Raw genomic sequence first — 101,189 nt, 5'->3', positions numbered from 1 at the left:
GCGCCACCGGCGCCCGGCGCGACCCCAGCCCCGACTGCGACGCCAGCCCCCGGCCAACGGGGCGCCACGCCGCCCGCAGGCGCCCCCGCTGCCGGAACTCCGCCCGCCTCGCCGCAGGCTGGTGCCCCGCCTCGGCCGCCGGCGCCTCCCGCCGGCGCGGCTGCACCGACCGTCGTCCCTGGCACGCCGGCCGCAGCGCCACCGCCGAACCGGGCGCAATACGCTCCGCCGACGGTTGCGCCCGCCTTCCGGGCCGCGCCGACAGTCGCCGCGCCGTTGCCGCCGGCGCCGCGTCCGCCACAGCGTGACCTGACGCCGCTCGCGATCGGTGCAGGCGTGGTGGCCGGCGCCGTGATCGGCGCCACCATCGCTGACCTCCACAACCAGCGACGCGAGACGATCGAAGGCGGCCGCACCGTCTACACCGAGCCGGACCGCATCATCATCCGCGATCCGGGCGGCCAGGCCTATGTCCGCGGCAACGATCTCTATCGCTTCCGCTATGGCGCCCGCGACATCCGCACCGACACCGTCGGCGGCGAAACCCGCACGGTCGTGATTCGTCCCGATGGCAGCGAGATCATCACCGTCGTCGGCGCCGACGGCCGGCTGATGCGGCGCATCCGCAGGGATCCCCGCGGGGGCGAGCTCATCATCATCGACAACACCTATCGCGATCCCCAGGCGGTCGGCGGCTTCTATGTCGACGTGCCGCCCCCGGTCGTGAACATCCCCTACGATCGCTACATCGTCGATGCCCAGGAAGCGCCACCGGACGTGATCTACCAGACCATGGTGGCACCGCCGGTGCAGCGGATCGAGCGGCGCTACTCGCTCGACGAGATCCGCTACAGCCCCAATGTTCGCATGCAGATGCCGAGCATCGACGTCAACACGATCAACTTCGAGACGGGATCGTGGACCATCCCGCCGGACCAGGCGGCCCGGCTGCAGGTGATCGCCGACGGCCTCAACCAGGCGATCCAGCGCAACCCGCGCGCGGTCTTCCTGATCGAGGGACACACCGACGCGGTCGGCAACGAGGTCGACAATCTGTCGCTGTCGGATCGTCGTGCGCAGGCCGCGGCCGAATTGCTCACGCAGCAGTTCGGCGTCCCCGCCGAGAATCTGACGTCGCAGGGTTATGGCGAGCAGTACCTGAAGGAGCAGACGCAGGGGCCGAGCGCGATCAACCGTCGCGTCACCATCCGCAACATCACGCCGCTGCTCAACGGCGGTCAGGCCTCGTTGCCGCCACCCCCGCCCGGCACCGCGCCGCCGCGGTAACGGCACATACAAACGCAAATGGCCGGGAGCGATCCCGGCCATTTCTGTTTTGTATAGTCTCGTGCCCCGGACGCAGCGCAGCACGTAGTGATGCGCTGCTGAGCCGGGGCCCACAAACCGTCGCCGCAACTCAATTAAGATCTGGGTCCCGGCTCTGCGACGCACCGCTCCGCGCTGCATCGCGTCCGGGACACGAGAATTTCAGAGAACTCGTAGGGTGGGCAAGGCGCGTTTGCGCCGTGCCCACGGTCCCTCTCATCGTAGAAGATGGTGGGCACGCTTTGCTTTGCCCACCCTGCGAGAGCGAGAGCCTCAGCCCTTATCGCTCTCCAGCCGGAAGATCTGCGAGCCTTCGCTGCCTGAGAGCAGGCCGGTGTCGCTGTACAGCTTCAGCTTCGTCCGCGTGTCGGCGATATCGAGGTTGCGCATGGTGAGCTGACCGATGCGGTCCGCGGGCGAGAACGCGGCGTCCTCGACCTTCTCCATGCTGAGCCTTTCAGGCGCATAAGTGAGGTTTGGACTCTCGGTGTTGAGGATCGAATAATCGTTGCCGCGGCGCAGCTCGAGCGTCACCTCGCCGGTGACCGCGCGCGCGACCCAGCGCTGCGCGGTCTCCCGCAGCATCAGGGCCTGCGAGTCGAACCAGCGGCCCTGATAGAGCAGGCGGCCCAGGCGCATGCCGCTGATGCGGTATTGCTCGATGGTGTCCTCGTTGTGGATGCCGGTGACGAGGCGCTCATAGGCGATGTGCAACAGCGCCATGCCCGGCGCTTCATAGATGCCGCGGCTCTTGGCCTCGATGATGCGATTCTCGATCTGATCGCTCATGCCGAGGCCGTGACGGCCGCCGATGACGTTGGCTTCGAGGAACAGCGCGACGGGATCAGAGAAGGTCTGACCGTTCAGCGCGGTCGGCTGGCCTTCCTCGAAACGCACCACGACCTTCTCGGCCTTGACGGCGCAATCGTCGCGCCAGAACGGGACGCCCATGATCGGGTTGACGATCTTGATGCCGCTGTCGAGGCTTTCGAGATCCTTGGCTTCGTGCGTGGCGCCGAGCAGATTACTGTCGGTCGAATAGGCCTTCTCGGCGCTCATCTTGTAGGCGAAACCCTGCGCGGTCATGAACGCCGACATCTCGGCGCGGCCGCCGAGCTCGTCGATGAACTGCTGGTCGAGCCAGGGCTTGTAGATCTTCAGACCCGGATTGGTGAGCAGGCCGTAACGGTAGAAGCGCTCGATGTCGTTGCCCTTGAAGGTCGAACCGTCGCCCCAGATGTTGACGCCGTCCTCCTTCATGGCCGCGACCAGCATCGTGCCGGTGACGGCACGTCCCAGCGGCGTGGTGTTGAAATAGGTGATGCCACCGGTCGAGATATGGAAGGCGCCCGACTGGATCGCGGCGATGCCTTCATGGACGAGCTGCGTGCGGCAATCGACGAGGCGGGCCTTCTCGGCGCCGAACTCCATCGCCTTGCGCGGGATCTCGTTGTAATCGGCCTCGTCGGGCTGGCCGAGATTGGCGGTGTAGGCGTAGCAGCGCGCGCCCTTCTGCTTCATCCAGAGCAGCGCCGCAGAGGTGTCGAGGCCGCCCGAAAAAGCGATGCCGACTTTCTCACCCTTGGGCAGGCTTTTCAGGATCGTGGTCATGGGGCTTCCAATCGGGTCTCAAGGGGCTGATGAGGGTTTCGAACTTGACCGCGCGAATATCAAATTTCGCAGGGCTCGGCACCCATTATAATGGCTCAAACCGACGGCGCGGGACCGGTCTTGCGGCCGAACAGGCGCTGGCGGAGCCGGTAGGCGGGCATGTTCAGCCGGGTCAGGGCGGCATCAACCGCTTCGTCCGTAAATCGCGTCCGTGGCCAGCGGTAAATCAGCGCGTAGGCAAACCAGATCACCAGAAAGGTCACGAGGCCGGCGATCGAGACGTCGGTGAAGAAGTGCCCCCCGAAGGCCATGCGCAGCCCGCTGGTGACGGCGCCGAACACCACGGCGGCGGTATAGGCGAGCGGCCGCCACGCCGGCGGTGCCAACGCGGCCGGCGCCAGGGTCCAGAACGCGGTGGCACCTTCGCCCGAGAAGAACGAGCAGTTGCGCGCGCAGCCGCCGCGTGGATCCCACCACGGCACGAATTGCTGGTCGCCGGCGAACTCGGTCACCACCACCGGGCGCGGCCGGCCCCAGTATGACTTGAAGGCAAGATTGGTCAGAATACCGGCCGACAGGATGATCGTGACAAGCAGGAACGCGATCGCGCGCCCCGACACCATCAGCGGCCGGTCGGGCCTGATCATCTTGACCACGAGCGCCACCAGCGATGGCAGCACGAAGGCCCAGGCCACCCACATCGCCGCGTCACGCGCAAAGCCCGCCCAGTCGTTCAACTTGAGCGGAAAGCTTTTCGTCCGGGGATCGAAGAACAGCGACGCGAGCTTGAGATCGAGCTCGGGATAGAGGCCGAAAACGACGCCGATCACGAGCCACAGCGCCAGGGCGATGAAAAGTCCGGTACGGTTCATGGCGCGCGGTTTAGCGGAGCGGGGCGGGGATGGAAACCCCGGATTCCGTCGCAGCAAGCGAGCGTGAATTGGTCAAAATGCGATGCCTCAACAGTGTCGTCCCGGACAAGCGAAGCGCAGATCCGGGACGACACTGAGGGTGGAGCGCGCTGCATCGCGCCACTCCCCACTGTCACCTTGCGTCCGGCCTTGAATTCGATGGCAACGGCGGCGGCGGCATGCGCGGCGGCGGTGGGATGCGCCAGGCGCCGGCGTTGCGGCCGGCGATCAGCCAGTAGACGATTCCGGCGACGATGCCCGCACCGGTCATGATCTCGAGGTGCCGTCGCACGATGCCTTCGAACTGCAGCGTCTCGGAGTGGAACGGGACCAGACCGAGATAGCAGGCGAGCCCGACGAGGCCGCCGCCGACGGCATAGGCGAGCGCACTGCGGATGTAGAGCGCCTCCGTGATCGCGACGATCACCGCCGCCGGCACCAGCGCAAAGCCCGAAACGAAGATGAAGCCGAAGCCGAGCAGGATGTCGATCGTGCCCTGATCGACGGGACCGGCGCCGAGATCGGCGAATTCCGGAAACAATAGCGCGACGACGACGATCATGCCGCCGACGAAGCAGGCGGCGAGGAAGCCGATGAAGATGACGATGAGGCGGCCGATCAGGGACATGACGCCGAAACCACCACTGCCGTCATTGCGAGGAGCCCGCGACAAAATTGCGAAGCAATTTTGCGCTGGTGCGACGAAGCAATCAAGACTGCTTCCGCGGTGACATTCCGGATTGCTTCGCTTCGCTCGCAATGACGAGGAGGCGGGAGCGCGCGCATGGCTAGCTAATCCGTCATCGCCATGGCGCGCAGCGCCTGACGTTCGCGTGCGCTGAGCTTCTCGGTCTCCGACTTGAGCTGGCCGCAGGCGGCGAGGATGTCGCGGCCGCGCGGGGTGCGGACCGGCGAGGAATAGCCGGCGTTGAAGACGTATTCGGAGAATTTTTCGATCTGGTCCCAGTCCGAACATTCATAGGCGGTGCCGGGCCAGGGATTGAACGGGATCAGGTTGATCTTGGCCGGAATGCCCTTGAGCATCTTGACCAGCAGTTTGGCATCGTCGAGCGAATCGTTGACGCCCTTGAGCATCACATATTCGAAGGTGATGCGGCGCGCATTCGAGGCGCCGGGATAGTCGCGGCAGGCCTGCAGCAGCTCCTTGATCGGATATTTGCGATTGAGCGGCACCAGCTCGTTGCGCAGCTCGTCGCGCACCGCATGTAGCGAGATCGCGAGCATGACGCCGATCTCCTCGCCGGCGCGCACGATGTTCGGCACCACGCCCGAGGTCGACAGCGTGATGCGGCGGCGGGAGATGCCGATGCCCTCGTTGTCGCCGACGATCAGAAGCGCATCGCGCACCGCGTCGAAATTGTAGAGCGGCTCGCCCATCCCCATCATCACGATGTTGGTGACGCGGCGCGTGCCGTCCTCGCGATCGGCCCAGTCGTTCAGGCGATCGCGCGCGACCATCACCTGTCCCACGATCTCGCCGGCGGTGAGGTTGCGCACCAGGCGCTGCGTACCGGTGTGGCAGAAGGAACAATTCAGCGTGCAGCCGACCTGCGAGGAGACGCAAAGCGTGCCGCGATCGGTCTCGGGAATGTAGACGCACTCGACTTCATGCGCCTTCTGAACGTTGTCGCCGCTCGGCAGCCGCAGCAGCCATTTGCGGGTGCCGTCGTTGGAGATCTGCTCGGCCACGACCTCGGGACGATCGACGGTGAAATGCTGCGCGAGTTCGGCGCGAATGCCCTTCGAGATCGAGGTCATCTCGTCGAAGTTCTGGGCGCCGCGGAAATAGAGCCAGTGCCACAGCTGCTGCACCCGCATCTTGCGCTGCGCCGGCGCGACGCCGATCTCGCCGAGGCGGTCGGCAAGCTCGGTGCGCGACAGACCGATCAGCGACGGCTTTGCCGGCGGCACATAGGTTTCGAGTGGCGTCTTCTCCACCAGGATTGCGTTGCGCGGCTCGGTCGTCGGTTGCATTGGCTGCCTGAGTAGTTGCTATCTCGTCATGCCCGGGCTGGTCCCGGGCATCCACGTTCTTTTCCGCCTGTGGCTAGCCCGTGGATGGCCGGGTCAAGCCCGGCCATGACGACCGAAATTGTGGAACCGCCCCTATATAGCAACGGGCGCCGCCGATTGCGACCGTGATACCCACCCGCAGCGTTAACGCCGGCAATCCTGGGCGATCTTGTCGAGCGCCTGGGCGAGGCCCTTCAGCGAGAAGGTGTCGGTGGTCTCGGTGCCCTTGGCCGAGACACCCTTGACGACGAGCTCGGCGGATTTGCGCATCGCTTCGACCATCCGCTCCTCCTCGGCCGCGTTCTTGATCCAGAGGCCGTCGCCCTGCGTGTACATGGCGAAGGCGGCGCCGCCGACCTCGACCGTCGATTCCGAGCCCGGCTTCAGCGCGTAGCCGATCATGACCGAGACTTCGTTGTTCACTTTCTCCGCCGGCCGGGTCGAGACGAAGGCATAAGCGGGATCGCGCGGCCGGTTCGGCGGATTGGTCTTCGACGACGACGGCTTGGCCAGCGCGAAGCAGACCTTCTTGCCGTTGGGCGTCGCCGAATAGGCCCCCCAGGTGCCGAACTGGCCGATCAAGGCCGGCTCCGCGCCACCCGCAACTGAAGCGGGCGGAGCCGCCGATTTGCTCTCCGGCTTTGCGGCCGACTTCGCAGTGGTATGGGCCGCTGGCGCAGCCGATTTCGGTGCAGCCTCTTTTGGAGCAGATTTGGGCGTCGGTTGCGCCGTCTGCGCCCGCGCAGATACAGCGATTCCCCCGGCCGCCACGCCAGTCATCAAAGCTAAGATCAGCACCCGCCACATGCTGGAGTGGTTCCCTCAATATTGTGACTGGAAGATGGCCCGGCCGCGCTTTGTCCCCGTGGCAGGGATAGCCGGGAAAGTCCAATTTGGGAAGGCAGTTAGCGGGTATCGACGCCGACTTAGGTCTTGGATCGCGCGGCGCGCTGGTCGGCCCATTGCGTCTCGGTCCAGCCGAGCAAATCCTCGGCGCCGGAACTGCGCAGATGGGCGCCACCGTCGATCACGACCATCTCGCCGTTAATGTAACCGGCGCGATCCGAGACCAGGAAGCTGGCGAGATCGGCAAGCTCGTTGTGCTCTCCGGTCCGGCCAAGCGGGTTGCGCGCGGTCCAGCCTTCGTCACGGCCTTCGGGGCGGAGCTGCCCCGACGCGCCCGCGGTCGGGAACGGACCCGGCGCAATGGCGACGGTGCGGATGCCTTTCGGCCCCCATTCCACGGCGAGACTCTTGGTCATCGCCAGCAGCGCCGACTTCGCCATCGCCGACGGTACCGTGAAGGCGCGGCCGGTGATGGTCGAGGTCGAGAGGATCGAGAGCACGACGCCGCCGTGCTTACCCTCGATCCAGCGCCTGCCGGCCGCGAGCGTGCAATACATCGCGCCATGCAGCGTCGGCGCCAGGATCGCATCGGCCGCGCGGAACGACAGATGCTCACTCTGTGCGATGAAGGTCGCGGCAGCATTGTTGACGAGAATATCGAGCGGCGCCTCACGCCAAATCCGATCCATCATGTCGTCGACGGCGCCACCCTCGCGGATGTCGCAGGCGATCGTCGTGACCTTGCCGCCGCTCTGTGCGCGCATCTGCGCGGCCGTCGCTTCCAACCGGTCGAGCTTGCGGCCGCAGATCACGAGCTCGGCGCCAAGCGTCAGGAAGCGGCTCCCCATCGCGGCGCCAAGGCCCGAGCCGCCGCCGGTGATGAGAATGCGCTTGTCCCTGAGCAGGCTTGTTTCAAACATCGTTTGAATCCTCTTCTCCGCGGATTTCGTCATTGCAAGCGCAGCGAAGCAATTCAGGCTATTTCCGCGGTGCGGGCTCTGGATTGCTTCGCTGCGCTCGCAATGACGCGAGGATAGGCCGGCGCGTCGCTTTGGCAAAGAAACCGGATTGTCGCCCGTGCCTAAATCCGGCAGAAACGGCCAAACTATAATTCCACCCGAAACGCCCAAGGTGCCTTCATGAAAGCCATCCTCTGCTCGCAATATTGCCAGCCCGACGATCTCGTGCTCGCCGAGGTGCCGGATCCGGTGGCAGGTCCCGGCGAAGCCGTGATCGCGATCAAGGCGGCGGCGCTCAACTTCTTCGACATCCTGATGATTCAGGGCAAGTACCAGATCAAGCCGCCGTTCCCGTTCTCGCCGGCCGCCGAAGTTGCCGGCGTGATCGAGAGCATCGGCGCTGGCGTCACCGACCTGAAGGTCGGCGATCGCGTCGTCGCGTCCTGCGGACATAACGGCGCGCGCGAGAAGATCGCGCTGCCGGCGGCCTCCATCGTGAAGATCCCCGACAATCTCGATTACGACCGCGCGGCCGGCATCATCATCATCTACGGCACCGCGCTGCATGCGCTGGAGGATCGTGCCAGCCCGAAGCCGGGCGAGACGCTCGCGGTGCTCGGTGCGGCCGGCGGCACCGGCCTTGCCGCCTGCGAGCTCGGCAAGCTGATGGGATTGAAGGTGATCGCCTGCGCCTCGTCGGACGAGAAGCTCGAATTCGCAAAAGCGCATGGCGCCGAGCTGACGCTGAACTACGCCAAGGAAGATTTGAAGGAAGGCCTGCGCAAGCTCACGGACGGCAAGGGCGTCGATATCATCTTCGATCCCGTGGGCGGCGCGTACGCCGAACAGGCGCTGCGCTCGATCGCGTGGGAAGGCCGCTTCCTCGTCATCGGCTTTGCCGCGGGCGACATTCCGAAGATGCCGCTGAACCTCGCGCTGCTGAAGGGCTGCGACATCCGCGGCGTGTTCTGGGGCGCCTGGACCCGGCTCAACCCGGCCAAGAACCGCGCCAATCTCGAGAAGCTGGTGAAGTGGACCGCGGAAGGAAAGATTTCATCGCATGTCGACCGCACCTTCCCGCTGGCCCAGACCGCGGACGCGCTGAAGGTGCTCGCTGGACGCCAGGCCATGGGCAAGGTGATCTTGCATCCGTGATCGCGATGTTATCGCGACGCTGTTTCAGCATACACAACTGTCATCGCCCGGCTTGCCGCCTTCGCTGAAGCTTCGGCGCGCCGAGCGCAGGTGTGGGCCTCGGCGAAGCCTTGGCGGAGCCGGGACCGGGCGATCCAGTATTCCAGAGACATCAGCGATTTAGCCGAGAAGCCGCAGTATACTGGATGCCCCGGTCAAGCCGGGGCATGACAGCGGAGGGTGTGGCGCGCAGCCTCGATGACCGCAGCATCGTAAAGTTGCGCACGCCCTCGCCGGGTAAAATCCCCCTCAACCATCGCCGGTAAAATCGCGGTGCATTCCGCGTCCTCGCCCCAATCAAACCCAAATATCTCCCGATTCGCGCAAACCGCCGTCGCTTTTTGGGCTGAATCGGACGGCGATTTACCGGTTCCAGTTTGCGGGGCGCTTCTGGACAAAAACAAGAAGACTGAAACCGGGACTGCCCCTGCGTTGCGTCAGTAATGGGGAGCATCACACCATGGAGACGACGGCCTATCGTCCGTCGAAGGAGTCGCACGCGCTCGACTCCGATCGATCTGCATCACATTCGTCCACGGCGGACTACATCCGGGCGCGCGCCAGGCGCGCCGAGCTTCCACAGGACGATCCAATTCCACTGTTTCTGTCCGATCCGCGCGGAGCACCGGACCCGCGGGAATATGTGCCGCTGGCGCTGCGCCCCAGAACCAGGGTCGCGCCTCGTCTTGTCGCCGCAGGGCTTGCGATCTCCGCCGCGGGGATCGCGGCCGTGCTGTTTCCGTCGGACCTGCGCAGCTTCATTGCCGACAATGCCGGCAGCGCAGCAGGCGTAGCTCAGGCCAACCCGCCGGCCATACGCCAGATCCCGCTCAAGGATCCGGCCCGCGTGACCGACACGATGCTGGCGAGCGCCGACAAGCAGGATCTGCCGGCTCCGATAATGCCAAGTCGCGAAGCGATCGCGACCGCCTACCAGACTGCGCTGCAGGCCCAGGTACAAACTCAAGCACAAGTGCCGGTCCAAACTCCAGCACCAGCTCCCGCGGCACAGCCTGCGCCGCCCGAGCCTGTCAGGACGCTCGACGCCGAAACGCTGGCCGGGCTGATGACGCGCGCAAGAAGCCTGATCGGCGTTGGCGACATTGCCGCGGCGCGCCTGCTGCTCGAACGGGCGGCCAATGCGAAAGACGCGACGGCCGCGCTTCTGCTGGCACAGACCTATGATCCCGCGGTGCTGGGCACCAGCGACGCGCGGAGCGTCATTGCCGACGTGGCGGCCGCACGTGACTGGTATCAGCGTGCCGCAAGCCTTGGATCGGCGGAGGCGCGACAGCGCCTCGCCCAGCTCTCGAACTAGATCATTTCAGGGGACATCATGCGTAACGCTTTCGGAATGGCGCTGGCCGCCATCATGACCATCTGCGCCTTCGCGGCGCGCGCCGAGCAGACCGAATACGATCCAGCCAAGGTCTCGGACAGCCTGAAGGCGATCTTCCAGTTCGGCTCGACCTCGACCAAGCAGGCTCTGAACGCCAACACCGTCACGCTGATCACCGGCACGATCGGCGGCACCTATGTGCAGTTTGGTGCCGACCTCGCCTCCGTTCTCGACGACGGCAACAAGATCCGCGTGCTGCCGATCGTCGGTCGCGGCTCGGTGCAGAGTGTTGCCGACATCCTGTTCCTGCAAGGCGTCGATCTCGGCATCGTGCGCGCCGACACGCTCGACTATCTCGAGCGCAAAGGCTTCGCCAAGGACATCAAGCGGCAGTTCACTTACGTGACGAAGCTGTACAACGAGGAGATGCAGGTGATCGCGCCGAAATCGGTCGCGACCCTCAAAGACCTCGAAGGCAAGACGGTCAGCGTGGATCTGCCCAACGGCGGCACCTTCGTCACCGCCCTCACCGTGTTCGAACGGCTCGGGATCAAGACGAAATTCGTCTATGTCGAGCAGCGCATCGCGATGGAGAAGCTGAAGGCCGGCGAGATCGACGCCGTCATCGTGGTCGGCGGCAAGCCGTACAAATCGGTCTCGACCTTCGGCAATGACGGCCGCTTCCACCTCGCGCGGGTCGATTACGCCAAGCCGCTCCAGAGCGACTATCTGCCGGCAACGCTGACCGCGAAGGACTATCCGAACCTGATCAAGGAGGGCGAGAGCGTGGACACGATCGCGGTGCCTGCGGTGCTCGCGGCCTATAATTGGACGCCCAACACCGAGCGCTATCGCAAGCTCGCGCTGTTCGTGGACGCATTCTTCACGAAATTCCCGACGCTGCAGAACCCGCCCTTCCATCCCAAGTGGAAGGAGGTCTCACTCGCGGCACCGCTTGCGGGCTGGAACAGATTGCCGGTGGCGCAGCAATGGCTCGACAAACACGGCGTCGAGCCGGTGACGCGGCAGCGCTTCGAGGCCTTCTTGAAGCAGAATCCCACGGCGGTGTCCGACACCGACAAGGAGACGCTGTTCAGGCAATTCCAGGCGTGGGACGCCGAGAAGGCGCGGGCGCAAGCGGAGAGGAAGTAGCGCGGGCCTCGCCTCCACGCTCACCCGCAAAGACGCAGTCCTACGCCGCGTCCATCTCCGCCTCATCCACCCCACGCTTCAGCACGGCACGGGCGGCTTCGCGATGCTCATTCGTGATGTGGCCGGCGACCATGCGGATGGCGGTGGCGAGCACGGCGGCGTCATCGGCGAATCCGAGGACCGGCATCACGTCGGCGACGAAGTCGAACGGCAGGATGAAATAGGCGATCGCACCCAAGAGCGCGGCCTGGACGTGGCGCGGCGTCTGCCGGTCGAACGCGCAGTAGTAAGCCGCAAGCAAGTCTTCCGCGAATGGCAGATGCGCGGCGACACGCTTCAGCTTGCGCCAGAAGCGGCGGCGCACGCTCTCGCGATCTTCCGCGAGCCGATCGGCCGGCTCGAAGCCGACGCTGTGTTCGGCAGCCATGTTCGATAAACTCCGGTTCAGCCCCAAGGCGGCGGATCGCCGCATTCCGGCTGATCACAAAATGGGGATGTGGCGGCCCCCCGCAAGATTTCAGCCGCGCTCAGCCTGCGATCGCGTTCATCGTCCTGGCCAGCGCGACGTCGAGCGCCGTGACGCCGCCGGCGTCGTGGGTCGACAGCACCACCTCCACCGTCTTGTAGACGTTGCGCCATTCGGGGTGGTGGTCCATCTTCTCGGCAGCCAGCGCGGCGCGGGTCATGAAGCCGAACGCCTCGTTGAAATCCTTGAAGATAAAGGTCTTCCCGATGGCATCCCGGCCTTGAACCTCGTTCCAGCCGGGGAGTCCGCCGAGCGCCTGCTTGCGCGCCTCCGCCGAGAGCCGTTCTGCCATGATCATCTCCGTCCTTCAGGGGAACTTTACCCTAACACCGAGCTGACGCCCGGGTTCATACGGAGATTTCCGCCATCCGCTAACCATGACGGAGATGTAACCCCGCCGGACAAGAAATTTGCTACAATTGCGGGCGTAAATCGCCGGCCAAGATGAAACTGAGCCTCAAGCGCCCGTTTGGGAGATCGATGACCGGGGGATTGGACCTGGCCGAAGCGCCCCCTCCGCCTTCGCCGCGATCCGCGGCGCGGAAGACGGCGCTGGTGTCTCTCGCATTCGTGCTTGCGATCGTCGGCGCGCTGGTCGGCGGCTATTACTTCGCGATGCGGCCGGTAACGCTGAAGATCGCGGTCGGTCCCGCCAACAGCGACGACGTCAAGGTCGTGCAGGCGCTGACGCAGGCTTTCACGCAGACCAAGGGCCAGGTGCGGCTGCGGCCGATCCAGACCGACGGCGCCACGGCCAGCGCCAATGCGCTCGCGGAAGGCAAGGTCGATCTCGCCATCGTGCGCGGCGATCTCGATGTGCCCAAGAACGCGCAAGCGGTTGCGACCCTGCGCAAGAACGTCGTGGTGCTGTGGTCCGTCCCGGGCAAAGGCAAGAAGCGGGGCGCGAAGATCACCAAGATCTCGCAGCTCGCCGGCCATCGCGTCGGCGTGGTCGGCCGCACCCAGGCCAACGTCAATCTGCTCAAGGTGATCCTCCAGCAATACGGCGTCGATCCCGCCAAGGTCGAGATCGTGCAATTCCCGGCCAACGAAGCCGCCGAGGCGATCAAGGCTCAGAAGGCCGACGTCTATCTCGCGGCCGGCCCGGTCAACAGCAAGATCACGGCGGATGCGATCGCCGCCTCCACCAAGGATTTCGGCGCGCCCAGCTTCCTCGCGATCGAGTCGGCGGATGCGATCGCGCAGAACCATCCGATCTATGAAGCGTCCGAGATTCCCGCCGGCACCTATGGCGGCTCGCCCGCCCGCCCGGAGGACGAGGTCAAGACCATCAGCTTCTCGCACCACATCGTGGCGCGCAAAGGCGTCTCCGAAACCACCATCGCGGCGTTCACGCGCCAGCTGTTCGCCGTGCGCCAGCAATTGGTGACGGAATTCCCGCTCGCGGCCAAGATCGAGACGCCCGACACCGACAAGGATGCGGTGATTCCGGTGCATCCCGGCGCGGCCGCCTTCGTCGACGGCGAGGAAAAGACCTTCCTCGACAAATACAGCGATTACATCTGGTGGACCCTGATGGCGCTCTCCGCCATGGGCTCGATCGGCGCCTGGTTCGCGGGCTATCTGAAGAAGGACGAGCGCGACAACAACAGCCATCTGCGCGAACGGCTGCTGGACATGATCGCGGCCGCGCGCAAGTGCGAGACGACCGACGAACTCGACCAGATGCAGGCCGAGGCCGACGTGATTCTGCGCGATACGCTGCGCTGCTTCGATCACGGCGCGATCGAGGAGGGCTCGCTCACCGCCTTCAACATCGCGCTGGATCAGTTCCACGCCGCCGTCGCCGACCGCAAGGCGGTGCTGTTCAGCCTGCCGCAGAACCTGCAGCGCGCGGGCGCGCAGTTCCGGGCCGCCGGCAACGCGTAAGCAGCTGCGCGCGTAATCGCTGCGTCACATTGCCTCAATATAGCTCCTCATGTCATTCCGGGGCGATGCGAAGCATCGAACCCGGAATCCATCGCGCCGCATTCGCGAGGAGACACGGTTTCCGGGCTCGCGCCTGACGGCGCGCCCCGGAATGACGGACTTTCCTGCAAGCTCGGGTTTGGAACCAACCTCCATGAACTTCCCATTCTCCCGCCGCCGCTTCCTTACCGCCGGCGCGGGTGCGCTCGGCACTATCGCAATGCCCTATCTCTCGCGCGCGGCCGATCGGCCGTTGGTCACTCACGGCGTCCAGTCCGGTGACGTTACGGTCGATGGCGGCGTGGTGTGGGCGCGCACCGACCGGCCCGCGCAGATGCTGGTCGAGGTGGCGACGACGGATACGTTCAGGGATGCCCGTGCGCTGCCGCCGATCGCCGCGCTCCCCGAGAGCGACTTCACCGCAAAGATGCTGATCGAAAACCTGCCGGGCGGCCAGGACATCTTTTACCGCGTCCGCTTCCGCGATCTCTCGCATAGCGCGGTCGAGGGCGAGGCGGTCGTGGGCCGCTTCCGCACAGCGCCGGCCGACCGCCGCGACGTCAGCTTCGTCTGGGGCGGCGATGTCGCCGGCCAGGGCTGGGGCATCAATCCTGACGACGGTGGCATGTTCACTTTCTCGGCCATGCGCAGGCACCGGCCGGACTTCTTCCTGCATTCCGGCGACACCATCTACGCCGACGGCCCGATTGCGTCCGAGGTGAAGCTCGCCGACGGCAAGATCTGGAAGAACCTCACCATCCCCGAGAAGGCCAAGGTCGCCGAGACGCTGGACGAGTACCGCGCCGCGCACAAATACAATCTCACCGACGACAACTTACGCGCCTTCAATGCCGAGGTGCCGATCTTCGTGCAGTGGGACGACCACGAGGTGACCAACAACTGGTCGCTGTCGAAGGAATTGCCGGCCGCCTACAAGGAGCGCGACATCGCGCTGCTCGCCGCGCGCGGCGCGCGCGCCTTCCACGAGATGTATCCGCTGCGCGAGAGCATCAACGAGCCCGGCCGGGTCTATCGCCAGATCTCCTACGGCCCGCATCTCGACGTGTTCATGCTCGACGAGCGCAGCTATCGCGGCCCGAACGGCCCAAATCTCGAAGCCGCCTACGGGCCCGCCAGCTATTTCCTCGGCCCGGACCAGATCGCCTGGCTCAAGCGCGGACTGCTCAATTCGCGCGCGACCTGGAAGGTGATCGCCTCCGACATGCCGCTCAGTCTCGTCATATCGGACACCCCGAAGGGCGGCTCGGAAGCCTTCGCGCAAGGCGACGGTCCGGTGCGCGGCCGCGAGTTCGAGATTGCCGACATCCTGCGCTTCATCAAGATGGCACCGATCCACAACACGGTGTGGCTGACCGCCGACGTGCACTACGCCGCCGCGCATTATTACGATCCGAACAAGGCGCAATTCCGGGAGTTCGAGCCGTTCTGGGAATTCGTGTCGGGACCGCTGCATGCCGGCACATTCGGTCCGAACGCGCTCGACAACACCTTTGGACCCGAGGTGCGTTTCGTCAAGGCGCCGGGCAAGGACAGCCAGAACCTGCCGCCCTCCGCCGGCATGCAGTTCTTCGGTCACGTCAAGATCGATGGCGCCTCCGGCCAGATGATTGTGACCTTGCGCGACCGCGCCGACGTCGCGCTGTGGTCGACCACGCTCGATCCGAAGCAGAGCTGACAATTGCAGCTTCTTCCTTCGTTGAAGAACGCTCTAATCGGTGGCGCGCAGCTTTAGTGCCGCCTCCAACGCGTCGCTCGAACACGGCTTCTGCAACCGCGGCTGGCCGGAGAATTCGGTCGGAATGCGCGCCTCGGCGCCATAGCCGGTGACGAAGACGAACGGGATCTTCAGCGCGACCAGCCGCTCGGCGACCGCAAAGCTCGTCTCGCGGATCAGCTCGACATCGAGCAAGGCGAAGTCGGGCGCGCGCTCGGCAATGGCGGCCAGCGCCTGGATCACCGACCCGACGGTCCGCACTTCCGTCACACCAAATCCAAGCAGGCGGTCCTCGAAATCGATCGCGATGATCGGGTCGTCTTCGACAATCAGGACGTCAGCCGGCCAGCCTGTGCCATTGGGAACTACGGGTGCCATGATCAGATCTTGGGGTGTGGGGTTTTTCGGATCAGGACTGCCGCGACACGATGCCTGCGCGCAGCGCATCGGGGGGTTCCCGGAACGAAACCACCACATTGCCGTTCTCCAGTCTGTCCACTTGTGCACATAGGAAGTGCACGGAACTCGCTAAGCTGGGAGGAGGAAGGGGGTTCACCATGGATGCGCGCATCAGCAAGACAATCGAGGTCGAGAGCCGGCCGGCCAACAATCTGCTGAGACGTTTGAGCCAGGCCGACTACGCTCTCCTCGCGCCGCATGTGACCGTCGAGAACTGCGCCGCGAGCGAGCTGCTCTACAATCCCGGCGATGACGTCCAGGTCGTCCACTTCCCCTGCGGGCCCGCGCTCGCGACCTTTCTCGTTCCCAACGAGGACGGCCGCGACGTCGAAACCATCCTGGTCGGCCGCGAAGGCGCGGTGGGCGGTATCGTCAGCGAGGGATACCTGCCGGCCTATAGCCGGATTTGCGTGAAATTCGGCGGGCCGTTCGCGCGCGTCCATGTCGCCAAGCTGGAAGCGGCCAAGCTGCGTTCGGCGTCAATGCGCAACATCTTTGCCCGCTATGCCGATTGCATGCTGGCACAGATCTTCCAGTCGACCGCCTGCAACGCGATCCATTCGATCGAGCAACGCACGGCCAAATGGATTTTGGCGGCGATGGAGCGGACCGGCGACGAGAGCAGCGTGCCGCTGACCCACGAACAGCTTGCGACGCTGCTCGGGGTGGGACGCAGCTATGCCAGCCGCGTGCTGCAGTCGTTCAAGGCAGAACGGATTCTCGACACGCGGCGCGGCTCGATCCTGGTTCGCAGCCGCGACGGCCTGAGGCTTCGTGCCTGCCTGTGCAACGACGCGGTGAAGATGCACTTCGAAGAGGTACTGCGCGGCGTCTATCCGACCGAGGAGCGGGAGGCGGGGTAGCGGTGATGCCCTCTCCCGCGAGGGGAGAGGGCACAATCACGCGCGGCGCGCTTTTCTGGTCGTGAGCGTGGTATACTCTTCTCCGCATGAGCGGGGCTTTGCTTCATACCATCTTCGACGTCTTGGCGTGGCTGGCGGCGGCCGCGTCCGTCTACGGGCTGGCGCGACAGGGTTTACGGTTTCCGGCGCAATCCTTCGAGCTGCCCTATATCGCTGCGCTGGTGTTCGGTGCCGGCCTCGGCGCCTATTTGTTCGGCTCCGCCAATCTGTGGCTGTCGGGTCAGAGCGGCATTGCGCGCTCGGTCGAAGGCGCGCTGGCCGGCGGCATCGTGGCGATCGAGCTCTACAAATGGACGGCCGGCATCTCCTTACGCACCGGCGCGCGGTTTGCGCTGCCGCTGGCGGTCGGCATCGCGATCGGCCGGCTCGGCTGCTATTTCGCAGGCCTCGACGACTTCACCTATGGCACGCCGACGGGGTTGCCCTTCGGCCATGATTTCGGCGATGGCGTTCTGCGCCATCCCGTGCAGCTGTACGAAAGCGCGGCCATGGCCGTGTTCGCGCTCATCTATGTGCTGGCGGTCGTGAACCGGAACGCCTTTGTAATCACCAATGGTTTCTACCTGGCGCTCGCCTATTACGGGGCGCAACGCTTCCTGTGGGAATTCCTCAAGCCTTACGGCACGCTGATCGGCCCCTTCACCCTGTTTCACCTGCTGTCGCTGTCCATCCTGCTCTACGCCGCATTCATGCTGGCGACGGCGCCCAAAGCGAGACCCCTGCATGAACGCGCCGTTGCGTAAGTCGCGTCCCTATATTTTCTGGGGCCAGACCCAATCTCTCTGCGAAACCTGCTTGAAGCTGGTGCCGGCCAAGATCCAGATCCTGGACAACGAGGTCTGGTACGAAAAGCGCTGCAGAGAGCACGGTGTCCAGTCGACGCTGGTCTCGACGGATGCCGCCTATTGGCGCCTATGCAAGGATTTCATCAAACCGGGCGACCGGCCGCTGCAATTCCAGCAGCGCACGGAATTCGGCTGCCCCTATGATTGCGGCCTGTGCGCCGACCACGAGCAGCATTCCTGCCTGGCGCTGATCGAGATCACCGAGCATTGCAACCTGACCTGTCCGGTCTGCTTCGCGGAATCCTCCCCGGCACGAACGAAATTCACCCCGCTCGCAACGATCGAGAAGATGTTGGACGCGCTGGTCGCAAGCGAGGGCGAGCCCGATCTCGTGCAGATCTCCGGCGGCGAGCCGACGCTGCATCCGGATTTCTTCGAGATCCTGGACGCGGTGCGCGCCCGCCCGATCCGCCACGTCATGATCAACACCAACGGCCTGCGCATCGCGCGCGAAAAGGATTTCGTGGCGCGGCTCGCCGAGAACAAGCGCGGGCTGGAGGTCTATCTCCAGTTCGATTCCCTGCAGCGCGAGGCGCTGATCAATCTGCGCGGCGCGGATTTGCGTAAGATCCGTCAGCAGGCGCTGGAAAATCTCGAACATTTTGGCGTGTCGACCACGCTGGTCGCGACCATCAAGCGCGGCGTCAACGATGACGAGATCGGCGACATCGTCCGCCACGCACTCACCTGGACATGCGTGCGCGGCGTCACGCTGCAGCCGGTGCAGGACGCCGGCCGCAACGACAATTTCGATGACAAGACCGACCGCATCATGCTGTCGGAGATCCGCAAACGCGTCGTCGAAACCGGCGTGTTCGGCGACAAGGACATGATCCCGCTGCCCTGCAATCCCGAGAGCATCTCGATCGGTTACGGCCTGCGCAATGGCGAAAAGGTGCTGCCGCTGACCTCGCTGATTCCGCAGGAGCAGCTGGTTGCGGTGATGCCCAATACGATCAGCCCGGAAAAATATCCGATGCTGCGGGAAAAGTTCGTCGATCTGTTCTCGCTGTCGTCGGGTCCGCTCAACACCTCCGAACGCGTCTGCGAACTCTTGTGCTGCCTGCCGAGCTTTCAGGTGCCCGAAGGACTCTCTTACGAGAACGTCTTCCGCGTCACCATCGTGCAGTTTCTCGACCGCTTCAATTTCTGCGTCGGCAACGTCAAGCGAAGCTGCATCCATTTCGTGACCGAGCAGGGCGCGATCATTCCGTTCGACACCTACAATCTGTTCTACCGCAACGGCAAGATCGAGGGCATCCGCGCGGCGCTGGCGACGCAGGCGACCGAAGGAGTCATGCAGGCATGAGCATCAGCGACCCACCCCCTCCGGGACCGCCTCCTGCCCTGGCGGAAAAGCGCAGCGGCTGCCTGACCGCGCTGATGGCGATCGCCGGGATCTTCATGCTGCTGCCGGGCCTCTGCGCGCTCCTGTTCGGCGGAATGTCGGTGGTCGAGGGTGGCCGGATCCCCTCCGACATCGCCTCGCTGGTCTTTTTGGGACTCCTCATCGGCATCGGAGGCGTCGTCCTGATCTGGGTGGCCATCGTGGGGCGAAAGGCCCCGCCGGCCCGGAACGGGAGCTAAACCCCGGAGATTCCCGGGCAAAATTCAGTCAACCAAGGCCCAAAGAACGCATTGTTTTTTGGCGGTTTTTGCATATATTGCGCCGCAACGCGTAAGGCGCCCGGTCTGATATGGCCGGGCTTCCTTTTTGGGCGGAAAGCGCCCCGTTTCCAGTCTTCCAGCGTTGTTTCGAGAAGAGGTCCCGGTCTGACCGGCGAGATCGCGCTTAACCCATTGTTCGACCGCAAAGAAGCTCATCCATGAATCTTCGTAACGTCGCCATCATCGCCCACGTCGACCACGGCAAGACGACCCTGGTCGACAAACTCCTCCAGCAGTCCGGCACGTTCCGCGAGAACCAGAAGGTGACGGATCGCGCCATGGACTCCAACGATTTGGAGCGCGAGCGCGGCATCACCATCCTGGCCAAGGCGGCCTCGGTGCAGTGGAAGGACACCCGCATCAACATCGTGGACACGCCCGGCCACGCCGATTTCGGCGGTGAGGTCGAGCGCATCCTGAACATGGTGGACGGCGCCCTGGTGCTGGTCGACGCCGCCGAAGGCCCGCTGCCGCAGACCAAGTTCGTGGTCTCCAAGGCGCTCAAGGTCGGCCTCAAGCCGATCGTCGTCATCAACAAGGTCGACCGCCCCGACGCGCGCCCGACCGAGGTCATCAACGAGGTGTTCGACCTGTTCGCGGCGCTCGATGCCAGCGAGGAGCAGCTCGACTTTCCGATCCTCTACGGGTCGGCCAAGCAGGGCTGGATGGCCGACAGCCCCGAGGGTCCGAAGGACAAGGGCATGGAGCCGCTGTTCGACCTGATCCTGCGCCACGTCGCGCCACCGAAGGTCGAGGAAGGTCCGTTCCGGATGATCGGCACCATCCTGGAAGCCAACCCCTATCTCGGCCGCATTATCACCGGCCGCATCTCGTCGGGCGTGCTCAAGCCGAACCAGCAGGTCAAGGTGCTGAACGCCGAGGGCAAGCTGGTCGAGTCCGGGCGCATCACCAAGATCCTGGCCTTCCGCGGCCTGGAGCGCACGCCGCTCGATGAGGCCGAAGCCGGCGACATCGTCGCCATTGCGGGCCTGACCAAGGGCACCGTCGCCGACACCTTCTGCGATCCGACCGTCGAGGTGCCGCTGCCGGCGCAGCCGATCGATCCGCCGACCGTGTCGATGTCCTTCATCGTCAACAACTCCCCGCTCGCCGGCACCGAAGGCGACAAGGTGACGAGCCGCATGATCCGCGACCGCCTGCTGCGCGAAGCCGAAGGCAATGTCGCGCTGCGCGTGGTCGAAGCCGCGGACAAGGACGCGATGGAAGTCTCGGGCCGCGGCGAATTGCAGCTCGCGATCCTGATCGAGACCATGCGCCGCGAGGGCTTCGAGCTCTCGGTGTCGCGGCCGCGCGTCGTGTTCCAGAAGGACGAGGCCACCGGTGCCACCTTGGAGCCGATCGAGGAAGTCGTGATCGACGTCGACGAGGAGCATTCCGGCGTCGTCGTGCAGAAGATGAGCGAGCGCAAGTCCGAGCTGATCGAGATGAAACCCTCGGGCGGCAATCGTCAGCGCCTGGTGTTCTACGCGCCGACCCGTGGCCTGATCGGCTACCAGGGCGAATTGCTCACCGATACCCGCGGCACCGCGATCATGAACCGCCTGTTCCACGGCTACGCCCCGTACAAGGGCGAGATCCAGGGCCGCCGCAACGGCGTGCTGATCTCCAACGACCAGGGCGAAGCGGTGGCTTACGCCATGTTCAAGCTGGAAGATCGCGGCCCGATGATGATCGAGCCGGGCTGGAAGGTCTACAAAGGCATGATCGTCGGCGAGCACACCCGCGACAACGATCTCGAGATCAACGTGCTCAAGGGCAAGCAGCTCACCAACATCCGCACGACCTCGAAGGACGAGGCCGTGCGCCTGACCCCGCCGATCCGCATGACGCTGGAGAAGGCGCTCGCCTATATCGAGGACGACGAGCTGGTCGAGGTCACCCCGAAGTCGATCCGCCTGCGCAAGAAGCACCTCGACCCGAACGAGCGCAAGCGCGCGGAAAAGGCCAAGGAAGCGGTGGCGTAAGGCCACCTCTCTGGGTGCCCCGGACGCGGCGCAGCGCGATAGCGGTGCGCTGCTGAGCCGGGGCCCAGATACTTTCACCACTTGCATCCCACTTGGGTCCCGGCTCTGCGCAGCAGCGCAAGAGCGCTGCAGCGCGTCCGGGACACGAGAGCTGCATATCTGGCCGGCTTCAGCACTCTCCACGAACGTGCTAGAGCCCGCCCATGACCTCCCTTCCCTCTTCCGTCGACGTCGCGATCATCGGCGCCGGTGCCGCCGGCCTCGGCGCCGCGCATGCCCTCGGGGGCTGCGGCCTCGCGGCGATCGTGCTGGAGGCGCGGAACAGGCTCGGCGGCCGCGCCTGGACGGTGCGGGCCTCGCCCGAGGTGACCTTCGACGTCGGCTGCGGCTGGCTGCATTCGGCGGACACGAACTCCTTCGTCGCGATCGCGCAGCAGCTCGGTTTCGAGCTCAACAAGGACCTGTCGCCCTGGCGCGAGCGCGTTTATGGCAACGCGTTTCCGCAAAGCGAGCGCGACGAATTCATGCGCGCGATGGACGCGTTCTATCAGCGCCTCTGGCAGGCCGCGCAAAAGGGCAGGGATGAACCCGCGAGCCTCAGCCTCGAGATGGGCAATCGCTGGAATCCCATGATCGACGCGATCTCGACCTACATCAACGGCTGCGAGCTGAAGGACATGTCCACGCTGGACTGGGACGCCTATGAGGACACGGACCTCAACTGGCGCGTCCGCCGCGGCTATGGCGCGCTTGTTTCAGCCTATGGCGCGCCCTGCCCGGTGGCGCTGAACTGCAACGTCGCGCTGATCGATCATTCGGACAAGCGCATCCGCATCGAGACATCGCAGGGCACGCTGACTGCAGACAAGGCGATCGTCACCGTGCCGACCAATCTGATCGCCGATGGGACGATCCGTTTTTCACCGCCGTTGCCGTCCAAGGTCGACGCTGCCGCCGGCCTGCCGCTCGGCGTCGACGACAAGGTGACTCTGGCGCTCGACGGCGCCGAAGCCTTCCCGAAGGACGGCAATTTGCGCGGCGCCACCATGCGCACCGAGATTGGCACCTACCACATCCGCCCGTTCGGCCAGCCCTGCATCGAAGGTTTTTTCGGCGGCAGCTTCGCCCGCACGCTGGAAGATTCCGGCGAAGGCGCCATCGCCGCGCAAGCTATCAGCGAGATCGCGGGCTTTCTCGGCAACGATATCAGGCGCAATCTGAAGCCGCTCTACGAGTCGCGCTGGGCGCACGATCCGTTTGCGCGCGGCTCCTATTCGCACGCGCTGCCCGGCCACGCCGGCGACCGCGCTGTGCTGGCGGCACCGGTTGACGGGCGGCTGTTCTTTGCCGGCGAGGCGACGTCGCCAACCTTCTTCACGACGGCGCATGGAGCGCGGGACAGCGGGGAGCGCGCGGCGGGGGAAGTGCTGGCGGCTTTGGGGAAGCGCTAGCCGCACACTCCGTCATTGCGAGGGCAGCGAAGCAATCCAGAAAACTTCCGCGGAGGCAGTCTGGATTGCTTCGTCGCACCAGCGCAAAATTGTTTCGCAATTTTGTCGCGGGCTCCTCGCAATGACGTGGCTACTCGATCACCCGCGCCCGCAAATCATCATCGGGGACGAAGCAAGCGTCGTACTTCCCGAAGATGCGATAGCGGTTGCGTGCGACTAGGCCGTAGACGAAATCCCGCAGCGGCTTCGGTACGACAAACAACGCGCGTACCCACCACCAGCCAGGAAGCTGCGACAGCACAGTCAGTGCAGCGTTGGACTTCATGAACACCTCGCCGCCATGGACCACGGCGTTAGTATCGGGGTCAGCGGGGTCGATGCCGAACGCGCGGGCAAGCCGGGCGCCGTAATCCGACTGGATCGGCGTGAACCGAAACCGCTTTGCGCTATCGCGCTTGGCGACGAAGCGGACCCAGCGCGAGCAAAAAATGCAGACGCCGTCGAACAGGATCACGTCATCGTCGGGCCATTTGTTCACTAGCGATCATCCCGTGGCTTCTTGGCAGGCGCTGGCCCGGACAGGTTCGGCACACGCGCGAGCTCGCTGCTTGCGGCTTTGACGCCGGCTTCGCTCTCGATCATCCAATGGCCCTCGCTGCCGACGGCCGGCAAGGTGCGGAAGTCGACTCTGCCACCACCGCCGCGAAACGCGTCTGCCAGGCTCTTCGAAAACGCCGGTGCGAAGTAGCTGTCATTACCCGCAACGAGCCATGTGACCGCGATGCGCGCGCTTTTGCCGAACTCCGCTGCAGCGGCAAGCAGCGTGTGTGGCGCGCAAATCCGGTTCGGCTCGTCATTGGCATGGCCGCCGCGCCCCGGTGCAAACACTGCGATCGCCGAGATCGTCTTCGGATCGGCATTGGCGAGCGCCAGCGCACCCCAGCCGCCGGCGGAATGGCCGATCACGATGGCGGCCTCCTTGCGAATGAAATCCTGCTTTCGCAAATGGTCCAGCGCGAGCTGGATTTGCTCGGCCGTTGCACGGCCCGAACGCGCATAGTCGGCCTCGTCGCATCCGCCCTGGTCCTCGACATAGCGGCCGCCGGTCGCACCATGGCCGAGCCGCTCCGGCACCAGCACGGCATAGCCGCGCGAGACGAGAAAGGCGGCGAGTGGACGGTATTCCGGCTGCGGCATTTGCGCACGACGCAATACGTTCTGTGTCGAGGCGTGCGCGACGATTGCAAGCCGGAACGGACCTGCGCCGGCGGGGCGAAACAGCACGGCATGCGCGGCAACGTCGGTATCCGGCGACGGCACCAGCCATTCTTGTCGGCGAAGCGGTTCGCCCTCCCCGCCCGATGGGCCAAACCTGACCTGTGCGTACAGAGGCGGCGCGGTCAGCAAGGCCAGCAGAGACAGGAGCGCGATGGTGTTGAGGAATCGCATGACTGGTCGAGGACCAACATGAACAGCGACCGTCACATTAGAGGAACGAATCACTATGGGCGGACTTTCTGCGCTGCCGTTGCGGTTCATTCATTGCCGCGACGAGAGTTTTGCACTGACGCACGGCATGCCGGTGCTGTTTGAGTTGGCGTCCTGTCTTTTTTCGGTACAATCTGGTCAAGATACTGATGCACAAAGTCCACACGTTAACCGATAATTAACGATAGGTCTTGCCGCCGAGGCGGCGACTTGATTTGATTGCATCCATGAGCACAACCCTGATCGAGGTCCGGCCGGCCAAAACTGCAGATGCAACTGCAGTGGCGTCCACTCATGACGAAGCCTGGCGCTCGGCCTATCAGGGCATCATTCCCGGCGCCGAGCTGGAAAAGCTCATCAACCGCCGCGGCCCGCAATGGTGGGACAGCGCGATCCGCAAGGGCAGCCGCGTCAGCGTGCTGGTGTTCGGCGACAAGATCGCGGGCTACGCCAACTACGGTCGCAACCGCGCCCGCAGCCTGCATTTCGACGGCGAGATCTACGAGCTTTATCTGCGCCCGGAATTCCAGGGCCTCGGCTTCGGCCGTCGCCTTTTTGCCTCTGCCCGCCGCGACCTGATGCAGAGCGGGCTGAAGAGCATGGTAGTGTGGGCGCTCTCGGACAACGACCCGGCGACCGAGTTCTACCGGGCGCTCGGGGGCCGTATGGTGGCGCGCTCGTCGGAGCGGTTCGGACCGAAGTCGCTCGACAAGGTTGCCTTCGCCTGGACCAATTAAGCTGCTGAAAGCTGAAGCGGCAGCGTTTCCCATCCGTCGATACCGTTGCCTTTGAGCCGGTGATTTCCGGATTCATTATTTCACAAAAACGCGATGGATCAGCGGGCCAAGCCCGCGTATGACAGCGCCAAAATCGGCTGCCGGGCGCGATTTTACCTCGGCAACAACGGAGCCTTGAATGCGTATCGATGCGATCTCGATCGGGAAAAACGTACCACACGAAGTCAACGTCCTCATCGAAGTCCCCGTGGGCGGCGAACCGATCAAATACGAGATGGACAAGGAGGCCGGCACGCTGGTGGTCGACCGCTTCCTCTACACGCCGATGCGTTACCCCGGTAACTACGGCTTCATTCCGCACACCTTGTCCGATGACGGCGACCCCTGCGACGTCCTGATCGTCAACACCCGCGCCATCATTCCCGGCGCCGTCATGAGCGTGCGCCCGGTCGGCGTGCTGTTCATGGAGGACGAAGCCGGCGGCGACGAGAAGATTCTGGCGGTGCCGTCGTCGAAGCTCACGCAGCGCTACGACAAGGTGAAATCGTACTCCGACCTGCCCGACATCACGCTGCAGCAGATCCAGCACTTCTTCGAGCACTACAAGGATCTCGAGAAGGGCAAATGGGTGAAGATCCTGCGCTGGGGCGGCCCGGAGGAGGCGCACAAGCTGATCCTGGAAGGCATGGACCGCGCGAAGAAGAAGAAGGACTAGGCTTCCGTGCCCCGGACGCAGCGCAGCGTGAAACGATGCGCTGCTGAGCCGGGGCCCAGTACAATGGCGCCATGGGTCCCGGCTCAGCGTCGCGTCATTTCATGCCGCGCCGCGTCCGGGACACGAGAGCTCACCTACACCGCCGGCTTCGGCAGCCCCGCGATCGCGCAGGCCGCACGCAGCGTGTTCACCAGCAGGCACGCCACCGTCATCTGACCGACGCCACCCGGCACCGGCGTGATGGCGCCGGCCACCCCAAGCGCTTCCTGATAGGCGACGTCGCCGACGAGGCGCGTCTTGCCGTCTTCTTTGGGGATACGGTTGATGCCGACATCGATCACGGTCGCACCCGGCTTCAGCCAGTCGCCGCGTACCATCTCCGGCTTGCCGACCGCGGCATAGACGAGATCGGCCTTCCTCACGAGGCCGGGCAGGTCGCGCGAGCGCGAATGCGCGATCGTCACCGTGGCGTTCTCGTTCAGCAGCAATTGCACCAGCGGGCGGCCGACCAGATTGGAGCGGCCGATGACGATCGCGCTCATGCCTTCCAGCGAAGCGTGCACGCTCTTGGTCAGGATGATGCAGCCGAGCGGCGTGCAGGGCGACAGCGCCTGGAATCCGCCGGCGAGCCGGCCGGCATTGTTCGGATGCAGGCCGTCGACGTCCTTGGCGGGATCGATGGCGTTGATGACGGCTTCCGTGTTCAGCCCCTTCGGCAGCGGCAGCTGCACCAGGATGCCATGCACGGCCGGGTCGCGGTTGAGCTTTGCAACCAGCGCCAGGAGATCTGCCTGCGAGACGTCGGCGGGCAGCTTGTGCTCGAACGAGGCCATGCCGGCGCCTTGCGTCTGGGTGTGCTTGGAGCGGACATAGACCTCGCTGGCCGGGTCGTTGCCGACCAGGACCACGGCAAGACCCGGCAGCAGATTGTGCTCGCGCTTGACCCGGGCGACCTCCTCAGTGACGCGCGCCCGAAGCTCTGCGGCGATGACTTTTCCATCGATGATTTTGGCGGTCATGTCAGTTCCCTCAGTCTCCCGATTTGGCCGAGACGAGCTGGCGCAGGGCTTCGCCGAGCCGTGCGGGATCGCCGTCGACCGCGATCTGCTTCAGCCGCGAGGTGGCTCCGGACAGGAGCCTCACGCTGGCCTTGGGGACGCCAAGCGATTTCGCCAACAGGACCAAGACGGCCTTGTTGGCCTCGCCGCCATCGGCGATCGCGCGCACCCGCACCTTGAGCACGCTGCGGCCATCGGCCAGTTGCTCGATTCCGTCGATGTCGTCGCGGCCGCCACGCGGCGTCACGCGCAACGCAATGCTGAGTCCTGCGGCCGAATAACGCCAGGGTTCCCTAGAGGCCTCTTTCGCGACCAAGGCGCTCCAGCCCGCTCAGATCACGTTCGGGTAGACGTAGTACAGGATCACCCGCTCGATGAACATGATGAGCAGGATCAGGATGATCGGCGAGATGTCGAGGCCGCCGAGACTGGGCAGGAGATTGCGAATCGGCGCCAGCACCGGCTCGGTGATCCGGTACAGGAACTCCGCCACCGCCGACACGAACTGGTTGCGGGTGTTCACGACGTTGAAGGCGATCAGCCAGGACAAGATCGCGGAGGCGATCAGCAGCCAGACGTAGAGGTCGAGCACGATGATGACGATGTCGAGAACGGCACGCATGGCTTTTGAAGACTCTGGCTTTTGAAGACTGGCTGCGGTGGGAAGTGACGCCTTCCGCTAGATATCGGTTCCCCCGCTCCCAAACAAGGGAAGTCGGCGCCCCCAATGGCTAAAACCGGGTAACACCCGTCCTTGACTTGACCTTGGCGGGGACTTAAATGGCGCCCGGTTGTCGGCCGCGTTTACCAGAGCGGTCAGCAAAGGGGCCATAGCTCAGCTGGGAGAGCGCGTCGTTCGCAATGACGAGGTCGGCGGTTCGATCCCGCCTGGCTCCACCAGCCTTCGCAGGCTGCGCCTGCTTCGGCTGGGCAAGCCCTCGCGTAGCGAAGGCTGCCTCGGCGTAGCCCGCAGGGCGAAGACGGGCTTCATCCACAAACATGCAGTTCGCGAGCTACGGCTAGGCAAACCTTGGGAAGTCTCTCGTAGCGAAGCGAGCGAAGGCTGCCGCGCCATCGCCCGAAGGGCGACGGCGGGCTTCCTCCGAATTCTCCCCCTACCTCCCCGTAAACCTCGGCGGCCGCTTCTCCATGAAGCTCGCCACCCCCTCGCGGAAATCGCTGCCGGCCAGCGCCACCATCATCTCGCGGTTGGCCTCGATCGTCGCCTCGGCCAGAGTCTGGAACGGCACCTCGTAGAGCTGGCGCTTGATCACGGCCATCGCGCTCGGCGAGACGAAATCGGCGAGATCGCGCGCGTAGGCATAGGTTTCTTCACGCAGCTTCTCCGGCGCGCAGAGCCGGTTCACCAAGCCCATCCGGAGAGCCTCGTCGCTCGACACACGTCTCGCCGAGAGCAACAGATCCATCGCATTGGCATGACCGACGATGCGCGGCAGCATCCAGGAAATGCCGTGCTCGGCGATCAGACCGCGCCGCGCGAAGGCTGTGGTGAATACCGTGTTGTCGGCGGCAAAGCGCAGGTCGCAATAGAGCGCGTGGACGAGGCCGATGCCCGCGGTGGCGCCATTGAGCATGGCGATGACCGGCTTCTTGATCGACGGATAATAGCCGTAGCGCGTCTGCCAGTCCGGACGGCGGTTCATGTCGAAGGGCGGCAGGTTCGACGCGCGCCTGACGTCATCGGGATCGAGCCCCTTCAACGCATCCATGTCGGCGCCGGCGCAAAACGCGCGGCCCGCGCCGGTGAGCACGATGACGCGGACATTGTCATCGGCGCTTGACGCTTCCATCGCCTGACGCACGTCGCGCTCCATGGTCGGCGTCCACGCATTCATGCGATCGGGGCGGTTGAGCGTGATGGTCGCGATCTTGTCGCTGACGTCGTAGAGAATGTGCTCGTAGGCCATGACGCTCTCCCTTGTCTGCCGGCACGCATTGGTGCGCGCTCGTTGGCGGAGAGCCTAGCATATCAGGGGGAGGCGCGAGGACTTGCGCCAAGAACCTGCGCCAAGGACCTGCGCAACGGCGCGATCACTCGGCGGCTTGCGCCAGCAGCGGCCGGCGCGCCAGCCAGCCGTTGATGAAGTGGTCGAGCCAGGCGCGCTCTGCGGCATCGTAGACGGCGCGATCTGCGAAATGATGGTGCCGCTGCCGCGCACCGGGCGCGCTGAAACCGTCATAGCCGCGCGTGGTCCAGCGATGCATCATCGCGTAGGTCACGTCAGGATGAAACTGCACGCCGAAAGCATTGCCGACACGGAATGCCTGCACCGGAAAATCGTCACCTTCCGCAAGCAATTCGGCGCCGACAGGCAGCTCGAAGCCCTCGCGATGCCAGTGATAGACCTGGGCCGGCCAGGCCGGGCAGAGCGCGTGGCCCGCGGCGGTCGGACGGATCGGGTAGTAGCCGATCTGGGTCAGCGCATCGGCATGCGGCGCGACGCGCGCACCGAGCTGCATCGCGAGCATCTGGGCGCCAAGGCAGATGCCGAGGAACGGCCGCTGTTCGCGGAGCGGAATTTCGATCCAGTCGATCTCGCGCCGGATATAGTCGTCGGGATCGTTGGCGCTCATCGGACCGCCGAAGAATACGGCGCCGGCATGCTCATCGAGCGTCTCCGGCAGCGGATCGCCGAAGCGGGGACGGCGAATGTCCAAGGCGTGGCCAAGCGCGCGGAGCGCGTTGCCGACGCGGCCCGGGGTCGAGCATTCCTGATGCAGGACGATCAAGACCGGCAACCGGCTTTCGGAGGCGGCAGTGCTCGGCGCCTTCCTTCGGAAGGGCACCAATTCTGCGCCACCAAACCTGTCCGTCCGGAACGACATGGCCTCTGCGAGTGCTATCGGTTCAGACCACCAGCATAGCTAAGCGATGGTTAACATCGTGTGAGTTCGCGCACACATCGAACGTGAAGCAAGCTCCGGGCCACTACGGGAGCTCCAGGATTTCTCTATTGCCTGCGCCTCTGGAACCGGCTCGTAGCGGCCAGGATGAAGCCGCGCGGGAAAAAGCGCAGCGCAAGCGGCACAATCTTGATGCCAAGACCCGGCAGCACTGCCCGTTTGTTGGCCATCAGGCCACGATAGGCCTCCTGCGCGACATCGGCGGCTGAAACATTCAGAAGGGCCGTATCGTGCTGGGACCCGACGCCGGCGCGCGCCTGAAATTCGGTGGGCACGGGGCCCGGACAAAGCACGGTGACACGAACGCCGCGCGGCGCAAGCTCCGCCCGGAGCGCTTCGGTGAAGGAAATCACATAGGCCTTGGACGCATAATAGACGGCCATGCCGGGACCAGGCAGGAAGCCCGCGACCGAGCCGACATTGAGAAGTCCGCCTTTGTTCCTGATCAGCTGATCGGCAAAGCGCAGCGACAGATCCGTCAGGGCCCGCACGTTGACGTCGACGATGCCGATCTGCTCGTCGCGATCGCGCTCGATTGCATCGCCGAATACGCCGAAGCCGGCATTGTTGACGAGGTGATCGAGCTCGACGCCTTCGGCGGCGAGCGCCGCTGCGATCGTCTCGCCGGCGGCGGGGTCCTCGAGATCGCAGGCGATCACGATCGGCTTCTTGCCGCCCTTGGCAGCGAGCTCGCGCGCGAGCGCCTCCAATCGATCCGCGCGCCGCGCCGTCAATGCCAGGCGATGTCCGTTGGCGGCAAATACACGCGCCAGCTCCGTGCCTATGCCCGCCGAGGCACCGGTGATCAACGTTACGCGCTCAGTCACGATCCAAGTCTCTTGATCCAAGTCTCTTGAATTGAAGTCTTTGGCCCCGCAATGGCGGAACGAGAGCATAAGCCGTGCGCGACAGGCAAGCGGCACTGGCGGAATGGCGGCTTGAGCGGGCGACAGGGGGACAGGAAGGACAGGTATTTGCAGGCGAATCCGCCAAAGCGGGGGCGGCCCGGGATTACATTAAAGTTTCGTCATGTGGTTCGCAGGTCCGGCAATCACCGGGCCGGACGGGTCAGCCGCCGACGGCGTCATCCTTCACCTGACCACCGACGCGCTCCGCCACAATATGCTTCAGCTCGATCCGGTCCCGCTGGGAAATCCCGAGCAGATCGGAGGCGCGCCAGACCACGTTGTCCTCGAACTCGCTCACCTGGCCGTCGGCATAGACCAGCTCCCACATCATCCGAACGATGCGCTTGCGACCCTCTTCGTCGAGCGAGCGCATGATGACGCTGGTGAAGTGATAGAGGTCCACCGCCTCGCCCTCGACCTCGGTGGCGTCCGCGATCAGGCGATCCGCAGTGCCGTGATCGAGCCCAAAATGGCTTTCGATCAGGCCGTGCAGCTTGCGCCGCTCGGCCGCCGTCGGCTGGCCATCCAACGAGACCACGTGGACCAGCAGCGCGGTGGCCGCCAACCGATAATCGCTGTCACCGAACGTGCGGTGCTGATCTTGCGGGGCGACAATGTCGGCGATGAATTGGCGCAGGCCGTCGAGCATAAGATCCTACCGAAATCGATGCAGCCGCGAGGAGCGCGGCTGTTGCCAGCATTATATGAGCAGGAAACTCAACCGGCGCAACGTGCGTCAGTTCCGCGCGCCGCATTACGTTTCGGCAATATTGGGGGCGGCGTCATGGCCGGGACAAGCCCGGGCATGACGGGGAGTGTGGCGCGCATCCGCCTCCACGCCGTCATTGCGAGCGTAGCGAAGCAATCCAGAATCTTTCCGCAGACGCAGTCTGGATTGCTTCGTCGCAAGGGCTCCTCGCAATGACGGGGGTTTGGAGCGGCCGACGACCTTCCCTCACGGGATCTCGTACACCACCATCTTGTCGGCGATGCCACGCAGCGCCGCCTGTTTCTGGATCGGCTTGATCTCGCGCTGCTGGAGTATTTCCGCAACCGCCGGCGCGTCCAGCACCGGGCCGGTGATGTGAATCTCCTGCGCGGTCGACAGGCTCTGCACGCGGGAGGCGATGTTGACGGTCTGGCCGAAATAATCCTGCCGCTCGTTGAGCATCACCGCGAGGCAAGGACCCTCATGGATGCCGATCTTGAGAACGAGGTCGTTGGCGCCGCGCTGCTTGTTCAATTCGTCCATGGCTGCACGCATGCGCAGTCCCGCGGTGATGGCGTGCTCCGGTTTGACGAAGGTCGCCATCACAGCATCGCCGATCGTCTTCACAACGGCGCCCTTCTCGGCGGCGATGATCTCCAGCAGCGCACGAAAATGCGCTCGCACGAGATCGAAGGCAGTGAGATCGCCGACCCGCTCATACAGCGCCGTCGATCCCTTCAGGTCGGTGAACAGGAACGTCAAGGACGTGATCTTCAGTCGCTGGTCGACATTGAGATTATCGGCCTTGAAGACGTCGCGGAACGTCTGATTGGACAGCATTCGCTTGGCGGTCAGGATCGGCTTGCGCTTGCCGATCATCTCATGCAACGCGTCGGCGGCGATCCAGACTGAAGGCAGCACGCGATTGTCCGATTGGTTCTCGAGCGTGAGACGCAACGGTCCGGGACGCATCACGGTGGTCCCCGTCGGGGCCTCCAGCCTGTTGAACATGATCGAGAGCTGCTGACGTTCGCTCGTCGGCTCGCCCTGAACATCCAGGAAATGAGCGGAATGGGTCACTGGCTCGAAGACGATGATGAACTGGCTGGGCAGGTTGAGCGAGAGGATCGCCTTCTCGCCGGCAGGCAATTCGAGCGCTTCGAGCGTCACTTCGTCGATCAGGCGGGAAAAGGATTCCTCGTTGAGATCGACTCCGGAGCTCCAGAACATCTGCCGCACATACTCCCAGATCGGCAGCGTGTCGGGATCATGAGCACCGATGCGGCGGACCCGCGGACTCACGGTAAAGGCCACCTCGACCATTTCGTCGACGGACGCCTCATATCCGGCTGCACAGAGCGCGCAATTGTAGTCTTCGTGCTTCAACGACTTCAACGTTGCATGCGCACCCAGCACTCCTCCGCAACCGGGACACAGCACGTTCCAGCTCATGTCGAACAGGCCGAGCCGGGAGGCATGCAGGAATCCGGAAATGACCTTCTCCTGATCGAGCCCGGTACGATTGGCAAAATCGAGCGCATTGATGCGATTCAGATCGCGATCGTGACCGTTGGCGATCAGCTGCGCGATGGCCTCGACGACGACGGGATCAGCGGTCTGCTTCAGTACGGAAAACTGGGCCTGGATGTCGCTCATGACGAGACTCTATCTAGGGTGGATCACGTCATCGGCCAGACGAAAGGCCCTCACCGACGCGTGATGCGGAACATGGGCGAGTGGTCCGGCTGGGTCGTGACGACGCCGAGCGGGACCACGGAATTTGCCTGATCGGCGAGCTCGACACGGAAGGCTCCGATCAACCGGGCCAGCGCCAGCACGGATTCGGCTTGCGCGAACGGCGCGCCGACGCAGACGCGCGGACCCGCGCCGAACGGCAAATAGGCGAACCGGTCGGGCGCCTCTTTCGTCATGAAGCGCTTTGGAATGAAGGCGTTCGGCTGATCCCACAGCTTCTCGTGCCGGTGCAGCAGCCAGGGCGCGATCATGATGATGTCGCCCTTGCCGATCTCGATACCGGCCGCATTGTCCTTCTCGCGCGCGGCACGCGCGACCAGGAACGCCGGCGGATAGAGCCGCATCGTCTCCTCGATCACCGCGCGGGTGAACTTCTGCCGGTCGATGTCGGCGATGCTGTCGAGATGTTCACCGCGCGTTTCGGAGGCGACCTCTTCCTGCGTGTCCGGATCGAGCGCGAGCAGATACAGCGCCCAGAACAGCGCCGTCGCCGTGGTCTCGTGACCCGCAAGGATCATGGTCGCGACCTCGTCAACAAGCTGCTCGTCGGAAAAGCCTTTGCCGGTTTCAGGATCGCGCGCTGCGTCCATGAGATCGAACAGGTCCCGCGGCGGCGCGCCGTCCTTCTTGCCGGCCGCGCGCCGCTCGGCGATCAGCATGGCAACGAACTCGGTCCAGCGCTTGCGGAAACGGGCGCGGGCAAAATCCATCGGGCTCGGCCACGACACCGGCAGCAGCATGTCGAGAAAGTACGGCCGTCCCAGCCGGGCGGCATATTCCATGATGAAGTTGCGCAAGGTCGCACCATGCCGGTCCATGCCGAACGAAAACATCGTGCGCCCGGCGATCTCCAGCGTCATGCGCTGCATGATCTCGCGCAGGTCGACCTCTTCCCCCGAGCGCGCATCCAGCTTGGCGATGGTCTCGTCGAGCACCGCCGTCATGTGCGGAACGAGATTGGCGGTGGCGCGCGGCGTGAAGGCCGGCGCAAGGGTGCGGCGCTGAAACGTCCAGAAATGACCTTCGGCGATCAGAAGGCCGTCACCCAGCACGGGACGCAGCATGCGGATGCCCGCCGGCGTGCGCGTATAGTTCTCGTAATTGGTGAGCAGGACATGCCGGATCGCGTCCGGCTGGTTCAGGATGAAACTGTTGCGGAGGAAGAAGCGCCCCTTGATGACGTCTTCCTCATAGGCGCGCTGTCCCCAGGTCGCGATCATGTTGTGCCGGATCACGGCAAGCCGGCCGAAGAACGACATGTCGTCGGGCGCACGCGGGGGAGCCGGAGGGATGATGGGCCGACGTACGCTGGCGATATTCATGGCTCTCTCCCGCAGAGGTACGCAGGCAAACAGCTAATAAGTCAGCTCGGCAATCGCAATCCTGTTCTCGGAAGCGGGCCAGGCCCGCGCCACAATCCGTTCTTCGCCGAATTGAGCCACGATGTTACGTCCAACCTCGCCGGCCGCAAGCCGCAATGTTGCCGTCGAATCCGTCGGGACGCCCGGTTTGACGTCGGCCGGCTCCTTGCCGTCCAGCAACACCACGTCCCGCGGCAGACCGAAATAGCCGCGTGGCCGCGACATGATGACGACCGCGCCGGCGTCCTTGTCGGCCGACCCGAGCGGCCGTGCGGCGCGCAAATGGACGACGTCGGACGAGCGCGGGAACGGCGAGCGATAGATGTGTGTGATCGGCGCGCCCGCCGACGTCAGAACGAATTCGAGCGACCAGGAGGGGTCGACCTGCGCCGGCCCCCAGCGGCCGTCGGCGGTGGTTTTTGCGCTATGCACAACGCCTCCCTTGCGCTCTCCGGTATCGGGATCGACGCGGAAGATATCGACGGTTGCATCCGCCACCGGGCGATTGCTCGACACCCCGCCGGGCGTGCCCGTGACGAGGCCGCTGAGCTTGACGGCCACCTCCGGCACGATCGCGATGCGCGCGGGCTCACGTCCGGCGATGAACTTGTAGATCTCCCGGAACGCGCGTGGATGGAACGCCACCTCGCGATGGTCGAGCGCACCGAGCACGAGGTTGGTGGCGCCCTTCAGCTCCGGCCCCTCGGCGGTGATGCCGGTCGGCGTGCCGGGCTTGCCGATGAAGCGGCCATCGGCCTGCGCGTATTTGTCCATGCCGTCGCTGCGCAGCGTCAGGAAGGCAACGCCCGGCGTCACCTCGCTCCCGCCTTCGTTCAGGCCGCGCAGAAACGGGCCACGGCCGTTGAACTCGCTATTGGGCTGGTCGTCGGTCGCGAACACGCCGTGATTGGGCGTGCCGCACAACACGGCGTGGCTGACGTCGCCGGCGCCGCCATTCTTGATCACGTTGCGAATGGCATAGCCGCCGCGCGAGCTGCCGACCAGCGCCACGCGAGGCGCACCGGTGCGGCGCTTCAACTCGGCGATGGCAGCAGCGAGTTCGCGGCGCTGGTCCTCGGTCGAGGAGCGGCCCGCCTGCTCGACCGTGTCGTCGGTGCGCGCATTGGGATCCGTGAAATTGATCGCCATCATGCGATCGCGCGCAATGCCGTTGGATTCCATCCGCCACAAGGTGGTCATCCAGAGCGCGTCATAGTCGCCATTGCCGTGCACGAACAAGATCGGCGGCACCTCCGGCGCGGCCTGGGCAAACGCCGCCGTCCGCAAGCTCGCAGTTGCGAAGGGCAAGCTGCCGGCCCCCAGCAAAATCATCCGTCGCGACAGCTTCATCTGTTCCTCCCCGGCAACCGCCCTCTTTGCACCGCTTATAGCGGCCTAACCACTGGACAGCGAATGACTTTCGCAGGCATCACTGAATTTGCCGGAATCGCCCAAAGAGAGCTCCAAGACCACTTCTGCCAGCCCATATGGAAGGGGATATGACCGAGCAGCCAAACCGTCAGAAAATGGCCGCCGACGGCATCACCGCGCCGCTGCGTTACACCGTGTTCCGGCGCATCTGGCTCGCCAGCCTGCTCTCCAATCTCGGCCTGCTGATCCAGGGCGTGGGCGCAGCCTGGGCGATGACGCAAATGGCGGCATCGGCCGATAAGGTGGCGCTGGTGCAGACCGCCCTGATGCTGCCGATCATGCTGATCTCGATGCCGGCCGGCGCCATCGCCGACATGTATGACCGTCGCATCGTCACGCTGGTCTCGCTGTCGATCGCCTTGATCGGCGCGAGCGCGCTCACCGTGCTGGCCGGCTTCAACCTGATCACCCCCGAATTGCTGCTGACCTTCTGCTTCGTGGTCGGCAGCGGCAACGCTCTGTTCGGCCCGGCGTGGCAATCTTCGGTCAGCGAACAGGTGCCGCCCGACGCGCTGCCTTCGGCCGTCGCGCTGAACGGCATCAGCTACAACATCGCGCGCAGCTTCGGCCCGGCAGTCGGCGGCGTCATCGTCGCCGCGCTCGGCGCAGTGGCTGCCTTCGCCTGCAACGCGATTCTCTATATACCGCTGCTGGTGGTGCTGTTGTTGTGGCGTCGCTCGGTCGAGCCCTCACGGCTGCCGCGGGAAAAGCTCAACCGCGCCATGGTCTCGGGCTTCCGCTACATCACCAATTCGCCACCGATCAAGATCGTGCTGTTGCGCACGTTGGTGATGGGCCTGATCGGCGGCGCCATCATGGCGCTGATGCCGCTGGTCGCGCGCGACTTGCTGCATGGCGGCGCGCAGACCTACGGCATCATGCTCGGCGCCTTCGGCATGGGCGCCGTGATCGGCGCACTCAACATCCACGAACTGCGCAAGCGCATGAGCGGCGAAGCCGCGATCCGCGCCTGCACCGTCTCGATGGCGTTCGCGATGGCTGCGCTCGCCCTCAGCACGGAGCCGGTGCTGACGGCAGCGGCGCTGGTCCTGGCCGGCGCGGTCTGGATGGCTGCGATTGCGCTGTTCAATATCGGCGTGCAGCTCTCGGCGCCGCGTTGGGTCGCCGGCCGCTCGCTCGCGGCGTTCCAGGCCTCGATTTCCGGCGGCATCGCCATCGGCGCCTGGGGCTGGGGCCATCTCACCGACTACGCCGGTGTCGAGGTCGCACTGCTGACCGCGGCCGGCCTGATGCTGATCTCGCCATTGCTTGGGATTTGGCTCACGATGCCGCGCGTCGGTGCCCGCAACGAGGATGCCGATGTGCTGGCCGATCCCGAGGTGAAGCTGTCCCTGACGGGGCGCAGCGGGCCGCTGGTGGTCGAGATCGAATATCGCGTCGCGCAGGAGAACGCGCGCGCCTTCCACAACGTGATGCAGGACGTGCAGCTCTCCCGCCAGCGCAACGGCGCCTACGGCTGGTCGATCGCCCGCGACATCGCCGATCCTGAATTGTGGACGGAGCGCTATCACTGCCCGACCTGGTTCGACTACTTGCGTCAGCGCAACCGCTCGACCCAGTCGGAACGCGCGCTGCATCAGCAGGCGATCGATTTCCATCTCGGCCCGGAGCCGGTGCGTATCCGCCGCATGCTGGAGCGCCCGTTCGGCTCGGTGCGCTGGAAGGACGAGACGCCGGATCGCGCCGGCGCCGAGGTGCTGCCAGTGGTCGCGACGGCGGCAGGAAGCAGCACGTAGGCTCTTGCGGGCAGTAGCCCGCATGAGCGAAGCGACATGCGGGGTCAGGAGTTCCGGATATCGCTTCGCTCATCCGGGCGACGACGACATCGCTACTGCCCGTGCTCGGTCAGCACCTTGTCGCAGCCTTTGCTCAGCCGCGTGCGATTTTGCTTCAGGCAAGCGAGCACGGCGCTGTCGCCATTGTTCATCACGGCGCGGCAGAAACGGCTGACATCGCGCGCGCAGGCGTCATGGCCGGGTTGCTGCTGCGCGGATGCGACCGAGGCGCACAGAAGCAAAGGAATGATGAAAAGGAATCTGGTCATCGCGTAATGCCTCGTACCGCTTGATATGAGCGGGCGAAGCTAGTGCGACGATCCCGAAGCCGCAACGGGTTTATTGCCGAGCGGGACCAACATCGCCGCGTGGCTCCGGCTCGAGGCCGGGGCACATCGCGAAGGGAGCTAACCGACGCAAACGATGTCGTTGTGAGCTCTTACTGACTGTCCTGGGCGTCAGCGACCTTGCGCGAGGCGCCCTTGGCGAGATCCTTGTCCATCACCGCGCGGCAGCCGGCGCTTAAGTCCGAGCGATGCTTCATCATGCACGCCGTGACCTTCGGGATGTTGGGGATTTCCGACGAGCACAGGCGGAAGGCATCGCCGGTGCACATCTGCTGCGCCTCGGCCGAGAAGGCGAGACTCGAGCTCGTCGAAGCGATCGAGACGATGGCGGCAAAGCCCAGAGCCAGGCTGGTATCGCGGATAGTGGCAGAAAAGGACTTGGTCATTTGAAGCTCCCATTGGCACCGCGCGGAGCGGGCCCGTTGTTGATGGGAGCTACGATGTTCCAGCAAAACAGTTTCCACCGTGATGACCGTCACGCGCCCTGCCCCGACTGTGATCTCGGTCACGTTGGCGCACGGCCCTGAAATTCCTCCACAACCGCATTCGTGTTGGTGTCACGTTAACTGTTGGTTCGCATTAATGGCACGTCGCGCGGGAAATTCCGCAGGTTTGGTTGCGTAATTGGAAAGAGTAGCGATGCGTAATGCGTTGGGCCTGATGCTGGCCAGTGTAGTTGCGGCGGTCGTGATCGCCGCCGGCGGTTGGTTCTATTATTCCGCACGCGCCGATCAGGGCGCTCCCAAGACAATTGCCGCCCGTGCCGCCGATCCATTGCCGGCACCGGCGAAGCTCGCTGCCAGGGATGACGTCGAGACCACCGCGGCGATCGCGGCCAAGCCGGCGGCTGTTGCGCAGGCACAGGCTCCCACGCCCGCCCCGGCTATGCCGGCGCAGCCGAAGCAGGCCTGCGCCAATCCGAACGCGCTGGGCGTCTCCCGCGTGGTCGAGATCGACACCACCGGCGGCCCCGGCTTCGGCTTCGACCATTTCAAGCAATTCGACTTCCTCACCGACAAGGAGGTCGTGCTGACCTTCGACGACGGCCCCTGGCCGGTCAACACGCCCGCGGTGCTGAAGGCGCTCGCGGACGAATGCACCAAGGGCCTGTTCTTCTCGGTCGGCAAGCATGCGACCTATCATCCGGAAATCCTGCGCCAGGTGCTGGCTCAGGGCCATACGGTCGGCACCCATACCTGGTCCCACGTCAATCTGAACGGCAAGAAGATGACTGAGCAGATGGCCAAGGACGAGGTCGAAAAGGGCATCAGCGCGGTGAGATTCGCTCTGGGTGCCAACCCGGCGCCGTTCTTCCGCTTCCCGCAGCTCCAGCATAATCCGGCGATCGTGAGCTATTTCGGCACCCGTAACGTCGCGATGTTCTCGACCGACATCGACTCCTTCGACTTCCGCAAGGGTGCAACGCCGGAGAAGATCATCGAGACCGTCATGAACAGGCTCGACAAGCTCGGCAAGGGCATCATCCTGATGCACGACTTCCAAAGGCACACCGGCGAAGCGCTGCCGGCGCTGCTCGCGCGGCTGAAGGCCGGTGGCTACAAGGTCGTCCAGATGAAGGCCAAGACGACGCTGCAGACGCTGCCGGAATATGACGAGGCGCTGCTGAAGGAGCTGAAGGTGCCGACCGCGGGCACGAATCCGCGTCCGATCTCGAGCGTGGTGCAGACGGTGTCGCAGTAACGCGCGATCATCCCTTCAATATTCGCATGGCCGGGCTCGCGCCCGGCCATTTGCGTTGAGCGGGCGGTTTACCAATAAAGACCGTAGCGATGCAGATCGCTGATGATGCGGCGCTCGGCCCAGCTGCGCTTGTGCTTCGGCTTGTCTGCCCTTGTCGTTTTCCTAGTGACGGGCTCGCCCGTCGCGACCGGCCGGGGTGGTCGTGAGCGCGGTCACCACCAGAGCAGCCGGAGTAGCCGTAGCGGCCGGCGCAGAGAGCGACACTGGACAACGTAGCCAGGGGCTAAGAAGTACGCAAAAGCCTCTGTACGGCGGAGATGGGAACAACTTCGCAAGGCACCAGAGGATCATCTTCCGAAGGCCCTTTTACCCCAAGGCCGATCACCATCCCGCGCGCGTCCAACACCGGCCCGCCGGAAACGCCATCGGGAACGCCCTTTTCGATCAAATACCTCACTGTCGCGTCTCCTTTCCAAATCACCGGATGACGTGAACGGTCATAAGTCGCAATGACCTCAGTTCGCGCTATCGAGATAGACCCTTCTGGAAATTTCGCCGGGAAACCCGCTACTCGTACCTCGTCTCCGATAGCGACTGCAGATACCGCAGCTTCCAACTCAACACGCGGTGAAGGCAACATGGTATCGAGAACCTCCAAAATCGCGACGTCCGCGAGTGCGTCAACTTTGAGAGGGTGCACCCGATACTTAAGGTGTTTGCGGTCAGGGTGATAAATCTGCATCTCATCACCGGTGCAATGCTCGCACGTCACCAAACCAACGCCCTTCAAGAAGAAGGCCGTACCTGTAAAATATTCGCGCACATGCGCTGAACCCTCGCTCGAAGGACCAACGTACTTTGTTATGTCGAGGCAATAGGTGCTCTCCCTCAAAAGTTCGATCGCTGATGCAGGGAGCAATCTAAAAGATGTGGTACTTCTATCGGGCAGCGCGTTAAATCGAAGGAGCAGCTTTCGACAAACTGGCTCATTTTCACCTTGTACGCATTTTAGAAACTCTAACTTCCCTCGCAGAATGTGTTCGAAATTATCCCGATCGTGCTTACGAAGACGTCCATCGGACTTCCTCCATTTAGTTAGATGCTCTGCTTCGGCAGCGACGCGACCAAACTTTTCCCACGCGTGCATCATGGCTCTGATCTGACGCACAAACGTTCTAGGCACGTTGAGCTTTTCGTTGACGATCAGACCCGTAACTTCCTGACGGTCTCCCCGCCCGCTGAGGCGAGACTTGCTTTCATTCAATTTGAAATCGTTGCTCTCGATCAAAGCTCGCAGAGCTTCGCCGATAATCAGCGTACGTTTCTCGCCATCGTCAAGGTGTGCAAGCGCGTGGGGAAACCGAGCCGCGCCGGTAGAAATGGTTATGTCATCAGCGTAACGAGTGTAGCGACATCGAAATTTCCGGCAAAGCCTGCTGAGCTCGCCGTCTAGGCGATCAGCAACCATATTCGAAAGTACTGGTGAAAGCGCACCGCCCTGTGGGAGCCGTCCAGAAACGCACGCAGCATTTGCGATCGCGTGGGCGATGGGCGGCGTTAGGTTGAATGGATTAGCCTCTAGCCGCCCCTTGATACGGCCGAATGTGACAGCGTGAAAGAAATCTTGCAGATCAAGACTTAGCACCCACCTCGCTTTGAGATGAACGCGAGCGTTCGTCAGTACGCTTCGGTCCTTTAGAAACCCGTGTACCACCCCTCGGGGTCGATACAATTCATCAACGAGCGGGCGCAGTTCCTTTTGAATTCGCAGCAAGGGCCATCGAGGTGCCTCAATCAGCCTTTCTCCGCCGCGACGCTTCGGCAGCTTGAAGTTACGGTACTTAAGCGATCCCTGGATAACGTAAACGATGTATGCAAAACGACGAAAGCCGACACCAATTACTGAAGCAAGCTGACGAGGCAAAAAAATAGAATTGAGAAGGGGTGTTGGCGCGGGCAATCTCGCTCTTCCCCGATCCGTCCACATGGATCGTCGCATAGTTAGCATTCGGTCGGCGATGAAGTTACCCTTCTCCGCACGCGTCGCAGGAACACAACACATGTTGATCTTTCCCGCGCCAACCGAAAGAGACTAGCAAAGAAAATCCCGCAAACAACACACAAACGAATGTTACCCACACCGCTGCTTAAGGTTGAGCACGAGCACGAGGCAGATTGCAAGGCTTGGACGGCGCGCGCCTTTCAAAGGGAGAACAGTACGACGGTGCAATTTACGCAGATCATGCGCGATCCTAAGGGCGCAAGGCTGAGATGTGGGGCCAGTATTGATTGCCTAAGTTTCGGCGGAAAGGTGCGTGTGTGCGCTTTGCAAAAGTTAAAACCAGCGCGGGATCAGCTACAGCGGCGCGAAGTTATTGCTCAACATCGCCGGCCAGGACTCAATCACCACCGGCCCGGAAGTAGCCCGGCCCCTGGCAAAGTACGCTGCGAATAAAGCTCACGCTGATCAGCGACGAAGTCCCGAACCCTAACGATGTGGGCGGGGTGTTGCCGTCGCGGCTCGTCAAGCTCCACCTCCCGGTGAGTTGCCCATTAATCGTGGGGAACTACGGGACAATTGCAACGAATCAGCTAGCGACCGAGCCGCATTTGGTACTGTGGGCGCACTCCTGAGGCTGATTCGACCTCATCGGCCGTGGGCATCTTCTGATTGGACGGGGTGCAAGCCCTTTACCGGCGGGGCGCAATCCCGCGCTCCGATCAGGAGACCTACCATGGTCAGAATAAGCTGCTCGATCATCCAACCTGTGTCCGTGACGGACTATGTCCGCTTCCGGCTCGGCAAATGGGAGTACGTACGTGCCCACTGTCGGTCTCTGCCAAACCGTTAAGTCGGAATAGCAGAGACCTCTCACAGCAGTGACGTCACTACCGGACTCGGGCGGGAGGCACCCCGCCCAGTCCACCCCTCCCAACCATTGCTGGCTGAGAATCGTTCGGCGTTGGCGCCGAGCTGATTAGCGCCTAAGCCAATTTCTAATTCGTTGAAGTCTCCCGCAGCGCCCTGCATAGCGCTGTGATTCGTTCTTCTTAGTTGATGTGTAATCGTACACATGAAATTTTGCGTGATGCAAATGGTCTTGCGGAGCCGGACTCGGCGTGAGTCGAATCAACGGCTTGTGTCGGGATAACTACCGTCCGCGTACCTATCCCGTACCTTTGACGAACGCTACAGTGGCGCATACGGTCTAAATGGTTGAAAAGGCTGGTGCCGCAAGAGGGATTCGAACCCCCGACCCCGTCATTACGAATGACGTGCTCTACCGACTGAGCTATTGCGGCGAACCCTGCCGGGGCCCGGGCGATGCCGGCCCCGATACGCGCGCTCCTGATATCGGGCATGGCCCGAATTGGCAAGGACAAGCCGACTTCGAATTGCGGCTCACGCGCCCCAGCGGGACCAGAATCCGCGCCAGCCCCCGGCCTGGGCCTTCGGTGTGCCGATTTGTTCCGTGAATTCATCGCTCGGACCCTCGTCGTCATCGATCCCGGGGTCGTCGGGGGGCCGGATGATCGGGATGACCGCGGGAATCGGGGCTGCCGCGGGTTTGCCGAGATCGGCCCGGGTCCGGAACACCGATGTTGCCGGCGGAGGCGATGATTCGGCGGGCTCGGAGGCCGGTTGGACCGGTTCGGCGGTCACAGCGGCCGGCTCCTCTTCTTTGGCGATCGGGGGCGAATTGTCCTGAGCGGCCGGCACCGGGACTGGCTCAGCCGCGGGCGGTTCCACCGGGCTTTCGCTGGGAGCCACCGTCACACGCTTCGGCGGTGGGGCCGCCAGCATGGCTTCCTCGAAGGCCGAAGATTCGATCGTGGTGCCCTTGTCCGAGGGCAGGCTCGCAACCGGTGTCTGCCACTGGAAGGCGTCGAGGCGACCGGTGACCGGGGAGACCGGGCGCCAGCGGTCGCTGACGTAACCGTCCGCGGTCCAGGCCGGATCGTGACGGGCGCGCACCGCGCGCAAGGTCCAGGCGCGGGCGCGGCCGCTATCGCCATGCTCGGCGCGCTCGATCTCGGCCATCAGCAGCGCGACGCGCTGGGTCGGGTCGCCAACATAGGGCGCCAGCACTTCGCGGGCGCGGCCGAACTCGGAGGCGTCGATCGCAGCACGCGCGATTGCGAGCTGACCCTCGATATGGCCGGGCTTGTCGGCCGGCGTCTTGGCCGCGAGCGTCTCGACCCGCTGCAGGCGCTGCCGCGCGGAATCGCCGAGCTTCACATGGGCATAGGCGTCCGCGAGATCGGGATGCGGATTGGCGAGCCAGGCGGCCTCGACCAGCTTCATGGCGCGGCGCACCTGATGCGCCTCGCTTTCGAACTTTGCGGCGAGCACCGCGGCCGGCACCAGGGTCGGCGCAAGCTTGATCGCCTCCATCACGCTCTCGCGCGCGACGTCGCGGTCCATGGTTTGCAGCTCCAGCGCGCGCGCCGTGAGCAGCACGCCGCGCTGGCGGCGATAGGCCGGCTTGTCGATCAGGCCTGCGGACAAATTCGAATCGAGGATCGCGAGCGCGCCGCCCCAGTCGCCGCGCGCGCAACGGAAGCCGAGCACCGCATGCGAGGCCCAGGTCGAGGACGGCGACAGCTTGATCGCTTCCTCCGCGATCATCACCGCGCCGACCGCATCGTCCGCGCGCTGCGCCTCTATGAACAGGCCGCGCAGGCCGAGCAGGCGCGTGTCCTCGCGCTCGGCCATGGCGCGGAAGACGCGCCGCGCCTCGTCGCGATTGCCTTCGAGCTGCGCCGACTGCGCGTGCAGGAGCAGCGCGAGCGGATCGTTCGGCGCATGCCGCCGCGCCGCCTCGGCGTGACGGCGGGCGAGCGCCGTGTCGCCATGACCGATTGCGAGCAGACCGTGCGTGATGGCGTGGCGGCCCCTTGCGTGGCGCTTGTCGTGGCGCCGCCGCCGCAGGCGCCCCGGTGTGCGCCAGATCATCGTCAAAATGCTCCAGACCAGCACGACGGCCGCGGCAAAGAGGCCGAGCAGGAACACGAATCTGGGAAACGTCGTCGAGAGGCGGAAAGGACCTGCGGTTAGGACCAGATCGCCAGGCTGGTCGGCAACCCAGGCCGCGCCGGCCGCCGCCAGCGCGATCAGGACGAGGAAGAGGACGATGCGAAGCATGACGATCCCTATACGCGCCGATTGTTGCGCGAATCTTATTGAGCAGGCTTGGCCGGATCAGATTTGGCGAGATCCGCCATCGCATCGTCGGCGAATTTGCGGGACGCGGCGAGCGCAGCGTCGCGGGCATCGGCCTTGTCGAGCCAGGCCTGTGCCGGAGCGCGATCAGCCTCCGCCAGCGTCTTGAGCTCGCGCCGCGCTTCGACGAAATCGTTGCGAAGCGCCGCCGCCGTCACTCGCGCAACGATCGCGCCGCGATCGTTGCCGACGCCGTCGGTGCGCTCGATGCGGACGAGTTTTGACGCGCCCGCCTGAAGACGCTCGACGATGCCGGCACTCGGGGCCGGGGCTTCCGCCGGCGGCGACAATTTCGGCACGATGGTGAGCAGCTCGCGGCTCAGCGCGACCGGCGTCGGGATGCCCGACGATGCAAACGTGTCGAGCGGCTTCAGCATGTCGGGCTTGGCGGCGAGCGACCGCGCCGCGGACAGCTGCGACTGATAGGGGTCGCCGTGGCGAACGGCGACGTCGAGCAGGGCCGCCGCCACCACAAAGCGCAGCGGCTTGTCATCCTTCGCCTTCGCATCGGCGATCTTTTCGCCCTGCTGCGCGAGCTCGGCCCGCTCCGTCCTGCTGGCGCGCTCGAGCTGCGCGATACGGTCGGTGAGCGCGGCAAGATCGGGCGCGGCGGGGCCTGGCGCGGATTTCGTGCCGCTCAGTGCGTTCGCGGTCTTGTCGAACTGCGTACGCAGATTGGCGACGTCGCCGCGCAAGCCGTTTGCGGATTTCTCCAGCGCATCGATCCGCGCCGCCATGGCCGGATCGGTGACGGGCTTGCCGGCCCTGGCTTCGACCGCCGCAACGCGGCTGCTCAGCGCATCGACCGTCGCGCTGGTGACTTGCGGGGTGGCCGGCGGCGCCTGCACCGCGGGCCAACCCAGCATCCAGCCGACCGCGATCACGACCGCAGCTGCGACAGCGCCGGAGAACGGCGCAATGACCCAGGGCGAAATCGACGACGCCGGAGCCTGCGCTTCGATACGCTCCGGCTCCGCGTCAAGCTTGTCGGATTCTGCCTGTTCAGGCGCGGCGTGCTCCGGCGCCGGCTGAGCCTCGGGCTCGACCGCGGTCTCCTGCGGCTGGGTCGAGACTTCGGTGGCTTCGAGATCAATGGTGGGCGGAGTGCGCTTGGCACGACCGCTGTCGGGCGCCAATCCTGCGTCTTCAGGCTTGTCGTCGGCCATCGTGACGGTTCCTCACACTTCCATACCAGGGTGGACCAGATTGTGTCGGATTCGGGCCCGACCTCTTACGCCAAACGGGTGCGCAACGCACGCTCCAAGGTGGCAAACAGGGCATTTTCGTCCGGCGTCGCGGCGACCAGAACCTGCGACGCGCCGGCATCGCGCAGCGCGCTCGCAACCGCCTCGGACAGGCAGCATTGCGGTATGGCCAGCGCCGAGATTTCGACGCCTTCGTCCCGCGCCGCGTCCAGGAACGCGCGGGCGCTGCGCCTGGAGTAGTGCAGCACCGCCTCGACCCCGTGGGCGGCAAAGCCTTCGCAGACCTCGCGCGGCAGATGCTTGACCGGCGCCATGCGATAGGTCGTCTGCGTGACCACGGAAAAACCCTCCGCGTCGAGCTCGCCGCCGAGGTCGCGCGACAGATCCGCGCCCGCGAGATACAGCAGCGTGCTCTTCTTCTTCAGCACCTTGTCGCGTGCGCTCTGCATCACCGTGTCGCGCAAGGACGCGGCATCGCCGCCGGCGACGATCACCCGGACAAAGCCGGCGTCGCGCGCCGCAGCGGCCGTATGCTCGCCGACCGCAAACAACGGCAGCTTCAGGAGACCAAGGTCGCGCAATTGCGGCGCGACGGCACGGATCGCGTTGGCCGAAGTGACGAGGATGGCACCGTAGGGAGCTTCACCTTTGTCATGGAAGGCGACCGGCTCGAACTTGAGCGCCGGCGCAAGCAGCACCGCATGCCCTCGCGCGCGCAGACTTTCCGCCGTCGCCTCATTGTCGGGATGCGGCCGTGTGACAAGAATGGACATCGCTGGTGTTCCCGAACCAATTGGCGGTGACGCATGACCCGAACGGATTGCTACGTGACGATTGCGCAATCTGGCCCCGGAATGCTACCGGACGTACCAGAACTCTGCTTTACGGATGAGCGCAAGGGCGCAAATTGGATAACAATTCGCCAATGCTGGTGCTGGGTATCGAAACCACCTGCGACGAGACCGCCGCGGCCGTGATCGAGCGCGCATCGGACGGCAGCGGCAAGATCCTGTCCAACATCGTAAGGTCGCAGATCGAGGAGCACGCCCGCTTCGGCGGCGTCGTGCCGGAGATTGCCGCTCGCGCCCATGTCGACCTGCTCGACGGTATCGTCGATCGCGCGATGCGCGAGGCCGGAATCGGCTTCGCCCAGCTGGGCGGCGTCGCGGCCGCCGCGGGGCCGGGCCTGATCGGCGGCGTCATCGTCGGGCTCACCACCGCGAAGGCGATCGCGATGGTGCACGACACACCGCTGGTCGCAGTGAACCATCTGGAGGCGCATGCGCTGACGCCGCGCCTCACCGACGGAATCGAATTCCCCTATTGCCTGTTTCTCGCCTCCGGCGGCCATACCCAGATCGTCGCAGTCACCGGCGTCGGCCAATATGTGCGGCTCGGCACCACCGTCGACGATGCGATCGGCGAGGCCTTCGACAAAGTCGCGAAGATGCTGGGACTGCCCTATCCGGGCGGACCGCAGGTCGAGCGCGCGGCGGCAAGCGGCGATGCCACGCGCTTTGCATTCCCGCGGCCGATGCAAGGACGCCCCGACGCCAATTTCTCGCTGTCGGGATTGAAGACGGCGGTGCGCACCGAGGCGAGCCGGCTCGCTGAGATCACGCCGCAGGACATCAGCGATCTCTGCGCGAGCTTCCAGGCCGCCGTGCTCGATTCGACTGCCGACCGGTTGAACGTCGGCTTGAGACTTTTCCGCGAACGATTCGGCGCGCCCCGCGCGCTCGTGGCCGCCGGCGGCGTCGCCGCCAACCAGGCGATCCGCGGCGCCCTCGATGACGTCGCACGGCAAGCCGGGACACAATTGATCATGCCGCCCCCCGCGCTCTGCACCGACAACGGCGCGATGATCGCCTGGGCCGGCGCCGAGCGCCTCGCGCTCGGCATGACCGACACGATGGACGCGCAGCCGCGGGCGCGCTGGCTGCTCGATGCCAACGCAACGGCGCCGGCAGGCTACGGCAAGACGCGGGCGGGATATTAGCGATGACCGCGTTCCAATCCGTCGCGGTGATCGGCGCAGGCGCCTGGGGTACGGCGCTGGCGACGGCCGCGGCGCGAGCCGGACGGAACGTGACGCTGTGGGCACGCAGTGCGGAGCATGCGGCGCGAATCGCCTCGACCCGCGACAATCCCCGGCTGCCCGGCGTACCGCTTGCTCCGGATATCATCGTGACGAGCGATCTGGCACTCGCCGCGCGCGCGGACATCCAGCTGATCGCCACGCCGGCGCAGCACCTGCGCGGCGTGGTCAACATGCTGGCGTCGCATCTGGCAAGGCCGGCACCGATCGTTGCGTGCGCCAAAGGCATCGAGCACGGCACCCACAAGTTCATGACCGATGTGATTGCGGAAGCCGCCCCAAGCGCGCAGCCGGCGATCCTGTCGGGACCGAGCTTTGCCGACGACGTCGCGCGCGGCTTGCCGACGGCGGTGACGCTGGCGGCTGGCGATGAGAGATTGGCGAGCGCGCTCGTGCAGGCGCTGGGCTCGCCGACATTCCGCCCCTATCACTCCACCGACATCCGCGGCGTCGAGATCGGCGGTGCCGCCAAGAACGTGCTGGCGATCGCGGTCGGCATCGCGGTCGGGCGCAAGCTCGGCGCCTCCGCGCAGGCCGCGCTGACGACCCGCGGCTTTGCCGAGCTGACGCGCCTCGGCCGCGCGCTCGGTGCACGCAGCGAGACACTCGCCGGCCTCTCCGGTCTCGGTGATCTCATCCTGACTTGCGCGAGCCCGCAATCGCGTAATTTCGCGCTTGGGCTCGCGCTCGGACGCGGCGAGCCGCCGCCCGCCGGCAAGCTCGCCGAGGGTGAGTTCACGGCGCCGGTGCTGATCGAACTTGCAGCTTCGCGAGACATCGAGATGCCGGTATCCGAGGCGGTCGGGTCGATCCTGAGCGGCCGAAGCACGATCGACGCCGCGATCTCGGGGCTGCTGACGCGCCCCTTCAAGTCAGAGGAATGAACATGGCGTACTGGCTGGTGAAATCCGAACCGTCGGTGTGGTCCTGGGACCAGCAGGTGGCGAAGGGCGCCAAGGGCGAAGCCTGGACCGGCGTGCGCAATTACACCGCGCGCCAGAACCTCGTGGCCATGAAGAAAGGCGACAAGGCGTTCTACTATCATTCCAACGAGGGCAAGGAGATCGTCGGCATCGCGGAGGTCATCAAGGAGGCCTATCCCGATCCGACCGACAAGACAGGTAAATTCGTCTGCGTCGACATCAAGGCCGACAAGCCCTTGAAGAATCCGGTCACGATGGCCGCGATCAAAGCCGAGAAGAAACTCGCTGACATGGCGCTGGTGAAGTATTCGCGCCTCTCGGTGCAGCCGGTGACGGCGGAGGAGTGGAAGCTCGTCTGCAAGATGGGCGGGATATAGGCGTAGGTGCAGTAGCCCGGATGAGCGAAGCGATATCCGGGCCTACGCCTCCGGCAGCGCGAACACTTCGCACGGCGCGGCAATGCCGCGCAGCGAATGCGACCCGAGCGCGACCAGCGGCATGTCCGTCTCGGCGGCAAGCGCGCCCGACACCAGCACGGTCCTGCCGAGCGGCTTGCACAATCCTTCGAGGCGACTGGCGAGGTTGACGGCGGGACCGATCGCGGTGAAATCGAGCCGGTTGGCGGCGCCGATATTGCCCCAGAGCATCTCACCGAGATGGAGCGCAGCGCCGAACGCCAGCGGGGGCAGGCCCTTGGCGCCGCGCTCCGCGTTGAGATAGGCCATGCCGGCCTCGGCTGCGCCTGCAGCACGTAAGGCAGCCTCGCAGGCGCGACGCGGCGATGCCTCGACCACCGGAAAGATCGCGAGCACGCCGTCGCCGATGAATTTCAGCACCTCGCCGCCGAAGGCGTGGACAGCGCCGGCGATGCGATCGAACCAGGCGTCGAGCGCGGCGATGACCTCCCCGGGCGGTGAGGTTTCAGACAGGGTCGTGAAATTGCGCAGGTCCGCATAGAGCAGCGCGGCCTGAATGGTCTCGCCGAGATCGCGACGCAAGGGTGCCGCCAGCACTCGCTCTGCACTGCGCCTGCCGAGATAGGCATCCAGCGTTGCCCGCAACGTGGCGCGCGCGGCCAGCACGGCGAGGGGCGTCGCGGCAAAACGCGCGGCCTGGCGCAGTTGCCCGATTTCGTCTGCGGTGAACGGCCGCGGTCCGATCCAGCCCAGCTGTGGCCCGTCGGGCCGTCCGACGATGTCTTCGTGCACCTCGCCGCCTGCGAGATCGCGCAGCCAGCGGCGGCCGGCATCGTTGGGCGGGTCTGGGGCCAGTCCGCCGGGCGCAAAGCCAAGCGCTTCGATCACCTGGCCGCCGTCGGCGCGCCACAACCAGGTCCGCTTCGCGATCAACGGGTGCGGTACCTCCAGCGTCAGACTGCCTGCCGCAAGCGGCACGCCGTCAGCGACCAGATGTGCGCCGAGTTCCGCAAGCAGGCGATCGGCCCCGGTACTATCCGAGGCGGCATCGACAAGCCAGGCGAGGGTCGGGGCGAGCTGCATGGCTCGATCATGGCGAAACCGGGCCGTCTTTGTCACGGGCAATCCTTGACGGGCCGCTTCGCCGCCGCCATGTCCCAATGTCAGCCCAGGGATGATCGCCGATGACCGAACCGTTCATAGTGCGACGCGAGACCCAGATCGCCGCGCCACGCGCCACTGTTGTCGCTTACCTGACGGACCCCGAGAAGATCTTGAGCTGGATGGGCTCCGACGCCACCACCGAGCCGCATCCCGGCGGTCTCTATCTGCTCAAGGGCATCGGTCCGCGCGGCGGCGGCGCCCGCGGCACCTTCCGCGAGGTCGTGCCGGTGCATCGTCTCGCCTACACGTTCGGTTGGGAGGGCGGCCAGGAAGTGCCGCCCGGCTCGAGCCTGATCGAGATCGACCTGATCGAACGCGACGGCGGCACGCTGCTGCGCATGACCCATAGCGGCCTGCCGAGCGAAGCGCAGGCCGCCGCGCACGCGGCAGGGTGGGCGCATTATCTGGAACGGCTCACGACCGCAGCCGCAGGCGGCGATCCAGGTCCCGACATAGGCGTTTCCAACAAGGCATAGGCACTCGGAGGGTGGCCCTACACCGCCGCGGTCGCCACCACCTGCGCCAGAAGCTGCTCGCGCCTCGCTTGCGAGCGCTGGCCCTTCATGGTCGCGGCGAAGCGCTCGAGGATGCCGTCCTCGAACGCGGTGACGATGGTGTCGTGGACGTAGCTCTTGCGGCAGATCGCCGGCGTGTTGGAGAGCTGGTCGGCCGCGGCGCGGATCGCATCCAATACCTGCTTCTTGCGGCCGCGCTGGCTGGTCGCCGGCGTAATCCGCGACAAGGATTCGACGACCACGGCCGAGGCCATCAGCGTGCGAAAATCCTTGAGCGAGATCTTGATGCCGGCGATCTCGCGCAAGAACGCGTTCACCTGCGTGGTGCTGACCGCGCGCACGATGCCGTAGGCATCGCGATACTGGAACATGCGCTTGCCGGGGACGCCCTGCAAAATACCGATGGCGCGCACGAGCTTGGCCGCGTCGCACTCCTTGCGCACCGCCTTGCCGCCCTTCGCCTTGAAGGTCAGCACGAAGCAATCGTCTTCCAGCGTGACGTTGGACTTCAGCAGCGTCGTCGCGCCGCGAGTGCCGTTGAGGCGGGCGTAGGATTCGTTGCCGGGGCGGATCGCGGTGCGCGCGATCAACTCGATCACGGCCGAGAGCGCAAATTCACGCGTCGGCTCATCGCCCGACAGGAACGCCGAGACCTTGCGCCGGATTTTTGGCAGCGCGCCGACGAGCTTTTCCAGGCGGTGCGCCTTGCGGTGCTCGCGGACCTTCTCCCAATCGGCGTGATAGCGATATTGCAGCCGGCCCGCGGCATCGCGACCCACGGCCTGAAGATGCGAGCTCGGATCGGCCGAGTAGCGCACCTCGCGATAGGCCGGCGGCACCGCCATGGCATGCAGCCGGCGGATGGTGCGGGCGTCGCGGATATGTGCGCCGTTGGGGCGGACGAAGGAATAGCCCTTGCCGCGCTTGATGCGGCGAATGCTCAGCTCGTTCTGGTCGCCAAGCCGCAGGCCGAGCTCCTTGGCAAGCGCCTCGACCGTCGCCGGCGCCGCGTCAAAGGTCTTTTTGGGGCTCGGACGCCTGAAAGCGGCCGGTTTCGGCCATTGTCCCAAGGCCTTGGCCAGCGCAATGGCGGCAGGATCGGCTGAAGCGGGCCGCATCGTCCCGAGATTCTGCTGATCCATCATAGTCTTATGCCTTAGCCCTGTCTGTTACCGGTCAATGCCGCTGTTCTGATTTTTGTTCCGAGGGGTCTCTTTGGACCCGGGTTGGCCATTTAGGGTGTTCCGAACCGTATTGCGAGTCCCGAATCGATGGCGAGCGGTTTCTAAATACCTCCCTCGGCGCATAGGCGCCCTGCAGGGCCGCTTCCGGAGAGTTGGGTAAAGACCGCAAAGGCGGCCTTTGCCTGTTTCAGATCTGTGACAGTCACCGCAGGCGGGCTTGATCTTCCGCATGGCCGGCGGCCCGCCGAAGGTCCAGCTTGTGCTCCTTGTCGGGTCCGGTTAGCCCGACGCATAATCAGCCAATGATCAAATCGGCTCGCCGGTCGCTAGCGTTCGGCCTGCCGGATGTGGAGGGAAAGCATGTCCGAGAAGATCTACGACGTCCCCGTGGAGTGGGCGAAGCGCGCCTGGGTCGACCAGGCCAAGTACAAGGAGATGTACGCTCGCTCGATCTCGGACCCGAACGGTTTCTGGGCGGAGCAGGCCAAGCGCATCGACTGGATGCACGCGCCGACCAGAATCGAGAACGTCTCCTTCGCGCCCGGCAATATCTCGATAAAATGGTTCGAGGACGGCATCCTCAACGTCGCCCACAATTGCATCGACCGGCATCTCGCAAAGCGCGCCAACCAGACCGCGATCATCTGGGAAGGCGACGATCCCTCGCAGTCCAAGCACATCACCTACAAGGAGCTGCACGACGAGGTCTGCCGGATGGCCAACATCCTGCGCACCCGCAACGTCAAGAAGGGCGACCGCGTCACCATCTACCTGCCGATGATTCCGGAAGCGGCCTATGCGATGCTGGCCTGCGCACGGATCGGCGCGATCCACTCCGTGGTGTTCGCGGGCTTCTCGCCGGACAGTCTCGCCCAGCGCATCAACGATTGCCAATCCAAGATCATCATCACCGCGGACGAAGGCCTGCGCGGCGGCAAGAAGGTGCCGCTGAAGGCCAATGTCGACGCAGCGCTCGCAAAGGCCGACGGGGTCGACTGGGTCGTCGTGGTCAAGCGCACCGGCGGCAAGATCGACATGAACCCGACGCGCGACCTCTGGTATCACGAGGCGGCGGCGATGGTGACGACGGAATGCCCGGTCGAGCACATGCACGCCGAGGACCCATTGTTCATCCTCTACACCTCAGGCTCGACCGGCCAGCCCAAGGGCGTGCTGCACACCTCCGCCGGCTATCTCGTGTTCGCCTCGATGACGCATCAATACGTCTTCGATTATCATGACGGCGACATCTACTGGTGCACTGCGGACGTCGGCTGGGTCACCGGTCACAGCTACATCCTCTACGGGCCGCTGGCGAACGGAGCGACAACGCTGATGTTCGAAGGCGTGCCGAATTACCCGGATAATTCCAGGTTCTGGAACGTCATCGACAAGCACAAGGTCAACATCTTCTACACCGCGCCGACCGCGATCCGCGCGCTGATGCAGGGTGGCGACGAGCCGGTGAAGAAGACCTCGCGCGCCTCGCTCCGTCTGCTCGGCTCGGTCGGCGAGCCGATCAATCCGGAAGCCTGGGAATGGTATCACCGCGTCGTCGGCGACGACCGCTGCCCGATCGTCGACACCTGGTGGCAGACCGAGACCGGCGGCATCCTGATCACGCCGCTGCCGGGCGCCACCAAGCTGAAGCCCGGCTCGGCGACCCAGCCGTTCTTCGGCGTGGCGCCCGAGATCGTCGACGCCGACGGCAAGGTGCTGGAGGGCGAAACGTCAGGCAATCTCTGCCTCACTCGCTCATGGCCGGGCCAGATGCGCACCGTTTATGGCGACCATGCCCGCTTCGAGCAGACCTATTTCTCGACCTACAAGGGCAAGTATTTCACCGGCGATGGCTGCCGCCGCGATGCCGACGGCTATTACTGGATCACCGGTCGCGTCGACGACGTCATCAACGTCTCCGGCCATCGCATGGGCACCGCGGAAGTCGAGAGCGCGCTGGTGGCGCATGAGAAAGTCTCGGAAGCCGCGGTGGTCGGCTTCCCGCATGACATCAAGGGCCAGGGCATCTACGCCTATGTCACCCTGATGGCCGGCATCGAGCCGACCGAGGACCTGCGCAAGGAGCTCGTCACCTGGGTGCGCAAGGAGATCGGCCCGATCGCCTCGCCCGACCAGATCCAGTTCGCGCCGGGCCTGCCAAAGACTCGCTCCGGCAAGATCATGCGCCGCATCCTGCGCAAGATCGCCGAGGACGAGCCCGGCAGCTTGGGCGACACATCGACGCTGGCCGATCCTGCCGTGGTCGATGACCTCGTCAAGAACCGACAGAACCGCAGGCAGGCGTAACGATCTCTCGTGCCCCGGACGCAGCGCAGCGCTCCTTCAGCGGTGCGCTGCAGAGCCGGGGCCCATCTGACGACAGAACGTGTGGCTTTCTGGGTCCCGGCTCTGCGTCGCGGCGCCACGCGCCGCGCCTTGTCCGGGACACGGCCGCGTTGTCGTGGGCCGGTGAACAACAGCGATTCACACCCTCACGCGCTTGTCAGCGCGCGCGGCGGCGCGCCCGCATCTTTCCCGTCGAGTGTTGTTTTCAGGTCATTTACTTTATTTCGAACATTTCCTTTGTTCCCCCTGCTGGCCGGCCTCCGGTGGCCGCGCGTGGAAACCATCCGGTTAACGGGCGCGGTTAAGAATGTCCCCTCATTGGGACTTGGCGGCGGCGATTGCCGGGTTCTGCGTCATTTTGGATGATCCGATTGGGGCAAGGGGGAGATCGATGTCGATGAGGATTGCGGTGGCGATGGCCGCCACCATCGGGGCTGGGGTCTTGATGTCGACGGCGGCAGACGCGCGGCCGGAAATGGTGGGCACGCACCTCGCCGACTATTCGCCGGGCACGATCGTGGTCAAAACCAGCGAGCGCAGACTCTATCTCGTTCTCGATAGCGGCCACGCCGTGCGCTATCCGGTCGGCGTCGGCAAATCCGGCAAGCAATGGGCCGGCACGACGAAGATCGACGGGAAGTATCGCAACCCAGCCTGGGCACCGCCGGCCGAGGTCAAGCGCGACAAGCCCAACATTCCCGACATGATTCCGGGCGGCTCGCCGCGCAACCCGATGGGCGTCGCAGCGATGACGCTTGCCGGCGGCGAATACGCCATCCACGGCACCAACGTGCCGGGTTCGATCGGCGGCTTCGTTTCCTATGGCTGCATCCGCATGCTGAACGACGACATCACCGATCTCTATGGCCGCGTCTCCGTCGGCACGACGGTGGTCGTGACGCGCTGATCCCGCGATCAGCCGCAACAAGACAAGGCCGCGTCTTTGGATGCGGCTTTTTGTTACCAGAACCGCCAGCCGCGTGCGCACCAGCCGTCGCGATGGCCGCCATTGTAGCTTCGCGCAAAGCCACCGGCGAGCAACGCCGCCGAAAGGTTCGCGGTCCGCCGGGTCGCGACGTCGGCGAGCACGCGGCCGTATTTGTCGGGGCCGAGATTGCTGATGGTCACGCCGCCCTGGCCGAGAAGATCGCGCAGCGCGCGAGCGGCGGCTTCCGCCTTGTCCAACTCTTCCTGGCAGGACGCCTTCAGTTCGGGTGCATCGATGCCGCGCAGCCGAACCCGCACGACGAGATCGCGGCCGTCGCGTTGACGAACACGCGCGAGGAACGTGTCGCCGTCGATGGTGCGAACGACGTCCACGGGCTCGCGGACATCGGGATGCTCCGCCTGCTGGAGAACAATCTCGGCATTCCCGGCGCGGTCGCTATCTGACCGCGGAACAAGCCGGCCCGATCCGTGGCGAAAGGTGAGCACGACGGCTATCGCGATGCCGACCACGAACATCCAAGGCAACAATCCGGAAAAGCGGCGGCCGAACGGCGAGCCGCCGAACCGTGGCCGGTAGGGGTTGGGTCGATCCTGGAACCGCATCAGCTCACGCTAGGACTGAGTCGGGGGAACCAACAAGGCTTGCCTCCCTGTGTGACGGGCCATCGTCGACTTGCAGGCTGGCTGCCCGGGATCGGGGGGCACGGAAAATCATACCTATGCTCTGCATGCTGTTCCAAGCGCTCTCCGTTCGATACCTCCTGTAGTTGTACGGAGTTTGATGTTCACGCACTGTTTAGTATTAAGCGGTTGTACTCGGATTGCGTGTGGGGAGCGTAGAGCATGGCATCGTTGAAGTTTCGCATCGGTACAAAGTTGGGGCTGACCGCGAGCGCGGGAGTTCTTCTGGTCGGCGGCATGCTCGCCAACCAGCTCATTCGTAACGAACAAATTGCGGAATTGAGCCGGCTGGTCGTCATCAACACCGCCAACAAGGCCAACGCTCAGGGCGCCGAGCTCGCGGTGACCCGGGCACGCCTCGCGATAGCGGAAATCGGATCCGTATCCTCGGCTGACGGCCTTGCCAAACATTTCGCGACATTGCGCGGCTCCATCGCCAACGCCACGACCGAGATCGACGCCGCGTTGGAACGGTCCAGGCGCGCTGAAGCCAAGGAGCTCTGTCGCGAGGTGAAGGCCCTGCTTGAGGCCTCTCTGAAGGCCGGCAACGATCTCAGCGATGCGCGCGGCACCGCCCTCGGCGAATTCACCGCGGCAAACCAGATCGAGGAGGCCTGGGACAAGGCCGTCGAGAAACTGCTGGCGTCGCCCGCAATGGCCGCATCGCAGAATCGGCTCGGCATCGAGGCCGAGTTGCGCGAAGCCGACGCCTTGCTCAAGGCGGTCAGCGCGGCCGACTGGCGTTTCTCGGCGACAGGCGACGTCGAGCAGAAGGACCGTATCGCCCAGCGCGCCGACGCCATGATCGGCGTTCTGAAACAGGTCCGTCAGTCCGCCGGCGACAAGACTATCGCCGAGGGTATCGACGCGCTTGCCGCGCTCGCCGGACGCTACAAGACGGCCACCAGCGCGGCCATGAAGGCGGAAGAGACCAAGAGGCGCATTTTCGAAGAGCGGGTGCTTCCGGCTGCCAAGGACATCACGACGCGTGTCGACAAGCTGGTTGCGGCCAACAACGAATTCATGGCTCTGCGGCAAAGCCAGCTCATGGCCGCGCTCGAGCTGACGGCCCAGGTCAGCCTCGCGGTCGGTATCCTCGTGGTCCTGGTCCTGGCGGGCTCGGCGCTGTTTTCGGTGCTGAGCATCGCCCGGCCGATTCGCCGCATCGGCGAAGTCCTGCTGCAACTCGCCGGCGGCAACAAGGCCGTCGAGATTCCCTATACCACCCGCGGTGACGAAGTCGGCGACAATGCCCGTGCGGCCCGGACGTTCAAGGACAATCTGATCCGTATCGAGCAGATGGAGGCCGAACAGAAGGACCAGGAGGCTGCGGCCGCCGCGCGTCGCAAGCAGGAAATGATCCGGCTGGCCGGTGCGTTCGAGGACGCGGTCGGCGGCATCATCAACTCGGTTTCGGCCGCCTCGCAGCAGCTTGAATCCGCCGCCGGCACGCTGTCGGGAACGGCGGAGGAGACCGAACACCTTTCCGGAATGGTGGCAGCGGCTTCCGAGGAAGCGTCAGCCAACGTCGGAGCCGTGGCATCGGCCGCCGAGGAGATGAGCGCATCGGTCGTCGAGATCGGACGCCAGGTCCATGATTCCAGTCGCATCGCCGGCGACGCCGTGAAGCAGGCCGAGCGTACCGACGCCCGGATCAACGAATTGCTCAGGGCGGCGGGCCGGATCGGCGACGTCGTCAAATTGATCACCGCGATCGCGGAGCAGACCAATCTGCTGGCGCTCAACGCCACCATCGAAGCGGCACGTGCCGGCGAATCCGGCCGCGGATTTGCCGTGGTGGCGAGCGAGGTCAAGGCGCTCGCGGCCCAGACCGCACGGGCGACCGACGAGATCGGTGCACAGATCGCCGGCATGCAGACGGCCACAGAAGACTCCGTCGGCGCCATCAAGGAAATCGGCGCGACCATCTCCAAGATTTCGGACATCTCGACCACCATCGCCGCCACGATCGAGGAGCAGGGGGCCGCCACCGCCGAAATCGCCCGCAACGTCAGCGAAGCCGCCAAGGGAACGGTGGAGGTCGCGGACAAGATCGCCCAAGTCAGTCATGGCGCCAGCGCCGCCGGCTCGGCTTCGACGCAGGTTCTGGCATCCGCGCGCTCACTCTCGACCGAGAGTGGCCGTCTCAAGAGCGAGGTCGCGAAGTTCCTCGATACGGTGCGGGCCGCCTGAGGACCCGCACGCCCCGCGGCCGATCCTCGGCCGGCCGCGAGCCACCTGTCTGACACGTCGAATAACCAACGGCTTTGGGAGGCCCCCACGCCGAGCCCCCGCTCGCGCCTGGGTCAAACATGCAAACTGGGGGAAATGAGCGATGATCATCAGCATTGTCGGCGGCGGCGCGACCGGCATCACGGTCTTGCGTTACCTGGCGGAGCTCGCTGCATCAGAACGCGACCACGGCGCGATCAGCGGAATTCAGCTCTTCGACAAGGCCGGCTTCGATGGCGGGATCGCCTATCGCACGCAGAGCGACCGCCATCTCCTCAACATGAAGCCCTCGACGATGTCGATCCGGCCGGGCGATGCGGATGAATTTCTGCGTTGGCTTCAGGCGCGCGGGCTCTCCTGCCACGGCAGCAAGCACCTTCCGCGCATGGTCTACAGGGATTACCTCGACGCCGTGCGAACGGCCGCGATCGCGCAATGCCGCAGCGCCGGCGTGCCCGTTCATATCGAACAAGCGGAAATCGTCCGTATGCGGTTCTCGCCGGATCGCGATGTTCTGCTGACGACCGACCGCAACATCACGCATATCTCCTCCGCGCTGATCCTCTGCACCGGCCACAACGCGCCCGATGATCCTTACGGCCTGACTGCAAACCCGAACTACATCCGAGATCCCTACGCCCAATTCACCTTCGCCGATCACGACGGCGTCGAGGTCGGCATCCTTGGAAGCGGGCTCAGTGCGGTCGACACCGCGGCGGCGCTGGCTAAGTCCCACCAAGCCGTCAGGATGACCTGCTTCTCGAGAAGCGGCCTGTTTCCCACGGTCCAGCCGGTGACGATGCCCGCAATCACGACCGACTTCCGGGACACGCTGCACGACCATGTGACCCGCCGCGACCAGATCGAAGCCGACGCCTTTGCCGCCCGTCTTTCCGAACTGCTGCTGGAGACCACCGGAATACGTTGCGATCTGTCTTGCCGCAACGTCGGCGGCGGTGCGCTGGCCGATCTCGAGCACAACATCGCGCGAGCCGAGGCCGCTGAGCCCAGCGTCTACGCCTATCTCGTCAGCGTCATCGACGTGATGTGCGAGGCCTGGAGCCGGATGAGCGACGCCGAGAAGATGCGTTTCATGGATGTCTACAATTCCGGCTGGCTTCGCAAGCGCTCGGCAATGCCGCTGGAGAATGCAATCCGCATCCGCGACCTGATGCGCTCGGGCCGGCTCTCGGCCCGCGCCCGGTTGCGCAACGTGACGGCCGCCGGCGGCCGGTTCCGCGCGATCCTGGGTAACGGCGATCATCGCGACGTCGATTACGTCATCGATGCGACAGGACCATCCTATCGGCTGGACACCAGCCCGCTCTATCAGGACATGCAGCGCCAGGGGCTGATCGCGTTCGACGCGCTCGGCGGAATTCGCTGCGGCTACGACGACAGCCGCGTCCACGACCGTCACGGCACGGCTCATCCGAACGTCTACGCGGTCGGCGGCCCCACGAAGGGTACGCACTTCTATGCCGCCGCCGTCGATATCAACCTGCGCCGCGCGCAGATCGTGGTCGATTCGATCCTCAACCCGAAAGGTCAGCAGATGAGCACCATCACGACGTCCGTCGAAGAAACCGACCGCCTGGCCGATCTCGTGCGCCGCGACCATCCCTCGCTCGACACGATGGTCCTCGCCCCGGACGGCAAGTACCAGAACAGACCGGCGGCGCTCGACGAACTGATGTGGGAGGTGAGGGACTGCCTCGCCGAAGCATTCCGGCATTGGTCGCCTGCGGACTTCCCGACGCTCTACTGCGCGTGGGGGCGCTGCCGTGTGGGCTCGACCGCACTCACCAATCTGTTCGGCGTCGCCGGCATGCCCTCCTACTTCCAGCCGGTGAAGGTCGTCCTGCGCCATCGACTGCTTGGAAATGCAGGCGAGCCCTGGGCGGTGCCGCATGCATCGGAGCAGCCGCATCTCTTCAGCAAGGAAATGGCCGGGCCGTATGTGCTGGCGGAAAGCCTGTTCCTGCCGTTGCAGCCGTTGCTCGAGGCCGGCTGGCCGGCCGATAAGCTCCACATGATCATGCTCGACCGCGATCCCGCGAGCTCGCTGGCATCGTGGCTCGAGAAATGGTCGGACCGCGTTCCCGAGGATCGCCTGGTCCAGAACTACGTGATCTCCTCGTTGAATGCGCTGCGCGTCGAGAGCTACGCGAAGCGGCACGGCGTGCCGGTGACGCATTACGTCTATGAAGCCAGCAAAGACGCGACAGGATCGGTGCGTAAGCTGTTCGACCGGCTCGGTCTCGGCGCACGCTTTACCGAAGGCGCCGTCACCGACTGGAAGGAGCGCGGACAGATCGAAACGAAGGGCTCGGGCGTCACCTTCCTCAGCGAGCCCAAGGTCTACACCGTGGTCGGCCTTCACGGATCGGATACCGCCTATCGCTACCGCAGCCGCAAGACGGCGTCGCTGAGCGAGGCCCAGCTCCAGGTCATCGGACGCTACGGCATCGACGACATGTACCGCGCCTCGGTCGACGCCTGCATCCGCGACCTCTCGCTGGATCCGGCCACCGCCGGGCGCCTGTTCGGCGATGGCCTGGGCACCGCCGCATGACCGGACAGATCGCATCAGTCGTGGAGGTCTTGCCGGTGCGCAACGCGCCCGAGGAGACCCCTGCGCACCGCTCTGCCGCCAGCCATCTCCGGCGCCTGGAGGCGGAAAGCATCCATATCCTGCGGGAGACGGCGGCCGAGTTCCGCAAGCCGGTCATGCTGTATTCCATTGGCAAGGACTCGTCGGTGCTGCTGCATCTGGCGATGAAGGCGTTTCATCCCGGCAGGCCGCCGTTTCCGCTGCTGCACGTCGACACGACCTGGAAGTTCCGCGAGATGATCGCGTTTCGCGACCGCCGCGCGCGCGAGCTCGGCATCAATCTGATCGTCCACACCAACAACGACGGATTACGAGAGGGCATCGACCCCTTCACCCACGGCTCGGCCCGTTACACCGACGTCATGAAGACGCAGGCGTTGCGGCAGGCGCTCGACTTTCACGGCTTCGACGCCGCGATCGGGGGAGCGCGGCGCGACGAGGAGAAGTCGCGTGCCAAGGAGCGCGTGTTCTCGCACAGGAGCGCGGCGCATCGCTGGGATCCGAAGAACCAGCGGCCCGAGCTGTGGAGCCTGTACAACACGATGCTTGCGCCCGGCGAGAGCATGCGGGTGTTTCCGCTGTCGAACTGGACCGAGCTCGACGTCTGGGACTACATCCTGCTCGAGGACATCCCGATCGTTCCACTCTATCTGGCCGCCTCGCGTCCGGTGGTCGAGCGCGACGGCGCGTTGATCATGGTGGACGACGAACGGATGCCGCTGCTTGCAGGCGAACAGCCGCAATGGCGCTCGGTCCGATTTCGGACCCTGGGCTGCTATCCGCTCAGCGGTGCCACGATCTCGACGGCGGCAACCCTGCCTGAGATCGTGCGGGAGATGACGGCCTCGCGCACCTCCGAGCGGCAGGGACGCATGATCGACCGGGACAGTACGGCATCGATGGAGCGCAAGAAAGCGGAAGGCTATTTCTGATGTCCTATCACGAGGCCCCCACCATCGCCGCCTCCGATGCGCCGCGGCTGGACCAGGACGATCGCCCGACGCTGCGTTTCGTCACTTGCGGCAGCGTCGATGACGGCAAGAGCACGCTGGTCGGCCGCCTGCTCTATGATTCCAAGACGCTGCTCGACGACCAGCTCGACGCGCTGGCGTGCGAGAGCAAGACCGTCGGCACCACCGGCGGCGATCTCGATTTCGCGCTGCTGGTCGACGGCTTGCAGGCGGAACGCGAGCAGGGCATCACCATCGACGTCGCCTACCGCTTCTTTGCCACCAAGCTGCGCCGCTTCATCGTCGCCGACACGCCGGGGCATGCGCAGTATACGCGCAACATGGCGACCGGCGCTTCCAACGCCGAACTCGCCGTGGTGCTGGTCGATGCCCGCAAGGGCGTGATCACGCAGACGCGGCGCCATAGCCACATCCTGTCGCTGCTGGGCATCCATCACGTCGTGCTCGCCGTGAACAAGATGGACTTGATCGGATTCGACGGGGATCGCTTTGCGGCCATCACCGCCGAATACCTGACCATGGCCGGGCAGCTCGGGATCTCGCAGGTCCAGTGCATTCCGGTCGTGGCGCCCGACGGCGACAATATCGTGGCGGCGAGCGCGCGGATGCCCTGGTACACCGGGCCGACCGTGACGGCCTATCTGGAATCGGTCGACGTTTCCGGTGACGTCTCGCAGCACCCGTTCCGGCTGCCGGTGCAATGGGTCAACCGGCCGAACGCGGAGTTTCGCGGCTTCTGCGGGCGGATCGCCAGCGGAACGATTGCGACCGGCGAGACCGTCGCGGTGCAGCCCTCGGGCCGTCAGACGCACGTCGCGCGCATTCTCACCCCCGGCGGCGAGCGCGACCGCGCGGCGGCGGGCGAATCGGTTACGCTCACATTGGTCGACGAGATCGACGTCAGTCGCGGCGACGTCCTGACGGCGGGGGCCGCGCCGCAGGTTTCGGATCAGTTGGCCGCCCATCTCGTCTGGTTCGACGACGAGGCCATGGTCGCGGGCCGGCGCTATGTGCTCAAATGCGGCGCGGCCTCGACCGGCGCAGTGATCACGACGCTCAAGCACCGCATCGCCATCGACACCATGGCGCAGGAAGGCGCCGAGACGCTCGATGCCAACCAGATCGGCTACGCCCATCTCAACCTCGACCGTCCATTGGTGTTCGAGGCTTATCGCGACAACCGTGACATGGGCAGCTTCATTCTCGTCGATCCGATCAGCCACTGCACGGCCGCAGCGGGAATGATCGACCTTTCACTCCGCCGCGCCACCAACATTCATTGGCAGCGGCTTGCCATCGACAAATCGGTGCGGGCGCGGCTGAAGCAGCAACGGCCCTGCGTGCTCTGGTTCACAGGGCTGAGCGGAGCCGGCAAATCGACGATCGCCGATCTCGTCGACCGCAGGCTCGCCGAGCTAGGACGCCACGCCGCGCTGCTCGACGGCGACAATCTTCGCCACGGCATCAACCGCGATCTCGGCTTCTCCAGCGCGGACAGGGCGGAGAACGTCCGGCGCGCCGCGGAGATCGCCGCGCTGTTCGTCGACGCCGGCATGATCGCGCTGGTCGCGCTGATCTCCCCGTTCCGCTGCGAGCGCGAGCTGGCGCGCCAGCGGGTCCAGGCGGGCGAATTCATCGAGATCCACGTCGCGACCCCGTTCGCCGAATGCGAACGTCGCGATCCCAAGGGACTCTATCGCAAGGCGCGGGCCGGCGAGATACCGGCGTTCACCGGCATCGATCATCCCTATGAGGCGCCGCAGGCGCCGGAAATCACCATCGATAGTTCGGAGCTGTCGACCGACGCGGCTTGCGAACGCATCATGCGCTACCTCCGTGACAATCACTATCTGTAGCGTCCGAGGGCAGACACGACCTGCCGCACCAGCGATGGCTCAGAAGTCGGAGGCGATGCCCTTGCGCTCCCAGTCGCCGTAGCGGGTCGGCTCGGGTCCCTTCGGCCCCTGCAGCTCCTTCGCCTTGGCCTCGCTCATGGCCTCCGCGGCGGCAGCCTGCCGGCGCGCCTCGGCTTCGGCCAGCGCGCGCTGGGCTGCCGGCGAGAGCGGCTTGCGATCGGGGACGGGAGGCTGGTCACTCATCGTCCGGTCTTCTAGCGCAGGACGAGCCGCAAGGCGACGTCCAATAACGCATTCCTGAAATCGGGTCCGGAGGGCTGAAAAAGCCGGAAGCGATTCTTACATTTGGCATATTCGCGTGCCAGAGATCGCCTTCTCGAGGCATGCGCCCATTGCGGCGGAACTGCCGCTCGCTCAGAACCTTGCTTCCGCATGCCATCTCAACGTTTTGCTCCTCCGTCCGAAGTGCCCGGCCTTGCGGCGCGACGGATCGCCGCCGACATCGTCGACGGCGTGCTGCACAAGCACCGCACACTCGACGATCAGCTCGACGGCGGCGGCGCCCATCCGGGACTGAAGACGCTGGCCGACCGCGACCGCGCGCTGATGCGGCGCCTGGTCGCCACCGTGCTGCGCCGGCTCGGCACGCTCGGCCACGTGCTGTCGCGCCTGCTCGACAAGGGCATTCCCTCCGACGCGCCGCGCGCGCAGAGCGCGCTGCTGATCGGCGCGGCGCAGATCCTCTGGATGGACGTGCCGGATCACGCGGCCGTCGACCTCTCCGTTCGTCTGGTGCAATCCGACCGCCGCGCCGCGCGCTATGCCGGCCTCGTCAATGCCGTGCTGCGCCGCTGCGCGCGCGAGGGCAAGGCGCTGGTCGAGGAGGTCGCCGCGCAATCACTGGACCTTCCGCCATGGCTGCTTGCGCGTTGGAGCGCGCATTATGGCGAAGCGACCGCGCGCGAGATGGCGCTGGCGCTCGGCCACGAGCCCTCGCTCGATCTCACTGTGAAGTCGGATCCCGCGCAATGGGCAAGCCGCCTGCACGGCGAGACGCTGCCGACCGGGACGGTGCGGATGCTGCTGCACGGCGCGGTGACAATGCTGCCCGGCTTCACCGAAGGACAATGGTGGGTGCAGGACGCCGCCGCCGCGCTGCCGGCCCGGCTGTTCGGCGACGTCAAGGGCAAGTCCATTGCAGATCTCTGCGCCGCCCCTGGCGGCAAGACCGCGCAACTGGCGCTAGCAGGCGCACATGTCACGGCAATCGACCGCTCGCCGGCCCGGGTGGCGCGACTGCGCGAGAATCTGGCGCGACTGTCGCTCCAAGCCGAGACCGTCGTCGCTGACGCCGTGGAATGGGCCGGCCCCGCCGAGGGCTTCGACGGTATCTTGGTCGATGCGCCCTGCACCTCGACCGGCACGATCCGCCGCCATCCCGATGTGGCTTGGCTGCGGCAGGAATCCGACATCGCCGCCCTGACCGCGCTCCAGCAAAAGCTGCTGCGAAAATCAGTGTCGCTGCTCAAGCCGGGCGGTACGCTGATCTACTGCACCTGCTCGCTGGAACCCGAAGAAGGCGAGCAGGCCGTGGCGACGCTGCTGGCGGCCGAGCCTGCGCTTCGCCGCCTCCCGATCGCGGCGTCGGAGGTCGCAGGCCTGGACGAAATCCTCACTCCGGAGGGCGATCTGCGCACCCTGCCCAGCCATCTGCCGAACGCCGATCCCAAGCTCGGCGGACTCGACGGATTTTTCGCGGCCCGCCTCGTTAAATCCTGATTTTGCACTGGATTTTGCGACACGGCGCTGATTCGCGCCGTTCAAGGTGGTGTCAGACGTCCGATTTTGGGATTAATAGGGATTCGTCGTTAATCCTCTCCCCCTTCAAGGCAAGGCGTGTCGGTCGCTCAACGCAGACGTATCTCGACGCTGGTCATGAACCGCTTCGCGCGGAACATGCTCGCGCGCGCGAGCGGCGGTTCCGTTGCGCTGTCGCGGGTCTGGCCCAGCCGCACCGACCGGCTGATCATCGCGCCGCACGATCTGCGCACCGCGGATGCGACCCGCGCCGCCGAAATCTATGCCGGCCGCTTCGTCTTCGCCGGCAAGATCGTCAATTGCCACGGCCGCTCGATCTTCGATCTCGAGCCGCCGTCGGAGGACTGGGAGGTTGCGCTGCTCGGCTTCGGCTGGTTGCGCCATTTGCGCGCCGCCGACACCGCGCTGACCCGGGCAAATGCGCGCACCCTGGTCGAGGACTGGATCGCCAACCCCGCCAACAAACGGCGCCCGGTCGCGCGCCGCGCCGATGTGCTGGCCCGGCGCGTGATCTCGCTGTTGTCGCAGGCGCCGCTGGTGCTGAGCGAGACCGACAACAAATTCTACCGCCGTTACCTGCGCGCCCTCGCGCGCGAGATCCGCTTCCTGCGCTACACCATGGTCGACATTCCGGACGGAGTGCCGAAGCTGCAGGTGCTGATCGCGCTGTGTTATGCGGCGCTATGCCTCGCCAACCAGGCAAGCCACATCCGCAGCGCATCGAAGAAGCTGTCGGACGAATTGCAGCGGCAGATCCTGCCCGATGGCGGACACATCTCCCGCAACCCGGGTGCGCTGATCGAACTCTTGATCGACCTGCTGCCGCTGCGGCAGACCTTTGCCGCGCGCAACATCGCGCCGCCACCGGCGCTGCTCAACGCGATCGACCGCATGATGCCGATGCTGCGCTTCTTCCGACACGGCGACGGCAATTTCGCGCTGTTCAACGGCATGAGCGCGACATCTTCGGATCTGCTCGCCACGCTGCTCGCCTATGACGACACCCACGGCGCGCCGATGGCGAACATGCCGCATACCGGCTTTCAGCGCCTCGATGCCGGCCAGACCACGCTGATCATCGACACCGGTCCGCCGCCGCCGGCCGGCGTCAGTCACGACGCCCATGCCGGTTGCCTGTCGTTCGAGCTGTCCTCCGGCATCAGCCGCATCGTCACCAATTGCGGCATGCCGACCACGGGCCGCGACAATTGGCGGCCGTTCGCACGCGGCACGGCGGCGCATTCGACGCTGACCTATCACGACACCTCGTCCTGTCAGTTCGTCGAGATGTCGGCGATGAAGCGGCTCCTGCACGGCTCGCCCGTCACCAGCGGGCCGGTCGAGGTCGAGAGCTATCGCGAAATCGTGCAGAACGGCACGCTGCTCACGACCTCGCATGACGGTTATCTCTCTAAGTTCGGCGCGATCCATCGCCGCGTGCTGATGATCGCCAATGACGGCGCGCGCATCGACGGCGAGGACACGCTGTCGCCGCCGCAGGGTGGACGCTTCAAGGGCGCGGATGCCGATTTCGCGGTGCGCTTCCATCTGCATCCGGCCGTGAAGGCCAGCCGGCTGTCGGACGCCCGCGGCGTCATGCTGGTGCTGCCGAACCGCGACGTCTGGACCTTTGAGGCGCTCGACGACAAGGTCGACCTCGAGGACAGCGTGTTCCTGGCCGGCAATGACGGCCCCCGCCGCACCGCGCAGATCGTGATCCGGCAGGATGCGCGCCAGGCCCCTTCGATCCGCTGGAGCTTTGTGCGTTCCACCGCCTCTCCGGCCGTCACCAATGCCCGCCGCAACGCCCGGCGCGAGCCGGAACTTCCGCTGTAAACAGGCGCGATTCGGCGTGATCTAGCCGTTGAGAAGAGGGCCGAAAACTGCTATCGAGCCCTCGCTCGCGCGACTGGCGACCTTGGATGGAGCACCATCGGGAAGCGCGGGACATATCCGCCGCGCGCCTGGGCATAGACACTCCTTAAGACAGAGGATCTTGCTCATGACTGACCATCCCCGCCGCGTCACCCGCGCTCTTCTCTCCGTCTCCGACAAAACCGGCCTGATCGAGTTCGCAAAAGCGCTCGTCGCGCATGATGTCGAGCTGGTCTCGACCGGCGGCACGGCCAAGGCGATTGCCGCGGCCGGCCTTGAGGTGAAGGACGTCTCCGACCTCACCGGCTTCCCCGAGATGATGGACGGCCGCGTCAAGACGCTGCATCCGAAGGTGCATGGCGGCCTGCTCGCGATCCGCGACAACAAGGAGCACGCGGAGGCGATGAGGACCCACGGCATCGCGCCGATCGACCTCCTCGTCGTCAATCTCTATCCGTTCGAGGCGACGGTCGACAAAGGCGCCGGCTTCGAGGACTGCATCGAGAACATCGACATCGGCGGCCCCGCGATGATCCGCGCCGCCGCCAAGAACCATGACGACGTCGCGGTCGTGGTCGAGGCGCAGGACTATCAGGCCGTGCTCGACGAGCTCGCCGCCAACAAGGGCGCGACCACGTTGAAGCTGCGCCGGCGGCTTGCGGCGAAGGCCTATGCACGCACCGCGGCCTATGACGCTGCGATCTCGAACTGGTTCAACCGTCAGCTCGAGATCGACGCGCCCGACTTCCGCGCCTTCGGCGGCAGGTTGATCCAGTCGTTGCGCTATGGCGAGAACCCGCACCAGACCGCTTCGTTCTATGCGACGCCAGAAAAGCGCCCGGGCGTCTCGACGGCCCGGCAGCTCCAGGGCAAGGAGCTCTCCTACAACAACATCAACGACACCGATGCGGCCTATGAATGCATCGGCGAGTTCGACACCAACCGCACCGCGGCCTGTGTCATCGTCAAGCACGCCAATCCCTGCGGCGTCGCTGAAGGCTCGAACCTCGTCGAGGCCTATCGCAAGGCGCTGGCCTGCGATTCCACCTCGGCCTTCGGCGGCATCATCGCGATGAACCGCGCGCTTGACGCCGACACCGCGCGCGAGATCACGAAAATCTTCACTGAGGTGATCATCGCGCCCGACGCCACCGAGGAAGCGATCGCCATCATCGGCGCGCGCAAGAACCTGCGCCTGCTGCTCGCCGGCAGCCTGCCCGATCCGCGCGCGCCGGGCCTCACCGCCAAGACGGTGGCGGGCGGCCTGCTCGTGCAGAGCCGCGACAATGCCGTGGTCGACGACATGACGTTCAAGGTCGTGACCAAGCGGGCACCGACCGAGGCCGAGATGCGCGACCTCAAATTCGCGTTCCGTGTCGCCAAGCACGTCAAGTCCAACACCATCATCTACGCCAAGGATCTCGCCACCGTCGGCATCGGCGCGGGCCAGATGAGCCGGGTGGATTCAGCGCGGATCGCGGCGCGCAAGGCGCAGGATGCCGCCAATGAGCTGAAGCTCGCCGAGCCGCTTACCAAGGGCTCGGTGGTGGCCTCGGACGCGTTCTTCCCCTTCGCCGACGGCATGCTCGCCTGCATCGAAGCCGGCGCCACCGCCGTGGTGCAGCCCGGCGGCTCCATGCGCGACGACGAAGTGATCAAGGCTGCCGACGAGCACGGCATCGCCATGGTGTTCACGGGCACGCGGCACTTCAGGCACTAGTCTATCCGCATGTCGTCCCGGACAAGCGCGCCCTAAGCGCGCGCCGATCCGGGACCCATAACCCCAGGGAGACGTTTGGCGCGCGGCATTAGCCGCATCGCGCCAACGAGAAGTCACGCGGTATGGGTCTCGGCGTTCGCCGGGACGACGGCGGAGATTGGCGCGACGGTGGGGCTCAGGACTCCCGCACCCGCATCAACAGTCCCAGTCCCGCGACAAAGAACACCACCAGCACGGCCATGCCGGCCTTCTGGCTTGCGGTCGCAGCCGTGATCATGCCGATCAGCAATGGGCCGATGAAGGACGTCACCTTCCCGGTCAGTGCGAACAGACCGAAATACTGCGCGATACGGTCTTTCGGTGCGAGGCGGATTAGAAGCGTGCGCGAAGCCGCCTGCAGCGGGCCACCGGCTGCGCCGATGAGGCAACCCAGCACGAGATAGGCGCGCTCGGCGGCGCTGGAGAACAAGGGCGCGCCCGGCAACGGCGGCGCCACCTTGACGAACAACACACTATCCTTGTCGACCAGCAGGATCGCCGCCACCGACAGCAGCAGGATCAGCATGCTGCCGGCAATGACGCGCTTCGGCCCGAGATGGTCATCGAGCTTGCCGCCGAGCCAGGCGCCGAATGCGCCAGCAATCGCGAGCATGATGCCGAACGTGCCGATCTGGATCGTGTGCCAGCCGAAGGTGCCCGCGGCATAGATGCCACCGAACGCGAACAGCGACACCAGCCCGTCGGTGTAGATCATGTTGGCGAGCAAGAATGCCGCGAGCGACTTTTGCTGCGGCAGACCCCTGATCGATTGCTTCAGCTCCGCCAACCCCTCGCGCAGCGCCTCGCGCACAGGGCGCTTTGCCGGATAGTCCGGCGTGAACAGAAACATCGGCGTCACGAAGATGATGAACCACAGCCCGGTCAATGGCCCCGCGGCACGATCGCCCTGATGCGTGACGGGGTCCAGCCCGAACAGCGGCGTGAAGCCGAGCAGCGTGCGGCCGGTCTCGGGATTGGCGGCGAGGAGGCCGAGCACGATGATCAGGCTGACGATGCCGCCGACATAGCCTGTCGCCCAGCCGGTGCCGGAGAGCCGACCGATCCGCTCCGGCGGCACCAGGGTCGGCATCATCGCGTTGTTGAAGAGGGTGGCGAATTCCGCACCGACGCTGGCGAGCGCAACCGCGGTGAGCAGCGGCGGAATGACGGCGTGATCGCCGGGCTTACCGATCCACAACGTGCAAGACGCCAGCACCAGCACCGCGCCGAAACCTGCGATCCACGGCTTCCTTCGGCCGGAGGCATCCGCGATGGCTCCCAACACCGGCGACAGCAGCGCGATCGCAAGGCCTGCGGCTGCCATCGCAAATCCCCACAGCGATTGGCCAGCGGCGGGATTCGGCGCAACGCTGGTGGCGAAATATGGCGCGAACACGAAGGTCGTGATCAACGTGAAATAGGGTTGCGCGGCCCAATCGAAGAAGATCCAGCTGACCACGGCTGCGCGCGGCGGATAGGTCCGCGGCGCACCGGCCATGCGCGCATCGGGAGCGATCGTCGTCATCACGCAGTCCTCATCACGAACAGTTTTGCCTCTCTTTGGGCAAACCGTATAGCATTGCAACAAGGTGTGTGAACTGGTCCGAAGCCACGGCGGAAGTTTGATCATGTCGTCATATTCGACACGGCGGAGGTTTTTCGCCGTCATAGCCATTCTGGCATTTGGCCTCGCACCCGCGACTGCCCAGGATGCCCGACAGGCCTATGTTCCAGCCGCGCCCGACACGGTGCGCGCCGTTGCCGCCGAGCACGGCATGGTCGTCGCGCAGGAGAAGATATCCGCGCAAATTGGCGCCGAGATCCTGCGGCGCGGCGGCAATGCGGTCGATGCTGCGGTCGCGACCGGCTTTGCGATGGCCGTGACCTATCCGCGCGCCGGCAATATCGGCGGCGGCGGCTTCATGGTGATCCATTCCGCTGACCGCAATGAGAACATCGCGATCGATTACCGCGAGACGGCGCCGGCGGCGACCACGCCGCAGATCTTCCTCGGCGCCGACGGCAAGCCCGATCCGGCGAAGTCACGGGATTCCGCGCTCGGCGTCGGCGTGCCCGGCACGGTCGCAGGACTCAGTCTGGCGCTGGAGAAATACGGCTCGGGACAGTTCACGCTGGCGCAATTGCTCGCGCCTGCGATTGCGCTCGCCCGCGATGGCTTCGTCGTCGGCGACGACATGGCCGATACGCTGCCGGGCTGGCACCGGCGGCTGGCACGCTGGCCTTCTACCGCCAGAATCTTCTCGCGGCCCGATGGCACGCCGCTTCGTGAAGGCGACAAGCTGGTGCAGGGCGACCTCGCCGAAACGCTGTCCGCCGTCGCGGCACAGGGGCCACGCGGCTTCTATGAGGGGGCGGTTGCGGAAAAGCTCGCCAAGGCCGTGGCTGATGCGGGCGGCATCATGACGCCGGCGGATTTGAGATCCTATCAGGCCGTGATCCGCTCGCCGGTGCGCGGCACCTATCGGGGCTATGACATCGTGTCGATGCCGCTACCTTCTTCTGGCGGCATCGTGTTGGTGGAAACGCTCAACATCCTCGAGGGCTTTCAGCTCTCCGATCTGAAGCAGGGATCGACGGCATCGCTGCATCTCCTGATCGAAGCGATGAAGCGCGCTTATGCGGACCGCGCGCGCTATCTCGGCGATCCCGCCTTCGTCAACGCACCGATCGAGACACTGACCGCGAAGGACTACGCCGCCAAGCTGCGCTCCGGCATCTCTACTGAACGCGCGACACCGTCGAAAGAGCTGGCTTCCGCATCCCCCTCGCCGCGCGAGGGCAGCAACACCACGCATTTCTCCGTGGTCGATTCCCGCGGCAACGCCGTCAGCAACACCTATACGCTGAACTTCAGCTACGGCGTCGGGCTCGTTGCCGAAGGCACCGGCGTGTTGCTCAACAACGAGCTCGACGATTTCACCGCAGCGGTCGGCGCCTCCAATGCCTATGGTCTCGTCGGGTTCGAAGCCAATCTGCCAGGACCCGGCAAACGGCCGCTCTCGTCGATGTCACCGACCATCGTGCTCAAAGGCGGCAAGCCGGTGCTCGTGACGGGCTCGCCCGGCGGCAGCCGCATCATTTCCAGCGTGCTGCAGGTCATTGTCGACGTGCTCGATTACAAGATGGACGTCGCGGCCGCCGTCGCAGCGCCACGGCTGCATCACCAATGGTTACCCGACGAAGTGCGCGTCGAACGCGGCTTTCCCGACGATGTGCTGCGCGAATTGAAGGCGATGGGCCACGCGATCGTCGAGCCGATGGGACAGACATCGGCCAATTCGATTCTCGTGACGCCGAACGGACCGCTCGGCGCGCCCGACCCCCGCACGCGCGGCGCAGAGGCAGCGGGGCAGTAACCACGTCGTTGCATGGCACGGGAGCGCGGGCCTGCTAGCTCTCGCTGCCACGCGTGCTACCAAAGCACAGCCAAGAAACTGCCGGGAAAACGCCATGACGACAACCGATCCGCTCCAACACATCGAGCGCGCCGAGATCGAGGACACCAGCCTTCTCGCGTTCTATCGCGACATGAACACGCCGGAGCGCCGGACGTTCTGGGCGTGCGCGGCGGGCTGGGCGCTCGACGGCATGGACTTCATGATCTATCCGCTGGTGATCGGCACCATCATCACGCTGTGGAAGGTCGATGCCGGCTCCGCTGGCCTTGCCGGAACGGTGACGCTGCTCGCCTCCGCGATCGGCGGCTGGCTCGGCGGCTATCTCTCCGACCATATCGGGCGGGTGAGAACGCTCCAGATCACCATCATCTGGTTCTCGTTCTTCTCGCTGGTCTGCGCGGTCGTGCAGAATTTCGACCAGCTCCTGATCGCGCGCGCCGTGCTCGGCCTCGGCTTCGGCGGCGAATGGGCAGCGGGCGCCGTGCTGATGGGCGAGGCGATCCGGCCGCAATATCGTGGGCGCGCGGTCGGCTCGGTGCAGTCGGGCTGGGCGGTCGGCTGGGGCCTCGCCGTGCTGTCGCAGGCGATCCTGTTCTCGGTATTGCCGCCGGAGACGGCGTGGCGCTGGATGTTCGTGATCGGCGCGCTGCCGGCACTTCTGGTGTTCTACATCCGCCGCTCGGTCACCGAGCCGGAGATCGCAGCTGAGGCCCGCGCCAGGCACGCGGAAACGGGCAGTCATCCGAAGCTTTGGGAGATCTTCACCTTCCCGATGGTGAAGACCACGGTCCTCGCGTCGTTGATGGCGACCGGCTGCCAGGGCGGTTACTACGCCGTCACGTTCTGGGTGCCGCAATTCCTGACCAAGGAGCGGCATCTGTCGATCGTCGGCTCGACCGGCTATCTGTCGACGTTGATCATCGGCTCCTTCATCGGGTATCTCACCGGCGCCTGGCTCGCCGACCGGATCGGCCGGCGCAATCTATTCCTGATCTTCTCGATCGGGGCCATGGCGGTGGTGCTGCTTTATACGCAGCTACCGCTCACCAACGAAATCCTGTGGGTGCTTGGCTTCCCGCTGGGCTTCTTCGCCTCGGGTTATTTCTCCGGCATCGGCGCGTTCCTGACCGAGCTTTATCCGACGCGGCTGCGCGGCTCCGGCCAGGGTTTTTGCTACAATTTCGGCCGCGGCATCGGCGCGCTGTTTCCGTTCCTCGTCGGCGCGCTGTCGGCGACGACATCGCTCGCGAATGCGATCGCGATCTTCGCGGTGGCGGCTTACGCGGTGTTCTTCATCGCCGCCTTTGCGCTGCCGGAGACACGCGGACGCGTGCTGCATGCGGGTTAGCGGCCGGCGTGAGGCGGTGAGGAAGCTTACCGCCCCACCTGATACGGTCCGCCCTTCTCCAGCGCACGCGCGTAGGCCGGGCGCGCGTGGATGCGTTCCAAAAATGCCATCGCCTTGGGATGGCCCTGCTCGAGCCCGCCGCGCGCCTGCGCCGCTTCCAAGGGAAAGCTCATCTGGATGTCGGCTGCGGTAAACTCGTTGCCGGCGAACCATTCGCTCTTCGCAAGCTCGCCTTCCCAGTAATCCATGTGCTGCTTGAGCTGCGGATTGACCAGCGTGGTCAGCGCCTGGTTCGCCACCTTGCGCACCAGCGGACGAAGCAGCGCCGGCGCGCGCTTCGGCATCAGCGTGAACAGCAGCTTCAGCAGCAGCGGCTGCATCGCAGACCCCTCGGCATAATGCAGCCAATAGGTGAAGCGCAGCCGCTCCGGCGTATTCGGCGGCGGAATCAGCCGGCCGTTGCCGTAGGTTGCAACGAGATATTCGATGATCGCACCTGATTCGGCGATGGTGTTGCCGTTGTCGGTGATGACGGGCGATTTGCCGAGCGGGTGGATGGCGCGCAGCTCCTTCGGCGCGCGCATGTCCGGCTGGCGCTGATAGCGCACGATCTCGTAGGGCACGCCCAACTCTTCGAGCAGCCACAGTACGCGCTGCGAGCGGGAATTGTTGAGGTGGTGAACGGTCAGCATCGGTGAGATCCCCGGGGCTAGGCGTGGTGGTTTAGGCGTGGTCGGCCGACGGCGCTGTTCGTGCCAGCCTGGGATCGCAATGTCGAGCCATCGGTACGGATATTTTCATCCGGGTATATTGACTCCGGTAATTTACCCGGGTATTAAACGGCACCAACGTCATCGATATGGCAATGATTTCAATGCAAAGGACTTTCACCGCCTTCCAAGGTCAGCGGCGCCTGGTGTCCGGGCCGGCGGGCGAAGTCGCGCTGGTTGTCAAGCGGGTGGCGCCACGGCCGGACGAGGCCATCGTCATCTTCGAGGACGCCACCGGCCGATCGATCGACTTCGATCTGCGCGGCGGGGATCGCGAAGTGCTGGCGCGGCTGGCGAAGCTCGTCCCGCCGCCGGTTGAGGAGAACACGCCGCCGAGCGAGCCGCGCGGACGGGGCCGGCCGAAGCTCGGCGTGGTCGCGCGCGAGGTGACGCTATTGCCCCGGCACTGGGAGTGGCTCGGCGCGCAGCCGGGCGGCGCCTCGGTCGCGCTGCGCAAGCTCGTCGACGAAGCGCGACGCGCGAGCGGCGACAAGGACCGCGAGCGGCAGGCGCGCGATGCCGCCTATCATTTCATGTCGACCATGGCCGGCAATCTGCCGCAGTTCGAGGAAGCTTCGCGCGCGCTGTTTGCGGATGACCGGCGGCGCTTCACCGCACTGATCGCCGACTGGCCGACCGACATCCGCGACCACATCGTCAAGCTCGCCTACAGCGACCGCGCTTAACGGCGCACCTCATCTCCCTATCGACGGCCGAGCCGCGCCTTGCGCGGCAACGGTTTCGCACGCCCTGAAAGGCCAATCCATGTCCGCCGACACGCCGCTTTGGAAAACATTCCTCCGCTTCCTCGCACCCTTGATGCTGAGCAACGCGCTGCAATCGCTGTTCGGCACGGTCGCCAACGTCTATCTCGGCCAGATGATCGGCGTCGACGCGCTGGCGGCGGTCTCGGTGTTCTTCCCCGTGATGTTCTTTCTGTTCGCCTTCGTCATGGGTCTCAGCACCGGCGCGACCGTCTTGATCGGTCAGGCCTTTGGCGCGCGCGAGCACGACAAGATCAAGATCGTGGTGGGCACGACGCTTGCGATCGGGCTTCTGCTCTCCATTTCGGTCGCGCTGATCGGCGGGTTCTTCAGCCGTCAACTGATGATGGCCCTCGCCACGCCCACGGACATTCTCGCTCCTGCGAGCGCCTATGCGCGGATCATGCTGTTCACCATGCCGCTCGGCTTCGTCTTCCTGCTGATGACGGCGATGATCCGCGGCGTCGGCGACGCATTCACGCCGCTGCTGGCGCTGGCGTTGTCGATGGCGATCGCCCTCGTCCTGACACCGGTGCTGATCCGCGGGTCGTTCGGATTGCCGGCGGCCGGCATCGCCAGCCCGGCCTGGGCGGCGGCGATCTCGAACGCACTCACGTTGATCGCCCTGGCCATCTATCTGCGGCGCAAGAAGCACGCGCTGGCGCCGGACGCGGCCCTGCTACGTCAGCTCAGACTCAATGGCGCCATGCTCTGCAAGATCCTCGGTATCGGATTGCCGAGCGCTATCGGCATGGTGGTGATGGCGATCGCGGAGCTGGTCCTGCTCGGCCTCGTCAACGGCTTTGGATCGGATGCCACCGCGGCCTACGGCGCCGTCAACCAGGTGATGGGCTACACGCAGTTCACGGCCATGTCGATTTCGATCGCGGTCTCGATCCTCGGCGCACAGGCCGTCGGCGGCGGCGACAGAACCCGGCTCGACGGCATCGTGCGGACCGGGCTCGCCTTCAACCTCGTCCTGACCGGCGGGCTGGTGGCGCTGATCTATCTCGCGCCGCGCGCCGTGCTCGGCATCTTCATCATCGACCCCGCCGTGCTAAATCTGGCGAAACGCCTGCTCGACATCGCCCTGTGGAGCTCGGTGCCGTTCGGCCTGGCCACGGTGTTTTCCGGGGCCCTGCGTGCCGCGGGCGTCGCGCTGACGCCGATGCTGCTCTCGATCTTCGCCATTGTCGCGATCGAGTTGCCCGCTGCGGTGATCCTGAGCCGCACGATCGGCCTTCAGGGCGTATGGGCCGCCTATCCCATCGTGTTCTGCGCCATGTTCGTTTTGCAGATGGGCTATTACCTCCTGGTGTGGCGCAAGCAGGCGATCCAACGCGTGATCTGACACTCAAAGTATTATGACCGTCATTAAACGGTAGACCTGCGGGGCCCGCTGCGCCACAATGGGTGAAAAGCGAGATCTGGGAGAACGAATTGACCCGCATTGCCCCGCAGTTCCTGTTCGATTTCGGCAGCCCGAACGCCTATCTCAGTCACCTCGCGATTCCCGCGATCGAGCAGCGCATTGACGTCAAGTTTGAATACGTCCCGATCCTGCTCGGTGGCATCTTCAAATCGACCAACAACAAGTCGCCGGCCGAGACGCTCGCCGGCATCAAGAACAAGCGCGAATTCCAGCAGGTCGAGACCGAGCGCTTCATCAAGCGCTTCAAAGTTCAGCCCTATGTCTGGAATCCGCATTTTCCGGTCAACACGCTGAATCTGATGCGCGCAGCGATCGCCGCGCAGCTCGAAGGCGTGTTCGAGGCCTATGTCGAGGCCGCCTTCCACCACATGTGGCGCGAGCCGAAGAAGATGGACGATCCTGAAGTCGCGGCGAAGGCGCTGGCGTCCTCCGGCCTCGATGCCCAGAAGCTGTTCGCCCGCGCGCAGGAGCCCGACGTGAAGGGCAAGCTGATCAAGAACACCGAGGAGGCTGTCGCCCGCGGCGCGTTCGGCTCGCCGACCTTCTTCGTCGGCAACGAGATGTTCTTCGGCAAGGAGCAGCTCCGCGAAGTCGAGGAGATGGTACTCGGGAAGTAGCCGCTCATGCTCCGGCGACAGAATGTGATCGCGGCGACATTCTGGATTGCTTCGCTTCCCGCGCGATGCCGATTATAAGTAGCCGCCAAGACCAATAATCAAGAGCAACAATGGAGCATCCCATGCGCATCCTCGTGGTCGGCGCCGGCGCCATCGGCGGCTATTTTGGTGGCAGGCTGTTGCAGGCCGGCCGCGACGTCACCTTCCTGGTCCGGCCGCGCCGGGCCGGCGAGCTCGCCAGCGCCGGGCTCGTCATCAAGAGCCCGAACGGCGACGTGACCTTGAAGAATCCGGCGACCGTGCAGGCCGACGCGCTCAAGGACAAGTTCGACGTCGTGCTCCTCAGCTGCAAGGCGTTCGATCTCGACGACGCCATCAAGTCGTTCGCGGCCGCCGTCGGGCCGAACACCGCGATCATCCCCATGCTGAACGGCATGAAGCATCTCGACGTTCTCGACCAGACATTCGGTGCCGAGCGCGTGCTCGGCGGCCTGTGCGCCATCGCCGCGACCTTGAACGAGAAGCGCGAGGTGGTGCAGCTCCAGCCGATGCAGGCGATCAGCTACGGCGAACGCGACGGCAAGCTTTCGGAGCGCGTCAAGGCGATCGACGAAGCCTTCAAGAGCGGCATCACCGGCGCCGCCGCCAGCCAGAACATCATGCAGGACATGTGGGAGAAGTGGGTGTTCCTCTCTTCGCTCGCAGCATCCACCAGCCTGATGCGAACCTCCGTCGGCAACATCCTTGCGGCTCCCGGCGGCCGGGATTTTCTGCTCGGCATGCTGGACGAGACCAGCGCCATCGCCACGGCGTCGGGTTATCCGCCGGGCGGCCCGTTCTTCGAGCGGGTGAAGGGCAACCTCACCACCGAAGGCTCGCCGATGACGGCCTCGATGTTCCGCGACATCAAGGCCGGCCTGCCGGTCGAGGCCGATCATGTCATCGGCGATCTCATCGCGCGCGCAGACGCCGCCAAAGTGCCTGTGCCGAAGCTGCGCATCGCTTATACGCATTTGAAGGCGTATGAGAAGCAGCGGGTGGAGTAGCGGCCGGCAACACACTCAGTGTCGTCCCGGACAAGCGAAGCGCAGATCCGGGACCCATAGCCCCAGGGCGTGGTTATTGAGGAAGAAGGCAACTCCGAGTCTCCGCAAGACTTGATGCTGTGGCTATGGGTCCCGGATCGGCGCGCGCTTGAGGCGCGCTTGTCCGGGACGACAGTGGAGTTTGTGGCGGCGACTCAGCGCTATTTCAAATGCGCGAGATAGTGCGAGACGGCGGTGATTTCCTCGTCGCTCATGTGATAGGCGACATCGGCCATCGCGGCGACGCCGCCGCCGACGCGCTGGCCCGCCTTGTAGTCGTGCAGCGCCTTGACCAGATATTCCTCGCGTTGACCCGCGAGCCGCGCGACCCCCTTGGTGCCGGCGAAGCTGTCCGTATGGCATGAGGCGCAGCGGCGGCCGGCGGCAACTTGCGCCCCCTTCTTCGACAGGTCCGGATCGCCGTCTTCCGGTTCCTTCGGCGGTGCCAGTTGCGAGAAATAGGCGCCGAAGCTGCGGATGTCTTCGTTGGTGATCTCTTCGGCGATCGGCTTCATCTGGTCGTTCTTGCGCGAGCCCGCGCGGAAGAAGACGAGCTGCCACTGGATGAATTGATCGGGCTGCCCGGCGAGCGAGGGGATGTTCTCGGTTTGCGAAATGCCGTTCTCGCCGTGACAGCCGGAGCAGGCGGAGGCTTTCTCCTTGATCGCGGAATTATCGGCAGCGTCTGCCGGAAGGGCGCCGAGCGCCACGAGCGCAATCGCGCTGATTGCGTGCAAGATGAAGTGCCGGCACATGATGAAATTCCGATCTAATCAACTGCGTCGCTTCCCGGGCGTGCGGAGCACGCGCCCTGGATCCATAACCACGGCTCGGGGTTATGGGTTCCGGACTCCCGCTGGCGCGCAATCCGGAACGACCGCATGAGCTTGAAGCAAACGAGGCTGCGGTGCCTTCCGGCCACCGCAGCCCCGTATCTTGTGCGCGCTACTTCTTGCTGTAGCTGATGCGATAGATCGCGCCGGCCCAGTCGTCGGCGACCAGGATCGACCCGTCCTTGGCAAGGATGATGTCGTCAGGACGGCCGAGATAGCCCTGGTCGCCCTCGATCCAGCCGGAGGCGAACACCTCCTGCTTGGGATTCTTGCCGTCCGGCCCGACGATCACGCGCATGATACGACCGCCCTGGTACTTGTGGCGATTCCAGGAGCCGTGCTCGGCGATCAGGATGTTGTTCTTGTACTCGGCGGGGAACTGGTCGCCGGTATAGAACTTCATGCCGAGCGGAGCGACATGGGCGCCCAGATTCAGCACGGGCGGCGTGAACTCGGAGCACTTGTGGCCCATCGCGAACTTGTCGTCGGGCAGATTGCCCTGGTGGCAGTAGGGATAGCCGAAATGCTCGCCGATCTTGTTGATCATGTTCAGCTTGTCTGAGGGCAGATCATCGCTGATCCAGTCGCGGGCATTCTCGGTGAACCAGTACTTGCCGGTGCGCGGATCGACGTCGCCGCCGACCGAGTTGCGCACGCCGAGCGCATAGATTTCAGCGTTGCCGGTCTTGGGATCGACGCGGCGGATCTGCGACACGCTGGTCGGCGGGATGCCGATGTTGAAGGGCGGTCCGAACGGAATGTAGAACCAGCCTTCCTTGTCGACTGCGATGTACTTCCAGCCATGCGCGGCATAGGACGGCATGTCGTCATAGACGACCTTGCCCTCGCCGGGATTGTCGAGCTTGTTTTCGATGTCGTCGTAGCGGATCAGCTTGTCGACGGCGATGACGTAGAGCGCCCCGTCCTTGACGGCAAGACCCGTGGGCATGTTCAGCCCCTTGAGGATGGTCTTGACCTCTTTCTTCCCGCCACTGTCCTTGATGGCGTAGACGTTGCCGAGGCCGAACGAGCCGACGAACAGAGTGCCCTTGTCACCCCAGGCCATCTGCCGCGCGGCCAGCACGCCCGAAGCGTAGACCTCGATCTTGAAACCCGCGGGCAGCTTGATCTTCTTGATGATGTTGGCGAGCTCGGCGTCGGAGGCGCCTGTCGGCGGCCCCGAGGGCGGCGCGAGGCCCTTCTGCGCCTCGGTCTCGTCGCCGAGGAACCAGTCATCCGGCGGATGGGTCCAGAACTCCTTGGTGCCGGATTCGTATTTCTTCAGCTGCCGGCTCTTGTCCTGCTGCTGCGCATTGCCGGCGCTGGTCCCCGCGAGAAGGGCAGCCGCTGCAAGCGCCAGAACGGATTGAAAGACGGATCGATGGAATTTCATCGCGTCACTCCCCTAAGGCAGCCGTCAGGGCTGCGCATTATTATATTTTGCTAGTCGAGAGGCGAAGTTTCGGGTCCGTCGGGACGACAGACGCGAAAAGGTTAGCACATCTGCCAGCGGTGAGAAGCGCGGCGCACGCAGCGCAGTTGCGCCGCGAAAGAATTGAGACGGAATGTCAACGAGGACAAACGCAGCGGCGACAACGCTCTCGCTGCAATGCGGAATCAAACGGCGCGCGCCTCATTTGCGGGCAACGCGGAAGGCCGGCAAAACAAAAAACGCGAAAACAACCCCATGCACAGTAGATCCGCGCAAGTCGCACTGCTCCCGGTGACACCGGCCAGGCATTTGGCGCATCGAGCAAAACAGCAAAGGCGGCGATTAAAAGGCGACCGGATAGGGCCCGTCGTCGAACACCGTGTCATGATAGCCCTTGGACCCGATTTCGCGCGCCAGCGTGCTGCGAAAATCAGCGCCCTCACGTAGGCTGTTCAGCACATGCGCGAAGTCGAATCCGGGCCGCCAGCCCAGCTCGCGCCGCGCGCGCTCGTTGACATAGACGCGGTCGATCTCCGCGAAGAGCTGCCAGCCCCGCGCCGCGTAGAGCTCTGCGCATTCCGGATAGAGCTCGCGCACGACACCGGCCGCATCGCGCGCCAGCGCGACGAGATGACGCGGCTCGAACGGGCTGGTGGCCGAGACGATGTAGCGGCCAAATCCGATCTTCGGAGCACGCTCGGCGGCGAGCAGGTGGGCGCTCACCGCGTCGGCGATATCCAGCCTGCGATAGAGCAGCTCGTTGGCCTGCGCGTTGTCCAGCGCATACGCCGACCGCATCACGGGATCATCGTCGTCCTCCGGAAAGAAGCGCGAGGTCCGCAACACCACGACCGGCAGGCCGCGCTCGCGAAAGAACAGCTCGCACAGGGTCTCCGCCATCAGCTTGGTCGTGCCGTAGATATTTTTCGGAACGGCCGTCAGATTCTCGGTGACCCAGACCGCCGCCTGTCCGGCCTCGGGCCGAAGCTGCGAGCCGAACGCGCTGGTGGTGCTGGTGAAGACGAAGCTCCTCGCGCCGGCCGCCGCGGCCGCCTCGAGCAGATTGAGCGTGCCGGTGACATTGGTGTCGATGAAGTCCTGTTTGCCGTGGGTCGCCACTTGCGGCTTGTGCAGCGTCGCTGTGTGGATCACGGCGCTGACGCCGTCCATCTGGCGCCGAACGAAGTCGGGATCGACGATCGAGCCGACGGCATCGGTGAAGGGCGATGGCTTCAGATCGATCCCGTGCACGGGCGAACCGCGCGCCCGGAGCATCCGCAGAATCGCTTCCCCGAGGTGACCCGCGCTGCCGGTGACCAGAATTGTCATGACGGACCCGACACAGCCGCCAACGGCGTGGAAAACCACGTTTCCGCCCGGATCAGCTGGATGCTCTGGAGAAAATTGGAGCGGGCGAAGGGGCTCGAACCCTCGACCCCGACCTTGGCAAGGTCGTGCTCTACCACTGAGCTACACCCGCATCCTGTGTCGGTCGCATGACGCGCCGGCAACGGCTGTCGTATGCCAAAAGCGGGAGGGGAATGCAACAGCTACCGGCGGCCTAGATGCGCATCTTCTGACCCGATAGGAGCCCAAAGCCGGTCGAATCGACCGAAAAAGCCCCGGAACCGCCGAATCGGCCTCGGTGGATTGAAATTCGGCCCATTCGGCCCAATTTAGGAGCCGACAGCAAGCATATGGAGTGGCAGCATGCTAAAGACTCGCCATTCCGGACATCAGACGAGGGGATCCCGTGACGATCATCGACCAGGGTAACGGAGCCGCAAACCCGGCCGCCGCCGATCTGATCAAGGACACCACCACCCAGACCTTCGTGAAGGACGTCATCGAGGAATCGAAGCGCCAGCCGGTGCTGATCGATTTCTGGGCGGAGTGGTGCGGTCCCTGCAAGCAACTCACCCCCGTGCTGGAAAAGGCGGTCAAGGCCGCCAAGGGCAAGGTCAAGCTGGTCAAGATGAACATCGACCAGCACCCGGCGATCCCGGGTCAGATGGGCATCCAGTCGATCCCGGCCGTGATCGCCTTCGTCAACGGCCAGCCGGCGGACGGCTTCATGGGCGCAGTGCCGGAGAGCCAGCTCAACGCCTTCATCGAAAAGCTGACCAAGGGCATGACCGCGCCGGGTGAGCCGAATATCGCTGAAATCCTGCAAGAGGCCGAAGCCGTGCTCGCCGAGGGCGACGCCGCAGCCGCCGCGCAGATCTATGCGGAGGTGCTCCAGCACGATTCGACCAACATCGCGGCGCTTGCCGGGCTGGCAAAATGCTACGCCGTCTCCGGCGCGATGGAGCAGGCCAAGCAGACGCTGGCCATGGTGCCGGAATCCAAGCGCAACGACCCCGCCGTGAAGGCCGTGCAGACGACGATCGATCTCGCCGAGCAGGCCCAATCGCTCGGGCCGGTCGCGGAGCTGGAACAGAAAGTCGCCGCAAACCCGCTTGATCATCAGGCCCGATTCGACCTCGCGACCGCGCTCAACGCGCAAGGCGACCGCACCGCGGCCACCGCGCAGCTGCTCGAGATCGTCAAGCGCGACCGCAAGTGGAACGATGACGGTGCCCGCAAGCAGCTGGTGCAGTTCTTCGAGGCCTGGGGCGGCACGGATGATGCAACCGTCGAGGGACGCAAGCGTTTGTCGACGATCCTGTTTTCGTAAGGCGCCTTTTTGAGCATGATCTGTTCGGAAAACCGCTGCACACTTTGCGCTGACGCGGTCCTCGGGATCCGGATCATGCACTAGCAAGGCCAGGGGGACCGGGCAGATGCCGATCAATATCGAATATCGCGGGCCCGCCGACCTCCCGGAGATCATTCCGGTGTTTCCGCTGCCGGGCGCGCTGCTGCTGCCCCGCGGCCAGATGCCGCTCAACATCTTCGAGCCGCGCTACCTTGCGATGGTCGACGACAGTTTTCGCGACGGCCATCGCCTGATCGGCATGATCCAACCTGACGTCGCGCATTCGCCGAAGGATTCCGACAAGCCGACGCTGTTCCGGGTCGGCTGCGTCGGCCGCATCACCCAGCTCGCCGAATCCGGCGACGGCCGCTACATCCTCGAGCTCACCGGCGTCTCGCGCTTCAAGGTGGTCGAGGAGCTCGAAGTGCTCACCGCCTATCGGCAGTGCAAGGTGGATTTCTTCGCCTTCGTCGACGACTTCACCGCGCGCATGGGCGAGGACGAGGTCGACCGCGAAGCGCTGCTGGCCGTGCTGGCGGACTTCTTGAAGGCCAACAATCTCAAGGTCGACTGGGAAGGCGTCGAAAGCGCGCCCAACGAAGCGCTCGTCAATGCGCTGGCGATGATGTCGCCCTATGGCCCCGCCGAGAAGCAGGCCATGCTGGAGGCGCCCGACCTGAAGACCCGCGCCGAGATCCTGATCGCCGTCACCGAGATGGACCTCGCCAAGAAGCGCACCTCGGGCGATCCGCCGTTGCAGTAGCACGGCCGGGACGCTATCGACGCGCCCGTCGACCCAGCCAGATATGAAGCGGGAGCAGCAGGGCCAGGGAGAAACCGGTGCCCAGATGGATCCAGCTCATGAAGGGCCGTACCGCTTCCGATCCCAGGTAATAGAGCCCGAATGCGGTCGCGATCAGCACGGCATTGGACGCCGCCATGACGGACCCGGAAACGAGATTCTTGCCGCTGCGCCACGATCGCTGCGCGTGCAGGGGAACAAGCGCCCCTAGCAGCAAGAGCGCCAGCATCGCCATCCCGCCATGGACCATCAGTATGTTGGCGGCGATCTGCTGCCAGATTTCGTCGCCGGCGGTGTCCTTCTGCCAGTCGGCCACGAGCCAACCGGCACCGGTCAGAAGCAGCGTCGCGAACGCCGCATAGAGCGAATAACGAAACGATGTTCTAACCCGCAAGGTGCACCCGGTGGTACCAGTCGGAGGTGATCTGAACGTCGCCATCGGAGAACAACAAGGCGCCGGCGCGATAAAATTCGAGCAGCTGGCCCGCATCGGTGCCGGAGATCATCGCGACCTTGGTCAAGCCGTCGGCGATCATGCAGGATGGTGCGCGAATCGTGACACCGTCGAGCCGGCTGGCCGGCCTCTGGGTTCCGGGATCAATCACCGCCGAACCATCAGGCTCACGGCTCTCGAACAGCTCGACGCGGCGCGCCGTTGAAGCCAGCGCTTCGTCGGCGACATCGATGCGGCAAACCGATCGGCCGGGGTCGCGGGGATCGCGGATGTGAACCGCGCGCGGTTCAACGCCGAAAGCGCGGAGGTCGCCGCCAGCATTCACCATGCCGCCGGGAACACCAAAATCGCGCAGCGCGGCAACTGCGCGGTCGACGGCGAAGCCCTTCGCTATGCCGCCAAGGTCAATCATCACATCGGTCGATCGAAAGCGGACCTTATGGTCCGGAAGCAGCTCAATCGCGTCGGCGGAGGCGGCAATCGGCGCCGGCACCGGCCTATCCTTCAGGCGCGGCAACAAGCCCAACGTCTGCAGCGCCGGCGCGATCGTGACATCAAACAGCCCGCTGGAGCGACGATGCAATTCGATGGCAGTGTCGAGCACCTCGAACGTCCACGCATGAACGGCCAGGGGGTGAAGGCCGGCTTCGCGGTTGAGCCGGCTGACGTCGCTATCCGGCTCATGAAAGCTCATCAGCCGATGCACCTGCGCCATGGCATCGAATGCGGCATCGATGGCGCCATCCATGTCGGATCTGCAGGCGCCCGCAATCTCGATCTCCACGAAGGTACCGAGCAGCGGCCGTGCGCGACGGATGCTATCGGAGGCGATTGCCATAGGCCGCCAATATTCGTTTCACGCCTTCGGTGACGTGGGTAGACGACAGGGTCGCACCGGCGATGTTCCTGATGTCGCCATTGATCTTGAGCGCGCTGCTGCTGGTCTTGCCGGCAAACTGGGCGAGCCAGCTCGAGCTCCTGATCTCGCCACCATAGGATTCCCGGTATTCGAGGATCTCGACCTTGTGGACCGCCCCCGCCGGGGTCAGCGCCACGGCATAATCGATGAAAAGGTGCTTGCCGACGACCCGGTCGAACACGAAGAAGCCGACCACCTTGCCGGCGGCTTCAGCTTTCCAGACCCGGCCCGTCTGAACTTCGGAGAAATGTGTCGCGGACGGAAATGCTTCCTTCTGCGCCTCCTCGATCGACAGATACCGAACGGCATAAGCGGGAGACGCGGCAGACAAGATCGCCGCAGCCGGTACCGTGTATCGAACCCAGCTCATAGTCATCCCGCTCGTTGTCCTGTCATCAGATCCTGCAAGATAACGACCCTGTCCAAATCAGAAGAAGAACCCGACGCCACCGAGAAACGAATCCGAAAGCGCGCCGGTAGCGCTCTTGTCGATCACACGCTGATAAGTCGCCTTCAGCACAACCTTGGGCGATGGAAACACGGCAAAACCGGCCGTGTGATACTGCCGCTGCCCTTGACCCGTCGGCAGATTGGCATCTGTGCCGGCGACGCCGCCCGTCTGCAAGTTCATGTAGGTGTAGCGGTAGAACGGGACAGCCTCCCACTCGCTGTTGAGAATCGTGCCGAGCGGCACATGGTAGGCAATCTCGCCCGAATAGCCGTACATCGACTTGCCGACATTGTTGGTCGGATCGGTGTCGTTATTGGCGCGCAGATTTTCCGGGTGCCCGAACTCGGCGCGGACATATTCGCCGCGAAGCTCGAGGCCCGTATCAGGCACCCTGTAGCGGAATTCGGCGTCAAACATTGCAAGGCTGGACCTGCCGAGGAAGTTGCCGAAATCATCATGTGCGCCGCGCGGCGTCGTATTCGGCGAGTAGTAGGCGCTGATGCTTCCGGCGAAGCCGGCCCAGAACGTCGGTGTGAAGTCGAGCCGGCCCGACACGGCCGTGGCGTTGTTGAGTTGCTGGAAATCGCCGAGCGGGGGCCTCGAGAATCCGAGCGCGTTCACACCGTCAATGCCCGCAATATACGCCGTGCCGGGAAGCGGGACGGTCTTTGCATCGGTGCGGTTGTCGAAGGAATCGCCGAAATCCTCGTTACTGGCGCTGACCATGACCTGGTATTTGAGGTCTTCGGTGATCGTCCCGTAGACGCTTGTGGACGGGACCTTCCAGGTCGACGGGATGATGCCGTTGTAGAGCTCGGGCCGATTCACGCTGTAGAATTGCGTGGGCTCGTGATGCTGATTGATGTAGCCAAATGGCACGAGATCGACACCCGGCGAACGCCAGTTGAATTGGTCGATGATCTTGAAATCGATCCAGACCTGCTCGATCTCGGCGGTGCCGTGCAGCTTGTCGTCGTTGTCGAATCCGGCGCCGGCATGCTCGAACTCGATTTCGGCATTGAAGATGATGTTCGGAGTGATCGCATAGGTGGGCAGGAGAACGAACCTGGCCGCATCAAAGCCCTTCTGCCACTGACCGCCCGCGGCAGGATTTTGCATGGTGCCGAACTTGATCTCGCCATATGCCCCGATGCTGAGACCGGGGACCGGAGAATCCGCAAGTCCGAGGATCGGCTTGTCCGACGCCGCCGGCAGCGGCGGCAGGGCCATGAAGTCTTTCGACTTCGGCTTGGTCGATTTCTCCGACGATTGGGGTTCGGTTTTTTGATCCGCGGGCTTGGCTGTTGCGTTCTTTGTGTCGGCAGATGGCGCCGCCACATTGGCGCTCGCCAACGCTGCCGTTTTGGCCGTCCGCTTTGCCTCTGCATCGGCCGCCGGGCGATCCTGCTTCTGCTTCAGTTCGGCTTCGAGCTGCTGGATGCGCTGCTCCATCTTCTCCAGCTTCCTGAGCAGGGCATCGTTGGCCCCGCCTTCGGCTGCGTAAGTCGCACCAGAACTCAGAAGCGAAATGGCGGTTGCCGCGAGCAGGGCTGATCGGCGCCGGTATCGGCGACTTTCGAAAGCTGGCGCGACTGGATCCGTGAGAACGTGAAATGACATGCATTCCCCCCAAGGTCTTGCGACATTCGACCGCAGGAAAAGCCTGCAAATTCCTGCCTTGGAAAGCGGAACGTGGGAAAGCGAAGTTAGAATAGCTCGACATTAGAATTAGAATAATGAAAGAACTGCGCTGGCGTCCGACGCGAGCTTGGCAATCCGACTGGAAGCTCTGCAGAACCGAACGAGCTCGTGCTTCCGCCGCGTCAGTCCGGGCCGGCTCGCTCAGAGATGATGGCCGATGCGTTTGCGGCCGGTGATCATGGCGCGGATCGGGTTCTCGCGCTGGAGAATCCCCATCAGCAGCACGCCGAGCACGTGCAGCACGACCAGGACGATGACCGCATCCGACGAATAACGGTGGGCATCTTCGACCCACCAGACGCCGAAGAAGGTGACAGTCACCGACATCGCGCCCGTGATGGTCGAGACCGCGAGCGAGACCAGCAGCGCCACCAGCATCAAGGTGCCGGCGGGATTAAGTCCGATATAGCGGCCGGTGATGCCGCGGCGCAGATTCCAGAGATAGCCTGGCGCCGCGCGAAGCCTGACCCCGATCATGCGGAAGCGCGAATAGCGGCTTCCCCAAAAGCCCCAGACGAGGCGGAAGGCGAGAAGTCCGAGCACCGCATAGCCGACGATGCGGTGAAGCCGATCATAGACCGTGGGCGTGAACCACGCGGCCAGAACGCAGGCCGCGAGAGCCCAATGCCAGAGGCGCAGCGGGAGGTCCCAGACTGCAACCGTCCGCGAAGCGGCTCGATCTGCGGGGGTCCTGTCGGACGCCCCGCGCGCTTCTGGCGTCGCTTCTTCAATCAAGCAAAGACCATCCTCAAGTCCTGCTTTGCGCATATCAACTCGCGCAGTCTACGTCACGACCTGCTTGACGATTCACTTGGCGATTTACTTTGCGATTTACTTGGCGATCGTGTGCTTCAGGCTGAGATCTTCGGGGCTGTAGAACAGCTCGTAAAGCTTGCCTTCCTTGACGCCGTAAACCTCGTAGCACGAACCTTCGACCTTGGACCGCCGCACCTCGTAACCCAGCGCCTTGGCCTTGGCTTCGGCTTCGCTGGCCGGCTTCCACGACGCCTTGTCGAGCTTTGTGCAGTCCTTGAAACCGTCGGCCATGGCCGCCGACCCCATGCCGATCCCGACCGTCAGTGCCATGGCAACAACACGAATGACCTTCACGAACATCTCCTCCTCTGTCGTGCGCGCTACGCGAGCCGCGAAGCGGGACTGAAGGAAGCAAAGGTGATGGTGAAGTCAATCCGGTACGAGGCCATTTGGATTAGAGTTGTTCTAACGACCGCCAAAAGATCAGCGCTCTCCGCATGCAGCATGCATTCGCGGGGGCGCTGCGGCCTTACGTCTCACGGGCCAGATAAACTGCCAACTTCGCCAGCTGCGTTAGGCCGTGCTTCGCATTCCCGGATAGTTGTGCTGCAGCCAGTCCGTCCAGCGGAGACGTCCGCGGACCCCTTGGCTGACGACGAAGCCCATGCCGCGCGCCTTCGCCTCGGACAGGCCGATTGGCAGGATTTTCCGGTGCAGTCGCCTTGCATCCTGGTATTGGCGGGCGAAGGCAACGAGATCGAGAGCTTCGGGGCCGCCGATCTCCGCACGCACGCCACGCTGCCCGTCGAATGCGCAGGTCAAAACGTGATCGGCGACATCCGACGTATTGACGGGATTGAACGGCGTCGTCGGGACCGGCCATACCGGAAGCCAGGCGAGGCTCGAGAGCAATTTGTCGAGCAGATAATAGAACGGCATCGCGCGAACGATGGACCAGGACAGAGCTGACGCACGCACCCGCCGTTCGCCGGCGAGCTTGACCTGCGCATAGGGCAGGGTTGCCTGCTCGAGTCCGACGATCGAAACATGCAGAAAATGGCGTATGTCGGCCTGCCCGCAGAGCGACAGCAGCCGCTCCGTTCCCTCGACGTCCACGGCGGAGGGCGATCTGAAGAAATCGACCGGACGAACGCCGCCGCGCCGCGCGATCGGCGAATAGGTCGCCGCATTGATCACCGTATCGACGTCATGCAGTGCTTCCCGCAGTCCCGCGCCTGTGGCGAGATCGCCTGCGGCCCATTCGACGTCCGATCGCAAGCCCGGCGATCGCGCGAACCACCCGGACGCGACGTCCGTCGCGGACCAGGCGATCGACGATATCCCGCCCAAGATGACCTGTGCCGCCGGTGACGAGCGTCAGAGCCATGGCTCAACTCCCGTCGGTCTTGCGCGACGGCTCGCCGGTGGGGACGAGCACGGTCTCGCCTGTCGCGACGAGGGTCAACGCATCTTGCTCATCAGCCGCAAACAGCTCGGCGCGGGCGAACACCTGCCTGCGCCCTGCGCGGAGCGTCGTTCCCTTGGCGAGGAAATAACGGCCAATGGCCGGCCTCAGGCAGCTCATCGAGAAATGCGACGCGTTGACCGCGCCCACGAGCGTTGCTGCGGCGAACCCACAGGCGGTGTCGAGCAGGGCCGCGATCAGGCCGGCGTGAAGATGCCCGGAATACTGGGTGAGCTCGTCGCGCCAATTCATGCGGATGGTGCTCTCGCCGTTGCCGGCCGCGACAACGTCGAAGCCCGCGGAGCGGTTGAACGCAGCGGACGCGTTGACCGCCTCGAGTGCTTGCAGGTCGAATCCGTGCGGCGTGCTCATGCGCGGCTCCATCGCGGGGTGCGGCCTTCGAGGTTGCTCCCGACCGCCTCGATATGATCGGGCGTGCCGAGCAGCGCCGCTTGTTCGGTGGTCTCGGCGGCGAGACCGGCTGCTGCCTCGCAAGTTGCGGACAGGTTGAGCAGCCGCTTGGCGGCACGGATCGCACCGGGGCTGCGACCAGCAATATCACGCGCCGTTGCCAGCGCGGCGGCCACGGGATCATCGACGAGTCGCGTCGCAAAGCCGTAGGCAAGCGCTTCGTCGGCCGAAAAGACGCGCCCGGTATAGGTCAGCTCACGCACGACATCCTCGCGCGCGAGATGGCGCATCAATTGCGTGCCGCACATGTCCGGCACCAGACCCCATTTCGTCTCGATGACCGCGAGCTTCGTATCGGGCGCGAGATAGCGCAGGTCGGCACCGAGCGCGAGCTGGAAGCCGCCGCCGAAGGCAACACCGTGGACCGCTGCGATCACGGGCACCGGCAACTGGCGCCAGAGCCAGACAATGTGCTGCGCGAAGTTTGCGATGCCGTGGGTCCGGCGCATCAGATCCGCGGACGGAAGCAGCGGCTCGCCATTTGCGGCGGCGAGCAGGCGTTCGACGTCGAGGCCGGTGCAGAAGGCACGGCCTTCACCGGATAGCACGACGGCCCGAATTTCCGGGCTGTCGCGAAGATCCGCGCCGGCTTCGGCAAGTGCCTCGAACATCGCCGGATCGAGCGCATTCATCTTGTCAGGTCGGTTTAGGCGAACGTGGGCCACGTCATTCTCGACGGTGACACGGACGCGATCGGTCATCGCGCTCCTCCCTTGGCTCGCATCGGCAGGTTCAGTATCCGGCGACCGCCAGCGCGACCACGCCCGCGAGCGCCTTCCAGCCGAAGCCTCGTCCGCGCGACCACCAGGCGTTGGCGAGGGCCGCAAAGCCGTAGATGGCGACGATGGTCGCGACGATCCAGTGCCGTGCGCTGTCCGATCCCAGCATGGGCGCCGCAAGCAGGAGCACGCCGCCGCCGATCCAGGCGACCGTCCCGGCCTGCCAGACCAGGCGGATCAGCGTGCGCAGGCTTTCCGGGGTGATGGTCGCTTTGGCGAACACCTTGGTTTCGCCCAGCACGCCATGGATCAGGGCGACCGCGATTCCCGCGACGCCGGCACATTGCAGCAGCAGATCACGCATCGGCAGACCTCGCCTCCTTCATCCATACAGTACTGTATGGAGAGATAGGCACTGGCCTGCCAGCTGTCAATACACTAGTGTATGGTCAAGTTCCGGGAACCCGACATGACCGAACAGCTCTCCGCCGACGACTGGATCAAGCAAGGCCTCAAGGCACTCGCCAGGAGCGGCTTCACCGCGCTCAAGGCCGATCCGCTGGCAAAGGCCATGGGGGTGTCGCGCGGCAGCTTCTATTGGCATTTCGCCGATCTCGGTGCGTTCCAGGCCGCCGTGCTGAAGCGCTGGCGCGAGATTGCGGCCGAGCAGATCATCGCTGACGTCGAGGCCGCCAGGGACGAACCGCTGAAGGCCCTACTGCGCAGGACGTTCGGCGCGCGGCTCGATCTCGAACGCGCGGTGCGCAACTGGGCGGCCTTCGATGCGGCGGCGCAAGGGGCAGTGCGCGCGATCGACCGCCGCAGGCTCGACTATATCGAGCAGCTGCTGGGAAAGCGCGGGCTCGAGGCGCCGACAGCGCAGGCCCGCGCACAGATCCTCTACTGGACGTTTCTCGGCTTTGCACTGTCGGACGCGCCGGTGCCGGCAGCACGGCTCCCCGCTACGCTCGACGAGATTCTGCGGATGGTTTCGGCCTAGTGCAGCGATGGGCGGACGCGAATTTCTGTGCTAGAGGCAACCGATCGCCGGAGACCCCAATGAACGCGCCCACCGAACGTCCCGAAGCCAGCGTCGATCCCAAATTGCTGGAGATTCTCGTCTGCCCACTGACCAAGGGTCCGCTGGAGTTCGATTCCGCCAAGCAGGAGCTGATCTCTCGCAGCGCCAGGCTCGCTTATCCGATCCGCGACGGCATCCCGATCATGCTGCCGGAAGAGGCGCGCAAGATCGATTGAGGATCTCTTTCAGCCATTGTTGAGCGATGGCGTGGTCACACACAAGGTGTCGTCCCCGCGAACGCGGGGACCCATAACCACAGGACGTCGTTGTCGACCGAAGTGGTAACTCCGAGTCTTCGCCAAACTCCTCCCTGTGGCTATGGGTCCCGGATCCGCGCTGCGCTTGTCCGGGACGACAGCGGAGATTGGAGAGCCAGCGCGGCTACAACGCCTCGCCTTTCAAGAGCCGCGGCACCTCGCCCGTGAGCCCGGCGGCCTGGCGGATAAAGAGGTTCTTCAGCGGCGGGGCGCGGTCGACGAGACCGAGGCCGATGTCGCGGACGGTGCGCAGCAGCGTCGACTGGTTCGAGAACAGGAAGTTCAGCGAGTTGGTGGCAACGCCCATCGCCATGGTGTCGAAGCGGCGCCAGCGCTGGTAACGCTCGAGCACGTCGGCTCCGCCGATATCCATGCCGAGCCGCGCGGCATCGACCACGACCTCGGCCAGCGCCGCGACATCCTTCAGCCCCATGTTGAGGCCCTGGCCCGCAATCGGGTGAATGACATGGGCGGCGTCGCCGATCAGCGCGAGCCGTTCGGCAATGAAGGAGCGCGCGACGAAATAAGACAGCGGGAACGCCCGCGGCTTGTCGAGCGCCTTCACCTCGCCGAGATGCAGGCCGAAACGCTGCTCGAGCTCGGCGTGAAATTCCTCATCGCTGAGCGCAACGATGCGCGCGGCCTCGGCTCGACGCTCGGTCCACACCAGCGACGAGCGCTTGCCCGAGAGCGGCAGGATCGCGAAGGGGCCTGCGGGCAGGAAGTGCTCCTCGGCGCGACCCTCGTGATCGCGCTCGTGGCCGACGGTGACGACGATGCCGGATTGGTCATACTCCCAGCCATGGGTCGCGATGCCGGCGCGCTCGCGCAGTTTTGACCGCGCGCCATCGGCGGCAACGAGCAGGCTGGCGGCGATCACGCTGCCGTCGCCCAGTGTCACGTCGATACCCTCGGCACGCGCATCATAGGACGCCACGGTGGTGGCACGAAGATCGATGCCCTCCGCTTCGGCGCGCGCCGTCAGCGCATCGATCAGGCGGCGGTTCTCGACCATATGCGCAAAGGGCTCGCCCGGCGCGACATCACCGGCGAAGTTGAGGAATACCGGCCGGGTGGCGTCCTCCAGCTTGGAATCGGTGACGACCATGTCGAGGATCGGCTGCGCCTCGCTCCTGACGTCGTCCCAGGCGCCGATCGCCTCGAACAGGCGGCGGCAGGCGGCCACGATCGCTGTGGCGCGGGGGTCGCGGCTCGGCCGTGTGCTCAGCGCGGGATCGGCGACAATGACGGGAATCTCGGGGCCGAGCCCCTGGCGTAACGCCAAGGCCAGCGCGAGACCGGCAAACGCGCCGCCACCAATGACAATGCTACCCTGTACCGACATACCCAAATTCCCGGTCAATTCTCGGTCTTGCTAGCAGACTTGAGCTGGGCGAAACAGTGCGGTGAAACGAGGGCGGCGAGCCTTTCGTTCCGTCATTCCGGGTTCGTCGCTGTCGCGATGCCCCCGGAATGACGAGACATTTGAGAGTTCATTCCATGTCCAAAAGCCTAATCGACCTCATTTCGATCCTCGACCTCGAGCAGCTCGAGGTGAACCTGTTCCGCGGCAACAGTCCGAAGACGAGCTGGCAGCGGGTGTTCGGCGGTCAGGTGATCGGGCAGGCGATGGTCGCGGCCTGCCGCACCGTCGAGGGGCGCTTGCCGCATTCACTGCATTGTTATTTCATCCTGCCGGGTGATCCGCAGATTCCGATCATCTACCAGGTCGAACGTCTGCGCGACGGCAAGAGCTATTCGACCCGCCGCGTCACCGCGATCCAGCACGGCAACGCGATCTTCTCGATCATGGTGTCGTTCCATGCCGAGGAAGAGAGCGCGTTCGATCATCAGGACAAGATGCCTGACGTGCCGCCACCGGAGAAGCTCACGGCGGAGGAGGTGGCGAAGCAGCCGATGTTCAAGGAAATGCCGGAGTTCATCCGCCGCTACTACGAATCGGATCGGCCGATCGAGCTGCGTCCGGTCGAGCTCGGCCGCTATTTCGGCCAGAAGATCGACGACGGCCGCATCCATGTCTGGATCAAGACCGCGGCAAAGTTGCCCGACGACCCGGCGCTGCACATGTGCGCGCTCGCCTACGCCTCGGATTTCTCGCTGCTGGATGCGATCATGGCGCGCTATGGCCGCACGCTATTCGACAAGCGCATGATGCCGGCGAGCCTCGATCACGCGATGTGGTTTCACCGCCCGTTCCGCGCCGATGAATGGCTGCTCTATGCCCAGGATTCGCCGAGCGCGCGCGGCGGCCGCGGCCTCACTCGTGGCTCGATCTTCAAGCCCGACGGCACGCTGATCGCCTCCGTCGCGCAGGAAGGCTCCGTGCGCGAACGCAGATCCTGATCGCCCCAGGCGCAACGAATTGCGCCTGGAGCGATTCAAATCATGCTCCGAGCGACCCGCGCGGCGCGAGAACAGTCTGCGACGCGAACCAGTTCATGATCCAGCGATACACCCACGGAATCGGGATGATCAGGCTGCACAGGATCGCAGCGACGATGCCGCGCCAGAGGATGTCGAGACCGCTGCCCTTGAACACGATCTCGCGCCGCGTGCCCTCGATGCTGCGGCAGAACCAGCGCATCTGGGCTGCAGCGACCCAGGCCCAGCCGATGATGGTGATGATGGAAATTGCAAAAAGTAGATTCCAGCCGATATAGGCCCAGATCGAGCCGGTGAAGCTCAAGCCCAGCGGCTGCCCGTTGGAGGCGAGGTTCGCGACCATCCATTTGAGCAGCAGCCAGTAGAGCACGATCTGAACGATGAACAGCAGATTGCTCAGCAGCTGGCTGCCGACCAAGCCGATCGCGATCGCCAGAACGATGAAGCCGAAAAACCAGGGCACCAGCGTCATCGCGCTCCCGGTGAAGCTGAGATTCGGCCGCCCGGGGACCTTCACGCAGGGCACGATCCAGTTCATGTACCAGACGAACAGCCACGGCACCGGGATGATGAGGCACGAGCCGATCACGAGCACGAGCGTGCGCCAGGTGAACTCGAGGATGCCGAAATCGACGGCGAGCGATCCGCCGCCTGCGCCGCCAGCATAGCCACCGCCACCCATCATCGGCGGCCCGCCCGCCGGCATCATCGGCGGTGCACCGCCGCCACCGACCAGGCCGGGGATCTCGGCGGCCTTCTGCCAGCCGGCCATGCCCTCGGTCCACACCAGCGTATCCGGGCGCACGACGCCCTGGGCGACGAGATCGCGGAATTGCCCTTCCGGAAAGGGCCCCTGCTGCTTGCCCTCGGATGCGTAGAACCAACTCGCCATGAAGCGTCCCCTCAAAATACTTATGTACCGCCTGGCCGGCGCGGGTTCACCGCATCCATGCCAAAAATGCATTGTGAAGGATGAACGGTTGCCCTGTACAGAGGCGGCCGTTCACATGACCGCCCTCGGCCAAACGTTTTTCCGCTTCAATCTGCAACTTTTTTGTGCCATTTGCCCGGAAAGATGCCAGATTGACGCAGCGCCGGGGACATACGGCACGGCGCATCCCGGGGAACAGGCCTGACCATGAAACTCGTCGTCGCGATCATCAAACCCTTCAAGCTCGATGAGGTCCGCCAGGCCCTGACGGCGATCGGCGTGCACGGCATGACCGTGACCGAGGTGAAGGGCTATGGCCGGCAGAAGGGCCACACCGAGATCTATCGCGGCGCCGAATATGTCGTGAACTTCCTGCCGAAGCTGCGCATCGAGATCGCGGTCGCCTCCGACATCGCCGACAAGGCCGTCGGTGTGATCACCGCCTCGGCGCGCACCGGGCAAATCGGCGACGGCAAGATCTTCGTGACGCCGATCGACCACGCGCTGCGCATCCGCACCGGCGAAACCGACAGCGACGCGCTCTAGAGTTTTGCTTTGACGCGTTTTCGTTTGCGCGAACCGGGATCCGCTTCGCTCGAAGACGCTCTGATACGTCTTCTTCATCGCACCGGCAAAGACGCCACGGCGTGCGATGTCATGACCATGCTGGGGGAATCGATATGGCGGGATTGTTGCGCCGCGCAGCTGCCATGGCTGCGCCGATCGGACTTGTGTCGATCATGGCTTCGCCGGCAAAGGCCGCCGGCTCCGAGATCAACGCCGCCGACACCGCCTGGATGATCGTCGCCACCGCGCTGGTGCTGATGATGACGATTCCGGGCCTCGCGCTGTTCTACTCCGGCATGGTGCGCAAGAAGAACGTGCTCGCCACCATGGCGCAGAGCCTCGCCGCCGTGGCGCTGATCTCCATTCTCTGGGTCGCGTTCGGCTATTCGCTGTGCTTCGTCGGCGATGGCCCGTGGATCGGTACGCTCGACCGCTGGTTTCTCGCCGGCATGACCATGGACAGCATCAACCCGGCGGCGAAGACCATCCCGGAAGCGCTGTTCATGCTGTACCAGATGACGTTTGCCATCATCACGGTGGCGCTGGTCGCGGGCTCGGTCGCCGACCGGATGCGGTTCTCCGCCTATCTCCTGTTCTCCGTCGCCTGGTTCATCTTCGTCTACATTCCGCTGGCGCATTGGGTGTGGGGCGGCGGCTTCCTCAACAGCATGGGCGTGCTCGACTTCGCCGGCGGACTCGTGGTGCACCTGTCGGCCGGCACCGGTGGCCTCGTTGCGGCGAAGGTGATGGGGCGCCGCCACGGCTACGGCACCGAAAATCTGTCGCCGTTCGACCTGTCCCTCGCGGTGATGGGCACCGGCCTGCTGTGGGTCGGCTGGTTCGGCTTCAACGGCGGCTCGGCGGGCGCGGCCAATTCGCACGCGGTGATGGCGATCATCGCCACCCATCTGGCCGCCTGTGCCGGCGCGCTGACCTGGGGCGCGATCGAATGGTCGACGCGGCGCAAGCCTTCGGTGCTCGGGATGATCTCCGGCGCGGTGGCCGGGCTCGGCACCATTACGCCGGCCTCCGGATTCGTGGCGCCCTGGCACGGCATCGTCATCGGCATCATCGCCGGTGCGGTTTGCTATTGGGCCTGCACCTGGCTGAAGCACCGCTTCAACTATGACGATTCCCTCGACGTGTTCGGCGTCCACGGCATCGGCGGCCTGACCGGGACCCTGCTCGCCGGCGTGTTCGCAACCAGCGCCATCGGCGGCACCGCCGGCCTGTTCGAGGGCCATCCGCAGCAGCTGCTGATCCAGGTCTATGGGGTCGCCGTCACCTTCGTCTGGTCGGCTGGCGTCAGCTTCATCCTGCTCAAGCTGGTCGGCCTGTTCGTGCCCTTGCGCGTATCCCGTGAGCACGAGCTCGAGGGGCTCGACATTTCGCAGCACGGCGAAGCCCTGCAATAGGGGCTTGCACAACACATAAGTATCTGCTTATGTGTTGTCATGATCGAAGCCGACATCTTCAAGGCACTGGCTGACCCGACGCGTCGCAAGGTCTTTGAGAGGCTTGCTGGCGGCAGCTTGAATGCCAGCGCCTTGCGCGACGGTCTGGAGATCAGCCAGCCGGCGATGTCCCAGCATCTCGCGGTGCTGCGGACCGCTGGCCTCGTACGCGAGCAGCGCCAAGGCCGGTTTGTGAATTACGAAGTCGACCCCGACGGAATCGCCTCCATCGCAACATGGCTGGCGCGCTACCGCGCCTATTGGCCGAAGCGGATGGAGGCACTCGCCGACCTCCTGAAGGACATGGATCAATAAGGATCTGGATCAATGAGCGACGCTGTGATGCCCGATCGTGCCGACGAAACCCTCGTGCTGGAATATGAATTTGATGCGCCGCCGGCAAAGGTCTGGCGCGCCGTCACCATTCCGGCCTTGCGCGAGCGCTGGCTGCCGGATTGCGACCTTGCCCGTGCCGAGCCGGAATCATCGATTCCCGGTGAAGAGGTGCGCTACCGGCTGCGCGATTCCGAGCCGCCGTATCGCGAGAGCCACGTCATCTTCCGGATCGAGCCGAGCGAGGACGGCGGCACCCGCTTTCGTATCGTCCAGCAAGCCTGCGTCGATCAGATCAAGCTGCCGCAGGCAGCCAACACCAATTGCTGCCTGATGCGCGCGGCAGCCTAGCACCATAACGACTTCATCACCTGCAGACATGGAGGTCGCCGATGCGCGACATGCTTCAGCTCGTCCCTATGGTCGTCGAACAATCTGCGCGCGGCGAACGATCCTTCGACATCTACTCGCGGCTGCTGCGCGAGCGCATCATCTTCCTGAACGGCGAGGTCAATGACGCGATGTCGGGCCTCGTCTGCGCGCAGCTGCTGTTCCTGGAGGCGGAGAATCCGAGCAGACCGATCAATCTCTACATCAACTCCTACGGCGGCGTGGTCACCAGCGGGCTGGCGATGTACGACACCATGCAATTCATCAAGGCGCCGGTTCATACGCTGTGCATGGGCACCGCGCGCTCCATGGGCTCGTTCCTGCTGATGGCCGGCGAACCCGGCCACCGCGCCGCGCTGCCCAATGCGAGCCTTCACGTGCATCAGCCGCTCGGCGGCTTCCAGGGGCAGGCATCTGACATCCTGATCCATGCCAACGAGATGCAGGAAACCAAGCGGCGCATCACCCGGCTCTACGCGCAGCATTGCGGACGTTCCGAGGAAGAGGTGGAGCGGACCCTGGACCGCGACCACTTCATGACCGCGCGGCAGGGGGTCGAATGGGGATTGATCGACCGGGTCTTTGCGGAACGTGACGCTGCCTAAAAGCCCCAACCCAGCATCGACCGGGATCGACGGCCCTGCGCGTATCCCGGGCAGCTGCCCGGCCGTCCGATAATTCTCGCGGCACGGCGAAGCCCTGCACTAAAGCGCCGGCAGTACGTAATTACCTCACCACTGCCTGACGCATGAGCAACATTGTGTCGGAGGCCTGTCGTGCTTGTGTTTTGAGCAGGCCTGACCATGATTTGGGCGCGACCGAATAGCGCACTGCACCGCAATACCCGTCAAACGCGAAAACCCCCGTCTTCATAGTCCGTTAGGCAACACGCCCGATCTGGCACGGCATTTGATTCTATGGGTCCCGGCTGTGCCCGCGTAGTGAACTTCTCCCTCGTGGCGAACCAGTCGAGAACGCCCGGCCATGTCCGGACCGGGCCCAAGCGGGGATAGGACCCATGAAAATTGTTATGGCGATTATCAAGCCATTCAAGCTGGAAGAAGTCCGTGACGCCCTGACCGCCATCGGCGTTCACGGTCTCACGGTGACGGAAGTCAAGGGATATGGCCGCCAGAAGGGCCATACGGAAATCTATCGCGGTGCCGAATATGCCGTGAGCTTCCTGCCCAAGATCAAGATCGAGGTCGCTGTCGCTTCTGACCAGGTCGACAAGACCATCGACGCCATCACGTCCGCCGCGAAAACCGGACAGATCGGCGACGGCAAGATCTTCGTCATCAACCTCGACCACGCGGTGCGCATCCGCACCGGCGAGGCCGATGCCGCGGCCCTCTGATTTCGCGCTCAACCTTATCCAATCAGGAGTGAATATTATGACGTTCAAGCGTCCCTATGGCGCGGGATTGGCGGCTCTCGCAGTCGGCCTGTTCGCTGCGACCGCAGCCTACGCCGAGCCAACGGTCAACAAGGGAGACAACGCCTGGATGCTGACATCGACAGTGCTGGTGCTGTTGATGACGATCCCCGGCCTCGCGCTGTTCTACGGCGGTCTCGTCCGTTCCAAGAACATGCTCTCCGTCCTGATGCAGGTGTTCTACACCGTCTGCGTCGTCACCGTGATCTGGGCCGTGTACGGCTACAGCCTGGCCTTCACCGGCGGCTCCGACTTCATCGGCGGCTTCTCCAAGGCCTTCATGATGGGCGTCACCACCGACTCGAAGGCCGCGACCTTCTCGGTCGACGCCAACATCTCGGAGCTCATCTACATCTGCTTCCAGATGACCTTCGCGGCGATCACGCCCGCTCTCATCGTCGGCGCCTTCGCCGAGCGCATGAAGTTCTCGGCGATCGCTCTCTTCATCCCGCTCTGGGTCACGCTGATCTACTTCCCGATCGCGCACATGGTCTGGTACTGGCCCGGCCCGGACATGATCCAGGACGCCGCCAAGGCTCTCGCTGCTGC

The 101,189-nt window shown here is 64.7% G+C and carries 96 protein-coding genes, 3 tRNA genes and 1 riboswitch (1 of these 100 only partly in view); of the genes, 49 read left to right on the top strand and 50 right to left on the bottom strand.

The window, feature by feature from the left end; translation table 11 throughout:
• Window positions 1-1,287: OmpA family protein (locus tag UNPA324_RS06780; RefSeq protein WP_246667129.1), on the top strand; the 1,287-nt coding region annotated here is incomplete at its 5' end.
• A gap of 312 nt (window positions 1,288-1,599) precedes the next feature.
• Here UNPA324_RS06780 and argG read toward each other — a convergent pair.
• The 6 genes from argG to UNPA324_RS06750 all read right to left on the bottom strand — a co-directional run bounded on the left by argG (window position 1,600) and on the right by UNPA324_RS06750 (window position 7,648).
• The gene (argG, locus tag UNPA324_RS06775) at window positions 1,600-2,937 is read right to left on the bottom strand and encodes an argininosuccinate synthase (RefSeq protein WP_128920993.1); all 1,338 of its coding nucleotides are present in this window, start codon (window positions 2,935-2,937) and stop codon (window positions 1,600-1,602) included.
• Between the two features lie 95 nt (window positions 2,938-3,032).
• Window positions 3,033-3,809 carry a phosphatase PAP2 family protein gene (locus UNPA324_RS06770; RefSeq protein ID WP_141934141.1) on the bottom strand — a complete coding sequence of 259 codons (777 nt, stop codon included), beginning with the start codon at window positions 3,807-3,809 and terminating at the stop codon, window positions 3,033-3,035.
• Between the two features lie 172 nt (window positions 3,810-3,981).
• Complete coding sequence (locus UNPA324_RS06765) at window positions 3,982-4,476, bottom strand: hypothetical protein (protein ID WP_128920995.1); 495 nt, start codon at window positions 4,474-4,476, stop codon at window positions 3,982-3,984.
• A 164-nt stretch (window positions 4,477-4,640) separates the two neighbouring features.
• Window positions 4,641-5,843: a dual-specificity RNA methyltransferase RlmN gene (gene rlmN, locus UNPA324_RS06760; protein ID WP_141934139.1), complete on the bottom strand. Its 1,203-nt coding sequence runs from the start codon at window positions 5,841-5,843 to the stop codon at window positions 4,641-4,643.
• A gap of 183 nt (window positions 5,844-6,026) precedes the next feature.
• The gene (locus UNPA324_RS06755) at window positions 6,027-6,689 is read right to left on the bottom strand and encodes an invasion associated locus B family protein (RefSeq protein WP_128920997.1); all 663 of its coding nucleotides are present in this window, start codon (window positions 6,687-6,689) and stop codon (window positions 6,027-6,029) included.
• A gap of 119 nt (window positions 6,690-6,808) precedes the next feature.
• On the bottom strand, window positions 6,809-7,648 hold the full coding sequence (locus UNPA324_RS06750) for an SDR family oxidoreductase (RefSeq protein ID WP_128920998.1): 840 nt from the start codon (window positions 7,646-7,648) through the stop codon (window positions 6,809-6,811).
• Between the two features lie 219 nt (window positions 7,649-7,867).
• Here UNPA324_RS06750 and UNPA324_RS06745 point away from each other — a divergent pair, with 219 nt between their 5' ends.
• The 3 genes from UNPA324_RS06745 (at window position 7,868) to UNPA324_RS06735 (ending at window position 11,372) form a co-directional block, all read left to right on the top strand.
• On the top strand, window positions 7,868-8,842 hold the full coding sequence (locus UNPA324_RS06745) for an NADPH:quinone oxidoreductase family protein (protein ID WP_128920999.1): 975 nt from the start codon (window positions 7,868-7,870) through the stop codon (window positions 8,840-8,842).
• A 499-nt stretch (window positions 8,843-9,341) separates the two neighbouring features.
• On the top strand, window positions 9,342-10,199 hold the full coding sequence (locus UNPA324_RS06740; RefSeq protein ID WP_141934137.1) for a hypothetical protein: 858 nt from the start codon (window positions 9,342-9,344) through the stop codon (window positions 10,197-10,199).
• A gap of 18 nt (window positions 10,200-10,217) precedes the next feature.
• Window positions 10,218-11,372, top strand: coding sequence for a TAXI family TRAP transporter solute-binding subunit (locus UNPA324_RS06735; RefSeq protein ID WP_128921001.1), 1,155 nt, complete (start codon window positions 10,218-10,220; stop codon window positions 11,370-11,372).
• 40 nt (window positions 11,373-11,412) lie between these two features.
• On the opposite strand, the gene UNPA324_RS06730 is transcribed toward UNPA324_RS06735, so the two are convergent.
• Window positions 11,413-11,799 (bottom strand): YkvA family protein, encoded by a 387-nt coding sequence (locus UNPA324_RS06730; protein ID WP_128921002.1) that lies wholly within the window; start codon window positions 11,797-11,799, stop codon window positions 11,413-11,415.
• A 100-nt stretch (window positions 11,800-11,899) separates the two neighbouring features.
• Window positions 11,900-12,190, bottom strand: a complete 291-nt coding sequence (locus tag UNPA324_RS06725; protein WP_128921003.1) for a 4a-hydroxytetrahydrobiopterin dehydratase — start codon at window positions 12,188-12,190, stop codon at window positions 11,900-11,902.
• 152 nt (window positions 12,191-12,342) lie between these two features.
• On the opposite strand from UNPA324_RS06725, the gene UNPA324_RS06720 reads away from it, so the two are divergent.
• On the top strand, window positions 12,343-13,788 hold the full coding sequence (locus UNPA324_RS06720) for a TAXI family TRAP transporter solute-binding subunit (protein WP_141934136.1): 1,446 nt from the start codon (window positions 12,343-12,345) through the stop codon (window positions 13,786-13,788).
• A 193-nt stretch (window positions 13,789-13,981) separates the two neighbouring features.
• A complete protein-coding gene (locus UNPA324_RS06715; RefSeq protein WP_181769318.1) occupies window positions 13,982-15,523 on the top strand; it encodes an alkaline phosphatase D family protein in 1,542 nt (513 codons plus the stop codon).
• A 33-nt stretch (window positions 15,524-15,556) separates the two neighbouring features.
• Here UNPA324_RS06715 and UNPA324_RS06710 read toward each other — a convergent pair whose 3' ends face one another.
• Window positions 15,557-15,940 (bottom strand): response regulator, encoded by a 384-nt coding sequence (locus UNPA324_RS06710; protein ID WP_245471778.1) that lies wholly within the window; start codon window positions 15,938-15,940, stop codon window positions 15,557-15,559.
• Window positions 15,941-16,119: 179 nt separating this feature from the next.
• On the opposite strand from UNPA324_RS06710, the gene UNPA324_RS06705 reads away from it, so the two are divergent.
• The 6 genes from UNPA324_RS06705 to UNPA324_RS06680 all read left to right on the top strand — a co-directional run bounded on the left by UNPA324_RS06705 (window position 16,120) and on the right by UNPA324_RS06680 (window position 22,893).
• Window positions 16,120-16,884: a Crp/Fnr family transcriptional regulator gene (locus tag UNPA324_RS06705; protein WP_128921007.1), complete on the top strand. Its 765-nt coding sequence runs from the start codon at window positions 16,120-16,122 to the stop codon at window positions 16,882-16,884.
• Between the two features lie 86 nt (window positions 16,885-16,970).
• Window positions 16,971-17,687 carry a prolipoprotein diacylglyceryl transferase family protein gene (locus UNPA324_RS06700; protein ID WP_128921008.1) on the top strand — a complete coding sequence of 239 codons (717 nt, stop codon included), beginning with the start codon at window positions 16,971-16,973 and terminating at the stop codon, window positions 17,685-17,687.
• Window positions 17,668-19,098: a radical SAM protein gene (locus UNPA324_RS06695; protein WP_128921009.1), complete on the top strand. Its 1,431-nt coding sequence runs from the start codon at window positions 17,668-17,670 to the stop codon at window positions 19,096-19,098. The genes UNPA324_RS06700 and UNPA324_RS06695 overlap by 20 nt, the downstream gene beginning before the upstream one ends.
• The gene (locus UNPA324_RS06690) at window positions 19,095-19,376 is read left to right on the top strand and encodes a hypothetical protein (RefSeq protein WP_141934132.1); all 282 of its coding nucleotides are present in this window, start codon (window positions 19,095-19,097) and stop codon (window positions 19,374-19,376) included. Before UNPA324_RS06695 ends, UNPA324_RS06690 begins: the two co-directional genes overlap by 4 nt.
• Window positions 19,377-19,615: 239 nt before the next feature.
• Window positions 19,616-21,442, top strand: a complete 1,827-nt coding sequence (gene typA, locus UNPA324_RS06685; protein ID WP_128921011.1) for a translational GTPase TypA — start codon at window positions 19,616-19,618, stop codon at window positions 21,440-21,442.
• A 203-nt stretch (window positions 21,443-21,645) separates the two neighbouring features.
• The gene (locus UNPA324_RS06680; RefSeq protein WP_141934130.1) at window positions 21,646-22,893 is read left to right on the top strand and encodes a flavin monoamine oxidase family protein; all 1,248 of its coding nucleotides are present in this window, start codon (window positions 21,646-21,648) and stop codon (window positions 22,891-22,893) included.
• Between the two features lie 130 nt (window positions 22,894-23,023).
• Here UNPA324_RS06680 and UNPA324_RS06675 read toward each other — a convergent pair whose 3' ends face one another.
• On the bottom strand, window positions 23,024-23,431 hold the full coding sequence (locus UNPA324_RS06675) for a thiol-disulfide oxidoreductase DCC family protein (RefSeq protein WP_141934127.1): 408 nt from the start codon (window positions 23,429-23,431) through the stop codon (window positions 23,024-23,026).
• Window positions 23,431-24,342, bottom strand: a complete 912-nt coding sequence (locus UNPA324_RS06670) for a dienelactone hydrolase family protein (RefSeq protein ID WP_141934126.1) — start codon at window positions 24,340-24,342, stop codon at window positions 23,431-23,433. The genes UNPA324_RS06675 and UNPA324_RS06670 overlap by 1 nt, the downstream gene beginning before the upstream one ends.
• A 266-nt stretch (window positions 24,343-24,608) precedes the next feature.
• On the opposite strand from UNPA324_RS06670, the gene UNPA324_RS06665 reads away from it, so the two are divergent.
• Complete coding sequence (locus UNPA324_RS06665; RefSeq protein WP_128921015.1) at window positions 24,609-25,118, top strand: GNAT family N-acetyltransferase; 510 nt, start codon at window positions 24,609-24,611, stop codon at window positions 25,116-25,118.
• A gap of 178 nt (window positions 25,119-25,296) precedes the next feature.
• Window positions 25,297-25,833, top strand: coding sequence for an inorganic diphosphatase (gene ppa / locus UNPA324_RS06660; RefSeq protein WP_128921016.1), 537 nt, complete (start codon window positions 25,297-25,299; stop codon window positions 25,831-25,833).
• 134 nt (window positions 25,834-25,967) lie between these two features.
• Here ppa and folD read toward each other — a convergent pair whose 3' ends face one another.
• From folD to UNPA324_RS06645, 3 genes are read right to left on the bottom strand one after another with little or no spacing between them, the layout of a single operon-like run.
• Window positions 25,968-26,852, bottom strand: coding sequence for a bifunctional methylenetetrahydrofolate dehydrogenase/methenyltetrahydrofolate cyclohydrolase FolD (gene folD, locus UNPA324_RS06655; protein ID WP_141934124.1), 885 nt, complete (start codon window positions 26,850-26,852; stop codon window positions 25,968-25,970).
• 10 nt (window positions 26,853-26,862) lie between these two features.
• Window positions 26,863-27,207: a DUF167 domain-containing protein gene (locus UNPA324_RS06650; protein WP_128921018.1), complete on the bottom strand. Its 345-nt coding sequence runs from the start codon at window positions 27,205-27,207 to the stop codon at window positions 26,863-26,865.
• Window positions 27,208-27,222: 15 nt separating this feature from the next.
• Window positions 27,223-27,513, bottom strand: a complete 291-nt coding sequence (locus UNPA324_RS06645) for a YggT family protein (protein ID WP_128921019.1) — start codon at window positions 27,511-27,513, stop codon at window positions 27,223-27,225.
• Between the two features lie 202 nt (window positions 27,514-27,715).
• On the opposite strand from UNPA324_RS06645, the gene UNPA324_RS06640 reads away from it, so the two are divergent.
• Window positions 27,716-27,791, top strand: a tRNA-Ala gene (locus UNPA324_RS06640).
• A 215-nt stretch (window positions 27,792-28,006) separates the two neighbouring features.
• Here UNPA324_RS06640 and UNPA324_RS06635 read toward each other — a convergent pair.
• From UNPA324_RS06635 to UNPA324_RS06620, 4 genes are all read right to left on the bottom strand, one after another.
• Entirely contained in the window at window positions 28,007-28,819 is an 813-nt protein-coding gene (locus tag UNPA324_RS06635; protein WP_141934122.1) for an enoyl-CoA hydratase, read from the bottom strand.
• Window positions 28,820-28,943: 124 nt separating this feature from the next.
• A complete protein-coding gene (locus UNPA324_RS06630) occupies window positions 28,944-29,738 on the bottom strand; it encodes a glutamine amidotransferase (protein ID WP_141934120.1) in 795 nt (264 codons plus the stop codon).
• A 125-nt stretch (window positions 29,739-29,863) separates the two neighbouring features.
• Complete coding sequence (locus UNPA324_RS06625; protein WP_128921022.1) at window positions 29,864-30,643, bottom strand: SDR family NAD(P)-dependent oxidoreductase; 780 nt, start codon at window positions 30,641-30,643, stop codon at window positions 29,864-29,866.
• Window positions 30,644-30,884: 241 nt separating this feature from the next.
• Window positions 30,885-31,373, bottom strand: a complete 489-nt coding sequence (locus UNPA324_RS06620) for a tellurite resistance TerB family protein (RefSeq protein WP_141934118.1) — start codon at window positions 31,371-31,373, stop codon at window positions 30,885-30,887.
• Here UNPA324_RS06620 and UNPA324_RS35035 point away from each other — a divergent pair.
• A complete protein-coding gene (locus UNPA324_RS35035; protein ID WP_164936458.1) occupies window positions 31,263-31,649 on the top strand; it encodes a hypothetical protein in 387 nt (128 codons plus the stop codon). The two genes, UNPA324_RS06620 and UNPA324_RS35035, sit on opposite strands and share 111 nt — an antisense overlap.
• 30 nt (window positions 31,650-31,679) lie before the next feature.
• Here the strand turns inward: UNPA324_RS35035 and UNPA324_RS06615 are convergent, their stop codons facing one another.
• The 3 genes from UNPA324_RS06615 to UNPA324_RS06605 are packed head-to-tail and all read right to left on the bottom strand — an operon-like array spanning window position 31,680 to window position 35,899.
• A complete protein-coding gene (locus UNPA324_RS06615) occupies window positions 31,680-33,089 on the bottom strand; it encodes an adenylate/guanylate cyclase domain-containing protein (RefSeq protein ID WP_128921024.1) in 1,410 nt (469 codons plus the stop codon).
• A 50-nt stretch (window positions 33,090-33,139) separates the two neighbouring features.
• Window positions 33,140-34,510 (bottom strand): cytochrome P450, encoded by a 1,371-nt coding sequence (locus UNPA324_RS06610; protein ID WP_141934116.1) that lies wholly within the window; start codon window positions 34,508-34,510, stop codon window positions 33,140-33,142.
• Between the two features lie 33 nt (window positions 34,511-34,543).
• Window positions 34,544-35,899: a hydrolase gene (locus UNPA324_RS06605; RefSeq protein ID WP_141934114.1), complete on the bottom strand. Its 1,356-nt coding sequence runs from the start codon at window positions 35,897-35,899 to the stop codon at window positions 34,544-34,546.
• Window positions 35,900-36,048: 149 nt separating this feature from the next.
• On the opposite strand from UNPA324_RS06605, the gene UNPA324_RS06600 reads away from it, so the two are divergent.
• Window positions 36,049-37,737 carry an MFS transporter gene (locus UNPA324_RS06600; RefSeq protein WP_128921027.1) on the top strand — a complete coding sequence of 563 codons (1,689 nt, stop codon included), beginning with the start codon at window positions 36,049-36,051 and terminating at the stop codon, window positions 37,735-37,737.
• Window positions 37,738-37,829: 92 nt separating this feature from the next.
• Here UNPA324_RS06600 and UNPA324_RS06595 read toward each other — a convergent pair whose 3' ends face one another.
• Window positions 37,830-38,045: a hypothetical protein gene (locus tag UNPA324_RS06595; RefSeq protein ID WP_128921028.1), complete on the bottom strand. Its 216-nt coding sequence runs from the start codon at window positions 38,043-38,045 to the stop codon at window positions 37,830-37,832.
• Between the two features lie 170 nt (window positions 38,046-38,215).
• A complete protein-coding gene (locus tag UNPA324_RS06590; protein WP_128921029.1) occupies window positions 38,216-38,509 on the bottom strand; it encodes a hypothetical protein in 294 nt (97 codons plus the stop codon).
• Between the two features lie 253 nt (window positions 38,510-38,762).
• Here UNPA324_RS06590 and UNPA324_RS06585 point away from each other — a divergent pair, with 253 nt between their 5' ends.
• Entirely contained in the window at window positions 38,763-39,824 is a 1,062-nt protein-coding gene (locus UNPA324_RS06585; RefSeq protein WP_141934112.1) for a polysaccharide deacetylase family protein, read from the top strand.
• 283 nt (window positions 39,825-40,107) lie between these two features.
• Here UNPA324_RS06585 and UNPA324_RS06575 read toward each other — a convergent pair whose 3' ends face one another.
• The 5 genes from UNPA324_RS06575 to UNPA324_RS06555 form a co-directional block, all read right to left on the bottom strand.
• On the bottom strand, window positions 40,108-41,784 hold the full coding sequence (locus UNPA324_RS06575) for a reverse transcriptase domain-containing protein (RefSeq protein WP_181769317.1): 1,677 nt from the start codon (window positions 41,782-41,784) through the stop codon (window positions 40,108-40,110).
• 1,267 nt (window positions 41,785-43,051) lie between these two features.
• Window positions 43,052-43,127: transfer RNA gene (locus UNPA324_RS06570), tRNA-Thr, on the bottom strand.
• Between the two features lie 100 nt (window positions 43,128-43,227).
• A complete protein-coding gene (locus tag UNPA324_RS06565; protein WP_141934108.1) occupies window positions 43,228-44,970 on the bottom strand; it encodes a heme biosynthesis protein HemY in 1,743 nt (580 codons plus the stop codon).
• Window positions 44,971-45,005: 35 nt separating this feature from the next.
• Window positions 45,006-46,214, bottom strand: coding sequence for a COG4223 family protein (locus UNPA324_RS06560; protein ID WP_141934106.1), 1,209 nt, complete (start codon window positions 46,212-46,214; stop codon window positions 45,006-45,008).
• A gap of 65 nt (window positions 46,215-46,279) precedes the next feature.
• Window positions 46,280-47,026 (bottom strand): uroporphyrinogen-III synthase, encoded by a 747-nt coding sequence (locus UNPA324_RS06555; RefSeq protein ID WP_141934105.1) that lies wholly within the window; start codon window positions 47,024-47,026, stop codon window positions 46,280-46,282.
• A gap of 152 nt (window positions 47,027-47,178) precedes the next feature.
• On the opposite strand from UNPA324_RS06555, the gene tsaD reads away from it, so the two are divergent.
• From tsaD to UNPA324_RS06540, 3 genes are read left to right on the top strand one after another with little or no spacing between them, the layout of a single operon-like run.
• Window positions 47,179-48,252, top strand: a complete 1,074-nt coding sequence (tsaD, locus tag UNPA324_RS06550; protein ID WP_141934103.1) for a tRNA (adenosine(37)-N6)-threonylcarbamoyltransferase complex transferase subunit TsaD — start codon at window positions 47,179-47,181, stop codon at window positions 48,250-48,252.
• 2 nt (window positions 48,253-48,254) lie between these two features.
• Entirely contained in the window at window positions 48,255-49,235 is a 981-nt protein-coding gene (locus tag UNPA324_RS06545) for an NAD(P)H-dependent glycerol-3-phosphate dehydrogenase (protein ID WP_141934100.1), read from the top strand.
• 2 nt (window positions 49,236-49,237) lie between these two features.
• The gene (locus tag UNPA324_RS06540) at window positions 49,238-49,651 is read left to right on the top strand and encodes an EVE domain-containing protein (RefSeq protein ID WP_128921036.1); all 414 of its coding nucleotides are present in this window, start codon (window positions 49,238-49,240) and stop codon (window positions 49,649-49,651) included.
• A gap of 42 nt (window positions 49,652-49,693) precedes the next feature.
• Here UNPA324_RS06540 and UNPA324_RS06535 read toward each other — a convergent pair whose 3' ends face one another.
• Complete coding sequence (locus UNPA324_RS06535) at window positions 49,694-50,773, bottom strand: adenylate/guanylate cyclase domain-containing protein (protein WP_181769649.1); 1,080 nt, start codon at window positions 50,771-50,773, stop codon at window positions 49,694-49,696.
• Between the two features lie 101 nt (window positions 50,774-50,874).
• Here UNPA324_RS06535 and UNPA324_RS06530 point away from each other — a divergent pair, with 101 nt between their 5' ends.
• The gene (locus UNPA324_RS06530) at window positions 50,875-51,330 is read left to right on the top strand and encodes an SRPBCC family protein (protein WP_141934096.1); all 456 of its coding nucleotides are present in this window, start codon (window positions 50,875-50,877) and stop codon (window positions 51,328-51,330) included.
• 17 nt (window positions 51,331-51,347) lie between these two features.
• On the opposite strand, the gene UNPA324_RS06525 is transcribed toward UNPA324_RS06530, so the two are convergent.
• Window positions 51,348-52,514: a DNA topoisomerase IB gene (locus tag UNPA324_RS06525; protein WP_141934094.1), complete on the bottom strand. Its 1,167-nt coding sequence runs from the start codon at window positions 52,512-52,514 to the stop codon at window positions 51,348-51,350.
• Window positions 52,515-52,913: 399 nt separating this feature from the next.
• On the opposite strand from UNPA324_RS06525, the gene acs reads away from it, so the two are divergent.
• Both acs and UNPA324_RS06515 read left to right on the top strand, forming a co-directional pair.
• Window positions 52,914-54,860, top strand: a complete 1,947-nt coding sequence (gene acs / locus UNPA324_RS06520) for an acetate--CoA ligase (RefSeq protein ID WP_141934092.1) — start codon at window positions 52,914-52,916, stop codon at window positions 54,858-54,860.
• A gap of 430 nt (window positions 54,861-55,290) precedes the next feature.
• Window positions 55,291-55,806 (top strand): L,D-transpeptidase, encoded by a 516-nt coding sequence (locus UNPA324_RS06515; protein ID WP_128921041.1) that lies wholly within the window; start codon window positions 55,291-55,293, stop codon window positions 55,804-55,806.
• A 53-nt stretch (window positions 55,807-55,859) separates the two neighbouring features.
• Here UNPA324_RS06515 and UNPA324_RS06510 read toward each other — a convergent pair whose 3' ends face one another.
• Entirely contained in the window at window positions 55,860-56,450 is a 591-nt protein-coding gene (locus UNPA324_RS06510; RefSeq protein ID WP_141934090.1) for a thermonuclease family protein, read from the bottom strand.
• A gap of 240 nt (window positions 56,451-56,690) precedes the next feature.
• Between UNPA324_RS06510 and UNPA324_RS06505 the strand changes: the two genes are divergently transcribed.
• The 4 genes from UNPA324_RS06505 to cysN all read left to right on the top strand — a co-directional run bounded on the left by UNPA324_RS06505 (window position 56,691) and on the right by cysN (window position 64,201).
• The gene (locus UNPA324_RS06505; protein WP_141934088.1) at window positions 56,691-58,721 is read left to right on the top strand and encodes a methyl-accepting chemotaxis protein; all 2,031 of its coding nucleotides are present in this window, start codon (window positions 56,691-56,693) and stop codon (window positions 58,719-58,721) included.
• Between the two features lie 142 nt (window positions 58,722-58,863).
• Window positions 58,864-61,335, top strand: a complete 2,472-nt coding sequence (locus UNPA324_RS36050) for an FAD/NAD(P)-binding protein (RefSeq protein ID WP_181769316.1) — start codon at window positions 58,864-58,866, stop codon at window positions 61,333-61,335.
• Entirely contained in the window at window positions 61,332-62,306 is a 975-nt protein-coding gene (gene cysD, locus UNPA324_RS06490; RefSeq protein WP_246667128.1) for a sulfate adenylyltransferase subunit CysD, read from the top strand. Before UNPA324_RS36050 ends, cysD begins: the two co-directional genes overlap by 4 nt.
• A complete protein-coding gene (gene cysN, locus UNPA324_RS06485; protein WP_141934086.1) occupies window positions 62,306-64,201 on the top strand; it encodes a sulfate adenylyltransferase subunit CysN in 1,896 nt (631 codons plus the stop codon). The genes cysD and cysN overlap by 1 nt, the downstream gene beginning before the upstream one ends.
• Window positions 64,202-64,240: 39 nt before the next feature.
• Here the strand turns inward: cysN and UNPA324_RS06480 are convergent, their stop codons facing one another.
• A complete protein-coding gene (locus tag UNPA324_RS06480; protein WP_141934084.1) occupies window positions 64,241-64,444 on the bottom strand; it encodes a DUF1674 domain-containing protein in 204 nt (67 codons plus the stop codon).
• A gap of 189 nt (window positions 64,445-64,633) precedes the next feature.
• Between UNPA324_RS06480 and UNPA324_RS06475 the strand changes: the two genes are divergently transcribed.
• From UNPA324_RS06475 to purH, 3 genes are all read left to right on the top strand, one after another.
• Window positions 64,634-65,980: an RsmB/NOP family class I SAM-dependent RNA methyltransferase gene (locus UNPA324_RS06475; protein WP_141934082.1), complete on the top strand. Its 1,347-nt coding sequence runs from the start codon at window positions 64,634-64,636 to the stop codon at window positions 65,978-65,980.
• Between the two features lie 156 nt (window positions 65,981-66,136).
• The gene (locus UNPA324_RS06470) at window positions 66,137-67,855 is read left to right on the top strand and encodes a heparinase II/III family protein (protein WP_181769315.1); all 1,719 of its coding nucleotides are present in this window, start codon (window positions 66,137-66,139) and stop codon (window positions 67,853-67,855) included.
• Window positions 67,856-67,914: 59 nt separating this feature from the next.
• A riboswitch (ZMP/ZTP riboswitch) is annotated at window positions 67,915-67,996 on the top strand.
• 25 nt (window positions 67,997-68,021) lie between these two features.
• Entirely contained in the window at window positions 68,022-69,614 is a 1,593-nt protein-coding gene (purH, locus tag UNPA324_RS06465; protein ID WP_141934078.1) for a bifunctional phosphoribosylaminoimidazolecarboxamide formyltransferase/IMP cyclohydrolase, read from the top strand.
• A gap of 175 nt (window positions 69,615-69,789) precedes the next feature.
• Here the strand turns inward: purH and UNPA324_RS06460 are convergent, their stop codons facing one another.
• The gene (locus UNPA324_RS06460; protein ID WP_128921049.1) at window positions 69,790-71,178 is read right to left on the bottom strand and encodes an MFS transporter; all 1,389 of its coding nucleotides are present in this window, start codon (window positions 71,176-71,178) and stop codon (window positions 69,790-69,792) included.
• A 103-nt stretch (window positions 71,179-71,281) separates the two neighbouring features.
• Here UNPA324_RS06460 and ggt point away from each other — a divergent pair, with 103 nt between their 5' ends.
• The gene (ggt, locus tag UNPA324_RS06455; RefSeq protein WP_181769314.1) at window positions 71,282-73,030 is read left to right on the top strand and encodes a gamma-glutamyltransferase; all 1,749 of its coding nucleotides are present in this window, start codon (window positions 71,282-71,284) and stop codon (window positions 73,028-73,030) included.
• A 94-nt stretch (window positions 73,031-73,124) separates the two neighbouring features.
• Window positions 73,125-74,420 (top strand): MFS transporter, encoded by a 1,296-nt coding sequence (locus tag UNPA324_RS06450; protein WP_141934076.1) that lies wholly within the window; start codon window positions 73,125-73,127, stop codon window positions 74,418-74,420.
• A 26-nt stretch (window positions 74,421-74,446) separates the two neighbouring features.
• Here the strand turns inward: UNPA324_RS06450 and UNPA324_RS06445 are convergent, their stop codons facing one another.
• Window positions 74,447-75,112, bottom strand: a complete 666-nt coding sequence (locus UNPA324_RS06445; protein ID WP_128921051.1) for a glutathione S-transferase family protein — start codon at window positions 75,110-75,112, stop codon at window positions 74,447-74,449.
• A 167-nt stretch (window positions 75,113-75,279) separates the two neighbouring features.
• On the opposite strand from UNPA324_RS06445, the gene UNPA324_RS06440 reads away from it, so the two are divergent.
• The 4 genes from UNPA324_RS06440 to panE all read left to right on the top strand — a co-directional run bounded on the left by UNPA324_RS06440 (window position 75,280) and on the right by panE (window position 79,049).
• Window positions 75,280-75,876 carry a DUF2239 family protein gene (locus tag UNPA324_RS06440; protein ID WP_141934074.1) on the top strand — a complete coding sequence of 199 codons (597 nt, stop codon included), beginning with the start codon at window positions 75,280-75,282 and terminating at the stop codon, window positions 75,874-75,876.
• Window positions 75,877-75,955: 79 nt separating this feature from the next.
• Window positions 75,956-77,305, top strand: coding sequence for an MATE family efflux transporter (locus tag UNPA324_RS06435; protein ID WP_181769313.1), 1,350 nt, complete (start codon window positions 75,956-75,958; stop codon window positions 77,303-77,305).
• Window positions 77,306-77,394: 89 nt separating this feature from the next.
• Window positions 77,395-78,003 carry a 2-hydroxychromene-2-carboxylate isomerase gene (locus UNPA324_RS06430; RefSeq protein ID WP_128921054.1) on the top strand — a complete coding sequence of 203 codons (609 nt, stop codon included), beginning with the start codon at window positions 77,395-77,397 and terminating at the stop codon, window positions 78,001-78,003.
• Between the two features lie 122 nt (window positions 78,004-78,125).
• On the top strand, window positions 78,126-79,049 hold the full coding sequence (panE, locus tag UNPA324_RS06425; protein WP_141934070.1) for a 2-dehydropantoate 2-reductase: 924 nt from the start codon (window positions 78,126-78,128) through the stop codon (window positions 79,047-79,049).
• A 200-nt stretch (window positions 79,050-79,249) separates the two neighbouring features.
• Here panE and UNPA324_RS06420 read toward each other — a convergent pair whose 3' ends face one another.
• From UNPA324_RS06420 to UNPA324_RS06405, 4 genes are all read right to left on the bottom strand, one after another.
• Window positions 79,250-79,843: a c-type cytochrome gene (locus UNPA324_RS06420; protein ID WP_128921056.1), complete on the bottom strand. Its 594-nt coding sequence runs from the start codon at window positions 79,841-79,843 to the stop codon at window positions 79,250-79,252.
• A 190-nt stretch (window positions 79,844-80,033) separates the two neighbouring features.
• On the bottom strand, window positions 80,034-81,314 hold the full coding sequence (locus tag UNPA324_RS06415) for a PQQ-dependent sugar dehydrogenase (protein WP_128921057.1): 1,281 nt from the start codon (window positions 81,312-81,314) through the stop codon (window positions 80,034-80,036).
• Window positions 81,315-81,695: 381 nt separating this feature from the next.
• The gene (locus UNPA324_RS06410; protein WP_181769312.1) at window positions 81,696-82,682 is read right to left on the bottom strand and encodes an NAD-dependent epimerase/dehydratase family protein; all 987 of its coding nucleotides are present in this window, start codon (window positions 82,680-82,682) and stop codon (window positions 81,696-81,698) included.
• A gap of 76 nt (window positions 82,683-82,758) precedes the next feature.
• Window positions 82,759-82,833, bottom strand: a tRNA-Gly gene (locus UNPA324_RS06405).
• A gap of 273 nt (window positions 82,834-83,106) precedes the next feature.
• On the opposite strand from UNPA324_RS06405, the gene trxA reads away from it, so the two are divergent.
• Both trxA and UNPA324_RS06395 read left to right on the top strand, forming a co-directional pair.
• Entirely contained in the window at window positions 83,107-84,030 is a 924-nt protein-coding gene (trxA, locus tag UNPA324_RS06400) for a thioredoxin (protein WP_181769311.1), read from the top strand.
• A gap of 106 nt (window positions 84,031-84,136) precedes the next feature.
• The gene (locus UNPA324_RS06395; protein WP_128921060.1) at window positions 84,137-84,814 is read left to right on the top strand and encodes an LON peptidase substrate-binding domain-containing protein; all 678 of its coding nucleotides are present in this window, start codon (window positions 84,137-84,139) and stop codon (window positions 84,812-84,814) included.
• A gap of 13 nt (window positions 84,815-84,827) precedes the next feature.
• Here the strand turns inward: UNPA324_RS06395 and UNPA324_RS06390 are convergent, their stop codons facing one another.
• The 10 genes from UNPA324_RS06390 to UNPA324_RS06345 all read right to left on the bottom strand — a co-directional run bounded on the left by UNPA324_RS06390 (window position 84,828) and on the right by UNPA324_RS06345 (window position 92,153).
• Window positions 84,828-85,169 (bottom strand): hypothetical protein, encoded by a 342-nt coding sequence (locus UNPA324_RS06390; protein WP_141934064.1) that lies wholly within the window; start codon window positions 85,167-85,169, stop codon window positions 84,828-84,830.
• 67 nt (window positions 85,170-85,236) lie between these two features.
• Entirely contained in the window at window positions 85,237-86,145 is a 909-nt protein-coding gene (locus UNPA324_RS06385) for an FAD:protein FMN transferase (RefSeq protein ID WP_141934062.1), read from the bottom strand.
• Entirely contained in the window at window positions 86,126-86,596 is a 471-nt protein-coding gene (locus UNPA324_RS06380) for an FMN-binding protein (RefSeq protein WP_128921063.1), read from the bottom strand. Before UNPA324_RS06380 ends, UNPA324_RS06385 begins: the two co-directional genes overlap by 20 nt.
• Window positions 86,597-86,653: 57 nt before the next feature.
• Window positions 86,654-88,129 (bottom strand): putative porin, encoded by a 1,476-nt coding sequence (locus UNPA324_RS06375; protein WP_246667126.1) that lies wholly within the window; start codon window positions 88,127-88,129, stop codon window positions 86,654-86,656.
• Between the two features lie 390 nt (window positions 88,130-88,519).
• Entirely contained in the window at window positions 88,520-89,113 is a 594-nt protein-coding gene (locus UNPA324_RS06370) for a cytochrome b/b6 domain-containing protein (protein WP_181769310.1), read from the bottom strand.
• Window positions 89,114-89,209: 96 nt separating this feature from the next.
• Window positions 89,210-89,488, bottom strand: coding sequence for a PepSY domain-containing protein (locus UNPA324_RS06365; protein ID WP_181769309.1), 279 nt, complete (start codon window positions 89,486-89,488; stop codon window positions 89,210-89,212).
• Window positions 89,489-89,707: 219 nt separating this feature from the next.
• Entirely contained in the window at window positions 89,708-90,412 is a 705-nt protein-coding gene (locus tag UNPA324_RS06360) for an SDR family oxidoreductase (protein ID WP_246667125.1), read from the bottom strand.
• Window positions 90,413-90,524: 112 nt separating this feature from the next.
• Entirely contained in the window at window positions 90,525-90,971 is a 447-nt protein-coding gene (locus tag UNPA324_RS06355; protein WP_141934056.1) for a PaaI family thioesterase, read from the bottom strand.
• Window positions 90,968-91,771 carry a crotonase/enoyl-CoA hydratase family protein gene (locus tag UNPA324_RS06350; RefSeq protein ID WP_128921068.1) on the bottom strand — a complete coding sequence of 268 codons (804 nt, stop codon included), beginning with the start codon at window positions 91,769-91,771 and terminating at the stop codon, window positions 90,968-90,970. The genes UNPA324_RS06355 and UNPA324_RS06350 overlap by 4 nt, the downstream gene beginning before the upstream one ends.
• Window positions 91,772-91,802: 31 nt before the next feature.
• Complete coding sequence (locus UNPA324_RS06345) at window positions 91,803-92,153, bottom strand: hypothetical protein (RefSeq protein ID WP_128921069.1); 351 nt, start codon at window positions 92,151-92,153, stop codon at window positions 91,803-91,805.
• Window positions 92,154-92,258: 105 nt separating this feature from the next.
• On the opposite strand from UNPA324_RS06345, the gene UNPA324_RS06340 reads away from it, so the two are divergent.
• Together UNPA324_RS06340 and UNPA324_RS06335 are read left to right on the top strand one after the other, a co-directional pair.
• Window positions 92,259-92,789 (top strand): TetR/AcrR family transcriptional regulator, encoded by a 531-nt coding sequence (locus tag UNPA324_RS06340; protein ID WP_164936467.1) that lies wholly within the window; start codon window positions 92,259-92,261, stop codon window positions 92,787-92,789.
• A 59-nt stretch (window positions 92,790-92,848) separates the two neighbouring features.
• Entirely contained in the window at window positions 92,849-93,046 is a 198-nt protein-coding gene (locus UNPA324_RS06335; RefSeq protein ID WP_027514851.1) for a Trm112 family protein, read from the top strand.
• 205 nt (window positions 93,047-93,251) lie between these two features.
• Here UNPA324_RS06335 and UNPA324_RS06330 read toward each other — a convergent pair whose 3' ends face one another.
• The gene (locus tag UNPA324_RS06330) at window positions 93,252-94,472 is read right to left on the bottom strand and encodes a ubiquinone biosynthesis hydroxylase (RefSeq protein WP_128921071.1); all 1,221 of its coding nucleotides are present in this window, start codon (window positions 94,470-94,472) and stop codon (window positions 93,252-93,254) included.
• 155 nt (window positions 94,473-94,627) lie between these two features.
• On the opposite strand from UNPA324_RS06330, the gene tesB reads away from it, so the two are divergent.
• The gene (gene tesB / locus UNPA324_RS06325) at window positions 94,628-95,491 is read left to right on the top strand and encodes an acyl-CoA thioesterase II (RefSeq protein WP_141934054.1); all 864 of its coding nucleotides are present in this window, start codon (window positions 94,628-94,630) and stop codon (window positions 95,489-95,491) included.
• A 40-nt stretch (window positions 95,492-95,531) separates the two neighbouring features.
• Here tesB and UNPA324_RS06320 read toward each other — a convergent pair whose 3' ends face one another.
• The gene (locus UNPA324_RS06320; RefSeq protein ID WP_141934052.1) at window positions 95,532-96,422 is read right to left on the bottom strand and encodes a DUF4339 domain-containing protein; all 891 of its coding nucleotides are present in this window, start codon (window positions 96,420-96,422) and stop codon (window positions 95,532-95,534) included.
• Window positions 96,423-96,668: 246 nt separating this feature from the next.
• On the opposite strand from UNPA324_RS06320, the gene UNPA324_RS06315 reads away from it, so the two are divergent.
• The 7 genes from UNPA324_RS06315 to UNPA324_RS06285 all read left to right on the top strand — a co-directional run.
• A complete protein-coding gene (locus UNPA324_RS06315) occupies window positions 96,669-97,007 on the top strand; it encodes a P-II family nitrogen regulator (RefSeq protein WP_027535359.1) in 339 nt (112 codons plus the stop codon).
• 134 nt (window positions 97,008-97,141) lie between these two features.
• Window positions 97,142-98,443: an ammonium transporter gene (locus UNPA324_RS06310; RefSeq protein WP_128921074.1), complete on the top strand. Its 1,302-nt coding sequence runs from the start codon at window positions 97,142-97,144 to the stop codon at window positions 98,441-98,443.
• Between the two features lie 39 nt (window positions 98,444-98,482).
• Entirely contained in the window at window positions 98,483-98,797 is a 315-nt protein-coding gene (locus UNPA324_RS06305; RefSeq protein WP_128921075.1) for an ArsR/SmtB family transcription factor, read from the top strand.
• Between the two features lie 12 nt (window positions 98,798-98,809).
• Window positions 98,810-99,166, top strand: coding sequence for an SRPBCC family protein (locus UNPA324_RS06300; protein WP_141934050.1), 357 nt, complete (start codon window positions 98,810-98,812; stop codon window positions 99,164-99,166).
• Between the two features lie 41 nt (window positions 99,167-99,207).
• Entirely contained in the window at window positions 99,208-99,810 is a 603-nt protein-coding gene (locus tag UNPA324_RS06295; RefSeq protein WP_128921077.1) for an ATP-dependent Clp protease proteolytic subunit, read from the top strand.
• A gap of 413 nt (window positions 99,811-100,223) precedes the next feature.
• Window positions 100,224-100,562, top strand: coding sequence for a P-II family nitrogen regulator (locus UNPA324_RS06290; RefSeq protein WP_008142813.1), 339 nt, complete (start codon window positions 100,224-100,226; stop codon window positions 100,560-100,562).
• Between the two features lie 37 nt (window positions 100,563-100,599).
• Window positions 100,600-101,189, top strand: the 5' end (the start) of a protein-coding gene (locus tag UNPA324_RS06285) for an ammonium transporter (protein WP_128921078.1). 859 nt of this gene lie beyond the right edge of the window; 590 of the gene's 1,449 nt are visible here — the first part of the coding sequence; the start codon lies at window positions 100,600-100,602; its stop codon lies beyond the right edge, outside the window.

The organism is Bradyrhizobium sp. UNPA324 (genome assembly GCF_006658635.1).
In the GTDB taxonomy this organism is placed as follows: domain Bacteria; phylum Pseudomonadota; class Alphaproteobacteria; order Rhizobiales; family Xanthobacteraceae; genus Bradyrhizobium; species Bradyrhizobium nanningense.
The sequence above is the reverse complement of the archived record's forward strand: the minus strand, read 5'-3'. Positions and strand labels throughout refer to the sequence as shown.

What these genes read in the sequence shown, in the direction of transcription:
- UNPA324_RS06435 (WP_181769313.1), top strand. Translation starts at nt 75,956, where the DNA reads ATGTCCGCCGACACGCCGCTTTGGAAAACATTCCTCCGCTTCCTCGCA.
- ppa (WP_128921016.1), top strand. Translation starts at nt 25,297, where the DNA reads ATGCGTATCGATGCGATCTCGATCGGGAAAAACGTACCACACGAAGTC.
- panE (WP_141934070.1), top strand. Translation starts at nt 78,126, where the DNA reads ATGCGCATCCTCGTGGTCGGCGCCGGCGCCATCGGCGGCTATTTTGGT.
- UNPA324_RS06670 (WP_141934126.1), bottom strand. Translation starts at nt 24,342, where the DNA reads ATGCGATTCCTCAACACCATCGCGCTCCTGTCTCTGCTGGCCTTGCTG.
- UNPA324_RS06725 (WP_128921003.1), bottom strand. Translation starts at nt 12,190, where the DNA reads ATGGCAGAACGGCTCTCGGCGGAGGCGCGCAAGCAGGCGCTCGGCGGA.
- UNPA324_RS06585 (WP_141934112.1), top strand. Translation starts at nt 38,763, where the DNA reads ATGCGTAATGCGTTGGGCCTGATGCTGGCCAGTGTAGTTGCGGCGGTC.
- UNPA324_RS06385 (WP_141934062.1), bottom strand. Translation starts at nt 86,145, where the DNA reads ATGGCAATCGCCTCCGATAGCATCCGTCGCGCACGGCCGCTGCTCGGT.
- UNPA324_RS06305 (WP_128921075.1), top strand. Translation starts at nt 98,483, where the DNA reads ATGATCGAAGCCGACATCTTCAAGGCACTGGCTGACCCGACGCGTCGC.
- typA (WP_128921011.1), top strand. Translation starts at nt 19,616, where the DNA reads ATGAATCTTCGTAACGTCGCCATCATCGCCCACGTCGACCACGGCAAG.
- argG (WP_128920993.1), bottom strand. Translation starts at nt 2,937, where the DNA reads ATGACCACGATCCTGAAAAGCCTGCCCAAGGGTGAGAAAGTCGGCATC.
- UNPA324_RS06320 (WP_141934052.1), bottom strand. Translation starts at nt 96,422, where the DNA reads ATGGCGAGTTGGTTCTACGCATCCGAGGGCAAGCAGCAGGGGCCCTTT.
- UNPA324_RS06410 (WP_181769312.1), bottom strand. Translation starts at nt 82,682, where the DNA reads ATGACAATTCTGGTCACCGGCAGCGCGGGTCACCTCGGGGAAGCGATT.
- UNPA324_RS06535 (WP_181769649.1), bottom strand. Translation starts at nt 50,773, where the DNA reads ATGCAGCTCGCCCCGACCCTCGCCTGGCTTGTCGATGCCGCCTCGGAT.
- UNPA324_RS06645 (WP_128921019.1), bottom strand. Translation starts at nt 27,513, where the DNA reads ATGCGTGCCGTTCTCGACATCGTCATCATCGTGCTCGACCTCTACGTC.
- UNPA324_RS06415 (WP_128921057.1), bottom strand. Translation starts at nt 81,314, where the DNA reads ATGAAATTCCATCGATCCGTCTTTCAATCCGTTCTGGCGCTTGCAGCG.
- UNPA324_RS06700 (WP_128921008.1), top strand. Translation starts at nt 16,971, where the DNA reads ATGAGCGGGGCTTTGCTTCATACCATCTTCGACGTCTTGGCGTGGCTG.
- UNPA324_RS06545 (WP_141934100.1), top strand. Translation starts at nt 48,255, where the DNA reads ATGACCGCGTTCCAATCCGTCGCGGTGATCGGCGCAGGCGCCTGGGGT.
- UNPA324_RS06705 (WP_128921007.1), top strand. Translation starts at nt 16,120, where the DNA reads ATGGATGCGCGCATCAGCAAGACAATCGAGGTCGAGAGCCGGCCGGCC.
- UNPA324_RS06710 (WP_245471778.1), bottom strand. Translation starts at nt 15,940, where the DNA reads ATGGCACCCGTAGTTCCCAATGGCACAGGCTGGCCGGCTGACGTCCTG.
- UNPA324_RS06340 (WP_164936467.1), top strand. Translation starts at nt 92,259, where the DNA reads ATGACCGAACAGCTCTCCGCCGACGACTGGATCAAGCAAGGCCTCAAG.
- UNPA324_RS06750 (WP_128920998.1), bottom strand. Translation starts at nt 7,648, where the DNA reads ATGTTTGAAACAAGCCTGCTCAGGGACAAGCGCATTCTCATCACCGGC.
- UNPA324_RS06350 (WP_128921068.1), bottom strand. Translation starts at nt 91,771, where the DNA reads ATGACCGATCGCGTCCGTGTCACCGTCGAGAATGACGTGGCCCACGTT.
- rlmN (WP_141934139.1), bottom strand. Translation starts at nt 5,843, where the DNA reads ATGCAACCGACGACCGAGCCGCGCAACGCAATCCTGGTGGAGAAGACG.
- UNPA324_RS06755 (WP_128920997.1), bottom strand. Translation starts at nt 6,689, where the DNA reads ATGTGGCGGGTGCTGATCTTAGCTTTGATGACTGGCGTGGCGGCCGGG.
- UNPA324_RS06770 (WP_141934141.1), bottom strand. Translation starts at nt 3,809, where the DNA reads ATGAACCGTACCGGACTTTTCATCGCCCTGGCGCTGTGGCTCGTGATC.
- tesB (WP_141934054.1), top strand. Translation starts at nt 94,628, where the DNA reads ATGTCCAAAAGCCTAATCGACCTCATTTCGATCCTCGACCTCGAGCAG.
- UNPA324_RS06555 (WP_141934105.1), bottom strand. Translation starts at nt 47,026, where the DNA reads ATGTCCATTCTTGTCACACGGCCGCATCCCGACAATGAGGCGACGGCG.
- ggt (WP_181769314.1), top strand. Translation starts at nt 71,282, where the DNA reads ATGTCGTCATATTCGACACGGCGGAGGTTTTTCGCCGTCATAGCCATT.
- UNPA324_RS06295 (WP_128921077.1), top strand. Translation starts at nt 99,208, where the DNA reads ATGCGCGACATGCTTCAGCTCGTCCCTATGGTCGTCGAACAATCTGCG.
- UNPA324_RS06395 (WP_128921060.1), top strand. Translation starts at nt 84,137, where the DNA reads ATGCCGATCAATATCGAATATCGCGGGCCCGCCGACCTCCCGGAGATC.
- UNPA324_RS06765 (WP_128920995.1), bottom strand. Translation starts at nt 4,476, where the DNA reads ATGTCCCTGATCGGCCGCCTCATCGTCATCTTCATCGGCTTCCTCGCC.
- UNPA324_RS06530 (WP_141934096.1), top strand. Translation starts at nt 50,875, where the DNA reads ATGACCGAACCGTTCATAGTGCGACGCGAGACCCAGATCGCCGCGCCA.
- UNPA324_RS06315 (WP_027535359.1), top strand. Translation starts at nt 96,669, where the DNA reads ATGAAACTCGTCGTCGCGATCATCAAACCCTTCAAGCTCGATGAGGTC.
- UNPA324_RS06445 (WP_128921051.1), bottom strand. Translation starts at nt 75,112, where the DNA reads ATGCTGACCGTTCACCACCTCAACAATTCCCGCTCGCAGCGCGTACTG.
- tsaD (WP_141934103.1), top strand. Translation starts at nt 47,179, where the DNA reads ATGCTGGTGCTGGGTATCGAAACCACCTGCGACGAGACCGCCGCGGCC.
- UNPA324_RS06420 (WP_128921056.1), bottom strand. Translation starts at nt 79,843, where the DNA reads ATGTGCCGGCACTTCATCTTGCACGCAATCAGCGCGATTGCGCTCGTG.
- UNPA324_RS06480 (WP_141934084.1), bottom strand. Translation starts at nt 64,444, where the DNA reads ATGAGTGACCAGCCTCCCGTCCCCGATCGCAAGCCGCTCTCGCCGGCA.
- UNPA324_RS06335 (WP_027514851.1), top strand. Translation starts at nt 92,849, where the DNA reads ATGAACGCGCCCACCGAACGTCCCGAAGCCAGCGTCGATCCCAAATTG.
- UNPA324_RS06605 (WP_141934114.1), bottom strand. Translation starts at nt 35,899, where the DNA reads ATGAAGCTGTCGCGACGGATGATTTTGCTGGGGGCCGGCAGCTTGCCC.
- UNPA324_RS06665 (WP_128921015.1), top strand. Translation starts at nt 24,609, where the DNA reads ATGAGCACAACCCTGATCGAGGTCCGGCCGGCCAAAACTGCAGATGCA.
- UNPA324_RS06690 (WP_141934132.1), top strand. Translation starts at nt 19,095, where the DNA reads ATGAGCATCAGCGACCCACCCCCTCCGGGACCGCCTCCTGCCCTGGCG.
- UNPA324_RS06440 (WP_141934074.1), top strand. Translation starts at nt 75,280, where the DNA reads ATGGCAATGATTTCAATGCAAAGGACTTTCACCGCCTTCCAAGGTCAG.
- UNPA324_RS36050 (WP_181769316.1), top strand. Translation starts at nt 58,864, where the DNA reads ATGATCATCAGCATTGTCGGCGGCGGCGCGACCGGCATCACGGTCTTG.
- UNPA324_RS06745 (WP_128920999.1), top strand. Translation starts at nt 7,868, where the DNA reads ATGAAAGCCATCCTCTGCTCGCAATATTGCCAGCCCGACGATCTCGTG.
- UNPA324_RS06610 (WP_141934116.1), bottom strand. Translation starts at nt 34,510, where the DNA reads ATGAATATCGCCAGCGTACGTCGGCCCATCATCCCTCCGGCTCCCCCG.
- UNPA324_RS06515 (WP_128921041.1), top strand. Translation starts at nt 55,291, where the DNA reads ATGTCGATGAGGATTGCGGTGGCGATGGCCGCCACCATCGGGGCTGGG.
- UNPA324_RS06510 (WP_141934090.1), bottom strand. Translation starts at nt 56,450, where the DNA reads ATGCGGTTCCAGGATCGACCCAACCCCTACCGGCCACGGTTCGGCGGC.
- UNPA324_RS06460 (WP_128921049.1), bottom strand. Translation starts at nt 71,178, where the DNA reads ATGACGACGATCGCTCCCGATGCGCGCATGGCCGGTGCGCCGCGGACC.
- cysD (WP_246667128.1), top strand. Translation starts at nt 61,332, where the DNA reads ATGACCGGACAGATCGCATCAGTCGTGGAGGTCTTGCCGGTGCGCAAC.
- UNPA324_RS06680 (WP_141934130.1), top strand. Translation starts at nt 21,646, where the DNA reads ATGACCTCCCTTCCCTCTTCCGTCGACGTCGCGATCATCGGCGCCGGT.
- UNPA324_RS06470 (WP_181769315.1), top strand. Translation starts at nt 66,137, where the DNA reads ATGAACCGCTTCGCGCGGAACATGCTCGCGCGCGCGAGCGGCGGTTCC.
- UNPA324_RS06620 (WP_141934118.1), bottom strand. Translation starts at nt 31,373, where the DNA reads ATGCTCGACGGCCTGCGCCAATTCATCGCCGACATTGTCGCCCCGCAA.
- UNPA324_RS06380 (WP_128921063.1), bottom strand. Translation starts at nt 86,596, where the DNA reads ATGAGCTGGGTTCGATACACGGTACCGGCTGCGGCGATCTTGTCTGCC.
- UNPA324_RS06720 (WP_141934136.1), top strand. Translation starts at nt 12,343, where the DNA reads ATGAAACTGAGCCTCAAGCGCCCGTTTGGGAGATCGATGACCGGGGGA.
- UNPA324_RS06310 (WP_128921074.1), top strand. Translation starts at nt 97,142, where the DNA reads ATGGCGGGATTGTTGCGCCGCGCAGCTGCCATGGCTGCGCCGATCGGA.
- UNPA324_RS06560 (WP_141934106.1), bottom strand. Translation starts at nt 46,214, where the DNA reads ATGGCCGACGACAAGCCTGAAGACGCAGGATTGGCGCCCGACAGCGGT.
- UNPA324_RS06475 (WP_141934082.1), top strand. Translation starts at nt 64,634, where the DNA reads ATGCCATCTCAACGTTTTGCTCCTCCGTCCGAAGTGCCCGGCCTTGCG.
- UNPA324_RS06330 (WP_128921071.1), bottom strand. Translation starts at nt 94,472, where the DNA reads ATGTCGGTACAGGGTAGCATTGTCATTGGTGGCGGCGCGTTTGCCGGT.
- UNPA324_RS06540 (WP_128921036.1), top strand. Translation starts at nt 49,238, where the DNA reads ATGGCGTACTGGCTGGTGAAATCCGAACCGTCGGTGTGGTCCTGGGAC.
- UNPA324_RS06715 (WP_181769318.1), top strand. Translation starts at nt 13,982, where the DNA reads ATGAACTTCCCATTCTCCCGCCGCCGCTTCCTTACCGCCGGCGCGGGT.
- UNPA324_RS06730 (WP_128921002.1), bottom strand. Translation starts at nt 11,799, where the DNA reads ATGGCTGCCGAACACAGCGTCGGCTTCGAGCCGGCCGATCGGCTCGCG.
- cysN (WP_141934086.1), top strand. Translation starts at nt 62,306, where the DNA reads ATGTCCTATCACGAGGCCCCCACCATCGCCGCCTCCGATGCGCCGCGG.
- UNPA324_RS06375 (WP_246667126.1), bottom strand. Translation starts at nt 88,129, where the DNA reads ATGGAGCAGCGCATCCAGCAGCTCGAAGCCGAACTGAAGCAGAAGCAG.
- UNPA324_RS06735 (WP_128921001.1), top strand. Translation starts at nt 10,218, where the DNA reads ATGCGTAACGCTTTCGGAATGGCGCTGGCCGCCATCATGACCATCTGC.
- UNPA324_RS06595 (WP_128921028.1), bottom strand. Translation starts at nt 38,045, where the DNA reads ATGACCAGATTCCTTTTCATCATTCCTTTGCTTCTGTGCGCCTCGGTC.
- UNPA324_RS06695 (WP_128921009.1), top strand. Translation starts at nt 17,668, where the DNA reads ATGAACGCGCCGTTGCGTAAGTCGCGTCCCTATATTTTCTGGGGCCAG.
- UNPA324_RS06600 (WP_128921027.1), top strand. Translation starts at nt 36,049, where the DNA reads ATGACCGAGCAGCCAAACCGTCAGAAAATGGCCGCCGACGGCATCACC.
- folD (WP_141934124.1), bottom strand. Translation starts at nt 26,852, where the DNA reads ATGACCGCCAAAATCATCGATGGAAAAGTCATCGCCGCAGAGCTTCGG.
- UNPA324_RS06590 (WP_128921029.1), bottom strand. Translation starts at nt 38,509, where the DNA reads ATGACCAAGTCCTTTTCTGCCACTATCCGCGATACCAGCCTGGCTCTG.
- UNPA324_RS06505 (WP_141934088.1), top strand. Translation starts at nt 56,691, where the DNA reads ATGGCATCGTTGAAGTTTCGCATCGGTACAAAGTTGGGGCTGACCGCG.
- UNPA324_RS06630 (WP_141934120.1), bottom strand. Translation starts at nt 29,738, where the DNA reads ATGTCGTTCCGGACGGACAGGTTTGGTGGCGCAGAATTGGTGCCCTTC.
- UNPA324_RS06355 (WP_141934056.1), bottom strand. Translation starts at nt 90,971, where the DNA reads ATGAGCACGCCGCACGGATTCGACCTGCAAGCACTCGAGGCGGTCAAC.
- UNPA324_RS06615 (WP_128921024.1), bottom strand. Translation starts at nt 33,089, where the DNA reads ATGAGCGACATCCAGGCCCAGTTTTCCGTACTGAAGCAGACCGCTGAT.
- acs (WP_141934092.1), top strand. Translation starts at nt 52,914, where the DNA reads ATGTCCGAGAAGATCTACGACGTCCCCGTGGAGTGGGCGAAGCGCGCC.
- UNPA324_RS06525 (WP_141934094.1), bottom strand. Translation starts at nt 52,514, where the DNA reads ATGATGGATCAGCAGAATCTCGGGACGATGCGGCCCGCTTCAGCCGAT.
- UNPA324_RS06345 (WP_128921069.1), bottom strand. Translation starts at nt 92,153, where the DNA reads ATGCGTGATCTGCTGCTGCAATGTGCCGGCGTCGCGGGAATCGCGGTC.
- UNPA324_RS06300 (WP_141934050.1), top strand. Translation starts at nt 98,810, where the DNA reads ATGAGCGACGCTGTGATGCCCGATCGTGCCGACGAAACCCTCGTGCTG.
- UNPA324_RS06565 (WP_141934108.1), bottom strand. Translation starts at nt 44,970, where the DNA reads ATGCTTCGCATCGTCCTCTTCCTCGTCCTGATCGCGCTGGCGGCGGCC.
- UNPA324_RS06290 (WP_008142813.1), top strand. Translation starts at nt 100,224, where the DNA reads ATGAAAATTGTTATGGCGATTATCAAGCCATTCAAGCTGGAAGAAGTC.
- UNPA324_RS06740 (WP_141934137.1), top strand. Translation starts at nt 9,342, where the DNA reads ATGGAGACGACGGCCTATCGTCCGTCGAAGGAGTCGCACGCGCTCGAC.
- purH (WP_141934078.1), top strand. Translation starts at nt 68,022, where the DNA reads ATGACTGACCATCCCCGCCGCGTCACCCGCGCTCTTCTCTCCGTCTCC.
- UNPA324_RS06450 (WP_141934076.1), top strand. Translation starts at nt 73,125, where the DNA reads ATGACGACAACCGATCCGCTCCAACACATCGAGCGCGCCGAGATCGAG.
- UNPA324_RS06635 (WP_141934122.1), bottom strand. Translation starts at nt 28,819, where the DNA reads ATGGCCTACGAGCACATTCTCTACGACGTCAGCGACAAGATCGCGACC.